General features: G+C 53.7%; 77 protein-coding genes, 3 tRNA genes and 1 CRISPR repeat array. Of the genes, 21 read left to right on the top strand and 59 right to left on the bottom strand.

The genetic code is table 11. The features are described 5' to 3' along the window. Positions 1-4 precede the first annotated feature (4 nt). The gene (locus ACY692_RS02075; RefSeq protein WP_462323670.1) at positions 5-925 is read right to left on the bottom strand and encodes a transposase; all 921 of its coding nucleotides are present in this window, start codon (positions 923-925) and stop codon (positions 5-7) included. Between the two features lie 218 nt (positions 926-1,143). Between ACY692_RS02075 and ACY692_RS02070 the strand changes: the two genes are divergently transcribed. Continuing rightward, positions 1,144-1,875, top strand: coding sequence for a PAS domain-containing protein (locus ACY692_RS02070; RefSeq protein WP_462323669.1), 732 nt, complete (start codon positions 1,144-1,146; stop codon positions 1,873-1,875). Between the two features lie 18 nt (positions 1,876-1,893). Then, on the top strand, positions 1,894-3,633 hold the full coding sequence (locus ACY692_RS02065; protein ID WP_462323668.1) for a hybrid sensor histidine kinase/response regulator: 1,740 nt from the start codon (positions 1,894-1,896) through the stop codon (positions 3,631-3,633). Between the two features lie 3 nt (positions 3,634-3,636). Here ACY692_RS02065 and ACY692_RS02060 read toward each other — a convergent pair whose 3' ends face one another. Next, complete coding sequence (locus tag ACY692_RS02060) at positions 3,637-3,828, bottom strand: hypothetical protein (RefSeq protein WP_462323667.1); 192 nt, start codon at positions 3,826-3,828, stop codon at positions 3,637-3,639. Positions 3,829-3,934: 106 nt separating this feature from the next. On the opposite strand from ACY692_RS02060, the gene ACY692_RS02055 reads away from it, so the two are divergent. Continuing rightward, positions 3,935-4,183 carry an antitoxin gene (locus ACY692_RS02055; protein ID WP_462323666.1) on the top strand — a complete coding sequence of 83 codons (249 nt, stop codon included), beginning with the start codon at positions 3,935-3,937 and terminating at the stop codon, positions 4,181-4,183. Then, positions 4,167-4,568: a type II toxin-antitoxin system tRNA(fMet)-specific endonuclease VapC gene (gene vapC, locus ACY692_RS02050; protein ID WP_462323665.1), complete on the top strand. Its 402-nt coding sequence runs from the start codon at positions 4,167-4,169 to the stop codon at positions 4,566-4,568. Before ACY692_RS02055 ends, vapC begins: the two co-directional genes overlap by 17 nt. Positions 4,569-4,892: 324 nt before the next feature. Further along, positions 4,893-5,189: direct repeats of the CRISPR family, unit length 32 nt; unit sequence GTTTCAATCCACGCCCCTGCACGAGGGGCGAC. A gap of 174 nt (positions 5,190-5,363) precedes the next feature. Here vapC and cas2 read toward each other — a convergent pair. From cas2 to cas3, 7 genes are all read right to left on the bottom strand, one after another. Next, on the bottom strand, positions 5,364-5,654 hold the full coding sequence (gene cas2, locus ACY692_RS02045; protein ID WP_462323664.1) for a CRISPR-associated endonuclease Cas2: 291 nt from the start codon (positions 5,652-5,654) through the stop codon (positions 5,364-5,366). 12 nt (positions 5,655-5,666) lie between these two features. Beyond that, on the bottom strand, positions 5,667-6,698 hold the full coding sequence (gene cas1c, locus ACY692_RS02040) for a type I-C CRISPR-associated endonuclease Cas1c (protein ID WP_462323663.1): 1,032 nt from the start codon (positions 6,696-6,698) through the stop codon (positions 5,667-5,669). Then, positions 6,695-7,321 (bottom strand): CRISPR-associated protein Cas4, encoded by a 627-nt coding sequence (gene cas4, locus ACY692_RS02035; RefSeq protein ID WP_462323662.1) that lies wholly within the window; start codon positions 7,319-7,321, stop codon positions 6,695-6,697. The genes cas1c and cas4 overlap by 4 nt, the downstream gene beginning before the upstream one ends. Positions 7,322-7,586: 265 nt before the next feature. Continuing rightward, positions 7,587-8,462 (bottom strand): type I-C CRISPR-associated protein Cas7/Csd2, encoded by an 876-nt coding sequence (gene cas7c, locus ACY692_RS02030; protein ID WP_462323661.1) that lies wholly within the window; start codon positions 8,460-8,462, stop codon positions 7,587-7,589. Between the two features lie 3 nt (positions 8,463-8,465). Further along, positions 8,466-10,184, bottom strand: a complete 1,719-nt coding sequence (cas8c, locus tag ACY692_RS02025) for a type I-C CRISPR-associated protein Cas8c/Csd1 (RefSeq protein WP_462323660.1) — start codon at positions 10,182-10,184, stop codon at positions 8,466-8,468. Positions 10,185-10,188: 4 nt separating this feature from the next. Continuing rightward, positions 10,189-10,836: a type I-C CRISPR-associated protein Cas5c gene (gene cas5c / locus ACY692_RS02020; protein WP_462323659.1), complete on the bottom strand. Its 648-nt coding sequence runs from the start codon at positions 10,834-10,836 to the stop codon at positions 10,189-10,191. Positions 10,837-11,097: 261 nt separating this feature from the next. Further along, a complete protein-coding gene (gene cas3 / locus ACY692_RS02015; RefSeq protein ID WP_462323658.1) occupies positions 11,098-13,323 on the bottom strand; it encodes a CRISPR-associated helicase Cas3' in 2,226 nt (741 codons plus the stop codon). An 882-nt stretch (positions 13,324-14,205) separates the two neighbouring features. Here cas3 and ACY692_RS02010 point away from each other — a divergent pair. Both ACY692_RS02010 and ACY692_RS02005 read left to right on the top strand, forming a co-directional pair. Next, positions 14,206-14,742, top strand: coding sequence for a NapC/NirT family cytochrome c (locus ACY692_RS02010; RefSeq protein ID WP_462323657.1), 537 nt, complete (start codon positions 14,206-14,208; stop codon positions 14,740-14,742). A gap of 447 nt (positions 14,743-15,189) precedes the next feature. Next, the gene (locus ACY692_RS02005; protein ID WP_462323656.1) at positions 15,190-16,575 is read left to right on the top strand and encodes a multiheme c-type cytochrome; all 1,386 of its coding nucleotides are present in this window, start codon (positions 15,190-15,192) and stop codon (positions 16,573-16,575) included. A 132-nt stretch (positions 16,576-16,707) separates the two neighbouring features. Here the strand turns inward: ACY692_RS02005 and ACY692_RS02000 are convergent, their stop codons facing one another. The 24 genes from ACY692_RS02000 to ACY692_RS01885 form a co-directional block, all read right to left on the bottom strand. Further along, positions 16,708-17,523, bottom strand: a complete 816-nt coding sequence (locus ACY692_RS02000; RefSeq protein ID WP_462323655.1) for a hypothetical protein — start codon at positions 17,521-17,523, stop codon at positions 16,708-16,710. Positions 17,524-17,915: 392 nt separating this feature from the next. Then, positions 17,916-18,998 carry a protein translocase subunit SecF gene (secF, locus tag ACY692_RS01995; RefSeq protein ID WP_462323654.1) on the bottom strand — a complete coding sequence of 361 codons (1,083 nt, stop codon included), beginning with the start codon at positions 18,996-18,998 and terminating at the stop codon, positions 17,916-17,918. 15 nt (positions 18,999-19,013) lie between these two features. Next, positions 19,014-20,615 (bottom strand): protein translocase subunit SecD, encoded by a 1,602-nt coding sequence (secD, locus tag ACY692_RS01990; protein ID WP_462323653.1) that lies wholly within the window; start codon positions 20,613-20,615, stop codon positions 19,014-19,016. Between the two features lie 127 nt (positions 20,616-20,742). Continuing rightward, complete coding sequence (yajC, locus tag ACY692_RS01985; RefSeq protein WP_462323652.1) at positions 20,743-21,114, bottom strand: preprotein translocase subunit YajC; 372 nt, start codon at positions 21,112-21,114, stop codon at positions 20,743-20,745. A 392-nt stretch (positions 21,115-21,506) separates the two neighbouring features. Continuing rightward, on the bottom strand, positions 21,507-23,021 hold the full coding sequence (locus ACY692_RS01980) for a beta-barrel assembly-enhancing protease (protein WP_462323651.1): 1,515 nt from the start codon (positions 23,019-23,021) through the stop codon (positions 21,507-21,509). A 36-nt stretch (positions 23,022-23,057) separates the two neighbouring features. After that, entirely contained in the window at positions 23,058-23,942 is an 885-nt protein-coding gene (nadE, locus tag ACY692_RS01975) for an NAD(+) synthase (RefSeq protein ID WP_462323650.1), read from the bottom strand. A 52-nt stretch (positions 23,943-23,994) separates the two neighbouring features. Beyond that, positions 23,995-25,242, bottom strand: a complete 1,248-nt coding sequence (rho, locus tag ACY692_RS01970) for a transcription termination factor Rho (RefSeq protein WP_462323649.1) — start codon at positions 25,240-25,242, stop codon at positions 23,995-23,997. Positions 25,243-25,581: 339 nt separating this feature from the next. Beyond that, entirely contained in the window at positions 25,582-26,115 is a 534-nt protein-coding gene (locus ACY692_RS01965) for a CarD family transcriptional regulator (RefSeq protein WP_462323648.1), read from the bottom strand. A gap of 338 nt (positions 26,116-26,453) precedes the next feature. Continuing rightward, on the bottom strand, positions 26,454-27,038 hold the full coding sequence (pth, locus tag ACY692_RS01960) for an aminoacyl-tRNA hydrolase (RefSeq protein ID WP_462323647.1): 585 nt from the start codon (positions 27,036-27,038) through the stop codon (positions 26,454-26,456). Between the two features lie 134 nt (positions 27,039-27,172). Next, positions 27,173-27,781 carry a 50S ribosomal protein L25 gene (locus ACY692_RS01955; protein WP_462323646.1) on the bottom strand — a complete coding sequence of 203 codons (609 nt, stop codon included), beginning with the start codon at positions 27,779-27,781 and terminating at the stop codon, positions 27,173-27,175. Positions 27,782-27,806: 25 nt separating this feature from the next. Further along, complete coding sequence (locus tag ACY692_RS01950; protein WP_462323645.1) at positions 27,807-28,754, bottom strand: ribose-phosphate diphosphokinase; 948 nt, start codon at positions 28,752-28,754, stop codon at positions 27,807-27,809. Positions 28,755-28,777: 23 nt separating this feature from the next. Then, positions 28,778-28,853, bottom strand: a tRNA-Gln gene (locus ACY692_RS01945). Between the two features lie 3 nt (positions 28,854-28,856). Beyond that, positions 28,857-29,762, bottom strand: a complete 906-nt coding sequence (gene ispE / locus ACY692_RS01940; RefSeq protein WP_462323644.1) for a 4-(cytidine 5'-diphospho)-2-C-methyl-D-erythritol kinase — start codon at positions 29,760-29,762, stop codon at positions 28,857-28,859. Beyond that, positions 29,755-31,185 (bottom strand): DegQ family serine endoprotease, encoded by a 1,431-nt coding sequence (locus ACY692_RS01935; RefSeq protein ID WP_462323643.1) that lies wholly within the window; start codon positions 31,183-31,185, stop codon positions 29,755-29,757. Before ACY692_RS01935 ends, ispE begins: the two co-directional genes overlap by 8 nt. A 1,017-nt stretch (positions 31,186-32,202) precedes the next feature. Continuing rightward, the gene (locus ACY692_RS01930) at positions 32,203-33,891 is read right to left on the bottom strand and encodes a bifunctional sulfate adenylyltransferase/adenylylsulfate kinase (RefSeq protein ID WP_462323642.1); all 1,689 of its coding nucleotides are present in this window, start codon (positions 33,889-33,891) and stop codon (positions 32,203-32,205) included. Positions 33,892-34,092: 201 nt separating this feature from the next. Then, the gene (locus tag ACY692_RS01925; RefSeq protein WP_462323641.1) at positions 34,093-35,325 is read right to left on the bottom strand and encodes an EAL domain-containing protein; all 1,233 of its coding nucleotides are present in this window, start codon (positions 35,323-35,325) and stop codon (positions 34,093-34,095) included. A gap of 351 nt (positions 35,326-35,676) precedes the next feature. Further along, on the bottom strand, positions 35,677-37,197 hold the full coding sequence (locus ACY692_RS01920) for a sigma-54-dependent transcriptional regulator (RefSeq protein WP_462323640.1): 1,521 nt from the start codon (positions 37,195-37,197) through the stop codon (positions 35,677-35,679). A 330-nt stretch (positions 37,198-37,527) separates the two neighbouring features. After that, positions 37,528-37,770, bottom strand: coding sequence for a hypothetical protein (locus ACY692_RS01915; protein WP_462323639.1), 243 nt, complete (start codon positions 37,768-37,770; stop codon positions 37,528-37,530). 153 nt (positions 37,771-37,923) lie between these two features. Then, a complete protein-coding gene (locus ACY692_RS01910; RefSeq protein WP_462323638.1) occupies positions 37,924-38,475 on the bottom strand; it encodes a FumA C-terminus/TtdB family hydratase beta subunit in 552 nt (183 codons plus the stop codon). After that, positions 38,475-39,311: a fumarate hydratase gene (locus tag ACY692_RS01905; RefSeq protein ID WP_462323637.1), complete on the bottom strand. Its 837-nt coding sequence runs from the start codon at positions 39,309-39,311 to the stop codon at positions 38,475-38,477. Before ACY692_RS01905 ends, ACY692_RS01910 begins: the two co-directional genes overlap by 1 nt. A gap of 79 nt (positions 39,312-39,390) precedes the next feature. After that, positions 39,391-40,143 carry a fumarate reductase iron-sulfur subunit gene (locus ACY692_RS01900; RefSeq protein WP_462323636.1) on the bottom strand — a complete coding sequence of 251 codons (753 nt, stop codon included), beginning with the start codon at positions 40,141-40,143 and terminating at the stop codon, positions 39,391-39,393. Positions 40,144-40,146: 3 nt separating this feature from the next. Further along, positions 40,147-41,982, bottom strand: a complete 1,836-nt coding sequence (locus tag ACY692_RS01895) for a fumarate reductase flavoprotein subunit (protein ID WP_462323635.1) — start codon at positions 41,980-41,982, stop codon at positions 40,147-40,149. 14 nt (positions 41,983-41,996) lie between these two features. After that, entirely contained in the window at positions 41,997-42,647 is a 651-nt protein-coding gene (locus tag ACY692_RS01890; protein ID WP_462323634.1) for a succinate dehydrogenase/fumarate reductase transmembrane subunit, read from the bottom strand. 284 nt (positions 42,648-42,931) lie between these two features. Next, positions 42,932-43,279 carry a hypothetical protein gene (locus ACY692_RS01885; RefSeq protein ID WP_462323633.1) on the bottom strand — a complete coding sequence of 116 codons (348 nt, stop codon included), beginning with the start codon at positions 43,277-43,279 and terminating at the stop codon, positions 42,932-42,934. 374 nt (positions 43,280-43,653) lie between these two features. Here ACY692_RS01885 and ACY692_RS01880 point away from each other — a divergent pair, with 374 nt between their 5' ends. Next, on the top strand, positions 43,654-43,947 hold the full coding sequence (locus ACY692_RS01880; RefSeq protein WP_462323632.1) for a PilZ domain-containing protein: 294 nt from the start codon (positions 43,654-43,656) through the stop codon (positions 43,945-43,947). 20 nt (positions 43,948-43,967) lie between these two features. Here the strand turns inward: ACY692_RS01880 and ACY692_RS01875 are convergent, their stop codons facing one another. The 6 genes from ACY692_RS01875 to ACY692_RS01850 form a co-directional block, all read right to left on the bottom strand. Beyond that, positions 43,968-44,291, bottom strand: a complete 324-nt coding sequence (locus ACY692_RS01875; RefSeq protein WP_462323631.1) for a hypothetical protein — start codon at positions 44,289-44,291, stop codon at positions 43,968-43,970. Positions 44,292-44,546: 255 nt separating this feature from the next. Further along, positions 44,547-44,633 (bottom strand) — tRNA-Leu (locus ACY692_RS01870). Positions 44,634-44,649: 16 nt separating this feature from the next. Further along, positions 44,650-45,078 carry a preprotein translocase subunit SecG gene (secG, locus tag ACY692_RS01865; RefSeq protein ID WP_462323630.1) on the bottom strand — a complete coding sequence of 143 codons (429 nt, stop codon included), beginning with the start codon at positions 45,076-45,078 and terminating at the stop codon, positions 44,650-44,652. 126 nt (positions 45,079-45,204) lie between these two features. Continuing rightward, positions 45,205-45,960 carry a triose-phosphate isomerase gene (gene tpiA, locus ACY692_RS01860; protein WP_462323629.1) on the bottom strand — a complete coding sequence of 252 codons (756 nt, stop codon included), beginning with the start codon at positions 45,958-45,960 and terminating at the stop codon, positions 45,205-45,207. Further along, positions 45,957-47,144 (bottom strand): phosphoglycerate kinase, encoded by a 1,188-nt coding sequence (locus ACY692_RS01855; protein ID WP_462323628.1) that lies wholly within the window; start codon positions 47,142-47,144, stop codon positions 45,957-45,959. Before ACY692_RS01855 ends, tpiA begins: the two co-directional genes overlap by 4 nt. 92 nt (positions 47,145-47,236) lie before the next feature. Further along, positions 47,237-47,617, bottom strand: a complete 381-nt coding sequence (locus tag ACY692_RS01850) for a rhodanese-like domain-containing protein (RefSeq protein WP_462323627.1) — start codon at positions 47,615-47,617, stop codon at positions 47,237-47,239. A 268-nt stretch (positions 47,618-47,885) separates the two neighbouring features. Between ACY692_RS01850 and ACY692_RS01845 the strand changes: the two genes are divergently transcribed. Next, positions 47,886-48,077, top strand: a complete 192-nt coding sequence (locus tag ACY692_RS01845; RefSeq protein ID WP_462323626.1) for a hypothetical protein — start codon at positions 47,886-47,888, stop codon at positions 48,075-48,077. Between the two features lie 287 nt (positions 48,078-48,364). Here the strand turns inward: ACY692_RS01845 and ACY692_RS01840 are convergent, their stop codons facing one another. Continuing rightward, positions 48,365-48,655, bottom strand: a complete 291-nt coding sequence (locus ACY692_RS01840) for a hypothetical protein (RefSeq protein ID WP_462323625.1) — start codon at positions 48,653-48,655, stop codon at positions 48,365-48,367. Positions 48,656-48,815: 160 nt separating this feature from the next. On the opposite strand from ACY692_RS01840, the gene ACY692_RS01835 reads away from it, so the two are divergent. After that, a complete protein-coding gene (locus ACY692_RS01835) occupies positions 48,816-48,980 on the top strand; it encodes a hypothetical protein (protein WP_462323624.1) in 165 nt (54 codons plus the stop codon). 156 nt (positions 48,981-49,136) lie between these two features. On the opposite strand, the gene ACY692_RS01830 is transcribed toward ACY692_RS01835, so the two are convergent. The 3 genes from ACY692_RS01830 to ACY692_RS01820 all read right to left on the bottom strand — a co-directional run bounded on the left by ACY692_RS01830 (position 49,137) and on the right by ACY692_RS01820 (position 51,724). Continuing rightward, positions 49,137-50,222, bottom strand: coding sequence for an LptF/LptG family permease (locus ACY692_RS01830; protein ID WP_462323623.1), 1,086 nt, complete (start codon positions 50,220-50,222; stop codon positions 49,137-49,139). Continuing rightward, positions 50,212-51,402 carry an LPS export ABC transporter permease LptF gene (lptF, locus tag ACY692_RS01825; RefSeq protein ID WP_462323622.1) on the bottom strand — a complete coding sequence of 397 codons (1,191 nt, stop codon included), beginning with the start codon at positions 51,400-51,402 and terminating at the stop codon, positions 50,212-50,214. Before lptF ends, ACY692_RS01830 begins: the two co-directional genes overlap by 11 nt. 136 nt (positions 51,403-51,538) lie before the next feature. Then, positions 51,539-51,724, bottom strand: coding sequence for a hypothetical protein (locus tag ACY692_RS01820; RefSeq protein WP_462323621.1), 186 nt, complete (start codon positions 51,722-51,724; stop codon positions 51,539-51,541). 305 nt (positions 51,725-52,029) lie between these two features. Between ACY692_RS01820 and ACY692_RS01815 the strand changes: the two genes are divergently transcribed. The 4 genes from ACY692_RS01815 to ACY692_RS01800 all read left to right on the top strand — a co-directional run bounded on the left by ACY692_RS01815 (position 52,030) and on the right by ACY692_RS01800 (position 55,545). Further along, positions 52,030-52,821: an amino acid ABC transporter substrate-binding protein gene (locus tag ACY692_RS01815; RefSeq protein WP_462323620.1), complete on the top strand. Its 792-nt coding sequence runs from the start codon at positions 52,030-52,032 to the stop codon at positions 52,819-52,821. A 144-nt stretch (positions 52,822-52,965) separates the two neighbouring features. After that, positions 52,966-53,982, top strand: a complete 1,017-nt coding sequence (locus ACY692_RS01810; protein ID WP_462323619.1) for an ABC transporter permease subunit — start codon at positions 52,966-52,968, stop codon at positions 53,980-53,982. After that, positions 53,969-54,748: an amino acid ABC transporter ATP-binding protein gene (locus ACY692_RS01805; protein WP_462323618.1), complete on the top strand. Its 780-nt coding sequence runs from the start codon at positions 53,969-53,971 to the stop codon at positions 54,746-54,748. The genes ACY692_RS01810 and ACY692_RS01805 overlap by 14 nt, the downstream gene beginning before the upstream one ends. Positions 54,749-54,750: 2 nt before the next feature. Beyond that, positions 54,751-55,545 carry an undecaprenyl-diphosphate phosphatase gene (locus ACY692_RS01800; protein ID WP_462323617.1) on the top strand — a complete coding sequence of 265 codons (795 nt, stop codon included), beginning with the start codon at positions 54,751-54,753 and terminating at the stop codon, positions 55,543-55,545. 109 nt (positions 55,546-55,654) lie between these two features. Here ACY692_RS01800 and ACY692_RS01795 read toward each other — a convergent pair whose 3' ends face one another. The 7 genes from ACY692_RS01795 to ACY692_RS01765 form a co-directional block, all read right to left on the bottom strand. Then, positions 55,655-58,537 carry an Hpt domain-containing protein gene (locus ACY692_RS01795; RefSeq protein ID WP_462323616.1) on the bottom strand — a complete coding sequence of 961 codons (2,883 nt, stop codon included), beginning with the start codon at positions 58,535-58,537 and terminating at the stop codon, positions 55,655-55,657. Between the two features lie 66 nt (positions 58,538-58,603). Beyond that, positions 58,604-58,972 carry a response regulator gene (locus ACY692_RS01790; RefSeq protein WP_462323615.1) on the bottom strand — a complete coding sequence of 123 codons (369 nt, stop codon included), beginning with the start codon at positions 58,970-58,972 and terminating at the stop codon, positions 58,604-58,606. Between the two features lie 43 nt (positions 58,973-59,015). Then, the gene (locus ACY692_RS01785; RefSeq protein ID WP_462323614.1) at positions 59,016-59,417 is read right to left on the bottom strand and encodes a PilZ domain-containing protein; all 402 of its coding nucleotides are present in this window, start codon (positions 59,415-59,417) and stop codon (positions 59,016-59,018) included. Between the two features lie 2 nt (positions 59,418-59,419). After that, positions 59,420-60,301 (bottom strand): CheR family methyltransferase, encoded by an 882-nt coding sequence (locus ACY692_RS01780; protein WP_462323613.1) that lies wholly within the window; start codon positions 60,299-60,301, stop codon positions 59,420-59,422. Continuing rightward, entirely contained in the window at positions 60,301-62,259 is a 1,959-nt protein-coding gene (locus tag ACY692_RS01775; RefSeq protein WP_462323612.1) for a HEAT repeat domain-containing protein, read from the bottom strand. Before ACY692_RS01775 ends, ACY692_RS01780 begins: the two co-directional genes overlap by 1 nt. Before the next feature lie 234 nt (positions 62,260-62,493). After that, positions 62,494-63,549 (bottom strand): protein-glutamate methylesterase/protein-glutamine glutaminase, encoded by a 1,056-nt coding sequence (locus ACY692_RS01770; RefSeq protein ID WP_462323611.1) that lies wholly within the window; start codon positions 63,547-63,549, stop codon positions 62,494-62,496. 79 nt (positions 63,550-63,628) lie between these two features. After that, the gene (locus ACY692_RS01765) at positions 63,629-65,146 is read right to left on the bottom strand and encodes a GAF and HD-GYP domain-containing protein (protein ID WP_462323610.1); all 1,518 of its coding nucleotides are present in this window, start codon (positions 65,144-65,146) and stop codon (positions 63,629-63,631) included. 346 nt (positions 65,147-65,492) lie between these two features. Between ACY692_RS01765 and ACY692_RS01760 the strand changes: the two genes are divergently transcribed. After that, positions 65,493-65,569 (top strand) — tRNA-Pro (locus ACY692_RS01760). A gap of 181 nt (positions 65,570-65,750) precedes the next feature. On the opposite strand, the gene ACY692_RS01755 is transcribed toward ACY692_RS01760, so the two are convergent. From ACY692_RS01755 to yihA, 3 genes are all read right to left on the bottom strand, one after another. Then, positions 65,751-66,992 (bottom strand): uracil-xanthine permease family protein, encoded by a 1,242-nt coding sequence (locus ACY692_RS01755; RefSeq protein ID WP_462323609.1) that lies wholly within the window; start codon positions 66,990-66,992, stop codon positions 65,751-65,753. A gap of 304 nt (positions 66,993-67,296) precedes the next feature. Then, positions 67,297-67,923, bottom strand: a complete 627-nt coding sequence (gene upp / locus ACY692_RS01750) for a uracil phosphoribosyltransferase (protein WP_462323608.1) — start codon at positions 67,921-67,923, stop codon at positions 67,297-67,299. Positions 67,924-68,223: 300 nt separating this feature from the next. Next, positions 68,224-68,826 (bottom strand): ribosome biogenesis GTP-binding protein YihA/YsxC, encoded by a 603-nt coding sequence (yihA, locus tag ACY692_RS01745; protein WP_462323607.1) that lies wholly within the window; start codon positions 68,824-68,826, stop codon positions 68,224-68,226. Positions 68,827-69,126: 300 nt separating this feature from the next. On the opposite strand from yihA, the gene ACY692_RS01740 reads away from it, so the two are divergent. The 3 genes from ACY692_RS01740 to ACY692_RS01730 all read left to right on the top strand — a co-directional run bounded on the left by ACY692_RS01740 (position 69,127) and on the right by ACY692_RS01730 (position 70,720). After that, positions 69,127-69,945, top strand: a complete 819-nt coding sequence (locus ACY692_RS01740) for a hypothetical protein (RefSeq protein WP_462323606.1) — start codon at positions 69,127-69,129, stop codon at positions 69,943-69,945. A gap of 237 nt (positions 69,946-70,182) precedes the next feature. Then, positions 70,183-70,386, top strand: coding sequence for a hypothetical protein (locus tag ACY692_RS01735; RefSeq protein WP_462323605.1), 204 nt, complete (start codon positions 70,183-70,185; stop codon positions 70,384-70,386). Beyond that, a complete protein-coding gene (locus tag ACY692_RS01730) occupies positions 70,379-70,720 on the top strand; it encodes a PilZ domain-containing protein (protein WP_462323604.1) in 342 nt (113 codons plus the stop codon). Before ACY692_RS01735 ends, ACY692_RS01730 begins: the two co-directional genes overlap by 8 nt. Positions 70,721-70,776: 56 nt before the next feature. Here ACY692_RS01730 and ACY692_RS01725 read toward each other — a convergent pair whose 3' ends face one another. The 3 genes from ACY692_RS01725 to ACY692_RS01715 form a co-directional block, all read right to left on the bottom strand. Then, positions 70,777-72,159 carry a sigma-54-dependent transcriptional regulator gene (locus tag ACY692_RS01725; RefSeq protein WP_462323603.1) on the bottom strand — a complete coding sequence of 461 codons (1,383 nt, stop codon included), beginning with the start codon at positions 72,157-72,159 and terminating at the stop codon, positions 70,777-70,779. After that, complete coding sequence (locus tag ACY692_RS01720; protein WP_462323671.1) at positions 72,156-74,387, bottom strand: sensor histidine kinase; 2,232 nt, start codon at positions 74,385-74,387, stop codon at positions 72,156-72,158. Before ACY692_RS01720 ends, ACY692_RS01725 begins: the two co-directional genes overlap by 4 nt. Positions 74,388-74,506: 119 nt before the next feature. Further along, positions 74,507-75,127, bottom strand: a complete 621-nt coding sequence (locus tag ACY692_RS01715; protein WP_462323602.1) for a DUF4390 domain-containing protein — start codon at positions 75,125-75,127, stop codon at positions 74,507-74,509. 62 nt (positions 75,128-75,189) lie between these two features. Here ACY692_RS01715 and ACY692_RS01710 point away from each other — a divergent pair, with 62 nt between their 5' ends. Then, positions 75,190-75,657 carry a 23S rRNA (pseudouridine(1915)-N(3))-methyltransferase RlmH gene (locus ACY692_RS01710; RefSeq protein ID WP_462323601.1) on the top strand — a complete coding sequence of 156 codons (468 nt, stop codon included), beginning with the start codon at positions 75,190-75,192 and terminating at the stop codon, positions 75,655-75,657. 11 nt (positions 75,658-75,668) lie between these two features. On the opposite strand, the gene ACY692_RS01705 is transcribed toward ACY692_RS01710, so the two are convergent. Further along, positions 75,669-76,760, bottom strand: coding sequence for a glycosyltransferase (locus ACY692_RS01705; protein WP_462323600.1), 1,092 nt, complete (start codon positions 76,758-76,760; stop codon positions 75,669-75,671). 12 nt (positions 76,761-76,772) lie between these two features. Then, on the bottom strand, positions 76,773-78,392 hold the full coding sequence (locus ACY692_RS01700) for a glycosyltransferase family 4 protein (protein ID WP_462323599.1): 1,620 nt from the start codon (positions 78,390-78,392) through the stop codon (positions 76,773-76,775). Between the two features lie 132 nt (positions 78,393-78,524). On the opposite strand from ACY692_RS01700, the gene ACY692_RS01695 reads away from it, so the two are divergent. Beyond that, on the top strand, positions 78,525-80,042 hold the full coding sequence (locus ACY692_RS01695) for a sensor domain-containing diguanylate cyclase (RefSeq protein WP_462323598.1): 1,518 nt from the start codon (positions 78,525-78,527) through the stop codon (positions 80,040-80,042). A 102-nt stretch (positions 80,043-80,144) separates the two neighbouring features. On the opposite strand, the gene typA is transcribed toward ACY692_RS01695, so the two are convergent. Further along, positions 80,145-81,980, bottom strand: a complete 1,836-nt coding sequence (gene typA, locus ACY692_RS01690; RefSeq protein WP_462323597.1) for a translational GTPase TypA — start codon at positions 81,978-81,980, stop codon at positions 80,145-80,147. 795 nt (positions 81,981-82,775) lie between these two features. Between typA and ACY692_RS01685 the strand changes: the two genes are divergently transcribed. Beyond that, on the top strand, positions 82,776-83,618 hold the full coding sequence (locus ACY692_RS01685) for a universal stress protein (protein WP_462323596.1): 843 nt from the start codon (positions 82,776-82,778) through the stop codon (positions 83,616-83,618). Beyond that, a complete protein-coding gene (locus ACY692_RS01680) occupies positions 83,615-85,165 on the top strand; it encodes a glycine betaine uptake BCCT transporter (RefSeq protein ID WP_462323595.1) in 1,551 nt (516 codons plus the stop codon). The genes ACY692_RS01685 and ACY692_RS01680 overlap by 4 nt, the downstream gene beginning before the upstream one ends. The last annotated feature ends 365 nt before the right edge of the window (positions 85,166-85,530 follow it).

Here is an 85,530-nt window from a genome sequence, read left to right as displayed (position 1 = left end):
GTTCTCACACCGACTTCAATCGCTTCATGGAATATACACCTTGTGCCCCGGCAAGGGAGGTAAATTTGCGCTCATCCTTGGATTTGAGCAGGTGTTTCACCTGATCAAAAACCTCCCTGACAAATTCCTTTGAGCCCAGTATCCCGGCATCACTGAAGTATCTGGTCCGGTACCAAAAAAGCTCGAACCGTTTCAGCTCGAAATGCTTCTTCCTCTCCTTCTTCACGATCTGTGCGTCCATGGGCTTGCCCTTGCCCGTGTCTACAGCGCCGGTTTCGTACACGAATTGCCTGTACTTACGCATGATTTGAGCCGGTTCCCGCTCGCCCCATTCCTTCATCCCGAAATCCATACACAGCAACCCGTCACGTCCCCCTGTTTGGACATGGTACCCCAGCGAACACCACCGGTATTGCTCCGGCCGCTTCACGATACCGGCCCGGATGGGGTTGAGGTCCACATAGGCCAGCAGGTTCACCAGGGAATACCCGTTCTGAACGATCATCGACTTAAAACGCCCACCCCAGAAATACCCTTCCCGGCCATGGAGTTTGTTGTAGTACCGCGTGAACCCCAGCTTGATATCCTTGACAAATTCCGCCAGGGAAGACCAACGCTCCCGGAATTTTTCAACGGTCTGATCCCCGAACACCCGCCCTTCAGGAAACCATCTTTCCAGCCGATCCCGTACAACATCGTCAGAAAAATGCTCCACAGGATACACCCGGGTCACCAGATGAAAATGATTGGACATGATGCAAAATCCCAAAACATCCACAAAATAGAACCGACTCAACCGGTTAATCACCCCCAACAGGTAGTCCTTCTCCGCAGTCCCCATTGGAAAACCATCCAAGGCGGTCCTGGAAATCACATGATAGACAGTAGGCATATCAGACCTGACAAATCGAGCTATCCTAGGCATATAGACACCTCCAACCCAAAAGCTAAACCTAAAAAACAAGAACACAAATGACTGATTGATATGATGATATTTATCCATACCCCATTCTCAACCGTTTTCCAAGAATTTTCGACCTGTCCCCACTTACGTTTTCCAACGAGGAGCTTGAAACCTCCAAAGAGGAACTCCAATCGCTCAATGAGGAACTCAACACCGTCAACAATGAATTGCAGGACAAATTGAGAACCCTGGAAGAGACCAACAACGACATCACGAATCTTGTCAACAGCACGAACATTGCGGCCATTTTTCTGGACACACGGTTCAATATCAAATTTTACACCCCTTCATCGAAAAAGCTCTTCAACCTCATTGCCACGGATATCGGCAGACCGTTGAAGCATATCACCAAAAGATTTGAAGACGACGAAATCATGAGCGATGCCGAGGATGTTCTGGATACCCTGAGGCTCTCGTCACAATTCATCAGATGTGATGATGGTGAATGGTACAACAGGAAGATCTTCCCCTATCGGACCCAGGATTCAAAAATAGAGGGTATTGTCATCACCTTTGAAAAATCCACGGAGCTGGTACGGACAAAAAAACAACTGAAAAACCGGGAACAGCGGGATGCCGAAATCCAGGCACGCATGCACTACGGCACCTGGGAATACGATCATAAGCAGGATGAACTGCATCTTTCCGAAGAGGCCGGCCGTATATTGGGGATGCCCCCTTCCAACAGAGTTGTACGGCGTGATGCCATGCTCCAGGCCGTCCACCCCGACGACAGGAAGAATCTCGAGCGTGCCTATGCCGAAGCCCTGGAAAACAGAGACCCCTGCACCATGACGTACCGTGTTCATCCGACAGGTGACCGCTTCAACCAGGTCAAGGAGATGTGTACAACAGAATTCGACGATGCCGGTTCCCCGCTGGTTTCTTTTGGCATCGTCCAAAAAATGTAATTCGCGAGGTAGAACGCCATGCCTGACGACAGATCAACGCAGCATGCAAAAATACCCGATCCTCAAACCATATCTCTGCGTTCCCGCGCGGAAAAAATCGCCAATGAATCCAGAGAGGACATTTCCCGGCTCACCATGACCGAAATCAGGGAAATGGTTCACGAACTCAAAGTGCACCAGATCGAGCTGGAGATGCAGAACGAAAATCTGCAGGCCGCCCGGCAGGAGGTGGTACAAACCCGCGACCAATATGCCGAACTCTACGATAATGCCCCGGTAGGATACATGTCGTCCGATACCTTTGGGGTCATTTCACGGGTAAACCTCACCCTGGCCACCATGCTCGGCGTGGACAAGGGCCAGTTGTGCGGAACGACATTGAGCCCATGGTGCGACGACCGGGATGCCTATTATCTCCATTGCCGGAACCTTCTCAAAGGAACAGGCCCATCGAAAATCGATATTCTGCTCACCAGAAGTGACGGTTCAAAAATGTACGTGGCTGTTCAAAGCACACTTCACCGTGAAGATACCGGGCAAAAGCCGGAAATCCGATCCGTGCTGGCCGATATCACGCAACGCAAACACCTCGAAAAACAACTCGAACATGCCCGCAAGATGGAGTCCCTGGGAACCCTGGTAGGCGGCATTGCCCATGAGTTCAACAATATGCTCAGCATCATCATGGGTAACAATGAAATAGCTTCCATGCACGTTACGGAGGGGAACCCGGCACAACAATATATCAAGGAAGTTCATACCGCGTGCCTGCGGGCCAGGGACATGGTGCAGCAGCTTCTCATCTTCGGAGGCACGGGTGACAGCACTGACAGCAACCCACTGAACGTCACCGAAGCCGTACGGGAGTCCATGAGGCTGCTTCGTTCCTCCTTTCCAAAAACCATTACCATCATCGAAAACTATTGCTGCGAAAACCTGCTCATTTCCAGCAACCCGACCAGGATCAGCCAGCTACTCATCAACATCTGCTCCAACGCAGTGGATGCCATGCCGGATACCGGCGGAAGCATCACCGTCGAGCTCGGGACAGCGCACTGCAGCGGACAAACCAATGCCATACCACCCTCACCGGGTGCTCCGCTTGACGACTGCGTCAAGCTGGAGATCAGCGATACCGGGAGCGGCATGTCCCAAAAAACACTCGCCAGGGTGTTCGATCCGTATTTCACCACCAAGGAAATCGGCAAGGGTACAGGTCTCGGCCTGTCCGTCGTCCATGGCATTGTCGAAAGTCATGGCGGTTCCATCACCGTTGCAAGTACACCGGGCAAGGGAACCGTCTTCACCATATACCTCCCCCTTCTGCAAGAGTCCGAACTCCCAAAGAAAGAAAGGGCCGACGAATTGCTCGAAGGAACGGAAACCATCCTCTACGCCGAAGACGATCCCACGGTACGCAAGATCGGCAGACTCCTCATGGAAAGCCTGGGATATACGGTCCACGCCTATGCCGACCCCCGGGGGGCTCTGGATACGTTTGTGAGGGATCCCCTCGCCTTCGACCTGCTTGTGACAGACATGATCATGCCCCACCTGACGGGTGTTCAGCTCGCAGAAAAGATCCTGAGTATACGCCCGAAGATGCCGGTGATTCTCTGTACCGGGTACAGCGAAAAAATTTCCGAACCGGAAGCCCTTGCTGCGGGCATCACCGCATTCGCCATGAAACCCCTGACTCGCAATGATTTCGGCCTGGCCATCGAAAAAACCCTGAAGGGATCACGAACCAGGGGCTGAACCCTATAAAACACGAATGCGAATCACCCGGGAGGATGTGCCTGCAAAAAAATGCTTGCGGGTCAGCACGAACACCAGCCAGGCCGTGGCGAACTGGATCGCAAGGGCCCGGGCCGTGATCGCCCAGTATCCCGGGAAAAGCTTAACGATCAGCGCGGCATCGACCAGTCCCCTATTGAGCGTGATCAGCGTCACTCGTAATCATAAACCAAGTCCACCAGTACGCATACAAGCATAACCCTGACGTTGACACGCCTGTCCACGATATATACCTTACAATATATACCATATGGAGGACATAATGGATACAGCCAAGCTCTTCATGAACGGTCGGAGCCAAGCCCTTCGTTTGCCGAAAGAATATCGATTCGAAGGTGATGAAGTATACATAAAAAAAACTTCCCGGGGGATTCTTCTGATTCCAAAAAATAAAACGATATGGAATACTTGGGAAGCAAATGTAATGAAGTACGACCAGCCTTTCATGCCCGAACGAAACCAGCCGGATCTACAACAAAAAAGGTCGGGACTCGATGAAATATTTGATTGATACCAATATCTGTATCTACATAATGAATAAAAAACCAATCAGGGTCATTCAAAAATTCAAAGATCAAGACATCGGTCAATTGGGCATATCGAGCATTACCGTCTCAGAACTTTGTTATGGCGTATATAAAAGCTCATATCCCAAAAAGAACATGGAACGCTTGGAAGAATTTCTTACACCTTTTGAAATTCTTTCATACGATGATCACGCCTCGATATACTATGGTGAAATCAGATCATATCTTGAATCCAAAGGAAACAGTATCGGTCCGCTCGATCTGTTGATAGCAGCCCATGCGTTGAGCGAAAATTTGGTGCTTGTCACAAACAATGAGAAAGAATTTCAACGGATTCCGTTTTTAACGGTTGAAAACTGGGCCAGATAGACTCAGATAAAATCCCCATCTCCACCATCCCTTCCTGTCCAAAAACCCACAAGAAAAAACGTAACTATTCAGCACGATAACTCGGCATGAGGGGGTATCTTTTCCTGGGAACGCCGAGCGTCTGCTCGGCCTTTCGGATAATGCCCAGGGGTATATATCGTCATCGTTGAGTCCGACGGCACCATTCCCCCTGTTTCCTGCCGGTTCGTACACGCATTGCCGAGCAGACGCTCGGCGTTCCCGGAAGAGAATTTTCGACCTGTCCCCACTTACGTTCTGCACGAGGGGCGACCATCGAAACCCCGAATTATTTTTTCGGAACATGTTTCAATCCACGCCCCTGCACGAGGGGCGACCAGCGCAAAGCTGCCCGATACCTGGGCGCTCGCGGTGTTTCAATCCACGCCCCTGCACGAGGGGCGACCCGATCATACGGACAGCGTCGTGGATATCTGCCGTTTCAATCCACGCCCCTGCACGAGGGGCGACAGTTCGTCGATGGTCACCGCGTAACCCCCTGCCAGTTTCAATCCACGCCCCTGCACGAGGGGCGACCAGCTCCCAGCCCGTTGCAACGCGGATGGGGCCTGTTTCAATCCACGCCCCTGCACGAGGGGCGACCGCCCGCTCACGAACCCATATCCAGCCTAATTTCCCAGATACCATTCCGCGAACGGGGTACAACAAAAAACAAAAAAAACTTCTGAAAACTAATCACATTCCAACACATCAAAATACATCACAAAAAAATACCGCGAACCTCTCTGTAAACCCATGTCCTCTCGCGGTTCGCGGCTATAAGACCAGGGGACCTTGCTGGTTGATTCCAGGTTTAGCCCCGATGTGTTCAACCCGTTTCTCCCAGTTGGCTCCCAGAAAATAAAACCGAAGACTATCCTTGTCCTCGTCCATCTCCCGGATCAATTGGGCCTTCAGGTTTGTCCATTGCGCCGGGTCCACGATACATTCAAACACTGAAAATTGAACCCGTTGACCATAATTCGTACAGACTTTGGCAATACGGCGTAACCGCCGCGGGCCTTGGGCGTCTTTGAGGGAAACATCGTAGCTGACAAGCACCATCATCGGATCGTCCTCCTATTTCCAGACAAACGGCGGATACGCATCAAGGTCTCCTCGGATGTGACGGGCCAGAAGCAGCGCCTGAACATGCCATAATATGCCGATGGTCATTTTTTCTTTGAGAAACGGATGGGTCACCTCCTCCTGTTTTCTGTTCTGATACGCCACGAGCAGCGTCTTGCGGGCTCCGTCACTTAAATGCACAGCTCCGCTTTCCGTATGCTTGAAATCCTTGGGAGCAAGCTGTCCTCTGTTGACCAATGTCAGGGCAAGGCGATCGACGAAAAAAGGACGAAATTCCTCCATGAGATCAAGCGCAAGACTTGGTCTGCCCGGTCTGTCCTTATGCAGGTACCCGACTGCCGGATCAAGCCCGACACATTCAAGGGCACTACGCACGTCATGAACGAGCAGGGTATACAAAAAGGACAATAAACAATTACAGGGATCAAGAGGTGGACGACGATTCCGGCCGGTAAAACCGAAACAGGACTCCCTGGATGTTATCAAGCCGTTAAAAACACCAAAGTACGTATTTGCGGCATCTCCTTCGATACCGCGCAACGAATCCACCTGAAACGTCCGTTTCAATCGCTGCAGAGACGAGGTCAGCTGATCAGCGGCATTGCGAAGACGTTCCCCATTTCCCTTATCCCCATGATCCCGCGCTCCACGCTGCAACACGGTCCGGCAATTGGCTATTTTTCCGGCAAGAACGGATTTGGCAATGCTCCCGCATGCATTCTGATCATCGGCCTTCCTGTACTGCTCCCTCCGCAAAAGCACATTCCCGGAGACAGGTCCCCGCATTGCCGCCAGAAATTTTCCATATTCCGTGAGGTGGGAAATGGTCACATTGTTTCGGGCACAATGTCCCAGCAGATAAGGACTGTAGGAAACCTTACCAAAGCAGACAATGCCCCTCAGGGTATGAACAGGAATCCTTGCCACGGTCTTTTGATCCACACGAACCAGGACGCATTCCCCTTCTTTGGCGAGATAGGTCCCCTGGGTGGTGATAAACAAGGTGTTGAGATGTTTTTTCATAGCGAGAAAACCGAAGAAAGATATCTGGATGCGGAACGACTACTCCCTGTTTTTTCCGGCATGCACACCTCCAGCAAAGAACATGTCGCGCACTTCTTGCTGCGCTTGGCCGTTGGGGTCACCCCTCCTGCAAGCATATCGTGAACGGCCCTGGCCGTATCTTCTGTCGTGGCTCGAAGGGCATGATCAAAATCCACCTCAAGACGGCGTTTGCGCTTTCCATAAAAAAGGGCCCCGCAAGGAACAGCGGTATCCAACATTTCCTCGAGGCACATGGCTTGAGCGCACAGCTGAACCCGATCGGAATCATTGGCCTTGGGACGCCCTCGCTTGTACTCCACAGGAAAAGGAACCCATATTCCTTCTCGCTTGTGAAACTCCACCACATCCGCCTTCCCAGAAACCCCGAGCCGCAAGGACCTGATCAGGAGGCTGGAAGCGATCTTCCGATCCCCACGGATTTCAACCCGCTCGGTATCGACCCGCGAATGCAGCAACTGCCCCTCGGCAGTGTAGCGATTTTCCATCCAGATTTGCTCCAGATGGATAAGACCACACTGCCGGGGACAGAAGAGATAGTGCTGCAAAGCAGAGAGCTGGAAGAGGTCGGATTCCTGATACATGCTGGTACTCGCTACTCTTCGGTGAGGAGATTGATGATCTTCGGGGGAGCCCCCCCTTTTGTTGTCAAATGAAGAGCACTGCATCTGATACTTCGGATGCAGTTGTTGTATTTTTTGCAACAACTGCCTGACGATCCAACGCTCCAGTTCCTAAAATATTCCGAAAAAATTTCGAAATTACGGATTAATTTAACCGAAACAATTCGATCATCTAACTCAATGAGAGCCAACCCCTCCGTCATTATAGGCACATTCAAGCACGTTGCTAGAATTTTACATCTAAAGTCACCTCTTTTGGTACGCCGGTTTCATCAATCGAAACCTCGTAATCATTAAAGGATCGGGCAGGTCCTTCGGATTCGGCCTTTCGGGAAATAGAAACACTATCGAACAATTTATGAGCTGGAGCATTTCCTAATGCGCTGTCATGCTTGAAAACGATCAATCCACGAGCGTTCATTTTTCCCCTGGCCGCTGAGTGATCATGGTCGAACATATTGGCGAGAGATTGCCATAAAAGTTCCAAATCATCATCGGAAAATCCCGTGCCTTTGTCGCCACCAGCCAGGTGTGCGGAGATATACCCCTCAGCCCGATATAGGGCATAGGGAACGATAAACTTGCGTCCCATAGTCCGCTCTTTTTCCAGATCCTTTTCATTGGTAACTGCCATGCGAGTTATGCTTATCTCGGAGGGCATGATCGGCTCGATACTCTTGGCGAATGTCAGCTGAACCGGTCCACGAACCTGACCGCAATTGACTTCCGTGGTCATCACAGCACCAAAACTGCGTACGTCGAAATAATTATCACACATCCACCGGGTCAATTCACGCGCTTTTTGCTGATCCTTGGGAAGTTTCTTTTTTTCCGGCTTTAGTTCAAGGGCCTTGTAGGCCAGCTCATTATTCCGGTTGAGTACAGCCTTTTCCGTGACATAAATATGGTGGCCGTTTTCGTTTCCTTTGGCGATTTCGACAAAGTTTCTGATTTTACGTTTAAGACAGACATCAGTCACAAGACCATGCCCTGTTTCCGGATCAATTCGTGGCATATTGCCCGCATCAGGGTCACCATTGGGATTACCGTTTTCTACGTCAAACAGATACACAAATTCATAACGGTTGCTTATTGCGCTCATGGTTTATTCCTCCACTTTGTCGGTTTTTTTGGTGAAAAGATCTTGCCGCTGCTGATAATATCCCAAGACAAACATTCCCTGTTTTTTCAGATCAAGAGTTGCCGGAAAACCTGTCCGCGAATCGATTTCTTCCAAAATTTCCTGAATTAATTTCTCCAAAGTGACTGCCCAACCCATTTTTGTTTTTCGAATTTTTGCAATTCCATGTTGAACGTTACGCAAGATGATTGGAAACGTTCTACCCGGAGTTGCCGAAGCTGATCCAAAAAATCGATCCCTGACAGTAGAGTTTGAGCCCGGAACAGCATCTTCCTGAATCCGTTCCACAATGGCGAACAATCTGCCAAGCCGGTAGCCTATATCACGGTTTTGTTTATCAAGTGCCATGCTGATCTCCTGTTTCGCGTTACGAGTAAGATATGCTTTAAGGACACAGGCCCTTAAATAGTTGATTTCCTTATCAGCCCGAATACGTGTAATCACTGCGGTCAATAGAGTGCGGGGATAGGGCTGATTCTGGACAATGGCCCGGAGAAGTTGCCCACTTAAAAGGGGCGATATGTTTCGAGAATCTCTCTGGGGAGCAAGCTCTTTAAGCAACCACCATGGGCGAGGATGCTTAGGTTCGCTTTCAAAACTGCGTTTCAGCTCGAGTGCATTGAAATGCTTTCCGATATTTCGGGCGATGCTCCCAACAGTACTGACATTCCAAAAGCGGACTGAAATTCTGGCTGCATTTGGTGAAAGCCCCAGGATGTAAAACGGAATTTCAGGATTCCCCAGTTCTTCGGGACAATCGCCTTTAGATACGGCGTCCAAAAACTGCTCGATTTCTTTTGCCAGTCCCTTATCTTCAGCAGATTTCCCACCTACAGACAATCCGAAAAAAGTTTCCGCTGGGGTCGGAGAATCGGTCCAGAAAAGAGTCGTAGTGTCACCGATCTGCACTTTACGATTGCTGCCTGGTGCCAGTAGATTATTCAGTGCAGTCGTGTACGCAAAGGCGACCTGTTCTGAAATAGGAGCATTGAGGTTCTGCTTTTTCCCGAATGAAACGGCTGAATCGAAATTAAAGGAAACCAGTGAAGCGCCGGCAGTTTGGGCACCAGGAACACCTTTTATTTTAGGATGTGTATTAGGGATAGGGGTATTTACTTTACCTGTCACAAGACACATTCCCGTATGGTGGGAACCGTTTTTGGCCAGATAATCTGACCATGCGTTGCGAAATGCTCTTCGTTCATGCAAAAACGCCCTATCCCCATCCAAACGAAAAACAATATTCGAATCCAGCATTCCATCCCAGCCCATAAGAGCATTTGCATCTTCTGGATTCCAGGATTCTAAAAAGGCGTTGAGCGCCACTGCCCCATCATCTTCAACATCTCCCAAAACTTCCGCGACAAGGGATTTGAATGCTTTATTCGTTTTAGCAGTACGCTCAGGTTTGCCTTTATCATCCACACCAAGGACATAACCGGTATTGTCCCAAGCAAAATTGGCTGTTACCTTGTTAGCCCGATTGACAGGCCCGGGGACCTCGATTTTCAGGGGTTTCCCCTTTTCGTCTCTCAAATCCATCGGATTTCCAAGAAGCACTCCCTCTTGATTGATAGTCAAACAAAAATGAACTCCCTGTTTGCCGAATCCGAATTCAGAAATGTCCTTATTTTCATCCTCAGCTAAGCGATGATAGTAATTATCAAGTGCTTGCAGAATCATGAATTTACCTCCTCGCCTGAGTGCAGTCGATCACACCATCGTGCATGACAGGCCGGAAAAAGTAAGGCTGCATTCCGCTTGTATAATCGATATCATGGAGCATCCAGCCCAAATCTTGTTCGCCGCTCAACAGCGAAGAGGGAATGTCGTCATCAACCAGCTCAAAAAAGGCGGCAAACTCTCGACAACCCAGATACGGACGATGAAAGCACTGCCCTCTACCTGCACGACGTTTGAATATATCCAGATGTTTCCCATCATTTCGATCCTGATCGGAAGTGTATTCAAAATGCGCTTCAATGATATACTCTACATTTCTTAAGACCATGGCGGCACGCTGTTGGCGGTTGTCTTCAATAAAAAGCCGGAGACATCCCTTGCCATTCTTCATGGCAGTATTCACACCGGTCTTCCCTTTGAGAGGAATTTTTGCGGCCACCTCATTGCGTCTGATGTTATCGAAACGCACAGGCTTCATGACGTGGATACGATCGATCACCCACTTGATCGCGGGTTTCCAATAGACGGCTTCCAGAATACCCCGTGCTGCTGAAGGCGTCATGACATCGTAACTGACCCGTTCAACCTTCATTTCAGGGCGAGTAAAACAGGCGTAATCGCCCCAGACCTTGAGTTTTATTCCTTGACTCATCACGTCCTCCTCATTTTCGAGGTGAATATATAGATTGCAAAATAGCTTTAAAAATTTCTCTAGGCTTTGTTTTTTAGGGAAGTCAATTAATTTTTTAATTTAATGAATATTGTATTCGACATCCCAATAAAAAAGCGAAGGCGACGTTAGTTAATGCCCTGCAATTATTTAACTTAATGTTTCAATCCACGCCTTCGCTCCCGGACAATCTCTTTCTAAATTCTGATTTTGTCAATGATTCCGAACTCAAATCTCGCTATGTTAAAAAATCAATGAATGGTCCACTGCAACATCACGAGAAATTTTTAGCCCAAAAACGATATCATAAGCAGAACCGTCAACTAAAACGCGGTAACGATCGTTCAAATATTCAATCGCCCCGGCTTCAGAGAGTGCTAGTAGCTGATATCTGTAAATCTGCACTGTATATTGCTGTAGTCGACGCAATATCCCTCCTACATGATCGGCATACCGCAAAGCCGTGATCAAACTTTGCGCATCATCATTAAAAGGTATGATTATCGGGATCATGTCGTTTTCTATGAGACGAAAACGGTTCCCCACATCGCGGAATGCCCATTTAGGCTTCGGGATATTGAATTCTTCAAGTATCTTTTTTTTATCGAGAAGATCTTTTTTCAACCAATAGGTTTCTGAAAAGAAATGGTTTATGGCAGCAGGAGAAAAAGGATCATTCCCATATTTTCGCAGTGTGGTTTCCGTATTTGATGCGGCCTGTCTAAAAGCCGGTACGACGCCCCCTTCCGGCACAAAGGTGGTCACGACTCCGAGTCCGTTCTTTTTTCCTTCGCGATTGCAGCGTCCTGCCGCCTGGGTAATGGAATCAAGTCCGGCTATTTCCCGGATCACCTCTGGAAAATCCAAATCCACTCCAGCCTCGACGAGCGGTGTACTAATCACTCTACATGGTCGACCCGCTTTCAGGATTTGTTTAATATCGGAGATGACCTTTGAACGGTGCGCCGGGCACATCAAGGCGCTCAGATGCATTGCTCCCGGCTGGTTACAAACTTTTTCAAACAATTCACCTGCCCGTTGTCGGGTATTCACAATGCAGAGTACCTGCTCCTTTTTACCGACAAGATCGGCAATCTGGTCAAGGGAACGTACGCCGATGGATTCAAGGCGAGTTCTCCGAAATTCTATATGCATACGATCCGGATCAGGGGCGATTTCACGAATCCCTTCAAGCCCGACAGTGAATTCCTCACGTTTATTCAAGGCAGGTTGAGTCGCTGTGCAAAGGACGACACTTGCACGATAATTCAAAGAAAGTTCTTCAAGTGCCCTCAAGCAAGGATTCAGGTATTCCACCGGGAGCATCTGCGCTTCATCAAGGATAATGACCGATTCAGCGAGATTGTGTAGTTTGCGACACCGAGAGGGTTTCGCTGCGTAAAGGGATTCAAAAAACTGAACGCTGGTTGTAACCACAACGGGAGCATCCCAGTTTTCACAGGCAAGACGATGACGCAGAGTTGCCTGCTGTTGATCTTTCCCTTCATCCGATGGGGTATCATCAAAATTACTGTGATGTTCGATGACCGAATTTTCAGGAAAAATCTCACGAAAAACCTTTGCGTTTTGTTCAATGATAGAAGTGTAGGGAATAACGTAAATAATCCGTCGTAATCCATGTTTGATAGCATGGAGAAGAGCAAAGGCCATGGACGAGAGGGTCTTTCCTCCACCTGTGGGTACGGTCAGCGTAAACAGACCGGGAGGGAGCCGGGAAGAATTTCGGCAGTGATTGAGGATCTCCGCACGGAGGCGATTTATATGACCTTCCGCCTTGAATCCGGCCAGTTTGTTTTCCAACGTTTGAAGTAACACGGGGAGAGATGGTCCTGGTTTGCGGAGATCGGACTTTTCAGGCTGTAAAAAATGTTCGGTGTCGAGGAAATCCGCATCTACCAACGCCGAGAAAAGCATCCGGGTAAAAAACGTCAGTTGAAATGCGTTAGTGGGCTGGAAAGGCAGAGCCAAAGTCCTGTTCCCCTCAATCAACATCTCGACGACGTCACTGGGAATGTCCTCAGCTTCGTTCAGGAGTGCCTTTAAGGAAATGCTTCCATCCGTTCGCGAATGTCCCCAATTGGGCAGTCCTCCATGATGCCCCGCGATACAATAACTCAATAATTTTCCGGGATCACTCAAGAGATCGTAGGCTATCTTGGCACCGACACTTTTGTGGTCAACATGAATCGAGGAATTTTGAATCAGCTTTTGTTGGAATGCGGGTTTGAGTTTTCCGATGTCATGCAATCTTCCAACGATTTTTCCCCAATCGGAGGCGTTGAAATGAGCGGCACATTTCGATGCGATGTCGGCAACAGATTCAAGGTGATCTTCAAGTGGTTGCCATTTTTTAGGAGGTTCATTCTCTTTCGTATGCGCATAATACATTTTGTTTTTCAGCACGTTGTCCACTTTAATCCCCGCAATGGTTGTTGCTTGATTTGACAAAAGAAAAACGTCCTCCACCCTACCACCCTATTTTCTCCGGGATCAACCATTAGTTTTCGCTCAGACCCTACCTGTAGAGTCTGAGCTGCAATTTTTTTTCGATTTTATGCCGCATCACCGATTTTCCGCATCCTCTTCACGATCTCCCGCACCTTTTCTCACAGCCGGGCCGGTTCCAGGATCTTGAGTTCTGTGCCCCGTCGCATCAGACACCCCATAACCTTTCCGGAGACGGCCATTGCGGTTCCATCTTCTGGGACCCGTCTTGCAGGACAGCTGTTCTTCGACGTTGTCGAACATCTATGAAATGCTTCCCCGTACTCCTGATCAAAATGAACTACAAGAATGTTTTTTCAAATACTTACATTGCCATACAAATTCATCCAACCCGTAAGTATGATCCTGCAAAAAGTCGAAAAACAAGGTTCGAGCTCAAAACCATGTTTTGTAACAACTTGATTTTACTTAAAACTTTCAACTCAAACCTTAGCCTTGCCTGCAAAAATCTTTTTTTGCAGGCACATCCGTAAGGTCACTCGCAAAAATCAGCATTGCAGCACATACAGAAGAATGTTTTTGGAGCCCCTCCCGGGGGGCTCCAAAAACGGGCAATTCATGAATTGCCCCTACGGATGTCTCGGGAAAAAGAGAGAATTTTGGGGAATGGGGGTATGGAGTATGTACGTGTATGCGTACCGGCATGGCCGTGAGATGCCGAGCCGGCGCTCGGCGCTCGCAGGGAGGGACGATTGAACGAAAAAAATCACCGTCATCTTGCCACACCTGAAAATATCAGCTACGGCTCAAGCAGCCCATTGGAATCCAGAGGCCCGAGGGATCCCCAGTATCTATCCTTCAAACTGCAACTTCCGGGAGGAAATGATGAAAAAATTCAGTCCGCTTCTATGGATCATCCTGGGTATCATCATCGCCTTCCCACTGTTCAGCATGACCTATTACACCATGGTCAGGACCTCGACCCCTGATTTCTGCGCCTCCTGCCATGAGATCCGCTGGGCCTACAATACCTGGAAGACGTCAACCCACGTGAACAACGACCAGGGATTCGTGGCCGACTGCATGGACTGCCATCTCCCCGCTCCCCACGACACGGTCAATTTTTTCTACACCAAGACCCTGCACGGCCTCAAAGACGTCTTCGTCCACCTGACCATGGACGGCCCCGAAGACTATGACCACGCCAAGAACCGGGCCAGGGCCTATACCACCTTCAAAAACGACCAGTGCCAGAAATGCCACCGCAACATCGCCTATCTGCCCAGAAACCGGGGGGCCATGCTCGCCCACAAGCAGGTGCTCTACCCACGTCCCGGGTATGAAAAAAAGTGCGTGGATTGCCACTACGACCTCGTGCACAACGAGCGGGATCTTTACGATTACAAGACCTGTCAGAAGTAGAGAACAGACGGTTTTATGTTTTAAGTTTTAAGTAACTGCGGGAGATGAAGCGGGAGGCGGGGAGGCAGGGAGGTGGGAGTCAAATGCGTCATCCCGGACTTGATCCGGGATCTCCCCGGGTTTGGGGTTGCGTTGACGACTGGGACGCTTTTTGGGCCTTCAAGATCCCGGCCTGCGCCGGGATGACGGAATTGGACAAAAATCCGGTTCGAACAGTGACAACTTTTTTTCAGGACTCGACATACTATAGTACTTCGCAGATCAATTGATACTTATTTCTTTGCATTTTTACAGGAATTAAAAAGGGTTATACAGAATATCATGTATCAGTTCATATGCAAAGAACTATAGAATACCTGTATTTTTTACCAGGATTGTTGATTGTGTGCTCATCGTAACCGAGAATTGCTGATCATCATGCAACCATCTTTCGCCAAGGAGGGATTTATGACCGGCTACATCAAAACAGGATTCGTCATCGCATTGCTGCTTGCATTCTGGGTTGCCATTCCCGCTGCGGCCCAGATGGAAAAGGCCAAGGAATTCCGCATCGAACGGGGCATGTCCGAGCAGGCCAAGGCGTGTATTGAATGCCACAAAATGGAATCACCCGGTCTGTTCGTGGACTGGGCGAGCAGTCGACACGCCAGCGCCAACATCACCTGCATCGACTGCCATCAGGCCAAGGAGCATGATCCCGATGTCTCGGACGTCCATTACAAACAGTATCAACGTTCGGACAACCCATGGGGGGTGAAAAAATACCGCGTCCCCGTGGCCGCAGCGGTCACCCCAAAGGACTGTTCCCGCTGCCATCCAGACGAAGTCAAGCAGTATTCCAAAAGCAAACATGCCAACACCCTTGAGATCATTTGGAAGCTTGATCCCTGGCTGAACAAGGGTATGAACAGTGACTGGGAACGTACGGCAGGCTGTTACTACTGCCACGGAACCATACTCAAGAAGACCGGGGACGGGCGCATCGATCCCGCCACCTGGCCCAATGTGGGCGTGGGACGGCTGAACATGGACGGGTCCCTCGGCAGCTGTTCCTCCTGCCATACTCGGCACAAATTCTCGGTGGAGGAATCCCGAAAGCCCGAGGCATGCGGCCAGTGCCATCTGGGGCCCGACCATCCGCAAATAGAAATCTATACGGAATCCAAGCATGGGGCCATCTACGACGCCTTCGGCCATACCTATAACTGGTCGGCGGCCCCGTCCACCTGGACGGCCGGGGTGGACTACAGGAGCCCGAGCTGTGCGGCCTGCCACATGTCCGGTTCCGGTTCGGTCATGACCACCCATGACGTGACCGAACGGCTGGGCTGGGAACTCCAGGCCCCCCTCACGGTTCGGCCCGAAAACTTCAAGCCCTTCCCGGCCCCAACCAGTGGGGTGGCCGAGCAGAAAAAAATGAAGGCCATCTGCATGCAATGCCACGGCAAGAGCTGGGTGGACGCCCATTACGTCAAGCTGGACAGGGCCGTGGAGGAGTACAACAACGTGTATTTCAAGCCGGCCAAGATGATGCTCGATGAACTCTACGCCAAGGGTGCCCTGGACAAGTCCAGATTCTTCGACGAAAAGCTGGAGGTGGAGTTCTACGAGCTCTGGCACCACGAGGGCCGCCGGGCACGCATGGGCACGGCCATGATGGCCCCGGATTATACCTGGTGGCACGGATTCTATGAGTGCAAGCACCGGTTCAACGATTTCATGGCCGAGGCCCGCCATCTCCTTGATACCGGGACCAAGGCGGTCGTCTTCAAGGACTTCCCCAATGCCAACGGTGATACGACCAAACCCGCTGCGATCTTTGGGAAAAAGTAGACCAGGCCATTGCAGGCAAAGAGGTTTGCATACACCAAAAAAGACAAAAAAAGGCCGGGTTCCCTAGGAACCCGGCCCATACAGCAACCATATCACTGCCGTGTCTCGTACAAAACGCTCGTTATTCGATCCTCAAGAAAACAGGTTGCGGAATCGCAGACCGACAAGGCCAAGGAATCCCGCCCCGAACATGAGCAGGGATGGGGGGATGGGTACGGCGTTGGGTTCAAAATTATACGTCGTAGGCTCCTGACCTGCAAAATCAAGGGTGACCATATCGGTAAAGGCATGGTAATCCTCCCCTGCCGAGGATCCCACCCCAAGACTGAGGCCCATGACCAGGGTGTCCCCGCTGAACCAGGGGGTTCCTGCGGAATCGGTCCCCGCGCTCCACTCGGCGAGCTGCAGGTTCTGCTGGGCACCATTGTCCAGGGTAACCCCGCCATCATAACGCCAAAAATCATCATCGGCACCAGATGTATACCAGGTCCCCTTTGTGGTCGATCCATAGGCACCGTTGTAGGCACCCTCCCAGATGAGTTCAATATTGTTCGAACGGCCTTGGTGCAGGTTGCCCCCCTGTGGGTTGGGGTCATAGAGGTGCAGGCGGAGCGCCGGGGTATAGTCCGGATGCAGATTGCTCACGCTGTCCATGGCGATGTTCCATGAAAAGGCAAACGACTCGACATCAGACAGCTTGCCAAAGGCCTCCCCCACGTGGCTCCCCCAGGGGTTCCCGCTTACGAACCGCGTCCTGTCCCCGGTCATTTCAAGGGATCCCTGCCCGCCGGTCCCGTCCGGCATGGTATCGGTGATGGCGCTGGAACCACCCCCGGAGTTTCCGGTGGAGATCCATTGCGTCGTGGACGGGTAGACAATGGTATCGGCCATTGCCGTGGTACACAAACAGAAAAAAGCCATTACGGAACAAAGGGTCCAAAATTTCATTGCCGCCTCCTTGGTGTGCGGGTTGTCAGATATTTCGAGAAGAATGCGATATGGTCCAATGTACCCTGCCCCCTTCCCTGCACCGGGATCAGTGCAGGCCCCTTTACACCGACATGCGATCTTCCGTCCGAGGGACAGGGGAGAGGGGGCACTCCTGATTATATGGCACATGAAATTTCCGTGCCTTTTCATAATTAATTATATTTCAAATAGATAGAAGCCATCTCGCCAAAAAACCAGGCGCTCTCTCTGAAAAATCTGGAGAACCGTGTAGACAAATAGTGGAAATTGGTAGAACCGGATTAAACGGTCTCGAGCAATCTTTACGCAAAAAAGGCGGCCCCTTCCGGGACCGCCTTTTTGCGTCGCTGGATATCGTTTACTTGGAACGGTCAGGAGGCTTCGGCCGCAGCCGTGACCTTGCCGGCATCCGTGGGCTGGTTCTTGGAGAACCCGAGCAGAATGGGACTGGCCACGTAGACCGAGGAGTAGGTACCAACGACCACACCAATGAGCAGGGCAAAGGCGAAATCATGGATCACCCCGCCGCCAAAAAGGTACAGGGCCAGGACCACGAGGAGGGTGGTTCCCGATGTCAGCAGGGTCCGGCTCAGGGTCTGGTTGATGCTGGTGTTGATGATGTCGCGCATTGTCTTGGCCGTCTTGGTGTGGATATTTTCCCGGATCCGGTCAAAAACGATGATCGTGTCATTGAGGGAGTACCCGAGAATGGTCAGGAGAGCGGCCACGATGGTCAGGTCAAAATCCTTGTCCAGCAGGGAGAATATCCCGACGGTGATGGTGATGTCATGGATCAGGGCGACCACCGCCCCAAGGGCGTAGTTGAGTTTCAAATACCAACATAGCCCCACGGTGATAACCATGGCCGCGACAATGAGATAGGTGATGGGCAGGCTCAAAAGCTGGAGCACATAGATCCCTCCCGCCAATCCGGCCGCCATGATACCAGCGGTCATCCACCGCTGCTCGAACCGCCCGGAGATGTAGATGGCGATAAGCAGGACCGCATAGAACAGGGCCTCGAGGGCCTTGGCCCGCAGATCCGCCCCCACCTTGGGTCCGACCATTTCCAGCCGCTGGATCTCAAAGGTCTTGCCGGAAAGCCCCTGGGTCAACGCCTCCTTGACCTGGTTGCGTACCTCCTCTGCCTTCAGGGTTCCCTGCGAGGTGCGCATGAGATACTCGTTGGCCCCGGCCTCACCGAACCGTTGCACGGCCAGCCCGGGAAGGTCCAGAGGAGCCAGGGCATCCTTGATCCCCTTGACTTCAACATCGTCCTGGAACTTGGCCTGGACGACGATGCCGCCGGCGAAATCGATCCCGTATTTGGGTCCGCCCTTGTATATCAGGGAGGCCAACCCGATGAGAATAAGAATCCCGGAGAGAATGAAAGCGCCCTTTCTCAACCCGATGATATTGTAATTGGTGTCTGGCTTGATAATCTGAAGTCCCATTTCCAAAAATCTCCTCTATACGCTCAGTGTTGCGCCGGGTTTACGTTTCTCGACCCACAGATCGAAAATGATCCTGGAAACAAAGATGGCCGTAAACATGGATGCACAGATACCGAGCGTCAGGGTCACGGCAAACCCCCGGATCGGTCCGGTCCCGAACTGATACAGAATGATCGCGGCGATAATCGTGGTCACATTGGCATCGAGGATGGTCAGGGTGGCCCGGCCGAATCCTTCCTTGATGGCGGCCTTGGCCGAGAGCCCTTTACGCAGCTCCTCGCGTATCCTCTCGAAGATAAGCACGTTGGCGTCAACGGCCATACCTATGGTCAAGATGATACCGGCGATGCCCGGCAAGGTCAGGGTGGCACCAAACGCGGCCAGACCAGCCAGAATGAGAACGATATTCAGGATCAGGGCCGTATCGGCGACGATCCCGGCAAAACGGTAGTAGATGACCATGAAGACCAGAACCAGAACCATACCAAAGACCGTTGAAAAAACACCCTTTTCAATGGATTCCTGGCCAAGGGATGGTCCCACGCTGCGTTCCTCGAGGATGGTCACCGGCGCGGGCAGGGAACCGGCACGCAGAACGATGGACAGATCATGGGCCTCGTCGGTGGTGAAATGGCCGGTGATGCTCGCCCGGCCCCCGCTGATCTGTTCCTGGATGGTCGGGGCGGAATAGACCTTGCCGTCGAGGACAATGGCCAAACGTTTCTTGACGTTGTTTCCGGTCACCCGTTCGAAGATCCTGGACCCACGGCTGTTGAAGGTCAGGCTGACATAGGCCTGTCCGTAGGAATCGAACTGGGTCTTGGCGTCGGTAATATACTGCCCGGTCATGACCACATCGTTTTTGAGCACGATGGGCTGCTTGGCATACGAACCGTCGCCCCGGCGCTTCTGGAGCTGATACAGACCGTCGCCGGGAGGAAGAATCCCCTTGACCGCCTTGGCGACATCGGCCTCTTCGTCCACGAGCATGAACTCGAGATGGGCGGTCTTGCCGATGATCTTGATGGCCCGCTGCGGGTCTTCAAGTCCCGGGAGTTGGACCTGGATACGGTTGTCCTGTTGTTTGCGGATATCGGGCTCGGCCACACCGAACTGGTCGATGCGGTTCCGGATGGTCTTGACGGCCTGTTCGAGGGTCATCTTTTCCAGCTTGGCCCGGTATTCCGGTTTCAGGCCCATAGCATAGACAACCTGTCCGTTGTCCTTGATCGTTTTCCCGAGTATCTTGAGATGATTGAAGCTTGAAGCAAGGATATCTTCAAGAGCTCCCTGCTGTTCTTTCTTCAGGAGCAAAAATGTCAGTTCTCCCCTTTCTCCCACCTTGGGACGGAGGACCAGAACCCCCTCTTCCCGGGATTCGGCCCTTATATCCTGCCCCATCTGGGCCAGGGAATTGAGTACCGCCTTTTCCACATCAACCCCGAGTGTCAGGTGGATTCCCCCCTTGAGATCGAGACCGAGATTGATCTCGCTTGCGGGAAGAATCTTTTTTAGACCCGATGTCTGGAGCCTGGGAAATGACGGGAGGACATATGCAAGAGCAACGACCGCCACAACCAAGGTAAGAATTACCCTCCAGCGTAAGCTACCATTCATCTCCAAATTCCTTATGTAAAAAATAAACCTGCTATCCTCAGCGCATGTCTCGCACATATCAGCCGAGAGCAACCACAAAAGCGCAGACTTTTCCGTAGAAAGTCTGCGCTAATCCGGGCCAATATAATTATTTCTTCTTGCCCTTGTCCTTCTTGGATTCCTTTTTCGGGGTCTCTTCGAGCTGATCAAGACCGGAAATGAAGGCCCGCTTGACCTGGATCTTGGTGTTCTCCCCGACATCGATGGTCACCACGTCCCCGTTGAGATCGACAATCTGTCCACAGATGCCGCCACTGGTGACGATTCTGTCCCCCCGTTTGAGATTACCCAGGGTTTCCTTGTGCTCCTTGGCCTTTTTCTGCTGCGGACGGATGAGCAGAAAATAAAAAATGGCGAACATGATAATAAGGGGTGCAAAAGCAGCAATGGGGTTCCCCCCTCCCTGAGCGCCGGCACCACCGGCCTGTCCCATGGCAAAAGCCACACTTTCAAAAAACATTGAAGCCTCCTTGGCGACGAACTGTGAGTACAAATGAAAAAATTTCTAAAACCTCAAGATCCCTACAACCTCTTGGCGCCCAAAAATCTCTAACATCCCGTAACTATTCAGGACGATAACTCACCATGAGGTTGTGTCTTTTTCTGGGAACGCCGGGCGTCTGCCCGGCCTTTTTGGAAATGCCTAATGGGTATATCGTCATTGTGTTCGGTTGTAGTGTGTGCCCCTATTCCCCGCGGATCCGTCGACGCATTGCCGAGCAGACGATCGGCGTTCCCGAAAGGGGGGATGCATGATCAAGCCCTGATCGGCTGAATAATTACAAAATCTCTAAAATTTCGTAAAATCTCTAAAAAAATGTTTCGTTAAAGGATGGTCCCAATATCTGTCAACTACCAGTACTGGGATCGTTCCTCGTACATTTTCCGGAGGGTTTCGATTTCCTTGTTCTGGGCATCGGTGGTTGCATACATTTTCAAACCGGCCAGACGCCGGCGGAACTTCCGGTCCTGGTTGCGGTACAACCGGGCGTAACACAGATGGAGATAGGCGTGGAACATATCCTTTTTCTGGCCATACATCCGGCCCAGATAAAAATGGATCTCCGCATCCTCGGGAAGACGCTTCCGGATACGCTGCATCATGGCAATGCCGTCATCAACCTTGCCGGTTTCGGCCAGAATACGCGCGTAAAAAAACAGGGCCATCAAGTCCCGGGGATCACGCATGACCGCCTCCTGGAGATAGGCTACCGCCCTGTCCTGGTGCTGCCCATACTCGAAATAAAATCTGCCCATCTCCCGCAGCCACAAGGGATCGCGGTCCGGCGAACAGGCCAGGGCACCGGCAAAGGTCTTTTCCGCCTCCTGGATACGGTTGAGCCGCGAGAGCACGATCGCCTTGCCCAATCGGTCCAGGCAGGACATTTTCGTCTCATCTTCATGCGCGTAGTATCCCAAGGCGATATCCGCGGGGCTGTACCGGGCCCGCAAGAGCATCTTGACCCGAGCGAACCGACCGGTGTCCTTGTGTTGCGCGCGCACCTCTTCCGGATACCGAGCAATGCGCTGCTCAATGTACCCGATCCGCTCCTCGATGCCCGGGTGTGTCAGATAGTAGGCAGGGATGTCGCCACCGCCCCCCATCCAGGTCTTGCGCCGGATGGTCTCAAACGCCTCGACCATGCCGTAGGGATCATAGCCCGCTTCGACCAGACCGGTCAGTCCGATATTGTCCGCCTCCCGCTCATGTTCCCGTGAATAGCTGAGCATGGCCGACTTGGCCCCGGCCATGCTTCCGAGCATGACCCCGCCGGCGGCATCACCTTTGCCCTGGGAACCCAGAAACACCCCGGCGAGCATGCCCACCAGGGCCCCGGCACTGGCGACCTGGGAATGCTCGATGGACTGGGCGATATGCCGCTGCTGCACATGCGCGAGTTCATGGGCAATGACCCCGACCAGCTCGGCCTCGCTGTCCAGGTTGAGGACCAATCCACTGAAAACAAAGACATACCCGGCTGCCGTGGCAAAGGCGTTCATGGAACCGTGCCGGACGACATTCACGGTTATGGGAAAGGAGATAGGCGGCATAACCTCGACCACGGACCGGGTCAGATCCCGGACATAATCGACGATTTGCGGGTCCTCGATAAGGGGAAATTTCGCCCGGAACATAACATTGAACTTTCTGCCGAGCTCCGCTTCATCCGAGATGGTAAACTCCCCAAAGAGGGCGGAAGCAACAGGTTGGGCCGGGCCAAGGACCAAGGAGAGGGTCAAGCAGAGCGCAGCAATCGTTCCGGACAGCCCACACATTCCAGCGGGGGCTGTCCCGTGCCCCGGGATTTTGGAACGGAGGACGGAATAGATCCGCGGAAAAAGGGAGGCGTCGGGAAATATGGACATGGGACCGTCCAAGGAAGACAAAGGGTTTTCAGGGGGTTACAGCGGATTGAAGACCATGGGCCCCTGGCGTTTGAACGGGGTGGATTCGAACCGTTTGATCACCGTCGTCTGCCTGATCCTGTCGAGACGGTCCTGGTCGTTGGGCAGGGAAATTCCCTGGTCATGCCGGTTGTTGAGCTGGAAATACTCCTCGAACAGCCCCTCCAACTCCGAATACGAAGAGATGGCCAGCTGATCGAGATCCGAGGGGGTGATGCCGAGTCCGTCCGTGGGTGTAGCGGCGATGGTCGCACGCAATGGTCCGGGATCCTTCAAACTTTCACAGAGCAATCCGGCCAGAGCGTATTCCGTTGTCTTGGGAATGACCTGCAACGGCGAGACATCGCCGACATCCCCATGCAGGGTCCAGAATCCGGTCAGGAATTCGTCGAGCTGATCGGTGGACAGGACACACCCTCCCAGCAACTGGGCGGCATGGTACAAGAAGACCATCCGCATTCTGGCCTTCAGGTTGCCCTCGGCAATGGGGGTGGTTCCAGGAAAGACCCGCCCTAAAAAAGAGGAGACTTCATCATAGAGCGGGGTCAGGGTCTGCAAACAGGGCACGGATGCCCCTGTGGGACCATAGGCCCGGCAGATGGCCGCGGCCCTTTCCGCCTCCTCCGGGCGGTTCCCCTGGATAACTAGGGAAAACGGCTGGAAAGGAATGGCCCGGGCATGGAGCAAGGCGGCCAAAAATCCCGAATCAATCCCTCCTGAAACACCAAGCACATAGCAGGAGAGGTTTTTTTCGCGCAGATAGTCCTCAAGAAAATCACCCAGGCGCTGCAAAAGCTGCGCAGAAGGGGCGACATGGAGAAGGTCGAGCCAGGTTGCGTAGTCATCCTCGCAGGGCAACCCGAAATATTCCAGGCGGGACATGTCTTCTCCTTATCTTTGGCATATTCCGGAGGGACGTGGTAACCGGAGCGGATCAGCGGTTCATGATATCCAAGAATTCGTTATTGTTCTTGGTCTTGCGCATCTTGTCCAGCAAGAATTCCATGCTGTCAACGCAATTCATGGGGGAGAGGACCTTGCGGAGGATCCAGACGCGGTTGAGGACATCCGGGGAGAGGAGCAGGTCTTCCTTCCGGGTCCCGGAGCGGTGGATATCAATGGCCGGATAGACCCGCTTGTCCGAAAGATGCCGGTCGAGATAGATCTCCATGTTTCCGGTGCCTTTGAACTCCTCGAAGATGACCTCGTCCATGCGCGATCCCGTATCGATGAGGGCCGTGGAAATAATGGTCAAACTGCCCCCTTCTTCGATGTTCCGGGCCGCGCCAAAGAACCGTTTCGGACGTTGGAGGGCATTGGAATCGAGACCCCCCGAAAGTACCCGCCCGGAGGACGGGCTGACCGCGTTGTACGCCCGTCCGAGACGGGTGATGCTGTCTAGAAGAATGACCACATCCATCTTGCGTTCCACGAGCCGCTTGGCCTTCTCGAGGACCATCTCTGCCACCTGGACATGGCGTTGGGGGGGCTCGTCAAAGGTGGAGCTGACAACCTCGGCATTGACCGTGCGCTCCATATCCGTGACCTCCTCGGGCCGCTCGTCAATGAGCAGAACAATGAGGAAGGCATCGGGATGGTTGGCATTGATCGAGTTGGCTATGGTCTGCATGAGCATTGTCTTTCCCGTCCGTGGCGGGGCGACGATGATCCCACGCTGTCCCTTGCCCACCGGTGCCAGAAGATCGACTATGCGCGCGGGATAATTTTCTTTGCCGTTTTCCATCCTGAAGCGTTCGTCAGGATAAATCGGGGTGAGGTTGTCAAAGAGAACGACCCGCTTGGAGTGTTCGGGATTCTCGAATCCAATGCTCTTGACCCGCAGCAGCGCAAAATAGCGCTCCCCTTCCTTGGGGGGCCGGATCTGCCCGACAACCACATCCCCGGTTCGCAACCCGAAGCGTCGTATCTGGGAGGGAGAGACATAGATGTCATCAGGACCGGGCATATAGCTGTACATGGGGGAGCGCAAAAAACCAAAACCGTCTGGAAGGATTTCCAGGACCCCTTCACCTGAAATGGCTCTGTTCTGGGAAGCACAGGATTGGAGCAGTGCAAAAATAAGTTCCTGCTTGCGCATCCCGCTGGGGTTTTCGATTTTGTACTGGCCGGCCAATTCCATCAGCTCGGCCATGGCTTTGGTTTTCAATTCAGATAGGTTCATACAGAATGCTCCGTAAAATAGTGATCATCGAGACCTAAACACGTTTCTATACGCCACACATGTCCAAAAATCCGTAGCGGAACAAAAGGACGGGTATTTGCCTGTATATATAAATTGGGGGACAAGACGCTGGCATATCAAATAGCTGAGGCTAAAAAAAATTCAGCCGTGCACACCTACACCGTGGGCAATAAAAATATTGCCACACAGTGTAGTCGTCGTGGAATTACATTATAGAGAAGAAGTGTGGATGTTCTGGTTTCCCTAAAGATAAGAGAGAAAGGATGCGTATATAAAGAAGAGTGAATGGTTTAGATGATGGCCCTAGGGGAAAACAGCCTATTCGTCTTCGGCGTCGTCGTTTTCCTCTTCATTTTTTTGCAAAATATCGGCAAAAAGTGCTTCAATCTGTTCTTTGACAGCATTTTGATCTTTGTCAAGAGCAAAAGAGAGCTCAAGGGTAATGAGCCCCATGGCCTGTTCAAGAAGCCTCCGTTCGCCAAAGGAAAGATCCTTGTCCTTCCCGATAAGAATGAGTTCCTTCAGGACATACGCCACGTCCTTGAGATCACTGCTCTTGAGTTTCTCGGAATACTCCCTGTACCGCCGGTTCCAATTCTGACCGGAGTATCCGGTGAAATCAGAACGGTCATCGAGATAGGCCAATATCTCCTGGGCCTGTTTGTAGGTATACACGGCACGCAGCCCGACATTGACGGCATTGCTCACAGGGACCATCAACGTAACGTTGTTGCTGAGTATACGTACGATGTACAGTTCTGTAGATGCCCCGCCAATATCCTGGGTTTCAATACGCTCCACTTTCCCCACTCCTTGAGCGGGATATACTACGAGTTCGTCGACAGCAAACACGAAAGTTCCTCCGGTTCGATATGGCTTTGTCCGGCTATCCCGCGACAAAGGGTAAGGCAGTGTTCAACGCTGGATCGGGAACAGAAACCGCGCCGGCCCCCCGATACATCCGGATGGAAGCCTATATAGCGGTATAAATCGGCCATCCCATCCATGCTCATCCAATCGAGCTATCCGTATTTTTAGGGGATATGGGGATGGGGGTGCCTCCGTGGGACCCGTTTGGAAGGCAGGCAGGTTCCGTACCATTCAAATACACGGCGCTGGACCATGTTCTCGGGTTTTATTACCCGAAAAATGAGAAAGAGTCCATGCCTTAAAGGCTGAGAAAATACGTCTCATCGCCCGTGGACCATATGCATGGCGTGATCAATCCCTTCACGGCAGTATGCAAGGACCCCCGAAACCGCGAGCTCGAGGACACCGTCAACGTCCTTGGATTCCTGACCGCTGAATGTGCCAAGGACATAGGAGGTCACGTCCTCTCCTGACCGGGGCCGGTCGATGCCCATGCGCAACCGATGAAAATCACGTGTGCCCAGTACCTCGGCAACGGACTTGAGGCCATTATGACCGGCCAGACCGCCTCCATTCTTGAACCTGATCCGACCCAGCGGGAGATCAAGCTCGTCATGGACGACGAGAATATTCTTCGGATCGAGGTCCCGGTACTTGAGCACCTGCCCAAGGGCTCGACCACTGCGGTTCATATACGTCTGCGGTTTGAGCAACAGCCAGGGCAATCCTCCACAACCAGCCCATTGCCAAAGAAGAAAATCCTTTTCGCACCGCGAAGAAATCCGGGTACACCCCGGCTCCCGGTCGATAATGCGGTCAACGACCATGAAACCGAGGTTATGACGTGTCCTGGCATATTTTTGGCCAGGATTGCCAAGACCTACGATAAGACCGGCAATAGCCATCGTATTCTCATTATGGTCTGTGTTGGAAAAATACGGAGGAAAAACAAGAGGCCCCTGAACGAGGCCCCTTGTTGGTATCTATAGGTAGGAAACGAAAAGAGAGTGGTATACACAGCACCGCACAATCGCGGCCCTTATTCTTCTTCTTCCCCTTCCTCTTCTTCATCCTCTGTCGCAGCCCGTGGGGACACGACACCGACAACAGCGAAATTGTCGTCATACACAGCGCGTACATTTTCGCCAAAATCGACATCCGCGACAAGAATGCTCTGGTTGAGACCAAGGCCGGTCACTTCAAGCTCCAGGGCGTCAGGAACATCCTTGGGAAGGCATTCCACTTCCACTTCTTCGCGGAAAATGCTCAGCTTGCCGCCCCGGGTGACTCCTTCGGCCTTTCCGCTCACTCGAACGGGAATGGCTACAACAATGGGCTTATCAAGATCAACACCGTAAAAATCCACATGGTTGTACATGGGCTTCAAGGGATGATGATGGATGGCCTTGATCAGACAGGGCCGAGCCTCCGGTACGCCTTCGTGAACGATCTCAAGATCAAAAATCTTGGAATACCCTGCAGCTTCAACCATTTTGGACAAGGCGACAAAATCCACCTTGACCGACTCGTTGTTCCCATGGGCATCGTAATAGACACCGGGCACCATACCAGAATTACGGAGACAACGGTTGGCCCCTTTTCCGGTCTTTGTACGTCCCTCTACCTGCAACTTCAACATATCAGACATAATAGTATCTCCTTCAACAAACTTCTTATCCCCGAAAAAGGACGCTCACAGACGATTCGGAATGGATATTGTGGATGGCTTTCCCTAGTAGCGATCCCACGCTGATGACACGAAATTTGCCACTCGCCTGGGCCTCCGGGCGCAAAGGTATGGTATCGGTTACGATAATCTCGGAAAAAGCGGACTTTTCCAAACGTTTTATGGCCGGCCCCGAGAGTATGGGGTGCGTGGTACAGGCAACGGCCTTCTTGACACCCTTTTCTATAAGTATCTTTCCGGCCTCGACCATGGTCCCGGCGGTATCGACCATATCATCAAGAACGATGGCAATCTTGTCCTTGACGTTCCCGATGACTTGCATGGCCTGGGCCTTGTTCGGCTCGTCACGGCGTTTGTCGATGATGGCCAGCCCGGCACCAAGTCTTTTAGCATAGGCCCTGGCCCGCTCTGTCCCACCGGCATCCGGCGAAACAACGACCAGGTCCTCGCCCAATGATTTTATATAATCGATCAACACCTCGGCGGCATAGAGATTGTCCACCGGAATGTTGAAAAACCCCTGGATCTGTCCGGAATGCAAATCAATGGTCAGTACGCGGTCGCATCCTCCCGCGGAAAGGAAATCGGCAACAACCTTGGCACTGATGGGCACGCGCGGTCCAACCTTTCTATCCTGACGGGCGTAACCGAAATAGGGGACAACCGCGGTCACCCTGCCGGCGCTGGCCCGTTTCAGGGCATCGAGCATCAGACAGAGCTCCATGAGGTTGTCATTGACCGGGGCACATATGGACTGGACGACGAACACATCGTCACCACGAATATTATCACCGATCTCGACCCGTGTTTCACCGTCACTGAATGTCCCCACTAGGGTCGGCGTCAACCGGTCCCCGAGATGTTCGCATATGGCTTCGGCCAATCGTGGATTGGCGTTGCCTGTGACAATCCGCAAGTCACCATGACGAGGCATATCTTAGTCCTCAAAAAAAAATTTGGCTGGGGCGGAAGGATTCGAACCTCCGAATGACGAGACCAAAACCCGTTGCCTTGCCTGCTTGGCGACGCCCCAGCATCAGATAAAATACGAAATAGCCTGTGCCTGCAGATACGCACACGCCTCTTTCCGCTCATGCTCCCGGTCAAAAAGGGCAAAGAGACTCGCCCCGGAACCGCTCATGACACACCCTGCTGCACCATGGGCGATCATGGCCATTTTGAGATGGTACAATTGCGGATAAGCGGAAAAAACAACCTTCTCGAAATCGTTGCAAAGAACAAGATGTCGTCGAGAGGAAGGATACCTAACGGGTCGGGTATGCATTGTCAAGATTCGCGGAAACTTTTTTTCGCCCTCCCCCTTGGGCATATCGTCCCATGCCTTGTATGCCCAGGCGGTAGGGACCTGTACATTGGGGCACACCAGCAAACCATGGTACCCTTCGAGGTCCAGCTCGATCTCTCCGAGCAACTCCCCCCTTCCCCGGGCCCTGCATGGCTTGTTGAGCAGGAAAAAGGGGACGTCCGCACCAAGTCGGCACCCCATCCGGGCCAACTCCTGTTGCGCAACCCCCCGGTTGCCCGCGATGGTATTCAGCCAGGTCAGGAATGCGGCCGCATCAGAGCTCCCACCTCCCAAACCGCCGCCCATGGGTATATTCTTTTCCAGATGGACAGTGACCCCCGGCTTCCACCCCGATCGCTCGGTCCATGCATTGTAAGCCCTTGTGATGATATTGTTTTCCCCCTGCAGCCCAGGCAAGGAACAATCCAACCGCAAACCGGGCTCTCCGCCAAGCGTGAGGACCATTCTGTCACACGGCGAAGCCAGGGGATAGAAAACGGTGTCCAGCTCATGGTAGCCATCAGCATAACGGGCCTTGATCGCGAGATACAGATTAACCTTGCACCCCGGCCTGAGCGTGGCCGGGGTGCCTGAAACTCCGTTAAGGGGAGATGCCGGGATGTCCACGTTAGTCATCCAGTGGAATGGTCCTAAAAAGGTTCTGTCCCTTGCGTTGCAAGAACAAGAGGACCACCCCGTTTTTTTCTGCCTTGGAGACGATATTCCGCAATGCGGCGACCGAATTGACGGCCTGCTGGTTGGCCTCAAGGATCAAATCTCCGGGCATGATCCCAGCGTCGCCGGCCGGAGACTGACCGGTCATGTCCACGATCAAAAGCCCTCGAACATCCTTTATCCCGAGAATCTCCAATTCGTCTTTGGAAGGTGGACGCAGGGTCATGCCAAGGACATTGTCATTCCCGGCCAGATCTTCATTGCCACCATGTCCCTCGGCCGGTTTGCCAGCGGCACGCTCATCTAGGGAGGCGGCCAACCGGAGCCGCTTGCCCCTACGCCAAACATTCAGGGTGACCTTTTCGCCGGGCATGAGTCTTCCTATCTTTCTCGTCAGATCCCCGTAGTCTTCGACATCATTCCCATTGACAGCGAGGATGACGTCTCCGGCCCGGACACCGGCCCTGGCCGCAGGACCGCCCGGGGTCGTTGACGCCACCAGGGCCCCCTTGTTCTCACCAAGCCCCAAAGCACGGGCGGTGTTGTCATCCATGGCTTGGACCATGACCCCAAGCAGCCCCCGTTTGACCTTTTTGAACGCCTTGAGCTGACCAATGATATCTTTGGCCATGGCACTGGGGATGGCGAAACCGATACCCTGCCCCGATGCGACAATGGCCGTGTTTATTCCAATGACCTTTCCGCGCATGTCGAGCAGGGGGCCACCACTATTACCAGGATTGATGGAGGCGTCCGTCTGTAAAAAATTGTCATAGGGTCCTGCACCGATAACACGCCCCTTGGCACTGATGATCCCTGCGGTAACCGTGTGATCGAGCCCAAAGGGATTTCCGATGGCCATGACCCATTCACCGACGTCCAGCCTGTCGGAGTCTCCGAACGTCAAATGGGGCAGGGACCCTTTGGGATTGATTTTCAAGAGCGCCAGATCCGTTTCAGAATCGGTTCCTACAACCTCCGCGATATAGGATTTCTCACGCTTTCCGTTTTCCTTGAGCTTCACCTTGATTTCATCCGCGCCATCGACAACGTGGTTGTTGGTCACGATATATCCATCGGAACTGATTATAAAACCAGAGCCCAAGGAACGTTCCTTACGGGGTTTACGGTACTGGTCCCCAAAAAAACGTTCGAACTGGTCGAAAAAATCCTCAAACGGAGATCCTTGTTTGGGCCGGTTGGGCATGAACCGTTTGAGCCCTTTCTGGGGCTCGACCGTCTTTACGGTGGATATATTCACCACCGCCTCTCCAGCCCCTTCCGCCAATTCCGTGAACTCGGGCAAGGAGGCCCACGTAGTGGTCGCAATAAACATCAGCACGAATACCACGGGAGCCAAGCGCATCACTGCCTTTTTCATCATAGTCATCTCCTTGGTTGCAGATACCGCCCATGCAGCTTTCGTTCAAAAATATGAGTTCCATAGGGTAAAAAAACACGCCAACAGGCCGGAAGGGGACACAAACATCTCTGTTCGACACGGACTCCCTATCACGGACAAACCATGGTGTCCCCCCGGTCACGGCAGTCAGGACGACCCCCCGCCTCCACCCAGCCCGTCTTCCGGTCCAAGGCGCACCAAGATATACTAACCCCATTGGAACAATAGTCAATAGTGGACGTGGTCCACCCGGCCAGGACATTTTCATCCCCCCTGCGCTCCCGGATTTTGCCCCGAGGGAGTACCCCGTTCTTGGTGGACAAAAAAAGGGCAATACCCCCGTAAAGGATATTGCCCTGGATACGGCCACCCACCTGCTACGCAAAGGAGATGTCAAAGGAGATTCAAATCTGCAACAGAACAAGCACGGATCACTTTCGGGAAAGACGGGGCCAAGCAGTACGGCAGACCGTATCACTATCGGCAAACGGCCCCGCCGGTACAACGGTGGTATGGCCAAAAGCGGATGACACACTCGTTAAAGCAATCGCCGTGCCTATCCTTGCCTGCCTGCCCGGATTTTTTATCAACGGCCTGAGTTCTTTTGCAAAAGCGGCCACGAAAACTCTAAAAAGACTTACATTACAAAATATTAGACAACGAAGAGAGGCATAGCAGAACAGGGGGTGTTGGGCTGACGACACGCGCCCTCCCCCCCTGGGGAGGGTATGGACCATGGGTGGCGGACAATTTTTTAATAATCCGTCCACAAAAGTTGGGTTTTCCTAAAAAGCGGGGGATCCTGTCTACCATCTTATCGTCACCCGTAACTATTCAGGTACATTTTTAATGACCAGAATTGTGGATCCAAGAAACGTGAGAGATCCAATAAATGATAGGCGGTTAGCATGTAGGTCTCGCATTTCTTACATCCTCCAATGTCCCCATTTTGTTGATCGGCACTCAATTTTGACCTGAACAGTTACCATCACCATTGCGTTATTTGATATATCCCTGTTCTTCAAGAAAAAGCAGGATCGTTTGCGCCCCCTCTGCCGGAGAGAGCGTGCTCGTATCGACCGCAATCTCGGGATCGACCGGCGGCTGATACGGATCGTCGATCCCGGTCACCCCCTGGATGATACCCTTGCGGGCCTTGGCATAGAGACCTTTCCTGTCCCTGTTCTCACAGACATCCAAAGGAGTGCTCAGATATATCTCGATGTATCCACCGTACCGAGAAATGCGCTCGCGATTGTGCTGCCTTGAATCCTCAAACGGGGCAATGGGTGCGCAGATGGCGATCCCGCCGTTCTTGGTGATCTCAGAGGCCACGAATCCAATCCGTCGAACATTGAGTTCACGGTGTTCGCGCGAAAAGTCGAGTTCGCTGGAAAGATTACGCCGAACAATATCTCCATCAAGGAGGGTTACCGGACGGTCACGCATCTCCAGAAATTTCTTTTGGAGCACCTTGGCCAATGTAGACTTCCCCGCACCGGACAATCCGGTCAAAAAAATGGTGAATCCTTGACGGTGCCGGGGCGGAAATGCGTAGCGCAACTCCTGGACCACCTCAGGAAAGGAAAACCACGAGGGGATATCGATCCCCAGTTCCAGTCTCCGTTGCAGCTCCATTGACGTTATTTCCCTGATCTCCATATCATCGGCAGCATCCCCCTTCGGGATATACTGCCCCTTGGTTTCCGAATAAACCATGGGCTCGAGCTGCACCGGCTCGATACCGATTTCCTCCCTGTGCTCTCCCGCCAGTTCCATGCCCGCCCACAAGGGGTAGAAATGTTCGCCCCCCTCCGCAAAGGGGTCGGCGATCGCTCCGGGGAACATGACATGGCTGCAGCCGTAATTTTTGTGGATGATCGAACGCCACAGCCCTTCCCGGGGACCGGCCTTGCGCGCGGCAAAGGGAAGGATCCCCAAGAAAATCATATTTTTTGGGAATTTTTGGGCAAAGGCCTGGTAACAACGCACCTGGGTGATGGGGTCAAGTTTACCGGTCTGGCTCCCCCCCACGAGGGGATGGAGAAAGATACTCGCCCCGGCTTCCCGGGCTGCGCGAAGAATCATCTCCTTGTGTGCACAGTGCAGGCAGGTATCCGCCTGGAATCCAATAATATTTCGCCACCCCATCTGGGAAAAACGCTGATGGGTCATCGAGGGGGTCATGCGCAGGGAGGGAAAGTCATAGTGCATGGGCAGATGGAGCCCCTCGACCTTTCCCCCGACATACCAGTCACCGATGCGGTCATAGAGATGGCGAACGGACGGGTGTTTCCTGGGATCGTCCGTCCCAAAAACCTTCAACGCCTCATTGCGTTTGTCGGGCTTCCACACCGATCCAACATGGAGAATAGCCAAAAGAAACCCTTCGGAATCCCGCAGTCCGATGACCATCCCGGGTTCGCACCGTTTTGCAAACCGCTCCGGGACATCCAGGGTCACGGGCATGGGCCAAAGAACGCCGTTTTCAAGACGCATAGTTTCCAACACGGATCCATAGTCCGCCTGACCCAGATACCCTTCCAGGGGATAATAGGCCCGGTTGAGCAAGAGCTCGAGGTCACAGAGTTGCCGGGGATCAAGATCGATGTACGGAAAGGACAGGGCCTCCTTTTTGAGGTGCTCTGCCCTACGGAAATGAACGAGGAGGGATTCCGAGGTATTCATGAGAAACAAACGGTCCTTGTGGTTGGTTGGACAAAAAATATGTTGCAAACCCATACCGTGGAAGTGGTTTGCAACATATATGTGTATAGCCCGTATCCCTAAAAAACACAACACAGACCTACCGGAACGTGGCGGTTATCAGGCCCCGCGGAGAGAAAACCTTGTGTGCTTCCCGGATCCCCCCACCACCCGAGAACGGTTTCAAGCGGAGGGGAACAACCGAGGAAAACATTCTTTTTTAGCCACAGCATCAATTATCTGTGATGACCTTAGGACGGTGGGCGTTCCGTTATCCTGAACATATCTGCACGTTGTCGTACGTAAAGAGGCGATGCAGTCCTCGCTGCCGGCCAGCTTGGTCAACACATGGATGCCCAGGCAGGAAAATATCTTGGCGAAGGTGGCAAAAAGATCCAGCTGTTTTTTCGTGACATGGGGGGGAACAAGATTGTTCCTGAGGTGGACGGCCTTGAATGGAATAACGGAGAACCCAAAAAAATAGCTCAGATCAGACAGATTCGGTCGGAGTTTTTCAACGATAAAATTGATCCCAAGGGCATGATAACGGTGCAAGAGCAATTGTTCCCGGGGACTCTTGGTCCCGAAACTTTTTTTGGGCGTCTTTATCCACACCAGAGAAGGGTCGATACCGTTGTCTTCAAGAACATGCTGGAGCACATGCAATATGCATGGTGATCCCAATTGTTCACTGGACATACCCACCTGGACGAAATACCGCCCCGGACCGCCTCCAGTATTCCAGGACCGGAGATCCCTGCAAGCCTGGACAACCATCCAGATGCCCAGGACAAGCGCCCCTCCGGTTCCCTGCAAAAACTCCAGAGAGGATGGCCTGATCCGGTCTTCATGGTTATCAGCCCACCGGAGCTTGGCCTCGAATCCAGCCGCTGCGCCCGAACGGACATCGTAGACCGGCTGATACGCGAGGGAAAAAACCCCTTGGGACAGGGCCTGCATAAGACATCCATTGTGCCGCAGTGCTGTCATGGGAAGTGACCATTCTTTCTGACCAGTCATCTGCTCACGACAAATTGCCCCCTGTTTGTCTGACGTCGAAAGCCGGCTGACAAACAACAAAAATTTCTTGTCCTCCGGCCCGGCATTGAAACCTGCGACCATGACCGAACGCCTGGTTCCGTCCAAGGGCGTCCATGTCCTGAAAACCACCCATGGTTCCAGGCACGCTCCAAGTCTGCTTTTTCTGATTTCATCGGCCATAGCATTCCACCACCCGCAAAAACCGCCTGGGTAGTCCTGGAAAATCGCATTGATTCTCCGGTTGGCCCCATAGATACGGCCATGGCAGTCGGCGATACAAAACCCCATTGAGGATTTTTGCAAAAGCGGATCGTCATCGAACTCGTCTACCATAAAACAATCAAATGTATTGGAAAGATACCTTACGTGTGGCATGGTCGGATCCCAAACAAATCGGTTAAAAAGGTGTCGGCGCCCTTTTTTTCAGACACGGAACGGAATAACATGACGGTTCGTATAAATTCACAATTTGTGCCATATACAAAAAAAAGAGGAGACATAGAACCTATGCCTCCTCTTTTTTATATATCTGTACCTATTCAGGCCAAAACCTTGCTGCCCCCCCCCTTCACGTCCAACGCTTGATCTGCGTATTGATCAACAAATTCAGGCTATTGAAAAATTGCAGCAACGAGGGGCCTACACATTAACCACTTGTAATCAAAAGAAAAAAACAATAATACAGAAAACCATAGTCCCCCGGACCGTTTCCTTTTTCCGGTTGCATTAGGAGGCCCTAGCTTTTTTGGACCTACGGAAATATCGTCCGTGTTTTTTAAGCAATTGGTACAGACGCGCTCTGGAAAGAGCGGAATATTCACACGCCTGGACAATATCCCCCTCCGAGAGGTTCTCCAAGTCGGTCAGATAGCCCTTTTCCATGTTAAAAACGGCTTCTTCCCTTTTTTTCTTGTAGGTCGGGAAGGTTGTGGGATCAAGATTTCTTTCGGTCGCGGGCACCTGGGGGGTGGAGGCAGCAGTTGCCTCTCTCCGTTCGCCGGAGTCCTGCGCATGGAAGGTAGCCGGTGGGACCGTAGTATGGGTGACCATCTCGGGACGGGGATGGTCATAATTGGACCGGATGATCTTCACCCGCACATCAACCGGCAAATGGTGGGGATAAAGGTGTCGTTCCTCCAGGGCATTGTTCACGGCTATATACAGGGTATTGACCATTTCCCTGACATTCCCGGGCCAAGAATAACAACAGAGTGCATGGATAAAATCCTCGGATGGCACCTTGTCGACGACCCGATATTCCTCACATATCTTGGGGGTATAGTGTTCCACGAGGAAAGGAATATCCTCTACCCGTTCCCTGAGGGGGGGGAGTTCTATGACCATCCCGCTTATCCTGAAATAGAGATCCTTCCTGAACTCATCTTTTTCCACCATATCCAAGAGAGACCTGTTGGTCGCCGAAACCAGCCTGAAGTCGCTCTCTTCCTCACTTTTCGACCCCAAGGGTCGGAAACGTTTTTCCTGCAACACCCGCAAAAAAGATTTTTGGACACCAGGGGGCAACTCCCCGATTTCGTCGAGAAAAAGGCTGCTCGTGTCGGCCTGCGCTACCAACCCCTGTTTTTTTGCGACCGCACCGGTAAACGCGCCCTTGTCGTGTCCGAACAACAAGCTTTCGGCCAACGTCCTTGTAAGATTGGTACAATCGACAACGACCAACCGTTTGTCAGCGCGCGGACTATTTTCATGCAGGGCACTGGCAAAGAGTTCCTTGCCGGTGCCGGTTTCACCCACAAAAAGAACGCTGCACATGGACTCCGATGCACGTGCCAAGGAATCCAGAGACCGCTGCAGCCGGACACTTTGTCCGATTATCTTATCCCTTTTAAGAACTTTTTGTCGAGCGAACTGCCGGCGTTTCTCCCTGCTCTTTAGGACCCTGGAGATCATACATTGCACGGCTCCAATGGATATGGGGGTCCCCAGGTAGTCCCATGCCCCCTGACTTATGGCCGAAGCGGCGGTGTCCGGATCGCCTTGATCGGTCATGGCAATGATATCGGGCATGGACGGCAGTTCCTGCAGCTTGGATATCCACTGTACTCCGCTTCCCCCGTCGAGCATGACATCAAGAAAGACGACCTCGTAGCTGCCGTCCGAAGAGGCTGCGTCATATCCCTCCCTGATTCCCGGGGTAAAAACAGGCTCATGCCCCATGCGTTGGGAGAGTGAAAGAATCGACTCGCAAAAATCGTTGTGTTTTCCGATAACCAATATTTTTCCCATGCTACCTCCACACATATATACAAGGGGATGCAAAAGATGACAACATGTCCCAGCCGGTAACACAGGAAAAAAAACATGTCTACCAGAAATAGATTTTTATTTCCCATTTTCTATAATTTGGCAGACATTTTTTAATATTTTAAGCAGTTAGTAAAAAATAAAAAAAAAACGTCATTTTAACATGCAGTACAAAGACAATAGGTTTTAAAAAAATAGAGCAAAAATTATGGCCAATATATCTTTATTATTTATTTTTTGTTGTAGGACAAAAAAATCCCCCCCGACCATTGTATGATCAGGGGGGGGGGAGTCGAGGACCGTTCCAAAGGATCACGCGGACATCATCGCCTTTTCGAAAGAATAGACAAAATTCGCATACCCCTCATAATCGTTGAAGGTTACGTCCTGCTCGCCGAATTTTCCGGTCAACTTCAGGGTGTAGACCTGCTTGCCGTTGGACGAATCGATTTTGAGTTCCTTATGGACATCGTTCAAGGGCACTTTTTTGGTAAAAAAGAACCACTGGGGGATAGCCAGACATTTTTCTGCGACATTAACCCTGACCTGAGCCATACACGCCTCCTGAAGTTATGTAATTATGGACCATTACATGTCCAATTCGCTTACATGGTTTAAATAAAAAAGTAGCATGAAAGCATTGCACATGACAAGGGGGTTTTTGAAATATTCCCAAAAGTCGGCCCACTGTATGCCCAAACTTCCGGTTCAGGCGTCCGGCAGTTTGGGCGTTGCGTACAATTCTCCACCCAGGGCATCGTTGATGACCAGGAGGGGGAAATCCGTGACCTTGAGCACCCGGACCGCCTCGGGGCCGAGTTCCTCATAAGCGATGACCCGGGCCTGCTCGATACACTGGGAAATGAGGGCCCCTGCCCCGCCGGTGGCACCAAAATACACGCCCGTATGTTCCTCAAGGGCGTCCTTGACCGCCTGACTGCGCTTGCCCTTGCCTATGCTCGCCTTGACCCCCAGAGAATGGAGGTAGGGGGCAAAGCTGTCCATGCGGTAGCTCGTGGTCGGCCCGGCCGAGCCGATGGGACGGCCTTCGAGGGCGGGTGTCGGACCCACATAATAGATAACCGCGCCCTGCAGCGGGAAAGGCGGTCGTTCACCCCTCTCCAAGGCATCCACGATCTTCTTGTGGGCGGCATCCCGGGCCGTATATACCAGGCCGGACAACAGCACTTTGTCACCGGCCCGCAGCTGGTCGATATCCCCGTCGGTCAGCGGGGTCTGGAGTCTGTATTCCTTGCTCATTATATGCTCACCTCCAGATGACGGGATGAATGGCATTGGACGTTCACGGCCAGGGGAAGGCTGGCGATATGGCATGGGGCCATATTGATACGCACGCCCAGACAGGTGGTCCTGCCCCCCAGCCCCATGGGGCCGACACCAAGTTCGTTGATGGCCGCATGGAGTTCGTCCTCCATGGCCGCGATCTCGGGATCGGGGTGGGGAATGTCCAGGGGCCGGAACAGGGCCTTTTTGGCCAGAATGGGCGCCTGGTCAAAGGTGCCCCCGATGCCCACGCCGACAATTGTCGGGGGACAGGGATTGGGACCGGCCTCGGCCATGCGGTTGATCACAAATTCCTTGATCCCCAACCACCCCTGGGCCGGGGTGAGCATGGTCGCCCGGGACATGTTCTCGCTGCCACCGCCCTTGGCCATGAATCGGATGGTCAGTTTGTCGCCGGGTACAACATCCGTGTGGATGATGGCGGGCGTGTTGTCCCCGGTGTTATTCCGGGTCAGGGGATGGCAGGCGGATTTACGCAAAAATCCATCCCTGTACCCCTGTCGGACCCCTGCATTGATGGCCCCGTACAGGTCACCCTGAACATGGCATTCGTTGCCCAGTTCCACGAAAAAAACAGCCAGTCCGGTATCCTGACACAGGGGCAGCCGGGTGGACCTGGCCAAAGCCGCATTGTCCAGAAGCTGCTGCAGCACTTCACGCCCCGCAGCAGAAGTCTCATTTTCCAAAGCCGATGTGAGAGCCCCGAGCACATCTTCAGGCAGCTCCACATTGGCCGTAACAACCATCTCCGCAACCCTGTCCGTGATGGTTGAGGCGTCTATCTGGCGCATGGTTCGCTCCTTAATTGCGAAAAAGGCCGGACACGGTGACCCATGCCCGGCCCGTGTAAACGGATCATGACCGCTGTGATCAACAGGTCTTTTTCCTGCCGATCTTTAGATCCTTGAGGGCAAAGAGCCCCATCTTGCGACGCAGGAAGCCGAGCTGGTCCTGCAGGGGCAGATCCTTGGGGCAGACATCTTCACAGCCCAAAAGGCCCATGCATCCGAAGATACCCTGGTCGTTGCCGATGAGCTCAAAATAATCCTTTTCCTCACGCTCATCCCTGGGATCAAGGATGAACCGGGCGATACGGTTCAGGGCCACGGCCCCGAGAAAATCCTCGCGCATCCGGGCCGTACCACAGGCGGCCAAGCAGCATCCGCACTCCACACACCGGTCGAGCTCATAGATCTGCTCGGCGGTTTCGTTGGCCATACGTTCCTCTTCGGCGGCGGGATCAAACTCCTTCTGCGTATGGATCCAGGATTCGATATGCGTGTTCATCTCTCTGAACCAGGTGCCCGTGTCCACGGAAAGATCGCCGATGAGCTTGAAAAACGGCAGGGGCAAGAGGGTGATCTGGCTGGGCAGGTCCTTTGTCTTGGTCTTGCAGGCCAGGTTGGGCCGACCGTTGATGACCATGCCGCACTGCCCACAGATCCCGGCCCGGCAGCAGAAATCGAATTGCAGGGACGGGTCCTGCTCTTCCCTGACCCGGTTCAGGGCGATGAACAGGGTCATGCTTTCGGTCTCGTCAATATAATAGGACTGCATGTGGGGGGTGGAGTTCGGGTCCTGGGGATTGTAACGGAATATGTTGATTGTGAGCATTCTGTCCATGGATTAGGCCTCTTTATCGTCTGCGCTGATAATTTTTCCGCCGCCGTAACCGCGTTCTCCGGGGGGCAGTTCAAAACTCGGGGTGACGGGCTCGTACTTCAGGGTGGGCAGATCCGCACCTTCTTCCCATGTGGCCAGGGTTCTGACCAGCCAGTCGCGGTCGTTACGCGCGGGATAGTCCTCACGGGCATGACAGCCGCGGCTCTCCCTACGCTCCAGAGCACCGTAGGCCACACACAGGGCCATGCGGACCATGCCGGGCAGTTTGAGTGCCATGGCCAGCTCGGGATTGGCTCCCAGACCGTTGCTCACCAACGCGAGATTCGCGGTGCGGGCATGGACGTCCTGGAGGGTCTTGACGGCCTGCTGCAGATCATCCTCATTACGGAAAATGCCCACCCCCTTCATCAGGGCTTCCTGCATGATATTGCGCAGCTCATAGACATTTTCCTTACCACCCCCGCTGATCAGGGTATCGATACGGGCCCGATCCCTTTTGAGACGGTCATCGATGACCGCGGTCTTGAAGGTGGCCGTTGCCCCTTGCAGATACTCGACCACCTTGTCCCCGATGATCTTGCCGGCGACCACGGTCTCGGCCAGGGAGTTGCCCCCGAGCCTGTTGAAGCCGTGCAGATCCCAGCAGGCACCCTCGCCCGCGGCAAAGAGTCCCTTGAGCCCGTAGGCGGCTCCGTCCTTGTCGGTGCGCACCCCGCCCATGCTGTAATGGTGGGTGGGACGGACCGGAATGAGCTGATACAGAGGGTCGATGCCCAGAAAATTCTGACAAATCTCGTCCACCTCGCGCAGCTTGGTCCGGATATGGGCCTCGCCCAGATGCCGGATGTCCAGCCAGAGATTGTCGTCCCCGTAGGAATTCTTCACCCCGAGCCCTTTTCTGATGTGCTCGATCATGCGCCGGGAGACAACGTCACGGGAGGCGAGCTCGGCCTTTTCCGGTTCGTAGTCGGGCATGAACCGTTCTTCGTTCACGTCCAGCAGGGTTCCGCCGTCGCCCCGGCACCCTTCGGTGACAAGGATATCCGTGGGCACGATGCCCGTGGGATGGAACTGGATGGCCTCCATGTTGCCCAGGGGAACCACGCCCGTATCCAGGGCGATGGATTGTCCCCCGCCCTCGCAGATGACCGCGTTGGTCGTGTTCTTGTAGATCCGGCCGTACCCGCCCGTGGCCGAGAGGGTCGCCTTGGCCACGTACACCCGGAGTTTGCCGGTCTTGAGACACCGGGCCACCACACCCTGACAGGATTCCCCGTCATGGATCAGGGAGATGGCCTCGACACGGTCGTGGACCTGCACGCCCATCTGGGTGGCACGGTTGTCCATGGTATAGAGCACGGCATGGCCGGTCCCGTCGGAGGTGTAACAGGTCCGCCACTTGGCCGTGCCCCCGAAATTTCTGGAGGTAATCAGCCCTTCCTTGGCAGTATCTTCGAATTTTTCGTACTTCTGACCGCCCTTGTAGTAGAACCCCTTACCGCCGACCACGCGGTTCCACGGGACTCCCCAATGGGCGAGTTCGCGCATGACAATGGGCGCGGTGTCCACGAACATGCGGGCCACTTCCTGATCACATCCCCAGTCCGATCCCTTGACCGTATCCAGAAAATGGACATCCGGGCTGTCTCCCTCACCCATCACGGAATTGCCCAGCGCCGCCTGCATACCCCCCTGGGCCGCCGAGGAGTGGGAGCGTTTGGAATGGACCAGACTCAAACAGATGACATCGAACCCGGCCCCGGCCGCCTCGATGGCCACACGCTCACCGGCCAACCCGGCACCCAGGCACAACAGGTCTGTATATATTGTTTCAACCATGTTTCCCCCTTGCTCTACACGCTCAGTAAATAGAATCGGATCAGCGATACCAGGTCGATAGCCACCAGAGCGCCTGCGAAGATATATAAATATTTCTTTATCTTCGCCCTGTTCTCGCGCCGTATGTATCCCCACTTGACCCCGGCCCGGTAGATGCCGACGGCCACGTGCATGGCCACGAAAAGGAGGAAGAAGAGATAAAACCACAACCACGTTCCGGCATAGAGCAGGGCCACGGATTTTTCCGCGGTAATGGGCAGATCGTTCAACAGGACCCACATGTGGATGGACCCCATGAGCAGAATGAGCATCCCGGTCACGGCCTGGACCAGCCACAACCAGGTGTCTTCATGGCGCATCATCCGGGCGTGCTTCCAGATCACGGACTGCTGGGCGGCCCGAAAGGGGATCTTGCGGGCCGCTAGCACGAAATGCAGCAAAAAGACAAACCCGATGACCGGTCCGCCGACCTGGGCCATACCGGTATTCTCGAAAAAACCGGCCAGACCGTTGAACGTACCCGCGCCAAAGATGACGCTGGCCACGAAAAGAGAATGGCCCATGATAAAAAGAACCAGGCCGATACCAGACAACACCTCCAGCCAGTCCAGGACTGCCGAAGTCCTGGTGGGAGACTGGACGTGCATGGTCGTATCACTCCACATATGACCTCCATAAGATATTGGAACACAAGAACAACACAACAAAAACGGGTCCGAGTCAGTTACTCGATATAAAAACCAAAGGCAAACATATTGCCGGCCGAATAATGCTCTGTTCCGGGGAAATGCACACAAGGATCTGCGAACGGATCTGACCGACAGGCCTACGGTAGAGGACCCGCCATCGGGAAGGAGGGGGCAAATCAGGAAGGAAGAAGGATAAGGGGGGGGGGCGGACAAACGGAGAAAGAATTTTTCTTGGGGAACGCCGACAAGGGCATGCCGCCCTATTTGGACGGAGGGGACCAGCATTCAGCGTGGTTGGAGCGGGCGGCCTGCTGTTTTTTGGCACGGAGTTCTTCGATCACATCGAGGTCATTGCCATTCCATTCCACGCCCAGGAGTTCGGCAACCCAGGTTTTCTGGATCGGATCATACCATGTCCCGCCAACATTTTGTTCTTGGTACCATACAACTGTCTGGATTTCGTTCTCACGGCAGATTTCCAGCCTGATATCAATGGCGTCCTGGGAATGGAGACAGATGCCGTCCTCATACACATATTCCTTGGTAAATATTTCGTCTTCCGAGTTGCCAAGGGTCTCGATAATGACCTTTCCATTCAATTTTTCCATAACGCCTCCCAAGCACGGACATATTGCAAAAAAACTCCGCTGGCCAACGCCCCTGGGTGGTCCCGCCAAGAGCTGGGCCCAAGAAAACCGTCCGCCAACGTTCCGGTCATTTAGTGAAACAATGCACAAAGATCAAGTCCAAGAAATACCCTCTGCCCGGAACTCTCCGGCGGGTCCTTTTTGCCCATCCCAAAAGCCGGGCCAACCTGTCCAAGACTGCGTGCTGAAAATCCCAAGAAGACGGGCGGGGGTTGCCGGGTCACGGAATGGAGGAAACACTGACGATCAGACAGACCACCCATCCTTGAAAAGGGGTTGTTCTCTTGGACCGGGGATGATATATTTTTATACATTACGTCAACAAGGAGCCCAGCATGTACCAATTCCCGGAAAAACGTAAATTCGACCGGCACGACAGGCTCGGTGTACTCATAGTGACCGAACAGGACCGGGCCTCCACCAAGGTAATACTGCTCAACTACAGCAAAACCGGTCTGTACATCAAAAGCCCGAAATCCTTCGCTCCCGGCCAAACCCTGCATATATCCTCCGCTACCTCCCTCAAGGGCGAGGTGGCGGCAGATTGCCGGGGAAAAGTGGTCTGGTGCTCACCGGTCATCGGTAAACACCCCCACTTCAGGGCCGGCATCAGATATGTCGGCACATGATTCCTAGAGCTTTCGGGGTCTCACGCATCCTTGCGGGGAGGTTGTTGCCTCGTCTTTCGCCGGCCGTTGGGTTTTGCGTGGTTCACAGGACGCGACTGCGTCCCCCCGGACTTGTTGCGAAAAATACGGGCCAAGATCGACACGGCCCCGTGTTTGACCAACCTGACCGTAAAGATAGCCAGCCAAGTCACAAATGCCATGTTTGTCTTGGCCGCCTTGTGGACCGATTCTTTGACCAGATCCTTTGATTCCTCAAAGGCCTCTTCGGTTTCCGGATCGATCTGAACCGGCTTACGCTTGGGCTTGACCACAAGATTCCGCGTGTATTTATCTTGATCGGACATACTCATTGCTCTCGGTTGGAATGGACCCTACGTACGCATGGCCGGATCTGATTTTTTGACACATTGCCGGGCCGAACCCTCCCCGATCCCCGGCCAGCCACAGGAGTTTCCGTCCATACGTTGTTTGCCTGAGTTCATCAAGAATGGTCCCAAGTAGAAAATGGACCTCCCGAAGATTGGAAAAGCTGGTCGCTCCTGGCGCTGTATCCAGCACAAAAAAAGCCGCCTGAATGTTCAGACGGCTTTTTCATGGCGTGGTGCCGAAGGGGGGACTCGAACCCCCACGGGTGTTAACCCACTAGCACCTCAAGCTAGCGTGTCTACCAATTCCACCACCTCGGCATTGCATCATCCTGACTTACTCCTTGGCAGGATCATTCGCTGTTTCAGTGTCTTGCACCGCATCAGCAGGAGCAGCTTTTACGGATTTCGCTTCCCCTTGTCCAGCATTTTTTTTATCATCAGCCACTTTTTTTTCAGGCGCGGGTACAACGGGGGCTGGTGCCTGTGTCGCCGATGGCGCAGGGGCATCGAGAACGATGGACTCTTTGGGGGTCTGGTGCTGGGCCGTACTCATATATGTGAAGGTCAACGAGGTGACAAAAAAGATCGCAGCGGCCCCTCCGGTGAGTTTGGTCAAGAGACCACCGGCCCCGCTACTCCCGAAAAGGGAGGTGCTCCCACCACCGAAGATGACCCCCATGCCCTCCTGGCCAGACTGCAGAAGGACGAGAACAACCAATGCGATACATGCGATAATATGGATGGTAATAACCAATGAACCCAAAGTAGGACCTCCTGAACCACCGGACTCCCCCTATGTTGATACCGGAGCCCATGCAAGGAAGCCATGGGGGGTAAAGGGATAATGCCCAGATTGTATTTATACAAAAAAGTTATTGTTATCAGAATATTAAGCCAGCACAATCCGGCTGAAGCTCTCAGCTTCCAAGCTCGCGCCACCTACCAGTACCCCGTCGACATTGTCAAGCCCGATGATTGGGGCACAATTGTCCGGCTTGACGGACCCACCGTAGAGTATACCGAGCTGTTCCCCGTTTTCCGGAAAGAGAGCCAAGAGCTTCTCCCGTACCAGGGCATGGGCATCCAGAATTTCCTCGGGGCCGGCGACCTCACCGGTCCCGATAGCCCAGACCGGCTCATACGCCACAACCAATTTTTCGGGATCCGCGCCGGACCCAAGTCCGGCAACCCCCTTTTCAAGCTGCCGGGAAAGCACTTCCTTGACCCGGCCGTTTTTGCGCTCCTCGAGGGTTTCTCCGATACACAGGACCATCGTGAGTCCCTTTTGCACCCCAAAGGCAACCTTGGCACCAACGAATCCGTCGGTTTCTCCCAGGACGTGGCGGCGTTCGGAGTGTCCGGCCAGGGCATACGCGCACCCAAGGTCGAGAAGCTGATCCGGGCAGATCTCACCGGTAAAAGCGCCCTGGTCTGCCGGGTAAAAATTTTCACCACCCAAAAAGACCTGTTCGCGCCCCGCAAGCTCCTGTCCCACCCCATGGAGCAGGGTGAACGGGGGGATAACAAGAACCTTTCTGTCTCCGGGAATGCTCCCGTCAACAAGCTCCATGAGCTTCTTGGCCGTTGTCACACCCTGCGCGTGGGTCTTGAACATCTTCCAATTGGCAGCCATGATTTTTTTCATTGTACCTCCTTGTCCTGCAGTGCCTTGAAGGCGGGCAACTCCTTCCCCTGGAGGAATTCAAGAAAGGCCCCCCCCCCGGTTGAGATAAAGGAAATCTTGTCTTCAATACCCAGAGTATGGATGATCGCATCGGTATCTCCGCCCCCGACGATACTCAGGGCGTTCGACTGGGCCACACCCATGGCGAGATTGAAGGACCCCTGCGAGAAAAACTTGTTTTCAAACGCCCCCATGGGACCATTCCAGACAATGGTCGCCGCATCCCGAATGCCCTCGGCGAACAGGGCGGAGGTGGCCGGTCCGATATCGAGGATCATCTCTTTGTCCGGGACGTCCTGGTAGGGGCATACTCCCGCTGTCATCTCCCCATGGGGCCCATCCCCAAGGATAGCATCGACAGGAAGATACAACCCCACGCCGCGTTCCTTGGCCCTGGCCATGATCGCCCGGGCCTCGTCCAGGAGATCGTCCTCCACCTTCGATATCCCCACACCGTACCCCTGGGCCTTGATAAAGGTATTGGCCATGGCACCACCAATGAGCATGCGATCGACCCTATCCAGTAAGGTCTGCAGGACTCCCAGCTTCGAGGAGACCTTGGCACCCCCGGCTATAGCCACAAAGGGACGCTTGGGATCCTTCAATGCTTCCCCTAGATACTCCCACTCCTTTTTGAGCAGAAGCCCGCCGCAGCATTGGTCGACATGCTCGAGCACGCCGACCACCGATCCATGGGCACGGTGGGAGACCCCGAAGGCATCATTGACATATGCGTCCACCCCTTGTGCCAACTCGTGGCAGAACGCTGGATCGTTTTGCTTTTCCCCCGCATGGAACCGAAGGTTTTCCAGCATGAGCACGCCCCCCGGATTCAGCCCCTCGACCATTTTTTGTGCCGCACCACCGGTGCAATCAGGGGCCATGCCGACCTCCTGCCCGAGGAGTTCACCTAGACGCCGGGCCACAGGAGCCAACGAGAGCCCAGGGACAACCTCTCCCTTGGGTTTTCCCAAATGTGAACACAGAACCAGGGAACACCCCTGCTCCAGGGCGAGCTCCAGGGTCGGCAGACTGGCCCTGATCCTGTTATCGTCCGTGATCATTCCGTCGCTCAAGGGAACATTGTAATCCACACGGATAAGAAGACGCTTGCCCTGTATGTCGACCGTATCAATAAACCGCATGCAAAACTCCTTGTTTTCGGGCCATGCAGGAGAACCCGGTTTCATACTGGTTGTGCGCCCTGTAGACATGGTTTACAAGGCGCACGGAACCATTACGAGATAATCTTTGCCAAGGCACCGGGCTTGAGTGCCGCGGCCATGGCGTCGGTCCCCGAGGTCATTCCCTTGACCTCCTCATATCCCTTGGAAAGAAGATAGAGGTAACACATGGCCGCACGGAACGCCGTGGCACAAAAGGGAATGATGAACTTGTCGCGGGGAATTTCATCCAGCCGGTCAGGGACCTGCTCAAGAGGAATGTGCTTGGCGAAAGCAAACCCCATGTAGTCGACCTCCTCCGTAGCCCGGACATCGAGAAAAAAGAAATGGTCATTGTTTACAAGAGGCAGTGCCTCAGCCATGCTCATTCCATACTCACCAGTGGCAAAAAATTCGAAATCCATATCGCGTAGAACGTCTTCACAAGCCTTCATCGTGCCGTTACCTCCTTGGGTAGATTCGTAGTACAAAAACGCATACCCCCTACCCCAAATCCGGAGTAAAAAAAAGCATCTTTGTGCAAACATCCCTTGCAGAAAACACCCCGGCGATCCCCCTCTCCCTCTTCCCCGGGCCCATATACACAGGAACCGGGGGGGAACATCCTATTGAAAAGCCCCGCGTTCTTTGGCAGATTCTTTTCTATCGGGGTTCCCTTTTCCCGTGTTTTTTTCACCCTCCCACATCCAGGACAGCGGGCAGATGCAACAAAAAATACCACAGGACCTTGTCGGGGTGATCGGTAGCACACGCGTATGTTCCGGCAACCGTCTCAAAGACAATGTGGCCAAGGAGGTTCTCGCCAAGCTCCTCCGGGAAAAGGGGAACACATGGGTCAGAAAAAACCGGGCAGAGGTCCGAAAAACCATTGATTCGCTCACCGCTATTCTTTAAGTGTTCCACTTCTGGTCAATGGTTCGTTCTCTTATCCAAACAAGATGTCTACTAGGTAAAAATCCATGTGTCCCTTTTCAGCCAACTGCAAATTTTTCATTTTCTTCCAGCAATCCGACAACCCACGTATCAAAACATCGGTCAAGAATATCTGCAAAAGCGAGGATGCCTGGCGGGGGTGTATCCGGGCTCTGATGATACAAAAACACGGGCACACGGACCTTGCGGTGGATATAGGCCCGGAAGGACGACAGGTCTGAAAAGCCCCCGGATGACGGATTCAGGGACTATGTTCCCATCCTTTCTTCCATGACACGGCGGTACTCGGCGGCAAAAAAAGAATCGATATCCTTGATGTCCGCATGGATCTCGTGACAATCGAATCCGTTCTTGATGGTGAAGTCGGCAAACGCTCTGCCCGAAGTACCTGAGTGGGCCATCATGACGAACCCGTCCCCATCCTTCATGTACAAGGCATAGGATCCGTCCGAGCGGATCTCCAAGGAATATTCCCTCGCCCAGTTCAAAGGATCACTGCCGGTGTTGACCGCTCCGAGATAATGCCCAGGTAGTTGCATAGTTTTGTTCACTGTTTGACGGCGGGCAGGCATGTCTCCGATTTCTGCAGCGCATTGCTTGCGAGCCTGGTTTTAGTCTTGATTTCAGACTGTTGGAGCGGATAGATTCTGATCCAAATAATTTTTCTACAATGGAATACAAACGACAAATGGGGGCAAAATGCACGCGTACAAGGCAGACAGGGCCATTGTTAACGAAGAGGATTTCGAGGAGATTGAGTCCAACCTCGTATATATCGACCGCGCGGGTGGATTCGTGGCCATAACAGATCCCTCCAGTCAGGACGCTCTGCTCGTGGAACTTGATCCTTCCCAAACCGAGTAATCCACCTTTCGACCAACCACTACCCCTCAATATAAGGAGGTCTGTCATGTTTTTGAAATGTCTTTTATACATTTCGCTCTTTCTCGGTTCGGCGATTGCTTTGGTCGTCGTTCTGAAAAAAAAACTCTCCCCCGAAAAAAGACATCCCTGATCCATTCATAGCCGTCGTCGCCATTGCAGCAGGCCAAAAACCGACACGAGTCCTCCCCCAAAACCCATGTTGGCCGCCCATGCGGCCAACATGGGTGGGAGCATTCCGCTTTCCCCAGCCGCCGTTGCCAGGACAAAGGCTACATAATAGACAAAAATACATAGCAGCCCCGCAAGGACGCACCCATAGATATTGGAGATGGCAAGGGTCAACAAAATGGCCACCCCCCCCATGACCACCAACGAAAAGGGGTAGGACAGCTTGCTATAGAGTGCGGTTGCCAGCCCTTCGACATTGGACCCTGTCTCTCCCAGCCCTTTTACGATCCCGGCAAGACGCCAGTAACTGAGATATTGGGGGGCTTTTTCGCGCTCAAGAGTGACAAACGAGCGGGGATCCACAGCCAGCTCCAGGTCGAGCCGTCGTTTGCGCTCCCGCATGAATGTTTTCAGCTGGATCAACTCCACACCGCGCAGCCTCCATGTACGATCAACGACGTTGACAAAATCCGCCTCAACGATCCGCTCCACCCCATCACCGTCCACGGAGAGGGTGGAGACCACCACCCCCCTTCCCTTGCCCGTGATCGGCTGGAACCGCTTGACATGGATGATTTCCCGCCCTTCCCTGAACCATAGATCATGCACGACCTGACGCGAGAGCTGTTTTTTCCGGACCTCCTCCTTCCAGATACGGTGCGCCGTGTCGTATCCCGCCGTCCCGAGAATCTGGGAAAAAAGGAATAGAATCCCCGTCCACACCAGGGCGTAGACAAGAACGATCCTGCCGATCCGAGCAAAAGGCACAGCACAGGAGGCCAGGGCGATAATTTCTCGATTGCGGTGCATCAGACTGAACTGCACGAGCAGGGCGAGCAAAAAGACCGCAGGAAAAATCTGGGAGACGATCAGGGGGGTCTTGGCGACAAAATACCACACGATCGTTGGACCATCGACATTGGCCTTTAAAAAATCATCCAATCGGTCAAACAGTTCGATAAGAACGTATATACCGATGCCCGCCCCAAAAACCAGGGCCAGGTAAAAGAGATTTTGCCGGATAAGATACCGGACCAGAATCCTATTGCTCATGGGACTCGCGTTGTTTTGGATGCCCGGTCCACCGCAGCAAAGGACCTAGAAACACGGCAACATTCATGTTTTTCTCACGGGCCACGAGAACAAAACCACCAATGGTGAATATGGCAAAGACCACGTTGGGCATCCACATGGCCAAGGCAGGTCCGAGGTCCCCTGTCTCGGAAAGGACCATACCAAGAGAAAATAGGGAATAGTAGAGCATAAAAAAACCGAGAACAAGCACAAGCCCATACTGTCTGTTCATCCCCTGGAACAAGAAGGCCAGGGGGATGGCAAAAAGTCCGAGTACCAAACAAGCAACCGGCAGGGCATAGCGCTTGTACAATTCGCTTGTGAGATCCCGCCGTTTTTGTCGGTCCCTGTCCGTTTGCGATCCCAACCGGTCCAAACGGGATTCGATTTCATCCATGGACAGAAACTTGATCCGCTTGTCCCCGAGTCCTTTGACCCCCGAAAGGAGTGCGCTCAGATCCATCTTGACCTGATACCGCTCAAAGCCGATCTCATTGATCTCGTCCTTGGTATAACGGTATATGGTACCGTCATTGAGCAAAAAAGCCATCTTCCCGGACACCGGATCAGAGGTGACCCTTCCCCTGGGAGCGACAATGGTTGTCCGCATTCCGGGGTCGGTCCCGTCCTCCACAAAAACCCTTTCCATCTCCCCGGTCCCGGGATCGACCCGGAGGGCAAAAACGGTCAGTCCGGAAAATTCGTGATTGAACACGCCGGGCTGTAGCCGCAGGGTCGCTTTGGTCCTGGCGAGTTCATAAACAGTATGCCTAAAATGGTCCATACCCCAGGAGATCCCGTATAGGGTCATCACCGCACACCCCAAGACCCCAAGCACAGAAAAAAGCACAGGGCCGGGCAAAAAACGGTATACGCCGAGTCCTCCGGCCCGCAGGGCAATGAGTTCCCGGTCGGTGCCCATACGCAAAAACGTCAAAAAAATTGCAAGCATACAGGATACGGGAATAAGAAGGCTCAAGAAAAAAGGACTCAAATAGGCAAAGAGTTTTCCAAGATCGAACAAGGAAATATTCTGCCCCATGACCAGCTCCCGCATCTGCAAAAGCCTGCCGATGAGCAGGACAACGAGGACCGCGCCCAGGCAGACACTGAAAATGGTCACCAGCTCCTTGAAGATCTGACGCTGCAAAATAGACACGAACGTGGTCTCCTCAACTACAACCGGTTTCAAAGGTGGAGTTCCCAATCAGAATCTTTGTCCCAGCATGGGGGCAAAGCTCCCGGGTAGAAATCGCTTCTGTTTCCAACGCCCTGTATCTCAAAATACTCTTGGTTCAGGACTCGGCCTCATCCTTTTCCAGATACAACCGATAGAGATAGCGCTCATCCTCGGGTCCGAGATTGAAACGCATTCCAACATCCCGGAGCAACGTTTTGATCTCCCCCCCCCGGGACCTATTCTCTTCGATCCACTCCACAGCCATACGGAGCTGTTTTCCTTCGGGCATTATAGTTGCCATGTATTCCCTCCTCATGGGACGTGGTTATTGGTTGCGCGTCTCATACGCAGTCCCTTTGCAAAAGTACAGAACCATATCTCCACTTGCAACTTGGCCCCCCTTCGGCTATCTGGATGCGTCGTCCTGCATGGTTTGTCGGAATAGATACCCATCCCTGTCGCCCTTGGGGAAGGAACAATGTTCGAGAGCCGGATCACTTTTTGGGATCGCGTTGAGGCGACCGTTTTTTTTTGCATGTACCTGCGTATTCTGGTGTGCTCTATCCCTGCTAACGACACAATTTTTTCAACCACCAAGGAGGCCCCGTGAAAACCCTGCTCAAGATCCTCGTTCCCCTGTTCTTCCTGGCCCTGGTTGGCACCGCTCAGGCTGCCGACGATTCATGGCAGCAGATCCAGTCCAACGGCGAGTTGCGTATCGGCCTGGACGATGATTTCCCCCCGATGGCCTTCCGCAAGGCCGACGGCAAATTATACGGTTTCGATATCGATTTTGCCGAAGCCGTGGGTAAAAAACTCGGCGTCACCATCAAATGGATCCCCACTGCCTGGAAGGGCGTCATCCCCTCGCTGAAAGCCAACAAGTTCGACTGCATCTGGAACGGCATGACCATCACTCCGGAACGAGAAAAAGAAGTCAGTTTTTCAAAACCGTATATGATGGATGGCCAGGTAGCTGCCGTTGTCATGACCAACAATTCCATCAAGACTCCCGCTGATCTTGGGGGCAAAATCGTGGGCATCCAGCAGGGCTCCACCGCCATGAAGGCCATTGAGGCCCTGCCTGAGAAACCGGCTGCGCTCAAGCAGTACGAAACCAACCCCAAGGCCATGCTCGATCTGGAATCCGGTCGGCTGAACTGCGTGGTCCTGGACAACCTTACTGCCCGGGACATCATTTCCAAAAAACCCGGTGTCTACAAAATTCTTCCCAAATTCATCACCAAGGCACCCTTTGGCGTTGCCTTCCGCAAGTCCGACAACACCCTGCGCCAGAAAGTTCAGCAGGCCATCGACGCATTGGTCGCCAACGGCGAAACTGCCAAAATCTCCAGAAAGTGGTTTGCCGAAGACCTGACCAATCCCGCAACCTGGTAGGAGATATCCACGTCCCGGTTGCGAAACCGATTGCGTGAAATCTGGGGTTCCTCGTCCTTATTTGGGGATGGGGAACCCGTTTTTTCTCATTTTTTAGCAACAACGCAGGGAATTGTCTTGAGGCATAACACAACGAAGATCCCCGTGACGGGCAGGCATGCGAAACCGCTCCTGCTCGTCTTCTTGTTTCTGGTATCCCTTGCATGGAGCGCACCGTGTCTGGCTGAAAGCCCGAGCGAACTGCTCATCAAGGGCAGAAATGCCCTGAGCATCGGGGATATTCAGACAGCCACCAACGTGCTGCACCAGGTGCCGGCTCCCGGTGATAAGGGTGACGACGGCAGCTTTGTCCAAAGCCGCATGCTCCTCGCCCGCATGTTCTTTTCCATCAAGAATTACGAAAAAGCCACCGATGCCTGCCTGGAAGTCCTGGCCGTGTATCCGGACAATCCCGAGGCCACGAACTTTCTGGCGGCCATCGATCAGGTTGACCGGCCCCTCTACGTCCAATTCTTTCTGGATACCGTCAAATTCCTCCCGGCCCTGGCCAAGGGCACGGTCATGACCCTGCTCTTGGTTGTTTTGACCATTCTCATCTCACCCATCGGTGGATTGCTCATAGCCCTGGGCAGGATCAGTTCCTTCAAGCCCCTAAACGTGCTGTGCTGGTTCATCATCTGGATTTTCCGGGGCACCCCGCTTCTCCTCCAGCTCTTCTTCATTTATTATGCACTGCCCACCTTTGGGCTGACTCTTAAACCCATCACAGCAGCCATTATGGGGCTATCCCTGAACTACTCGGCCTACCTGGCCGAAATCATCCGGGGGGCCATCCAGAGCATCGACTACGGCCAGACCGAGGCGGCGAAGGCCCTGGGCATGACCTACGCACAGTCCATGCGAAGAATCATCATTCCGCAGACCTACAAACGGCTCATGCCCCCGGTGGGCAACGAATTCATCGCCCTGATCAAGGACACGGCCCTGGTTTCGACCATCGCCATGGTCGAACTCATGCGGTCTGCAGACCTGCTTTTCAACACCTATTTCAACATCACGGTCCTCGTTCTTGCCGCCATGGTCTATCTCGCCATGACATCGGTGTTTACGGTGATCTTTGAAAAAATCGAAGCCATCGTGGGAGCCTATGAAAACCGATAATCCCGCCCCGCTCATCCGTTTGTCCCATATCGTCAAGCGGTTCGGTTCGCTCACGGCAGTGGACGACGTTTCACTGGAAATCAATCCCGGCGAGAAGCTGGTCATCATCGGTCCGTCGGGCTCGGGTAAATCGACCCTGCTCCGTGCAATCAATTTTCTGGAGGAGATCGACGACGGAGCGATCCTCTTTGAGGGCAAGGAAGTCGGATACGTGCACAAAAAGGGGCGAATGGTCCTGGACAAACCAGCGAACATCTGCAAGCTCCGCTCAGAAATCGGCATGGTCTTCCAGCACTTCCACCTCTTTCCGCACATGACCGTACTGGGCAACGTCATGGAAGGGCCCCTGACCGTCCAGAAAAAGTCCCACAAGGAAGCACGGGACGTCGCCATGACCATGCTCAAGAAGGTGGGTATCGACGACAAGAAGGACGTGTTCCCGGCCACACTCTCGGGGGGGCAAAAACAGCGGGTGGCCATTGCCCGTGCCATTGCCATGCGCCCGAAACTGATGCTCTTTGACGAACCGACCTCGGCCCTGGACCCGGAACTGGTGGGCGAGGTTTTCGAGACCATCCGCTCCCTGGCCATCGAGGGCATGACCATGATCGTGGTCACCCACCAGATGGGTTTCGCCCGGGAGATTGCGGACCGGGTCATCTTCATGGAACAGGGGGGATTCATTGCCGAGGGCGAGGCCAGGGACTTTTTCAGCCAAAACCAGAACAACGAGCGGGTACAGAGCTTTCTCGCCAAGATACTGTAAATATGGACCATTCACTCTCCGCCATCATTCTTGGAATCATCGAAGGATTGACCGAGTTTCTTCCGGTCTCCTCCACTGGTCATCTGATCATCAGCGGACACCTGCTCGGATTCACCGGGCTCAAGGCCGATGTCTTTGAGGTGTTCATCCAGCTGGGGGCCATTCTGGCCGTTGTCGTCCTGTACTGGCCGACCTTTCTGGGTCTTTTGCGTCCCGATCCCGAGCGATCGTTCACCGGTATCCGAGGGATCACCCTGCTCGTTCTGACATCCATTCCGGCCTCGGTTCTCGGACTTCTGGTCCACAACGAGATCAAGATGTATCTGTTCACCCCCCAGACGGTTGCCTGGGCCCTGGGCATAGGGGCTCTGGCCATCCTTGCCGTTGAACGCATGTCCATCACCAAAAAATTCACCTCCCTGGATGCCATAACCCCCAAGCTGGCCCTGGGCATAGGGTGCTTCCAATGTTTGGCCCTGTGGCCGGGATTTTCGCGGTCCGCCTCGACCATCCTCGGGGGGATGCTCCTGGGTGCCGACCGCAAATTGGCCGCAGAATATTCCTTTATTGCAGCGGTCCCTATCATGATCGCGGCAACGGGCTTCGACCTCCTCTCCCACTGGACCCTTTTCGAGCGTGGGGACATCCTTGTCCTGGGCATAGGTTTTGTGTTCGCCTTTCTATCGGCCTGGGCCGCAGTCAAGGTGTTCATCTCCCTGGTCCAGAGAATATCCCTGCGCCCCTTTGCCTATTACCGTCTGGTCATCGCCCCCCTGGTCCTTTATTTCTGGGGCTGACCGGCCGCATTTCCCTCTTGTCTACACGACAAAGCCCCTGCGCAAAGAAACATCTTCTCGTGCGCAGGGGCTTTGTGTATTTTTGTTCCGTCTCTCGGGATAACTACATCTAGATACCGGCCCGTGATGTGGCCATACGGTATATTTCGTGCGGATCAAGGATGAGAACGACACTCCCGTCGCCCATGATCGTCGCCCCTGAAATGCCGGGGAGATCTCCAAGATAATCCCCCAAGGACTTGATGACCACGTCCTGTCGCTCGAGCAGGGTATCGACGACCAAGCCCAGACGCCGGTCGTTCACAGTCAGGATCACCGTGGGCAGGAGATCGCGTTCCCCCTCGTGACAGGGTACCCCGAGCAGTTCGGCCAGTTCGACCAAGCCCAGAACTTCCCCCCGCAGGGTAACCGCTTTCTGGCCATTGACCTCGTTCAACCGTTTTGTCTCGATCTTTGTCGTTTCGGAGACGGCGTCCAGGGGGATGGCATAGATCGCTCCATCCACCTTGATCATCAACGCGTCAATGATCGCCAGGGTCAGTGGCAGGGTCAAGGTGATACGGGTTCCCTTGCCCAGGTCGGACTGCACGGCTATGCTTCCCTTGAGATTTTTGATGTTATTACGGACCACATCCATTCCCACACCTCGGCCGGAAATATCCGTGATCTTGTCCGCCGTCGAGAAGCCCGGGGCAAACATGAGCTCTATGGATGCCCGGTCGTCCATGGTCCGGGCCTCTTCCTCGGTGATAATCCCCTTCCGGACGGCCTGGGAACGCATTTTTTCCGGATCGATCCCCTTGCCGTCGTCCTCGACCTCGATACCCACGGAATTTCCCTTGTGGAAGGCCCGGAGCCACACAGTGGCCTTTTCCGGTTTTTCTGTCCCCCCTCTGTCCCCGGCGGATTCGATACCATGGTCCACGGCGTTCCGGATCAGATGGACCAGGGGGTCGCCGATTTCTTCGACCACACTCTTGTCCAGCTCCGTATCCTCGCCCTCGGTGATCAATTCGACCTTTTTACCGCTCTTTTGGCTCAAATCCCTCACCAACCGGGGGAACCGTGAAAAAACGGACTGGACGGGCACCATCCGTACATTCATGATCGTATCCTGCAGATCGTCGGATATCCGGCCCACCGAGTAGGTCGTTTCGCTGAGTTTCTGGGCCACCTCGTTCACGTCCTGTCCCTCTTCGAGTCCTCTGGCAAGCATGGCGAACCGATTGCGGTTGATGATCAATTCGCCGATGAGGTTCATGAGATGGTCCAGCTTGGTATGATCGACCCTGATCGTCGAAGAGAGTTTGGCCCGCTGCCCGTTCTTGGTTTTTCCTTCCTTGGGGGCAGGGGCGGAAGTCTTTGGTGGAGACGGCTTGGGAACATTCTTGGACGGCGGCGCAGAACCCGATCCCTGACGTTGCTCCTCGACGGGAGGAGCCTCTGGTACGTTAGAGGGTGGCGATTCCTTGGCCTCTTTGCCTTCCTGGGGAACGGCCGCGGCCGGCGTGTCTTCTTCCCGGGCTTCGGGCAGGGGCTTCTCCTCTCCGCCACTCGACGGGTCCTGCTCGTGTCCCCATGAGGATGTGACCAGTTGCTCCAGGGGGGGGCCTCCGGCCCGTTGGATCTCGTTATCTATTTTTTCCCGGATAATGTCCTTTTCCTGGGACAGGATATCGGTCAGGGCCGAAAAATCCATATCCGAGGATCGCCCCTGATCGACCAGCCCAGCACTCCGTGCCACGTACTCGCTGATCTCCTGCAACCCCATGTATCCCGAAGCGTTCTGGATGCTCACGAAAGAACGGTACAATCCGTCCACGATCTGTGGCTGCGCACTGTCCTCTTCCAGCGCATTCAGGGCAAAATTAATATTCCCCAGCTGCTGCGCCACGGTCTGTGAAAAAATCTGCAGATCCTCAGGATCCCATGCAGAGTCGCCCTGAACCTCCTCGTTTCCTTCAGGTTTCTTCCCGTCTGCCGGCTCTTCTTTTCCGGATTCACGCTCATTGGAAACGGATTCTTCCCTGGCAACAGCAGGAAGCTCGCCGGTTTTTAACAGATGGCGGACACGTTCGGTACTGGCGGACACATCTACCGGGATGACGCGGCCATCCAATTGGATGCTCGCAAGCAGCTCATCCATGGCATCGACCACCTCGAGAAGCAGATCCACAATGCCCTGCGAAACAGCGATCTCATCCTTCCTGACCTTGTTTAGCAAGGTCTCCGCTTCATGGGTCAACCCATTGAGCTCCTTGTATCCGATAATGCCGCTATTGCCTTTGAGATTATGAAAAAACCTGAAGATATCATTGACGATATCACCGCCCGCTTCCGGGTTCTGTTCGAGGGTGAGTAATTTATCATTGAGCTGTTCGACAATCTCCCGGGCCTCCTCGAGAAAATCTCCGAGATGGTCCTGATTGACCAGGGTGAGGTCGTACCCGACTTGCTCCGCCCGCTCTTCCTGCTCCGCCCCCCTATCATCCCTGTCGCCGACCGTTCCCTGCTCTTCCGGGACGTTGGGCTGGGGCACATGTTCCTCGACCGCAGTGGCAGGCTTATCGTGGACGACAGACGCAGAGGGCTCCTGGGTAGCATTGAGCATGCCATCGATTTTTTCGATAACGGAAGCGGTCTCGACATCACCTTCAGTACCGTTTTCTTCGAGATTCTCGATCATTGTCTTGATCGCATCGGTGGACACCAAGACCAGGTCGGTAATGTCGGGCGTCATTTGCATATTGCCCTTGCGTATTTCATCGAGAATATTTTCGGCCTTGTGGGTCAAACCATTGATCCGGGCAAGCCCGAGAAACCCCGAGGCCCCCTTCATAGAATGCATGAGGCGGAAAATATCATCGAGCAGTCCGGGATCGTCCGGTGATTTTTCAAGCTCCAACAATGAAGGTTCGATATTCTCCAAATGTTCGCGAGCCTCGACAATAAATTCGGCGAAAATTTCAGGATCCATAAATTCTTGGCTCATGACCGTTCCTCATAGTGCCCAGCAATACAATTTGTCCTACATTCACCACCCAACAAAAACCATCCACTACCCCAGAAGCATCTTCACGTTACGGACCAACTTTTCGGGCTGAGCCGGTTTGACCATGTATAGATTGGCCCCCAGATTCATCCCCTTTTGGATGTCCTTTTCCTGCCCCTCGGTGGATAGGACGACGATAGGAAGATCCCGGCATCCGTCTTGCTCACGAACGGTTCTGATGAACGTGAACCCATCCATTCTGGGCATATTCACATCCGATACGATCAGGTGTATTTCACCATACGAGTACAATTTTTCCAAACCATCCAGCCCATCTTCAGCGGTCGTGACCTTGAACCCCTCCTTTTTGAGGATAAAGGCGACCAGATTCCGGACGGTTTTCGAGTCATCCACAACAAGTATATGTTTGGTCATCTCTTGCTCCAAGCATTAGTAAGCGCTTCGATCCGGACAAAAATCACTCCAACCCATCCCTGATGAGATTGTTGAGGGCCTTGAGGTCATCCTCATAAACATCCACAAACTCGAGACCGAGCATGACAGCCTCTCCGCCCTCCCCATGCCGGGACCAGACGATTTCAGCCACAGCGGTAATATATTGGCCCAAGTCGTTCTCAAATACCTTGAAAAAACCTGGATGGTACTTGTTCAGACGGGGAATGCATATTTTTACCTGGACCTTTTGGCCCGTCTGAAAATGGTCTGAACATCTTACAGCCAATCCCCCTTCGCTGATATCAACCCCGGTTACCTCGAAAGGGACCATGTCCGTCAAAGGAAAAGTGAATTCGCTCAATTCCATCTTGTACTGTTTGGAAAGGCGCTTGAACTTCCTGCGGTCCTTTTCACTGGCAGTCACGGCTACTCCTTTTTTTGGTACACAATGGCCCCTGGATGATGCTTGGGGGTGAAGGCAGGTGTTATATTGTGCAACGACTCGGAATGACCGATAAAAAGATATCCCCCCGGGAGCAGATTGTCGTAGAAACAGCTTATTACCTGTTTCTTCATGGGATCGTCAAAATAAATGAGCACATTACGGCAAAAAACGATCTGAGAGCGTTGCAGTGTGCGCAGATTCCACCGGTCCTTGAGATTGACCTGCCGGTAGGAAACCATCTTCTTGATCTCATCGTTCACCCTGTATCTTCCGCCGGAAATCCGGGAAAAATACTTGTCGACGATATGTGCCGGCGTCGTCCGCAATGCGTACTCCGAGTACTCTCCTCTCCGCGCACTGGCAAGGACCCCTTCGGAAAGGTCACCCGCAGTGATGCTCACCCGGAAAGATGACAACCTGGGACCAAATACCTCCCGAATAATCATGGCCAGGGTATAGGGCTCTTCGCCTGTCGAACACCCCGCGGACAGGATATGCAGTTCTCGTGAGCCGTTTTTCTCCTCCAGGGACTTCAACGATTGGAGCAGGCCGTTTTCAAGGATCTTGAGCTGGGGCGGGTTGCGGTAAAAGGAGGTCTCGTTCGTGGTGACCACCCGGTACAGGGACGAGAGTTCGGCGGATGCCCCCCGATCGTATTTGAGATAATAGTAATACTCACCATAGTTTTTCAACCCCAAGGCTTTTATCCGGTTCAGCAAACGGTTTTCAAGGAGGTACTTACGGTTGTCCGCTACGAAAATCCCACATTTGTCATAGATAAAGTCACGCAGGAGAAAAAATTCCTCGTCCCTGATCGTTATCTGCTTCTTTACCGAGATGGACGTGGCAAACAGCGAGCCCATCAAATCTCTCCGCCATTCTGGGCCTGTATCGTATCAAGGGCTCGCTCGGCAGCCTCCTGCAGGTCCTGGTCGTCGGTTTCCAGCACCCTGAGGAGCTCCTGAAAGGCCCTTTCTCCACCGATGCGTCCAAGATTCTCGACGACCTTGATACCGACAAGCGGGGTAGAAGATCCCAAGAGAACGATCAAGGAGGGAATGGCCTCCTCCCTTCCCAGTCTTCCCAGGGATTCTATAGCCCTGATCTTGACCCAATCATCCCCGTCATCCAGAGCACGGACCAGAAAGGGAACAGCGCCCGGACATCCCGAACTGCCGACAAGATCCACCAGGCTTCGTCTGATCTCCTCGCTCTCGTCGTCGATCATCCTCGCAAGGACCCTGGAAAGCACATCGGGCTGGGACGCACACAGGCTGACCAATGCCTCCATGGCCACTTTTCTGACATCCACGACCCCGTCGTCCAGGGCCTGTTCAAACAGGTCCACATCGCAGACGATATCGAGCTTGCCGAGTCCGTAGAGTCCCATCATTCTCTTGACCGGATCATCCTGGTTGGCCATGGACTTGAAAACGGCCTCGGCCTTTTCTCCACCAATGGTCACACAGGCGTCCAGGGCAACATCCTTGACGTCGTTGAAACGGTGATCGAGAAAGGGGACGATCTCATCGAGGACATCGTCGGAGCGCATCCTCTTGCCCAAAAAGGTCAGTGCGCTTTTGAGCACATCACCGTCAGTCGCGTCTCTGAGAACCCGGGAAAAAAACGGCTTGGCCGACTCGAACGCGGTATTGGCGATCCCTTTGGCAATGGCCCGCTGGATATCCCGGCCCTTGTCCCAAAAGACGTCCATGCATTCACCGGCGGCGTCGGGCGTCCCCAGCCGAATGAGAACCTCGACGGCCACCCGGCAATTCCTCTCATCATCACTACGGCAGCCGTCATGCAGGACAGGTGAGAACCCCATAGACACCAGGGCATTGATCGCACGGGCATAGCGTTCGGGCTCCACCTCGGGATCGATCCCGGTCGCCAGACTAAAAATCTTTTGGAAGGCATCCTCCCCACCAAGGCTCGACAGCCCAACGATGACCGCATCCTGGATCTCCTGGTCCTCGTCATCAGCGGCCGCTATAAGGTACGCGGCAAAATCCGTTTTCTCCTCCTTGGACAAAAACGACAATGCCTTGGAGCCCATGATATTGACCACGGCCTTGAGGGTCTTGTTCCTGAGTACCGGAGCCGCCTTGCCCAGGTATTTGACCAGTACGGGAACCGATCGGATCTGGCCGATCTCGCCAAGGGCATCGATGATGATCGAGGCGACCAATTCCGAACTCTTGTCCAAGGCTCCCATGAGCGCAGTTATCGAGGCCTCGTCCCGTATCTTCATCAGGGCCTCGATGACCGCAAAATTAACCCAGTCATCGTTCCCCAGGGCTTTGTTCAAGGATTCCGTGGCCTCGGGTTTACCCAATTCTCCAAGGCTGACAGCGGCCTGATAGCGGACATTGATCTCGGTATCGTGGACCAGTGATCCGCACAGAGGGTGCACGGCCATGTAGTCATCCGTGGAACCGAGAATGTCGCTACAAAAAATTCTGATATCGGGATCTTCGTCCTTCAGCAGGGCAATGATCGGTTCAATATTCTGGGAACCGATCTGACGGAGTATATCCATGGACAGATTACGGATGGGCACATCCTCGCTACGGAGCAATGGAATGACCGCTTCGACGACCTCCCTCCCCCCGATCTTGCGCAGGGACATGTCGGCAGCGTCCTGGACCCCGAGATTGGGACTTGTCAGCAACGCGGACAGAAAGGGGATGGCCGCCTTGCTCATCTCCTCCCCGGCCATGAACGCCCCCTCCCGCTGCAGATCGGGATCCTCGCTTTTCAGCAATTCGAACATCTGGTCACAATCCATTCCGCCCCCCACCTCGTCATCTATGGTCAATGTAGCTCCGATAAAAAAAATACGGCAACCTGTCAGCAATTCCCGGTAAAAACAGTCATAAACACAATCATTCCCGATAGATTTGTAGGGACGATTCACGGATTGCCCGTTTTTTCGAGCCCCGGGAGGCGAGAAAAAAACAATGGGTTGGGCATGGGCCGTACAGGACCGGAATATCCTGGCAACCTGTTTGTCACACGAACGGTACCACGTTACACCGACCCCGCCCCATGCTCAATACAGGGCATCCAGGATGGAGCATGGCATGTCTTCGAGGTCGACAACATTGTCGGCCAGCCCCGCTTCGACAATGGCCTTGGGCATTCCGTAGACCACACACGTCTCGTTGCTCTGTGCCAGGGCGTGACCACCACGTTCCTTGAGCTGTCTGATACCTTCCAGGCCATCGCTTCCCATGCCGGTGAGAATGACCCCAAGCCCCCGACGCCCCACCCCCTGGGCCACGGACCCGATGAGCTCGTTGGCCGAAGGTTTGTACAGGGCATCCACGGGTTCGTTTTCGACGACAACATCAATGTGCGTCACCCTCTGACGGATTTTTATGTGTGAACCGCCCGGAGAAATAAAGACCTTGCCGGGTTTGACCACATCCCCGGGTGCGGCCTCCTTGACCTCCAGTGGACTCGCGTCATCAAGCCGCTTGGCAAAGGGACCGGTAAAGGTTTTTGGCATATGCTGGGCAATGAGAATGCAGGCGGGAAAATCGGCAGGGAGTTTCGAAAGAATCTTTTGGACCGCGGGAGGTCCGCCGGTGGACACCCCTATGGCCACGATATCACGGACAACGCTTTTGCGTCCTCGAACCTTGGGCACGACAGGTTTGCGAACAGACGTGGATGTGGCCTTTCTGATCCGAGGGAGAACGGTACGCATCCGCCGTTTGGCAACGGCCTTGACCTTGGCCCGCAATTCAGCCTCGATCCTGACGATATCGAGGCTGACAAGGGAAAGCCGTTTGGCTATAAAATCGACCGCCCCCCTTTCCATGGCCTTGAGAGTTGCCTCGGCACCATCGGTGGTCAACGAACTGATCATCAGGACCGGCCGGGGCATCTCCATCATAATGTGTTTGAGGGCCGTGAGCCCGTCCATCCTGGGCATCTCGATGTCCATAGTCACCACATCGGGATCGAGCTGCCGGACCTTCTCAACGCCTTCTTCACCGTTTCTTGCTGTCCCAATGACCTGGATCTCGGGGTCCTTGTCCAGCATCGTACTAATAGCCTTGCGCATGAAGGCGGAATCATCAACAACAAGTACACGGATCAATCGAAGTATCCTCCTTTTTCACAACAAATCGAGCGGAACACCGCCGGGGGAGTGATGGCATCCATTTTGACAAAAATTATCACAGGCCGGCAAGGCCACCGTCTTCCAGCAAAACGAGCCACTGCCGAACGAGGTCACTCTGCCACTGCGTTCCTGCTCCCTGCTCGAGAATGGAACGGACCGTTCCAGCGGGCAACGCCTTGCGATAGGCCCTGTCCGAGGTCATGGCCTCATAGCTGTCCACGACACTGACAACCCGGGCCAAAAAGGGGATCTCGCTCCCGGCCAATCCTTCCGGGTACCCGTTCCCATCCACGCGTTCATGGTGGTAGTAGACAATCGGAAGAATCTCCTTGAAACTCGTGACCCGGGCAAGGATGTCCCGGCCGACCTGGGGATGCGACTTCATGACCCCGTACTCCTCCGTGGTCAGCTTGCCGGGTTTATTCAAGACGCTGTCGGGAATACCTATCTTGCCGATATCATGGAGCACTCCAGCCATATACAGACTCTCGAGCTCAGCGGAAGACAAGCCCAATGACTGCCCAAGGGCCCGGGCATACTTGGCCACCCGCTCGGAATGGCCACGGGTATAGATATCCTTGGCCTCCACGGCCCGCGCATAGGATCCAATGACCTCCGTGTTCAGGGCCTTCATCTTGGTATACAACCGCGCGTTCTGCAGCGAGGAGGCAATATGGGACGAAAAAACCGTCAACAACTGCAGGTCGGTCGGCGAATAGCCGGGTTTGTCCTCGGTGCGCACAACCGCAATCGTTCCAATTTCCTGGGAGTACTGGACCAGGGGGACAACCATGATTGAATAGGTGAATTCATGGGCAGGAAAGGGGAGCCGGTCGGTTTCGGACTGCACGGATGAACGGTCGATGATCTTGGACTGCCCCTTGTGTTTCACGGTGTCACATACCTTGTTCAGCCAGACAAAAAGATTCTTGTCCTTTCTGAGGAGGGCGCCGCGGACGGTAACCCGATTGAGTGACAGGGAATTTGGAAGGTGGAAGAGAATGCTGTCCGGATTGAAATTCTTCTGCACATGGAACAAAAATTCCTGGACCAGGGCAGACAGATCCAGCTGCACGTTCAATGCGTTGCTCAGGTTGAGCATGCGCACCAGGCTGGAGAGTTTTTTTCTGTCCAGGCGGTCACTCCTATCCTTGAGCACCTTCTTGACCTTCAGGAGCAAGTGTCTGATATTAAAAGGTTTTGGAAGATAGTCGGCCGCACCCATCTTGATGCACTCAACAGCCGTTTCAATAGTCCCAAAACCGGTCATGATCAAAAAATCCGGATCCATGCCCGCATGTTTGACCTTTTCCAGGAGTTCCAAGCCTGACATGTTGGGCATACGGAAATCTGAAAGCACCAGATCGGCAGTGTTCTGATCCAAGTAGTCCAGTGCGTCCTGCCCCGACTCCACACAGACGACATCATACCCGCTCTCCGTGAGGGCCTCTTCGCAGATTTCCCTGAGCCCAGGTTCATCATCGACAACAAGGATCCTCGTTGGCGCGTTTTTTTGTCTGACAGCACCGTGCAATGCTTGGGGCTCTTTGGATTCTGGTTTTGTCGTATTCACGTATCCCTATCCCGGTCTAAACAATTGACACGAAAAAAATCATGCTTCCATACCCCCCAAAAAGGAATGGTGGCCCTGGGTTCGGTCGTTCTTGCGTATCCGAATACACAAATCCCCGTCGGAATGATGCAAAAAACCAGATTAGAAAAACACCACTGCGGCCCAAAGGCAAGTCCTCCCGGATGGATTCCCCGCCGGCCGGACAGGATCGGATGTTTTTTATGCCCGAGCAGGGCCTTATTCGCGAAGAACACTCCTAGTGGGTCGTAAAAAATTATTTCACCAATTACAATAGATATTTCCTCTTGCATTCTTTCAAGAAAATATCTAAAGAATCATTCCTCGACGGGATGTGGCTCAGTTTGGTAGAGCGCTGCGTTCGGGACGCAGAGACCGCGCGTTCAAATCGCGCCATCCCGACCATATAAATCAAGGGTTTGCAGAAGAAATTTTGCGAACCCTTTTTTTAGGTCACACGGATAGGTCATAAGAATAGGTCTCCCTTCCTCTCCCACTCTCTTGCACGCAACGGCTCCACATAAAAAAGGGCGGTGTACCCCCACCGCCCTTTTTGTTAGCACCGTGCAGAATCGAAAATGGAGGGTTACCGCTCCCCTCCGGGCAGGACAAGGTTGAGCACAACACCGAGGATACCGGCCAGACCGATCCCCTTGATGGTGAACTGGCCGGCGGAAAAGGCCATGCCGCCGACACCAAATATGACGATCAGGGCGACGATAGCCAGATTCCTGGCCTTCATCAGATCGATCTGGGCCTTGACCAGATTGTTGATCCCCACCACCATGATCGTGCCGAACAAGAGGATCATGATCCCGCCCATGACAGGGACCGGGATACTGTGCAAAAAGGCCCCGACCTTGCCCACAAAAGAGAGGGCGATGGCCAGGATGGCCGCCCAGGTCATGATAGCCGGATTGAAGACCTTGACCAGGGCCACGGCACCCGTAACCTCGGAGTAGGTGGTGTTCGGGGGGCCGCCCAAAAACGAGGCCAGAAAGGTGGCCAGTCCGTCGCCAAGCATGGTCCGGTTCACGCCGGGTTCCTTGAGATAATTCTTGCCGGTAATCGAGCTGATGGCGATGACATCCCCAAAGTGCTCGATGGCCGGGGCAATGGCCACGGGGACGATGAACAAAATGGCCTGCCAATTGAATTCGGGGAGGGTGAAGTTGGGCACCGCAAACCAGGGGGCCTTGGCCACCTCGGTGAAATCCACGATCCCCATAAAAAAAGAGGTCACATACCCAATGATAATGGCGCAGAGGATGGGGATAAGTCGAAAGACTCCCTTGCCGAAAACGGAAGCGACCACCGTTGTGGTCAAGGAAACCATGGATACAATAAGGGCGGTCTTTTCCGGCACCAAAACCGCGGCCCCATCACCGGTCTTCCCCATGGCCATATGTACGGCAACCGGCGCAAGAACCAGTCCGATGACCATGATCACCGGCCCGGTAACGACCGGGGGCAACAGGCGTTCTATGGCCCCTGTTCCCCGCCAGGCGATGAACATACTGAGCACGACATAAAAAATCCCGGCAGCAGCGAGACCGCACATTGTCGCAGGAATCCCCCATGTTTGCACACCGTAGATGATCGGGGCGATAAAGGCAAACGAGGAGGCCAAAAAAATGGGCACACTATGTTTGGTGACCAGCTGAAAAACAAGTGTTCCCGCCCCTGCAGTGCACAGGGCTACGTTGGGATCGAGTCCCGTGAGCAAAGGGACCAGTACCAGGGCTCCAAAAGCCACAAAAAGCATCTGTCCGCCCAGCAGACAGTCCTTGACCCGAAAATCATATTCGGTCGAAATCTTCTCAGCCATCATTACCTCCATTTCTATCCCGTTCTGGTGGGATCTACAGGTAAGTTACAGGAAAAACATGTCACCAATCGTACCGCGCTTCGGTTATTGGGGCCTTTACCACAAACTCCGTCAAGCGTGTCAGCGATCCGGACGCACTGTCATGACCTCATCCCGGCATCGGAATGAACCGTATCGCAAAAGATCCCGGGTCAAATCCAGCATGACGCCTGAGCACTGTCAGAATGATCTGGTTTGACAGTCTCCATTTTTCAACAGCTCTGCGAGAGGATTGCAACAGCCAAAAAAAAATAGGCCAACAGGCCTATTTCGTTCCAAAAATTTTGTCTCCGGCATCGCCGAGACCGGGAATGATGTATCCTTTTTCATTCAAATGGTCATCGACCGCGGCCACATAGACCTCGACATCCGGGTGGGCCTCTTCGAGGTTCTTGAGCCCTTCCGGGGCCGCCACGAGAAAAACGCCCTTGATATTCTTGCATCCCGCCTTCTTGAGCAGATCGATGGTTGCCAGGAGGGTTCCTCCGGTCGCGAGCATGGGGTCGAGGATCAGGGCGATACGGTGTTTGATATCCTTGGCCAGTTTGACATAGTATTCCACCGGCTGCAGTGTCTCTTCATTGCGATAGAACCCGACCACACTCACCTTGGCCCCCGGAATCAGATCCAGGACACCGTCCTGCATGCCCAATCCGGCACGCAAAATGGGAACAACGGTTATCTTTTTTCCCCTTATGGCCTCCACCTCCACAGGTCCGGCCCACCCCTTGATGGTCTTCTTTTCCATCTCGAGATCCTTGGTGGCCTCGTAGGTAAGAAGTCTGGCAATTTCCGAGGCCAGGGCCCGGAAGTTCTTCGTGGTCACATCGTCCCTGCGGATGATCCCGAGCTTGTGCCTGACAAGTGGATGATCAACGACATGTACGGGCATATATATTCCTCCTTGAAACAGATAATGGAACCGTAAAAATGTTTGGTCAAAAACTGGGAAATCTATACGCGAAAGGAAAAATGAGTCAAGAAAACTTGGGAGAAGGTTTTTGGGAATGATCTTTTTTTAACCAATAATTACAGAATGTAAGAAGCAAAAAAACTTTTCATGGTCGCCAGCCTAATCCAGTAAGGACCCCTTGCTCTCCGCTTAGAGATGGATTTGGGGCCGGCGGCCGTTCCCGGGACCAAGAATTCCCGGGCCGATCCCATGCTCATGGATGGGCCATTGCCCCCCCTTCTACACTTTCTTTTCGCTATCAAAATTGACCCCGGCGGCCGCCCCCAACAGGCTCCACAGACGGTCCCTGTTCATTCCGGTTTTGCTCGAGACGCACAAGGGCGGGTGGGCAAGATCGAGCAAACTCTGCCATTTTTTCTGTATCTTGGCCCTATCCCGCTGTTTGCATTTGTCTGCCTTGGTCAAAACCGGTATCAGCTGGACCCCCATGCTCGAAACATATCTTGCCAATTCGATATCCAGAACCTGAGGGCTCAGCCGGCAATCAAACAGTGACACAACCGCCTTGAGATACGGGTTCTTCTCCATGTAGGCCTGGATGAGTTGACGCCATTTCTCCCTTTCATTTTTGGAACACCGGGCGTACCCATATCCGGGAAGATCGACGAGATAAAATCCACCGGGATCGACGCGGTAAAAATTCAGACTTCTGGTCTTGCCGGGGGAGGAACTGATCTTGGCCAGTTTTTTTCGACCAGCCAAACAGTTTATCAGGGAGGATTTCCCCACATTGGACCGTCCAGCCATGGCTACCTGGACAGAAGGGACCACTGCGAGCTGCTCCATGGTATAGACGGTTGTTTCAAGAGAGAGTAAGGGCATAGGGAGACCTTGAAAAAAGTTCGGAAAAAAAGCTGGAAACGGAGCGGACCATATGGACCTTGACGGGTCCGATAGAGCTCGTGCAAGAAAGATGAATACATCCCGGATGCTGGGCCATAGCATATGGAGCCGTTTATCCAGCAGACCGGTCGGAGTGGAAACATCGTTCCGTTCCGGCATCGGTGGACAACAAGAAGCCTGCCACTGCCTACTGTGTCCCGCGCATTTCCTCAACTCTTAATTGTTCCCTCCTCTTGGTGAGCGACCCCATCGTATCTACCGTAACCCAGCGAGGTTTCCATGCGACGTTTTTTCATCCCTGCTCTTTTTCTTGCCCTTCTTGGAGCGTGCACTCCCAAACCGGTGAGCGTGACCCATTTCACGACATCCGGCAATCCGGAACCCATCTCTAAATCAGCCAAAGTTACTGTCACCCTGACCGGCCCCCGGATTGCCGCCCATGAAAATATCGAGCAACTTTTCTGGGATGAGGCCACCCAGAAGGGCATGGCCCTCATTGGGACCGATTATGTCCGTCACGCCCCCCTGGTGCGTGCCATTGACACCCCTTCGGTCTCCCTGCAGCCCGAACGGCTGTTTACGGGCCTGGGAAGGGTGGAGCGAACTTTCGACCCCCAGACAAGGGACTATCGTCAAGAGGCGATCTTCAAATCGGTTTTTATTCCCGAAAAATCCCGGGCCGGTCAAATCATCCGCCTGGAAGACAACCGTGATATCGCAAGCATGAAAGACCGGACAACCCTGCGTTTTTTCTCATCGTCCCGTGTGTTTTCCCCGGCCTTCTTTGTCATTGCAGAGCGGATCCAGAGCGAGGATCTCGCTTTTCTAAAAATCATCGGGTGGGGGAGGATCATCCAGTCCCTTGATGAACCCCCGGTTGGAGATACGCCAGCACCCGGTGGCACTCTGTGTCTGGCGGAGATCGAGGAATCGAGCAAGGAGGTGGAAAAGGGGGACATCGTCTTTCTTCTCGAAGTCACGGGCAGGGCCATTGCCCCCCCAAGACCCGCCGCAGTGACCACCCAAACAGCTCCCGCGGAAATCATCGTGGAGCCAAGATGGAGACCCGAGCCCACGCTTCCGGGGGAAACCAAATAACCCCACCAGCCCCCAAATAACCGGAACGGGGGATAGCTTATATCCGGCCACAACACCTACAAAGCCGTTTTGCTCAGAGCAGAACGGCTTTTTTTTGGGGGAAGTGTCTGACAAGTGTAGACAAGCATCCGCCCCTGGCCTTTCAGCCTTTTGAATAATTGGATTTGCCTTTTCCGGCACGTTTTTTCCTAGACCCTGGCTACCCCAACGAATCATCCATTTTTCAAGGAGTCCGGTATGTACACTACAATCTTCATCTTCTGCGTACTGGGACTGGGACTGATCTATTCCGTTTTCTTCCGGAATATGCACTGCCGGGGCCCCCTGATCCCCGATGCCCGGTTCAAAAGGCTCAAGGCCGAGGAGTATTCCCGTTACCGTCAGGGTAGCAAAACATCCGCGGAACACTGCGCATACGCCCAAGGATCTTGCCATGCATGAGTTACCCCGCTTACACCTGCGCAATGCCTGTCTTGTTCCTGTCTCCATTACCGAACATCCCGGGAACAGGAACTTTCCAGGGACCGTGTACAATTTCAGCGAGGGCGGATTGTATATCGAGTCAGGGTATCCCATCCACCCATCGGATACGCTCATCGTCCGGATTTCAGGAGACCTGGAACAGGGGCATCCCTTTCTGCAAAAAGGAGTCCTTTATCTTGGCACAGTCATCTGGACAAGGAATCTTCTCCACTCGCTGACCGCGGATTACGGACTGGGGATCAGGCTGATGATGTGCGAGTGGAGGAATAATGGCTGGTCGTGCACGGCCTGAGCCATATACCGGCCCATGCGTACGCACAGGAGCAGTTTTTTTGAACAAGGGATCCGTTACGGACTGATATTGTAGGCCTTGAGCTTACGGTAGAGATAACTGCGCTCCAGCCCGATGGTTTCGGCCAGCTTGGTAATGTTCCCGCTGCATTCGGTGAGTTTTTGCTTCAGATACTGGACTTCGAATTCATTCCGGGCGGCCTTGAAATCAGAGGGCATGGAGGCAAACCCACGTTTATCATCGCCCGGTGGAGGAGAGGGACGGGACCAATCCTTGCGGTACTCTGCTGGCAACATGGCCGCGGTGACGACCTGGCCCTGATACAGGATGAAAATCCGCTCCACGAAATTTTTCAACTCCCGCACATTTCCGGGCCAACGGTATCCTTGCAGGGCCGCCAACGCATCATCGGAGAAGCGCATCGGCCTAAACCCGTGTTCTTCGACCATGGAGTCCATGAACTCCCCGAGGATCGACACGATATCCCCTTTGCGTGCCCGCAGCGGAGGAACCTCCAAGGGGAACACACGCAATCGATAATACAGGTCCTCCCGGAATCTGCCCTCCCGGATCTCGGCCGAAAGGTCCTTGTTCGTGGCGGCGACCACCCGGACATCCACCCTGATGGTTTTGCTCCCGCCCACCCTTTCGAAACATTGCTCCTGAAGAATCCGCAATATCTTGGCCTGGGTCTTCAGACTCATGTCCCCGATCTCGTCCAGAAAAAGGGTACCGTTGTTCGCCAGTTCGAATTTGCCCTTTTTGGACCTGTCCGCCCCCGTGAAAGCCCCCTTTTCATGTCCGAACAACTCCGACTCGATAAGCTCTTCCGGAATGGCCGCGCAATTGACCGCGATGAGGGACTTGGCCGACCGACGGCTTTTGGCGTGTATGGACCGGGCCACAATCTCCTTACCGGTACCGTTCTCCCCGGTAATCAATACCCAGGCATCAGTAGGGGCGACCTGGGCGATCATTTCTCTAAGAGCAACCACGGGTTCGGAGTTTCCGGTAATCTCCCGGACATGGCGATCCTTTATACGGGAACGCAGATCCTTGTTCTCCTCCTTGAGGCTCCTGAATTCCAGGGCCTTTTGGGCGGTGACCACAACCTTTTCCAGGGAGAGGGGTTTTTCTATGAAGTCAAAGGCCCCCTTCTTGATCGCCCCCACGGCCGTTTCAATGGTTCCATGCCCAGAAATCATGACCACGGGGACATCCGTTCCCCGGGCCTGGATGCCATCGAGCACCGCCAGACCATCTTGACCAGGCAACCAAATATCCAAAAAAACCAAGTCCGGCTCGGCCTGAACAAAGACCTCCAATCCTGACTCTCCATCTTCGGCATCCAGGACACCGTATCCTTCGTCCTCCAGGATGCCGCGGAGGGAAAACCGGATATCCTTTTCATCATCGATAATTAGAACGGTTGTACTCATGAAGGCCGACTCCATCGTGCCTGTTCCTTGCCGGCAGGCAGTTCAATGACAAACGTGGTTCCTCTGGGGCTGTTCGGATGAACGCGGATATACCCGTGGTGGTCGTCGACGACCGACTTGACGATGGTCAATCCAAGACCGGTCCCTCCACGCTTTGCGGAAAAATAGGGTTCGAAAATCCTGGACCGCTCTTCAGGAGCAAGACCGGGGCCATTGTCAGAGATTTCGATGCGTACCCTGTGGAGCGCCTCTACATACGTGACAACCAGTCTGACCACCCCTGATCGGGATGTTCCCAGGACCTCAGCCGCATTCAGGAGTATGTTCATGACCACCCGCTTGATAGCCTCCCGATCGAACCTGAATTGGGGGAGCTCGGAAGAAGATTCGAGAAACCAGGATATATGTCCGTGGCTTTGTTCGAAAACGGCCACGGTCTCTGCGAGCACCTCCATGATATCGCCATGGGTGGGGTTGAGTTCGGGAAGCTTGGCAAAGGAGGAAAAATCCTTGACCATTCCCTGCAAATGCTCAACCTGACGGATGATCAGCTGCGTGCATTGGGTCAGGACCGGGTCGCTGATCCGCGGGGCAAATTTGCTTTCGATGCGCTGGGCGGAGAGCTTGATGGGGGTCAGGGGGTTCTTGATCTCATGGGCAATGCGCCGGGCCACCTCTTTCCACGCCTCCATGCGCTGGATTTTCTCAAGCTCCGTGATGTCCTCGAAAACGGCCACGATCCCAGAATCCGTGCGGGAATCCTGGTGCAGGACGACGGCATTGACCAAAAGACGCACATCCGAGTCGCCTACCTTGAGGTCGATCTGGCGCTGCCACTGGGAAGAGGGGAGTTCGCGCAGTTGGGTCAACACCTCCTGGACCATGGAGGCAAAATCCCCCTGCAGGAGTGTCACCGGTGAGCTGCCCATGACCGATGCGGCATTGATCCCGAGAATGGTCTCGGCAGCATTGTTGAAGGTGTTGATCCGCCCCTGACCATCCAGCGAGATGACCCCTGCGGTGATATTGTCCAGCACGGCCTCCATGTATTGGCTTTTGGACTCCAGCTCGGCGTTCTGGCGTTCCAGCCTGTCTTTGGCCCGCTCCAAACCGATCTGGCTGTTTTCCAGATCCATGGCCATCTTGTTGAAGGACTGGACAAGAAGCCCCAGCTCGTCACCGGATTCATCATCGATGCGCACACCGAGATCCCCCCGGGCGATACGTTTCGTCCCGATGGCCAGGGCCTGGATGGGTGAAGAAATCTCCTTGGCCAAACGGAATCCGAACCACGTGGCCCCTAGAATGATCATCAGGGTCATGATCCCCAAAATAAAATACAGGGCAACCTTCAAAGGATATTTAAGGGTCCGCAACTGTTTGTACTCATTGACCCCCTTGACGATCTGATCAAGTTTGAACAGCAGCCCCTGGGGAAGCGTCGCCCCGAGCACCAGATACCCCGTCTCCGCCCGGTCCACGGGAACAATCCCTACAACGAGATCGGCCTTTTTTCCCGGCCACACCGCGGACCAGAAACGGTGGTCCTTTTCCAGTTCATTCCAGGCGATCCCCTCCTTGATCTCCGGCCATGAGCTCTCCCATTCCGGACTATCGTGCCAATTCTGTTCCTTCCGATCGGGGGTCAGCACACCGATAAGGGACAAATCCAGGTCAGCACGCCGGGAGACCAAAAACCGGTCCATGCCTTTGCCCCCCCATACGAACTCACTCGTTCGGATGGTCTCGATAATCGACCCGCCCTTTCCTTCCAGTCTTCCCTTGACCGAATTGTACACCGCCTGCCCAACCGTCAATGCCTGTTCCATGGATCCCTCTACCTGCGCCTTGAACCAATAATCCACAGAGGTTTGCACGAACTTGATGGACAGAAAAAACATGAGCAGAGTGGGGATGATGGACAAGGAGAAAAAAATGACCACCAGCCGGGTCCTGAGCTTGGCCCCCAGCACCTTGCGCCTGCGCTCCAGGGCCAACTTGACCACATTACGCACGACCAGGAACAGGACCAGGAGCAAGAGGATGAGATTGAGATTGAAGAGTCCCAGAAAGAGATAGGAATTGACCCCAAAAAACTTGAGCTCTACCCAGCTCAAAACGCCGATCAATATGACCCCGAAAAGGGCCAGCCAGAGCTCACGCTGACGCTTTTTACGTTCATGCACGACATTGGGATGCAGACGGATCGGATGTTCGGAGTGGGACATAAAAAAAAGAGAGAAGGGGTTTCTGGCCCGCCTGGCCCGAAAAAGAGTCATTCCTGGACGGATCCACTCTCAGCGGTTTATGGTCTTTCGTTGTAGGATGAAGGGGAAAAAATACCGCTTCAGTACGCAAACTCCATTTCGAAATGCTTCTCGGGCACCAGATCCCACGACCAAAAAAACAGTGGCACACGTATCCACGCGGGGATCCCAACCCGTTGCAGGGTCAACTGAAGACGGATAACGTAGTCGTTGTCTTTTTCGACCGCACTCCATGGTCCAAGCGGTGCCACCAAATGATCGAGCTCACCATGGAGGATGCCTGAAAATTCGGAGACGGGAAAACGGGTTTCCTTCTCTCCTATACGCAAAACCCCCTCTTGGGTCAGGGGATCCAGACGAAGGTCACAAGAAAAATCACTCTGCGCCAAGAATTCATCCAGCCAGAGAGACCGTTTCCGGAAGAGGGAGGCCTGGCTCGTGAAGCGGAGCCTGAGCCCCTCATCCAGGGCCGCCCGGACCTTCTGGACATCTCTGAAATGGACACCGTAGTGGAGAGTCATCGTTCCATTGGTGTTGTCGACGACCATATTTTCCAAGACAAGGGTTTGGGCCCAACCGGTGGCCCCGCCAAGAACCACGAACATGCACACCACGAGCAATAGGCACCGCACAGCGGTGCCCCTCCCCCCCTTGGCCTGTCCCCTTCCCTTGCGGCGAAAAAGATACGAAAATCGTAACATAATAAAAATTTACTCCATCCCTATCGCTTTGACAACCATCCAGGATTCTCCTAGCAAATCCCATGCTCCGGATAAAATACATTTTTGTCGGCAAGATCAAAACGCCCTATTGGTGCCAAGCGGCCACCCATTACGACTCAAGGATCAAGCGGTGGTACAAATGCCAGGAAGTGACCATCAAGGACGGGACCGGCCGGGACAGGGGGGAAAAAAAGGAGCGTGAAGCCCGGGCCATCCTCAAAAAAATAACCCCCAAGGATCTCGTCGTCTGCCTTGACGAGCATGGCCAGACCATGACCTCGACCATTTTCTCCAGCCATCTGCAAAAATGGTTCGAAAATCCGGCCAAGAGTCCCTGCTTTGTCATTGGCGGGCCTTACGGACTTTCCGGGCAGGTCCTCGAACGCGCCGACCTGCGTCTTGGTTTCGGTCCCATGACCTTTCCCCATGAACTGGCCAGGGTCATGCTCCTCGAACAAATCTACCGGGCAGGATCGATCCTCAAGAACCTCCCCTACCACCACGATTGAGCCCCCCGTGGTCACCCCATCCGTTCGTATACCCGCAGGAATCCTCGGGCCATAGTCTCCACGCAAAATTTTTTCGCCCCCACCCGACGGGCCTGTTCTCCCATCCGTTTGCAGCCCATGGGACGGCGCAGCAGTCCGACAATGCTCTCGACAAACCCATCGTTATTGCCGCGTTCCACGAGGATCCCGGTCTCACCATCACGTATCTGTTCGTCGATGCCGCCTTCGTTATAACTCACGCAAGCAAGCCCCTGGGCCATGGCCTCAAGGATAATCAGGGGATGGTTGTCGGCCCGTGTCGGATAGACCAGCAGGGTAGAACGGGCCATTATCGAACAAAGAAGTTCATGGGGGGCATAAGGCAGGATGGTCAGGTCATGGGCTATCCTGGAAACATCGCCTCCAACGAAAATGGCCTTACATTCGGGCACGGCCGCTTTGACCCGCTTCCAGATAAACCGCCACTCGTCACCGCCCTTGAGTAAAGCATGCTCCCCCCCATGGGCAACGAAAAGCAGGGTTGGCCCGCTCATGGGTCCCCTTGCCGAATGCGCACCCAGAGAGCTGGGTCCCCAGGGAACCCCATTGGGGACCACATGGATCTTCTGGGCGGGATAGACGTCCCTGGCCATCCTGGCCATCCACCGCGACGGGGCCGTGAGCACCGGATCGACCGCGCGGACCAGAGCACGGATCCGTTGGGCCCGATCTCCGACACCATCAATCCCTTGGGGACAGGCTATTCGACATCCCTGCCGCCACCCAGGGCAGCCCATTGCTGATGCACATCCCCCTGTCAACAGTTTGGCATCATGCAGGGTAATGACCGGTCTGACACCATGGCGCTGCAATCCCCCCAGCAATTGGGTCCATGAGTCCGTTGCATGGACATGCAGCAGACCGCTGGGACCGACCCTTTGTCCGACCCTTTGGGGAGGGATCACCGGAGTGGGGGGATCCCTGCGGTCACGGATTTCGCATGTCATCCGGGCAGGAATACCCAGGTGGAAAAATTCTCCGCAGAGCAGATGACTGATCCTTGCCGCCCCACCCTGGCACCCCAAAAGGGAGTGGAGGATGATATGTCGGTCTCCTTCAAACACCTGACCTCCTCTTCAACCCGGCGTCACATGGCTGTATGGGGAACCACAGTCCACAATCTGGATGAGATCGTGCTTGAGTGACCACATGACGACAAACAAAACAAGGTCTTTCCCCAGATGGGGATATTGGTCGGCCATCCTTTGCACAAGACTTGCGCACGGGACGGGCTTTCGGGCGAGGAACAGAAGATATCTTATTCTCTCCGGTGTCACCCACTGCTCCAATCCGGCATAGACAAGAGGGAATTCCCGTTCATGATAGATGTTTTTTCCACAGCGTGTCCAGACAAGCTCCATAGAGGCCGATACGTGTTCCGTGCAATACGAGCCGAACACCCTGCCATAGGAAAGGGCCTGGGGGTGTGCGGTCGCAAGACCGTTGCGTGCGACGGGACGGTCCCACAATTCATCCCAAAGCGTGACATATTTTTGCACAATCCGGTCCCAGGAGAACCGGGACACGATCCGGTCATGGGCAGTACGCCCCATGCGTTGCCGGAACGGAGCGTCCTGGACGAGCCGAAGGAGCCTCTCGGCCAGACAGGGGACCGAAACAACCGTACCCTGGGCCAACCACAGATGGTAGTGGTAGTCGCTGACCAGGGGAGCCATTTCGTCGACAAACCCTGTTCTCTCGCTACCCAATGTGGGAACGAGCAGCCCGGTCTGGTTCTCAAGGACGATATCCCGATATCCGTCAAAATCGGAAACGACCACCGGCAGTCCCATGCATCCCGCCTCCAACAGGCAGAGTCCAAACGTTTCCTGGGGGTTGTCGGCCAGGGACACGAAGATGTCGGCCACCCCGAACAAACGCCTTTTCTCGTTTTCGTCCGGCGAGGGGATAAGGTCCAGCCGCAGGTTCATATTCCGGGCAAGTGCTTTCAGGGTTCCAGGAAAATCGTCTTTTGGCCCGACCCACCCAGCAATGATCAAGCGTACCGCCGCCCGGTCGGTCCCCTGGTGAAAAATCCGCTGCAGGGCCCGTAAGAGGGGAAGTATGTCCATTTTGGAGTGCGGGCTGATGCGACCAAAGACAAGGATGACCACCTCCCCGTCCTGAATATTTTTTTCCCGTCTTGTCCGCCGCTTCTCCGGTCCGGTAAATGGAGTGAATCTGTCCACATCTATCCCCAGAGGAATGATGCGGCAATCCGGTTGGATAGAGTCAACGACTCCTTGTCCAGAGCATGCACGGGCCTGGGCAAAAAGATTCCCGACGACGTCCTTCCCCCCCCGAGAAGAGGTGACGATGCAGTCCCTGACCGTGGTTCCTTTCCATAATTGCCCCCCCAGATCACGAACATAGCGTGTCGGGCTGAGAGAATGGGTGATACTGGTGATGGGAAAAATATGCCGGGAATGTTTGTTCCTCAATGCTGCAAGATACGCGGGCCAATTGATACAGTCCGAAAGATGGAAGCAGTGATAGTCGTGGGCGCATAACTGACAGGGGAGCTCCCTTCGCAGGTAAAAACGAACGTCAGCCCCGGGATCCGGCATCAGATCCACAATGGATTCTTTTGTTTTCCGGGAGGTTGCATGATCTGGGAAAAAAAAATGGTAGCCGTCGAAAAAGCCGGACCGGGCCAGAGCCCGCAAAAATCCGGCGTTGGCCATCTTCCTACCCATACGTTCCCCGCCTTCCAAAAACGGGTCGAGCGTTCCCCAGATCCGGCGTTGTCTCACAATTGGCCTTTTGATTGCATTAAAAGATCCAACGTCATTTTTTTCCGTCAGCACACTAACCGCAAGGGTCCGAACATGCATATGCCACAGCCGCGAATACCCCACCCACGCACGAATCCCAAGGTAATCATCTGGACGATCGGACTGGGAGATGACGAATTCCAAGCCATGCTCGACCTAAACATTCCAGGGGTCCAGATCCAACAACAAACAGTCAATGGATTGACAGACCCGGTACAGGCAGACCCATCACCATGTCTTACCATCATGTCCTTGACCCAATGGGCCTCTCTCGCCCGGCAGCAGCGCAAGGAGATATCCGAATCCGAGCCAAACAATCTGGTTCTCCTACTCAATGGTTCGGAACCCGCTAAAAATTACGGGATAGAGGACATCATCGCCCAGCATTTTCTGGACACCATCAGCCTGCCCCTGACCGGGACAAAGATTGAAAGCTGTCTGGCCAAGGCCCGAGAGATCACCACGGTATACGACGACATATACAACATGACCAACGAAATCATGCTTGAACGTGAACTCTTGTCCAGAAAAAACGAACAACTTGATTTCTTAAACAAAATTTTGACCAAGGCAAGCAAAAGCCTCGACCCGGGAGAGATCATCAACCAAGCGGGCAGGGACCTGAACATCCTCCTTGAAGTGGAATCCGTCATGGGAATTTTCTGGAACAATGACGCCCCCGCATTCATGTCTGCGGAAATCTTCGTTCCCCCCAATATTGGAGAACGCGTCCGGGATGAATGGATCGGCTATCTTCTCGACCAGGCGGAACGCCATTCCCGTTACGCAGTGAAGACCTACCAGGTAGACCTGCTGGAAAAGGACCCGACCCTGTTCAAACGGATCGACTGCCCCGAACCATCGACATTGATCCAACTCCCCCTGATATGGGACGGGAAGACCTTTGGGGTTTTGTTCGTCATATCCAACCAGGCCGGCCTTCTTGGAAGGGACAAAGTCGCTGTTTTACACGCAGTGGGCAACCACCTCGCGCTGGCATTGCGCAACGCCCTCCTCTACCGACACATGCAAAACCAGGCCGACCACGATGGATTGACCCGTATATTCAATCGCCAAAACTTTGAAAAGAAGATCGTCAAGGAGCTCAAACGGCACCAGCGCTACCAAAATGAACTGGGGCTGCTCATGCTCGATCTGGATTATTTCAAGCGTATCAATGACGACTATGGCCATCTTGCCGGGGACATGGTTTTGCGTGAAGTATCCGATATCCTGCGGACGACCATACGGGAATGTGACATCCCCGCCCGGTACGGCGGAGAAGAGTTCGTCATCATTCTTCCCCAGACCACCGAGGAACAGGCCTGGCTTCTCGCCGAACGCATCCGGAAAAAAATCGCCGCACACCGGTTCAAATTCCAGGAGCACTATTTCCAAATCACCACGAGTATCGGCATCTCGTCCATCAAACCGTCCATGCTCAAACCGGCCGACTATCTTGTCCACCTTGCCGACCAAGCCCTCTATCGGGCCAAGACCAGTGGCCGGAACATGGTCTGCAAATCAGCCCCAGCCGAGCAGGGGTACCTCTGTGACGCGGCCTCAAAATAGGGGCGCATGTATCACCCCCATCAAGGGGCGGGAAACCAATCCCGCCCCTTTTTTTCATGGCCTGTTCTGAACGCACGCACCGGGATGTCCAGGTAGAGACTTCTATTTTCCTTTTCTCTTCTTTACCGAACCGGCCAGACTATGGCGGTCCCTCGCCGAAAGCACCACCTTGCGCAAACGGATGTTCTGGGGGGTTACCTCGACCAATTCGTCTTCCTTGATAAAGTGTATGGCCTTTTCCAGTGTCATGGGTAAAACCGGGGTGAGCACAACGGCCTCATCCTTGCCCGAGGCCCGCATGTTGGTCAATTTTTTGGTTTTGCAGGGATTGACGTCGATATCGTTGTCCCGGTTGTTCTCGCCCACAATCATCCCTTCATAGACCGGTTCCCCAGGAACGCAGAAGAGACAGCCGCGGGGCTCGAGATTGAACAGGGCGTAGGGCACGGCCTCTCCCCGTCTATCAGCAACAAGCGCCCCGCTGAACCGACCGGGGATCTCCCCGCAATAGTCCCCATATCCGGCATAGAGCGAGTTCATGATCCCCGTCCCCTTGGTATCGGTCAAAAACTCGTCCCTATATCCGATCAGCCCCCTTGAGGGAATGGAAAACTCCATCCTGACCCGGCCCTTGCCATTATTGACAAGATTGACCATTTTTCCCTTACGGATGGACAATTTCTCCGTAACCACCCCCATAAAGGTTTCCTCGCAGTCTATGAACACCTTTTCCATGGGTTCCTGGCGTCTTCCGTCATTTTCTTTGAAGATGACCTCCGGTCGTCCGATATTTAGCTCAAATCCTTCCCGGCGCATGGTTTCGATAAGGATGGCCATCTGGAATTCTCCCCTGCCCTTGACCACAAACGCATCCTTCTCTTCGGTCTCCTCGACCTTTATGGCCACGTTGAGCAGGGTCTCCTTGAAAAGCCGTTCCCGGATGACCCTCGACTGGACCAGCTTTCCCTCACGGCCCGCAAACGGGGAGGTATTGATGAAAAAACGCATGGACACGGTGGGTTCATCAACGGTGATCCGTGGCAATGGTTTGGGGTGTTCCTTCGTGCAAATGGTGTCGCCGATCTTGACATCCTCAATCCCAGAAAGGACGACAATATCGCCGGGCCCGACCTCTTTGACCTCCTGGTAGCCCATACCCTCATACACCTGGAGCTTGGATACCTTGAGCGGGAGGTTCTCCCCACCCGCGGCCAGACAAACGAGGGAATCATTCGACCGGACCACCCCGTTAAAAACCTTGCCCACGGCCAATCGACCCAAATAATCCGAATAACCGAGGTCCGAAACGAGCATCTGGAAGGGCTCATTGTCGTCGTATCTCGGGGAGGGGACGTTTTCCATGATGGTATCGAAAAGAAGAGACAGGTCCCCGTTTGCATCCCCAGGTGCCTCTTTGGACACACCGAGCTTGCCGATGGTGTATAAAACGGGAAAATCCAACTGCTCTTCCGAGGCATCCAGGTCAATGAGCAGGTCATAGACCTCGTCAAGGACTTCGTCCGGACGGGCATCCTTGCGATCGATCTTGTTCACGCACACAATAATGGCCAGGCCGGCCTCCAATGCCTTTTTCAAGACGAACCGGGTCTGGGGAAGCGGACCCTCTGATGCATCCACAAGCAAAATAGCCCCCTCGGCCATGGACAGGGATCTCTCCACCTCGCCACCAAAATCCGCGTGGCCGGGAGTATCGATAATGTTGATTTTTACCCCGTTGTACATGACCGCGCAGTTCTTGGCGGCAATGGTGATCCCGCGTTCCCGCTCCAGATCCATAGAGTCCATGATCCGCTCGTCGACAGTCTGCCCTTGGCGGAATACGCCACTTTGCTTGAACATGTTGTCCACCAGGGTCGTCTTGCCATGGTCGACATGAGCGATAATGGCGATATTACGAATATTCTTGTTCTGTTCCATGTCATATCTTCCTTGATTGCTCGTGGTTCTGTCCCTGTACAGAGAGACGTTCCAGCCTCCCGCGTGTCGGGCACGCGGGAGGCTGGACCACGTTCGTCCAATAAAAAACGGTCCAACAACCCTGCTGAACCGTTTCTGGGGTTCCCCAGTTTATGCCTGCATCAAGTATGCAAACCGAGGAGTAAAGGCAAGGATATTTCCTTGGCCTCCCGGTTCATCTCTGGTATCCAGAGCCACTGCCCAGGCCGAGGTCCGTCATTTGCCTGTTCCAGCGCCCTCCCGGTCCGCAGCTCCCATTGAGCATCTATGATTGCCCGTGGGCCGCTATGCAGACATATTTTGATCCGACATATGCCCTTTTGACAAAATTACTTGATATATCGTAACTATTTTGGTCGGATTTTTACTATTACAACATAGATGCTCCTACAAAAAGTCAAAAATCGGGATCCAAGCCCAAAACCATATTTTATAACGACCTGATTTTACCCAACCCCTTCAACTTAAACCTTGACCCTGCCTGCAAAAATCTTTTTTTTTGCAGGCACACCAACATAGTAAAATTTACCGTCAAATCTGAGTGCTGTTCAAAAAAAATGAGAGGTCGGGGGATGTAGGAAATGAGAATTCTACACGCTACCCACCTACAATTTCTTGAATTTCTTAAACTTGCAGTTCTGATCCTTGGAAAACGTACCTGGATGGTAACGATATAGCGTACCTATTCAGATCAAAATTCCGACATTATACTAGCTAATCAACCCGTCTTCGTCCACCCATACCCCCCTCCATGCCATGCTCCAAAAAGCCGCCCTCAAAATAAGTCTCGAAGAGCCTATAAAGAAATTGCTCGAGATGGTCTCCCTGTTGCATCATTATGGGACGAAAAAAATCCACCTCATCCATGTCAGGACCAAGACCAGTTTCCGCCGTCATGAACAGCTGGAGATACAGCTCGAAGCCATACGTGAGGAGATAGAACGCTTGGGGTTCTCCGCCCACGCACATATCCGCACCGGGCATGCGGCATCGGCGTTCATGGACATGGCCGAGGAACTAAGGGTCGACTATGTGGCCCTGTACTGGATGCCCAAGGCAGTGCTCAAACAGGCCCTGCTCGGGAGTATCGATTCGGACATCCTGCGCATGACCAATCTCCCCATTTTCATCCACAACCACAAATTCCTAAGACCCGTGAAAGAACTGGGGAGCGTTCTCTATGCAACGGATTTCAAATTCACCGATGGTGCAGCCATGCCCTACTTGATCAACGAACAGTTCAGGGCCCATACCCTGTACCTACTCCACGTGGGGAGAAGAGCGCCGGATCCCATGACAGAACAAAGGCGCGAGGAACACGTCCGCACGAATCTTCAACGCCTGGCCCAAGAATGCGCCCACGCCTACGACAACGTAGAGGTCATCGGGACAATCGGTTTTGTCCGCTCAAAAATTGTCAAACACGCTCGCTCAAAGAATGTCGACCTGATCGTGGTCGGCAAATCAGAACGGCCGGACGCCATGAGCAAAATCGTCGGCTCCACCGCTGAGATCCTGCCGCACAAATCACCGTGTAGCGTATTCATTATCCCCTCAATCTGCACACTCCCGAACCAGCCCGAGAGGAACCGTTCATGAAGAGTATCCGAAAAAACATCGTTTTTGCGGCCTCCCTGCTCATTGTCATGGTCCTCGTCCTAGTCGGCGTTGGCTCTCCCGCCCTGCTCGATAAATGGACCGTTGTCATGCACAAGACCATTATCAAAAATTTTGGCTGGACGTACCTGCTGTCCGCCTTCCTCTTTTTGCTGTTCAGCCTATTTATTGCCTTGAGCAAATACGGTGAAATCCGGCTCGGCAATGACCATGAGAAACCGCGATTCTCCTATTTTGGGTGGTTCAGCATGCTTTTCGCCGCAGGAATGGGCATCGGACTCATCTTCTGGGGGGTAGCTGAACCGTTGAGCCATTACTTGGACCCGCCACCGTACATACAAGCGGGGTCGGCGGATGCGGCCAAATTTGCCATGCGCTACAGCTTTTTCCATTGGGGTATCCATCCCTGGGCCATCTACATCGTCATGAGCCTGTCCATCGCCTATTTCTCATTCAGACGGGGGATGCCCCCCCTGATTTCAAGCTGCTTCTATCCCCTTCTCGGCAACAGGATATACGGGATCGCCGGCTATTGCATAGATACGATGGCCGTATTCGCTACGGTCTTCGGCATCGTCACCTCCCTGGGACTCGGAGCCATGCAGATCAACAGCGGACTCGCCTCTGTGCTCCCATTCACGGCCAACTTCACGAGTACCCTGGTGATCATCGCCGTGGTTACGGTCCTGTTCCTGATCTCCAGCATGACCGGCCTTGACCGCGGTATCCAGATGTTGAGCAAGGCCAACGTCATGCTTGCCGTTCTCATCCTCGTATTCATGCTTCTGGTCGGACCGACCAATTTTTCGATCAACGTCTTTATCAGTACCCTTGCCGATTATGCCTCGTCCCTATTTACCATGAGTCTATCCACCAATCCCTTCAGAGGGATTGAATGGACCCAGAACTGGACGCTGTTCTACTGGGCCTGGTGGATATCCTGGTCACCTTTTGTCGGCCTGTTCGTTGCCAGTATTTCCCGGGGAAGGACCATTCGGGAGTTCGTGACCGGATCACTCCTTGTTCCCACCCTGCTGACCTTTGTCTGGTTCTCCGTGTTTGGGGGAGCGGCCTTCCACCTGGAACTCCACCAGGATGCAAACATCGCCGCAACAGTGGCCCAGGACGTATCCACCGGCCTCTTCAAGCTCTACGCCTATTTTCCGCTGTCCAGTGTACTGACCATCCTCACGGTGGTCCTCTTGGTTGTCTTTTTTGTCACTTCGGCCGATTCCGCCACCTTTGTACTGGCCATGATGACCTCGGGAGGACAAGAAAATCCACCGGGGAAGAAAAAAATCGTTTGGGGACTGACGGTATCTACAACAGCGGCAATCCTACTTTTTTCCGGTGGCCTCAAGGGACTCCAGAGGATGGCGATCGCTGCCGCGCTGCCGTTTACCGGAATCATGCTCCTCATGTGCCTGAGCCTGCTCCGGGGGGTACACTACGAGCTCACCCAGGAACGAGGAGAACGCAACGATCCCGACAAACAACCCCCTCCAAGCGGCGAAAAGTCCGGATCATAACAGCCGGAAGGAACCCTTGCAGATGTGCCTGCAAAAAATATATTTTTGCAGGCAGGGTTACTGTTTAAGTTGAAAGGTAAAGTAAACTCATATTGTTACAGAATATGTTTTTGGGCTTGAACCCCGCTTTTCGAGTTTTTGCAGGAGCATCCTTGCAGGCCCCCCCCCCTGGCACGGGGGGCCACCCAGCAACGCCTCGACGGATCCAATCCCCGGCCCCCAAGAAGTATCCCCGCGTATCTGCCCCCGGTCCCCCCGCGTCACCCGCAGTCTCAGGTGGCCCCCTGGTCACCGGGATCAATCAGGTCGGTAAACGCCAAAGAGCCCCTGCAGTTTGCACTGCAGGGGCTCTTTGATAAAAAGAA

The sequence above is a fragment of the Desulfoplanes sp. genome (assembly GCF_054921335.1).
The sequence above is the reverse complement of the archived record's forward strand: the minus strand, read 5'-3'. Positions and strand labels throughout refer to the sequence as shown.

What these genes read in the sequence shown, in the direction of transcription:
- ACY692_RS02075 (WP_462323670.1), bottom strand. Translation starts at nt 925, where the DNA reads ATGCCTAGGATAGCTCGATTTGTCAGGTCTGATATGCCTACTGTCTAT.
- ACY692_RS02065 (WP_462323668.1), top strand. Translation starts at nt 1,894, where the DNA reads ATGCCTGACGACAGATCAACGCAGCATGCAAAAATACCCGATCCTCAA.
- ACY692_RS02055 (WP_462323666.1), top strand. Translation starts at nt 3,935, where the DNA reads ATGGATACAGCCAAGCTCTTCATGAACGGTCGGAGCCAAGCCCTTCGT.
- vapC (WP_462323665.1), top strand. Translation starts at nt 4,167, where the DNA reads ATGAAATATTTGATTGATACCAATATCTGTATCTACATAATGAATAAA.
- cas2 (WP_462323664.1), bottom strand. Translation starts at nt 5,654, where the DNA reads ATGATGGTGCTTGTCAGCTACGATGTTTCCCTCAAAGACGCCCAAGGC.
- cas1c (WP_462323663.1), bottom strand. Translation starts at nt 6,698, where the DNA reads ATGAAAAAACATCTCAACACCTTGTTTATCACCACCCAGGGGACCTAT.
- cas4 (WP_462323662.1), bottom strand. Translation starts at nt 7,321, where the DNA reads ATGTATCAGGAATCCGACCTCTTCCAGCTCTCTGCTTTGCAGCACTAT.
- cas7c (WP_462323661.1), bottom strand. Translation starts at nt 8,462, where the DNA reads ATGAGCGCAATAAGCAACCGTTATGAATTTGTGTATCTGTTTGACGTA.
- cas8c (WP_462323660.1), bottom strand. Translation starts at nt 10,184, where the DNA reads ATGATTCTGCAAGCACTTGATAATTACTATCATCGCTTAGCTGAGGAT.
- cas5c (WP_462323659.1), bottom strand. Translation starts at nt 10,836, where the DNA reads ATGAGTCAAGGAATAAAACTCAAGGTCTGGGGCGATTACGCCTGTTTT.
- ACY692_RS02010 (WP_462323657.1), top strand. Translation starts at nt 14,206, where the DNA reads ATGAAAAAATTCAGTCCGCTTCTATGGATCATCCTGGGTATCATCATC.
- ACY692_RS02005 (WP_462323656.1), top strand. Translation starts at nt 15,190, where the DNA reads ATGACCGGCTACATCAAAACAGGATTCGTCATCGCATTGCTGCTTGCA.
- ACY692_RS02000 (WP_462323655.1), bottom strand. Translation starts at nt 17,523, where the DNA reads ATGAAATTTTGGACCCTTTGTTCCGTAATGGCTTTTTTCTGTTTGTGT.
- secF (WP_462323654.1), bottom strand. Translation starts at nt 18,998, where the DNA reads ATGGGACTTCAGATTATCAAGCCAGACACCAATTACAATATCATCGGG.
- secD (WP_462323653.1), bottom strand. Translation starts at nt 20,615, where the DNA reads ATGAATGGTAGCTTACGCTGGAGGGTAATTCTTACCTTGGTTGTGGCG.
- yajC (WP_462323652.1), bottom strand. Translation starts at nt 21,114, where the DNA reads ATGTTTTTTGAAAGTGTGGCTTTTGCCATGGGACAGGCCGGTGGTGCC.
- ACY692_RS01980 (WP_462323651.1), bottom strand. Translation starts at nt 23,021, where the DNA reads ATGTCCATATTTCCCGACGCCTCCCTTTTTCCGCGGATCTATTCCGTC.
- nadE (WP_462323650.1), bottom strand. Translation starts at nt 23,942, where the DNA reads ATGTCCCGCCTGGAATATTTCGGGTTGCCCTGCGAGGATGACTACGCA.
- rho (WP_462323649.1), bottom strand. Translation starts at nt 25,242, where the DNA reads ATGAACCTATCTGAATTGAAAACCAAAGCCATGGCCGAGCTGATGGAA.
- pth (WP_462323647.1), bottom strand. Translation starts at nt 27,038, where the DNA reads ATGGCTATTGCCGGTCTTATCGTAGGTCTTGGCAATCCTGGCCAAAAA.
- ACY692_RS01955 (WP_462323646.1), bottom strand. Translation starts at nt 27,781, where the DNA reads ATGTCTGATATGTTGAAGTTGCAGGTAGAGGGACGTACAAAGACCGGA.
- ACY692_RS01950 (WP_462323645.1), bottom strand. Translation starts at nt 28,754, where the DNA reads ATGCCTCGTCATGGTGACTTGCGGATTGTCACAGGCAACGCCAATCCA.
- ispE (WP_462323644.1), bottom strand. Translation starts at nt 29,762, where the DNA reads ATGACTAACGTGGACATCCCGGCATCTCCCCTTAACGGAGTTTCAGGC.
- ACY692_RS01935 (WP_462323643.1), bottom strand. Translation starts at nt 31,185, where the DNA reads ATGATGAAAAAGGCAGTGATGCGCTTGGCTCCCGTGGTATTCGTGCTG.
- ACY692_RS01930 (WP_462323642.1), bottom strand. Translation starts at nt 33,891, where the DNA reads ATGAATACCTCGGAATCCCTCCTCGTTCATTTCCGTAGGGCAGAGCAC.
- ACY692_RS01925 (WP_462323641.1), bottom strand. Translation starts at nt 35,325, where the DNA reads ATGCCACACGTAAGGTATCTTTCCAATACATTTGATTGTTTTATGGTA.
- ACY692_RS01920 (WP_462323640.1), bottom strand. Translation starts at nt 37,197, where the DNA reads ATGGGAAAAATATTGGTTATCGGAAAACACAACGATTTTTGCGAGTCG.
- ACY692_RS01915 (WP_462323639.1), bottom strand. Translation starts at nt 37,770, where the DNA reads ATGGCTCAGGTCAGGGTTAATGTCGCAGAAAAATGTCTGGCTATCCCC.
- ACY692_RS01910 (WP_462323638.1), bottom strand. Translation starts at nt 38,475, where the DNA reads ATGAGCAAGGAATACAGACTCCAGACCCCGCTGACCGACGGGGATATC.
- ACY692_RS01905 (WP_462323637.1), bottom strand. Translation starts at nt 39,311, where the DNA reads ATGCGCCAGATAGACGCCTCAACCATCACGGACAGGGTTGCGGAGATG.
- ACY692_RS01900 (WP_462323636.1), bottom strand. Translation starts at nt 40,143, where the DNA reads ATGGACAGAATGCTCACAATCAACATATTCCGTTACAATCCCCAGGAC.
- ACY692_RS01895 (WP_462323635.1), bottom strand. Translation starts at nt 41,982, where the DNA reads ATGGTTGAAACAATATATACAGACCTGTTGTGCCTGGGTGCCGGGTTG.
- ACY692_RS01890 (WP_462323634.1), bottom strand. Translation starts at nt 42,647, where the DNA reads ATGTGGAGTGATACGACCATGCACGTCCAGTCTCCCACCAGGACTTCG.
- ACY692_RS01885 (WP_462323633.1), bottom strand. Translation starts at nt 43,279, where the DNA reads ATGGAAAAATTGAATGGAAAGGTCATTATCGAGACCCTTGGCAACTCG.
- ACY692_RS01880 (WP_462323632.1), top strand. Translation starts at nt 43,654, where the DNA reads ATGTACCAATTCCCGGAAAAACGTAAATTCGACCGGCACGACAGGCTC.
- ACY692_RS01875 (WP_462323631.1), bottom strand. Translation starts at nt 44,291, where the DNA reads ATGTCCGATCAAGATAAATACACGCGGAATCTTGTGGTCAAGCCCAAG.
- tpiA (WP_462323629.1), bottom strand. Translation starts at nt 45,960, where the DNA reads ATGAAAAAAATCATGGCTGCCAATTGGAAGATGTTCAAGACCCACGCG.
- ACY692_RS01855 (WP_462323628.1), bottom strand. Translation starts at nt 47,144, where the DNA reads ATGCGGTTTATTGATACGGTCGACATACAGGGCAAGCGTCTTCTTATC.
- ACY692_RS01850 (WP_462323627.1), bottom strand. Translation starts at nt 47,617, where the DNA reads ATGAAGGCTTGTGAAGACGTTCTACGCGATATGGATTTCGAATTTTTT.
- ACY692_RS01845 (WP_462323626.1), top strand. Translation starts at nt 47,886, where the DNA reads ATGCAACAAAAAATACCACAGGACCTTGTCGGGGTGATCGGTAGCACA.
- ACY692_RS01840 (WP_462323625.1), bottom strand. Translation starts at nt 48,655, where the DNA reads ATGCAACTACCTGGGCATTATCTCGGAGCGGTCAACACCGGCAGTGAT.
- ACY692_RS01835 (WP_462323624.1), top strand. Translation starts at nt 48,816, where the DNA reads ATGCACGCGTACAAGGCAGACAGGGCCATTGTTAACGAAGAGGATTTC.
- ACY692_RS01830 (WP_462323623.1), bottom strand. Translation starts at nt 50,222, where the DNA reads ATGAGCAATAGGATTCTGGTCCGGTATCTTATCCGGCAAAATCTCTTT.
- ACY692_RS01820 (WP_462323621.1), bottom strand. Translation starts at nt 51,724, where the DNA reads ATGGCAACTATAATGCCCGAAGGAAAACAGCTCCGTATGGCTGTGGAG.
- ACY692_RS01805 (WP_462323618.1), top strand. Translation starts at nt 53,969, where the DNA reads ATGAAAACCGATAATCCCGCCCCGCTCATCCGTTTGTCCCATATCGTC.
- ACY692_RS01800 (WP_462323617.1), top strand. Translation starts at nt 54,751, where the DNA reads ATGGACCATTCACTCTCCGCCATCATTCTTGGAATCATCGAAGGATTG.
- ACY692_RS01795 (WP_462323616.1), bottom strand. Translation starts at nt 58,537, where the DNA reads ATGAGCCAAGAATTTATGGATCCTGAAATTTTCGCCGAATTTATTGTC.
- ACY692_RS01790 (WP_462323615.1), bottom strand. Translation starts at nt 58,972, where the DNA reads ATGACCAAACATATACTTGTTGTGGATGACTCGAAAACCGTCCGGAAT.
- ACY692_RS01780 (WP_462323613.1), bottom strand. Translation starts at nt 60,301, where the DNA reads ATGGGCTCGCTGTTTGCCACGTCCATCTCGGTAAAGAAGCAGATAACG.
- ACY692_RS01755 (WP_462323609.1), bottom strand. Translation starts at nt 66,992, where the DNA reads ATGGCTGAGAAGATTTCGACCGAATATGATTTTCGGGTCAAGGACTGT.
- upp (WP_462323608.1), bottom strand. Translation starts at nt 67,923, where the DNA reads ATGCCCGTACATGTCGTTGATCATCCACTTGTCAGGCACAAGCTCGGG.
- yihA (WP_462323607.1), bottom strand. Translation starts at nt 68,826, where the DNA reads ATGCCCTTACTCTCTCTTGAAACAACCGTCTATACCATGGAGCAGCTC.
- ACY692_RS01740 (WP_462323606.1), top strand. Translation starts at nt 69,127, where the DNA reads ATGCGACGTTTTTTCATCCCTGCTCTTTTTCTTGCCCTTCTTGGAGCG.
- ACY692_RS01735 (WP_462323605.1), top strand. Translation starts at nt 70,183, where the DNA reads ATGTACACTACAATCTTCATCTTCTGCGTACTGGGACTGGGACTGATC.
- ACY692_RS01730 (WP_462323604.1), top strand. Translation starts at nt 70,379, where the DNA reads ATGCATGAGTTACCCCGCTTACACCTGCGCAATGCCTGTCTTGTTCCT.
- ACY692_RS01725 (WP_462323603.1), bottom strand. Translation starts at nt 72,159, where the DNA reads ATGAGTACAACCGTTCTAATTATCGATGATGAAAAGGATATCCGGTTT.
- ACY692_RS01720 (WP_462323671.1), bottom strand. Translation starts at nt 74,387, where the DNA reads ATGTCCCACTCCGAACATCCGATCCGTCTGCATCCCAATGTCGTGCAT.
- ACY692_RS01715 (WP_462323602.1), bottom strand. Translation starts at nt 75,127, where the DNA reads ATGTTACGATTTTCGTATCTTTTTCGCCGCAAGGGAAGGGGACAGGCC.
- ACY692_RS01710 (WP_462323601.1), top strand. Translation starts at nt 75,190, where the DNA reads ATGCTCCGGATAAAATACATTTTTGTCGGCAAGATCAAAACGCCCTAT.
- ACY692_RS01700 (WP_462323599.1), bottom strand. Translation starts at nt 78,392, where the DNA reads ATGGGTAGGAAGATGGCCAACGCCGGATTTTTGCGGGCTCTGGCCCGG.
- ACY692_RS01695 (WP_462323598.1), top strand. Translation starts at nt 78,525, where the DNA reads ATGCATATGCCACAGCCGCGAATACCCCACCCACGCACGAATCCCAAG.
- typA (WP_462323597.1), bottom strand. Translation starts at nt 81,980, where the DNA reads ATGGAACAGAACAAGAATATTCGTAATATCGCCATTATCGCTCATGTC.
- ACY692_RS01685 (WP_462323596.1), top strand. Translation starts at nt 82,776, where the DNA reads ATGCTCCAAAAAGCCGCCCTCAAAATAAGTCTCGAAGAGCCTATAAAG.
- ACY692_RS01680 (WP_462323595.1), top strand. Translation starts at nt 83,615, where the DNA reads ATGAAGAGTATCCGAAAAAACATCGTTTTTGCGGCCTCCCTGCTCATT.